Origin of the sequence: Paractinoplanes brasiliensis (genome assembly GCF_004362215.1) — a bacterium.
Taxonomy (GTDB): domain Bacteria; phylum Actinomycetota; class Actinomycetes; order Mycobacteriales; family Micromonosporaceae; genus Actinoplanes; species Actinoplanes brasiliensis.
Genome location: NZ_SNWR01000002.1, coordinates 1,425,470 through 1,540,812, shown reverse-complemented (window position 1 = coordinate 1,540,812; position 115,343 = coordinate 1,425,470). Strand labels below are relative to the sequence as shown.

100 protein-coding genes (2 of these 100 running past the window's edge) are annotated in these 115,343 nt (G+C 70.6%); 58 read left to right on the top strand and 42 right to left on the bottom strand.

Translation table 11 applies throughout. The annotated features are described in order from the left end of the window. The 7 genes in view from C8E87_RS39035 to araA are tightly spaced (at most 55 nt apart) and all read left to right on the top strand, a layout consistent with a single transcriptional unit that may run on beyond the window. Positions 1 to 900, top strand: the 3' portion of a protein-coding gene (locus C8E87_RS39035; protein ID WP_133878384.1) for an ABC transporter substrate-binding protein. It extends 90 nt beyond the left edge of the window; 900 of the gene's 990 nt are visible here — the last part of the coding sequence; the start codon falls outside the window, past its left edge; it ends in the stop codon at positions 898 to 900. 55 nt (positions 901 to 955) lie between these two features. Next, a complete protein-coding gene (locus C8E87_RS39030; protein WP_133878383.1) occupies positions 956 to 2,491 on the top strand; it encodes a sugar ABC transporter ATP-binding protein in 1,536 nt (511 codons plus the stop codon). Further along, positions 2,488 to 3,504 (top strand): ABC transporter permease, encoded by a 1,017-nt coding sequence (locus C8E87_RS39025; protein ID WP_133878382.1) that lies wholly within the window; start codon positions 2,488 to 2,490, stop codon positions 3,502 to 3,504. The genes C8E87_RS39030 and C8E87_RS39025 overlap by 4 nt, the downstream gene beginning before the upstream one ends. After that, on the top strand, positions 3,501 to 4,520 hold the full coding sequence (yjfF, locus tag C8E87_RS39020; RefSeq protein ID WP_133878381.1) for a galactofuranose ABC transporter, permease protein YjfF: 1,020 nt from the start codon (positions 3,501 to 3,503) through the stop codon (positions 4,518 to 4,520). The genes C8E87_RS39025 and yjfF overlap by 4 nt, the downstream gene beginning before the upstream one ends. Continuing rightward, positions 4,521 to 6,131 (top strand): ribulokinase, encoded by a 1,611-nt coding sequence (gene araB / locus C8E87_RS39015; RefSeq protein ID WP_133878380.1) that lies wholly within the window; start codon positions 4,521 to 4,523, stop codon positions 6,129 to 6,131. It abuts the gene before it with no gap. Next, positions 6,128 to 6,799: an L-ribulose-5-phosphate 4-epimerase gene (locus C8E87_RS39010; protein WP_133878379.1), complete on the top strand. Its 672-nt coding sequence runs from the start codon at positions 6,128 to 6,130 to the stop codon at positions 6,797 to 6,799. Before araB ends, C8E87_RS39010 begins: the two co-directional genes overlap by 4 nt. Further along, on the top strand, positions 6,796 to 8,271 hold the full coding sequence (gene araA / locus C8E87_RS39005; protein WP_133878378.1) for an L-arabinose isomerase: 1,476 nt from the start codon (positions 6,796 to 6,798) through the stop codon (positions 8,269 to 8,271). Before C8E87_RS39010 ends, araA begins: the two co-directional genes overlap by 4 nt. A gap of 7 nt (positions 8,272 to 8,278) precedes the next feature. On the opposite strand, the gene C8E87_RS39000 is transcribed toward araA, so the two are convergent. The 3 genes from C8E87_RS39000 to C8E87_RS38990 form a co-directional block, all read right to left on the bottom strand. Beyond that, positions 8,279 to 9,175, bottom strand: coding sequence for a hypothetical protein (locus C8E87_RS39000; protein WP_133878377.1), 897 nt, complete (start codon positions 9,173 to 9,175; stop codon positions 8,279 to 8,281). Positions 9,176 to 9,206: 31 nt separating this feature from the next. Then, entirely contained in the window at positions 9,207 to 10,079 is an 873-nt protein-coding gene (locus C8E87_RS38995; RefSeq protein WP_133878376.1) for a substrate-binding domain-containing protein, read from the bottom strand. Between the two features lie 155 nt (positions 10,080 to 10,234). Next, the gene (locus C8E87_RS38990; RefSeq protein ID WP_133878375.1) at positions 10,235 to 10,609 is read right to left on the bottom strand and encodes a DoxX family protein; all 375 of its coding nucleotides are present in this window, start codon (positions 10,607 to 10,609) and stop codon (positions 10,235 to 10,237) included. 96 nt (positions 10,610 to 10,705) lie between these two features. Between C8E87_RS38990 and C8E87_RS38985 the strand changes: the two genes are divergently transcribed. From C8E87_RS38985 to C8E87_RS38970, 4 genes are all read left to right on the top strand, one after another. Next, positions 10,706 to 11,185 (top strand): MarR family winged helix-turn-helix transcriptional regulator, encoded by a 480-nt coding sequence (locus C8E87_RS38985; RefSeq protein WP_239080070.1) that lies wholly within the window; start codon positions 10,706 to 10,708, stop codon positions 11,183 to 11,185. A 568-nt stretch (positions 11,186 to 11,753) separates the two neighbouring features. Then, on the top strand, positions 11,754 to 12,233 hold the full coding sequence (locus C8E87_RS38980; protein WP_133878373.1) for a DUF6082 family protein: 480 nt from the start codon (positions 11,754 to 11,756) through the stop codon (positions 12,231 to 12,233). Positions 12,234 to 12,294: 61 nt separating this feature from the next. After that, complete coding sequence (locus C8E87_RS38975; RefSeq protein ID WP_133878372.1) at positions 12,295 to 12,879, top strand: hypothetical protein; 585 nt, start codon at positions 12,295 to 12,297, stop codon at positions 12,877 to 12,879. 348 nt (positions 12,880 to 13,227) lie between these two features. After that, complete coding sequence (locus tag C8E87_RS38970; RefSeq protein ID WP_239080071.1) at positions 13,228 to 14,175, top strand: arabinan endo-1,5-alpha-L-arabinosidase; 948 nt, start codon at positions 13,228 to 13,230, stop codon at positions 14,173 to 14,175. A gap of 137 nt (positions 14,176 to 14,312) precedes the next feature. On the opposite strand, the gene C8E87_RS38965 is transcribed toward C8E87_RS38970, so the two are convergent. Continuing rightward, positions 14,313 to 15,410 (bottom strand): nitronate monooxygenase, encoded by a 1,098-nt coding sequence (locus C8E87_RS38965; RefSeq protein WP_133878370.1) that lies wholly within the window; start codon positions 15,408 to 15,410, stop codon positions 14,313 to 14,315. 169 nt (positions 15,411 to 15,579) lie between these two features. Here C8E87_RS38965 and C8E87_RS38960 point away from each other — a divergent pair, with 169 nt between their 5' ends. Further along, a complete protein-coding gene (locus C8E87_RS38960) occupies positions 15,580 to 16,950 on the top strand; it encodes a TrpB-like pyridoxal phosphate-dependent enzyme (protein WP_133878369.1) in 1,371 nt (456 codons plus the stop codon). Here C8E87_RS38960 and C8E87_RS38955 read toward each other — a convergent pair. Beyond that, positions 16,938 to 17,954 carry a LacI family DNA-binding transcriptional regulator gene (locus tag C8E87_RS38955; RefSeq protein ID WP_239080072.1) on the bottom strand — a complete coding sequence of 339 codons (1,017 nt, stop codon included), beginning with the start codon at positions 17,952 to 17,954 and terminating at the stop codon, positions 16,938 to 16,940. The two genes, C8E87_RS38960 and C8E87_RS38955, sit on opposite strands and share 13 nt — an antisense overlap. A 172-nt stretch (positions 17,955 to 18,126) precedes the next feature. Here C8E87_RS38955 and C8E87_RS38950 point away from each other — a divergent pair, with 172 nt between their 5' ends. The 6 genes from C8E87_RS38950 (at position 18,127) to C8E87_RS38925 (ending at position 25,990) form a co-directional block, all read left to right on the top strand. Further along, positions 18,127 to 20,079, top strand: coding sequence for a beta-galactosidase (locus tag C8E87_RS38950; RefSeq protein ID WP_239080073.1), 1,953 nt, complete (start codon positions 18,127 to 18,129; stop codon positions 20,077 to 20,079). Further along, positions 20,076 to 20,960 carry a carbohydrate ABC transporter permease gene (locus C8E87_RS38945; RefSeq protein ID WP_133878366.1) on the top strand — a complete coding sequence of 295 codons (885 nt, stop codon included), beginning with the start codon at positions 20,076 to 20,078 and terminating at the stop codon, positions 20,958 to 20,960. Before C8E87_RS38950 ends, C8E87_RS38945 begins: the two co-directional genes overlap by 4 nt. Then, a complete protein-coding gene (locus C8E87_RS38940) occupies positions 20,957 to 21,841 on the top strand; it encodes a carbohydrate ABC transporter permease (protein ID WP_307870642.1) in 885 nt (294 codons plus the stop codon). Before C8E87_RS38945 ends, C8E87_RS38940 begins: the two co-directional genes overlap by 4 nt. 26 nt (positions 21,842 to 21,867) lie before the next feature. After that, the gene (locus C8E87_RS38935; protein WP_133878365.1) at positions 21,868 to 23,196 is read left to right on the top strand and encodes an ABC transporter substrate-binding protein; all 1,329 of its coding nucleotides are present in this window, start codon (positions 21,868 to 21,870) and stop codon (positions 23,194 to 23,196) included. A 6-nt stretch (positions 23,197 to 23,202) separates the two neighbouring features. Next, positions 23,203 to 25,272: an alpha-galactosidase gene (locus tag C8E87_RS38930; protein WP_203720546.1), complete on the top strand. Its 2,070-nt coding sequence runs from the start codon at positions 23,203 to 23,205 to the stop codon at positions 25,270 to 25,272. Positions 25,273 to 25,492: 220 nt separating this feature from the next. Continuing rightward, positions 25,493 to 25,990 carry a GNAT family N-acetyltransferase gene (locus C8E87_RS38925; protein WP_133878364.1) on the top strand — a complete coding sequence of 166 codons (498 nt, stop codon included), beginning with the start codon at positions 25,493 to 25,495 and terminating at the stop codon, positions 25,988 to 25,990. 285 nt (positions 25,991 to 26,275) lie between these two features. On the opposite strand, the gene C8E87_RS38920 is transcribed toward C8E87_RS38925, so the two are convergent. The 10 genes from C8E87_RS38920 to C8E87_RS38875 all read right to left on the bottom strand — a co-directional run bounded on the left by C8E87_RS38920 (position 26,276) and on the right by C8E87_RS38875 (position 39,967). Further along, positions 26,276 to 29,041: an ABC transporter permease gene (locus C8E87_RS38920; protein ID WP_133878363.1), complete on the bottom strand. Its 2,766-nt coding sequence runs from the start codon at positions 29,039 to 29,041 to the stop codon at positions 26,276 to 26,278. Beyond that, complete coding sequence (locus C8E87_RS38915; RefSeq protein WP_133878362.1) at positions 29,038 to 32,163, bottom strand: FtsX-like permease family protein; 3,126 nt, start codon at positions 32,161 to 32,163, stop codon at positions 29,038 to 29,040. The genes C8E87_RS38920 and C8E87_RS38915 overlap by 4 nt, the downstream gene beginning before the upstream one ends. A 7-nt stretch (positions 32,164 to 32,170) precedes the next feature. After that, the gene (locus tag C8E87_RS38910) at positions 32,171 to 32,848 is read right to left on the bottom strand and encodes an ABC transporter ATP-binding protein (RefSeq protein WP_133878361.1); all 678 of its coding nucleotides are present in this window, start codon (positions 32,846 to 32,848) and stop codon (positions 32,171 to 32,173) included. Next, positions 32,845 to 33,732 carry an ABC transporter ATP-binding protein gene (locus C8E87_RS38905; RefSeq protein ID WP_133878360.1) on the bottom strand — a complete coding sequence of 296 codons (888 nt, stop codon included), beginning with the start codon at positions 33,730 to 33,732 and terminating at the stop codon, positions 32,845 to 32,847. Before C8E87_RS38905 ends, C8E87_RS38910 begins: the two co-directional genes overlap by 4 nt. Positions 33,733 to 33,794: 62 nt before the next feature. Then, a complete protein-coding gene (locus C8E87_RS38900) occupies positions 33,795 to 34,739 on the bottom strand; it encodes a class I mannose-6-phosphate isomerase (RefSeq protein WP_133878359.1) in 945 nt (314 codons plus the stop codon). Next, on the bottom strand, positions 34,736 to 35,935 hold the full coding sequence (locus tag C8E87_RS38895; protein ID WP_133878358.1) for an ADP-dependent glucokinase/phosphofructokinase: 1,200 nt from the start codon (positions 35,933 to 35,935) through the stop codon (positions 34,736 to 34,738). Before C8E87_RS38895 ends, C8E87_RS38900 begins: the two co-directional genes overlap by 4 nt. Position 35,936: 1 nt before the next feature. Next, positions 35,937 to 36,800, bottom strand: coding sequence for a ketose-bisphosphate aldolase (locus C8E87_RS38890; protein WP_133878357.1), 864 nt, complete (start codon positions 36,798 to 36,800; stop codon positions 35,937 to 35,939). A 38-nt stretch (positions 36,801 to 36,838) separates the two neighbouring features. Further along, the gene (locus tag C8E87_RS38885) at positions 36,839 to 37,687 is read right to left on the bottom strand and encodes a carbohydrate ABC transporter permease (RefSeq protein ID WP_133878356.1); all 849 of its coding nucleotides are present in this window, start codon (positions 37,685 to 37,687) and stop codon (positions 36,839 to 36,841) included. Further along, positions 37,687 to 38,622, bottom strand: coding sequence for a carbohydrate ABC transporter permease (locus tag C8E87_RS38880; RefSeq protein ID WP_133878355.1), 936 nt, complete (start codon positions 38,620 to 38,622; stop codon positions 37,687 to 37,689). Before C8E87_RS38880 ends, C8E87_RS38885 begins: the two co-directional genes overlap by 1 nt. 55 nt (positions 38,623 to 38,677) lie before the next feature. Beyond that, on the bottom strand, positions 38,678 to 39,967 hold the full coding sequence (locus tag C8E87_RS38875) for an ABC transporter substrate-binding protein (protein ID WP_133878354.1): 1,290 nt from the start codon (positions 39,965 to 39,967) through the stop codon (positions 38,678 to 38,680). A 288-nt stretch (positions 39,968 to 40,255) separates the two neighbouring features. On the opposite strand from C8E87_RS38875, the gene C8E87_RS38870 reads away from it, so the two are divergent. Continuing rightward, positions 40,256 to 41,068, top strand: a complete 813-nt coding sequence (locus tag C8E87_RS38870) for a DeoR/GlpR family DNA-binding transcription regulator (protein WP_239080074.1) — start codon at positions 40,256 to 40,258, stop codon at positions 41,066 to 41,068. Positions 41,069 to 41,143: 75 nt separating this feature from the next. Here C8E87_RS38870 and C8E87_RS38865 read toward each other — a convergent pair whose 3' ends face one another. Continuing rightward, positions 41,144 to 42,079, bottom strand: coding sequence for a cyclase family protein (locus C8E87_RS38865; protein WP_133878352.1), 936 nt, complete (start codon positions 42,077 to 42,079; stop codon positions 41,144 to 41,146). A 319-nt stretch (positions 42,080 to 42,398) separates the two neighbouring features. Here C8E87_RS38865 and C8E87_RS38860 point away from each other — a divergent pair, with 319 nt between their 5' ends. Both C8E87_RS38860 and fxsT read left to right on the top strand, forming a co-directional pair. Further along, positions 42,399 to 43,901 carry a VMAP-C domain-containing protein gene (locus C8E87_RS38860; protein ID WP_133878351.1) on the top strand — a complete coding sequence of 501 codons (1,503 nt, stop codon included), beginning with the start codon at positions 42,399 to 42,401 and terminating at the stop codon, positions 43,899 to 43,901. After that, positions 43,898 to 47,719 carry an FxSxx-COOH system tetratricopeptide repeat protein gene (gene fxsT, locus C8E87_RS38855; RefSeq protein ID WP_133878350.1) on the top strand — a complete coding sequence of 1,274 codons (3,822 nt, stop codon included), beginning with the start codon at positions 43,898 to 43,900 and terminating at the stop codon, positions 47,717 to 47,719. The genes C8E87_RS38860 and fxsT overlap by 4 nt, the downstream gene beginning before the upstream one ends. A gap of 3 nt (positions 47,720 to 47,722) precedes the next feature. On the opposite strand, the gene C8E87_RS38850 is transcribed toward fxsT, so the two are convergent. Continuing rightward, positions 47,723 to 49,540: an aKG-HExxH-type peptide beta-hydroxylase gene (locus C8E87_RS38850; RefSeq protein ID WP_133878349.1), complete on the bottom strand. Its 1,818-nt coding sequence runs from the start codon at positions 49,538 to 49,540 to the stop codon at positions 47,723 to 47,725. 23 nt (positions 49,541 to 49,563) lie between these two features. Further along, entirely contained in the window at positions 49,564 to 49,740 is a 177-nt protein-coding gene (locus C8E87_RS44050) for an FxSxx-COOH-like cyclophane-containing RiPP peptide (protein WP_166661423.1), read from the bottom strand. 133 nt (positions 49,741 to 49,873) lie between these two features. On the opposite strand from C8E87_RS44050, the gene C8E87_RS38845 reads away from it, so the two are divergent. From C8E87_RS38845 to C8E87_RS38790, 13 genes are all read left to right on the top strand, one after another. Next, on the top strand, positions 49,874 to 50,929 hold the full coding sequence (locus C8E87_RS38845; RefSeq protein WP_133878348.1) for an esterase/lipase family protein: 1,056 nt from the start codon (positions 49,874 to 49,876) through the stop codon (positions 50,927 to 50,929). Between the two features lie 99 nt (positions 50,930 to 51,028). Further along, on the top strand, positions 51,029 to 51,883 hold the full coding sequence (locus C8E87_RS38840) for an aldo/keto reductase (RefSeq protein ID WP_133878347.1): 855 nt from the start codon (positions 51,029 to 51,031) through the stop codon (positions 51,881 to 51,883). Positions 51,884 to 51,927: 44 nt separating this feature from the next. Further along, the gene (locus C8E87_RS38835) at positions 51,928 to 52,608 is read left to right on the top strand and encodes a TetR/AcrR family transcriptional regulator (RefSeq protein WP_133878346.1); all 681 of its coding nucleotides are present in this window, start codon (positions 51,928 to 51,930) and stop codon (positions 52,606 to 52,608) included. 447 nt (positions 52,609 to 53,055) lie between these two features. Beyond that, positions 53,056 to 54,174: an FAD-dependent oxidoreductase gene (locus C8E87_RS38830; RefSeq protein WP_133878345.1), complete on the top strand. Its 1,119-nt coding sequence runs from the start codon at positions 53,056 to 53,058 to the stop codon at positions 54,172 to 54,174. A gap of 206 nt (positions 54,175 to 54,380) precedes the next feature. Next, positions 54,381 to 55,358 (top strand): LacI family DNA-binding transcriptional regulator, encoded by a 978-nt coding sequence (locus C8E87_RS38825; RefSeq protein WP_133878344.1) that lies wholly within the window; start codon positions 54,381 to 54,383, stop codon positions 55,356 to 55,358. Between the two features lie 2 nt (positions 55,359 to 55,360). Then, positions 55,361 to 56,560, top strand: a complete 1,200-nt coding sequence (locus C8E87_RS38820) for an extracellular solute-binding protein (RefSeq protein WP_133878343.1) — start codon at positions 55,361 to 55,363, stop codon at positions 56,558 to 56,560. Continuing rightward, complete coding sequence (locus tag C8E87_RS38815) at positions 56,557 to 57,603, top strand: ABC transporter ATP-binding protein (RefSeq protein ID WP_133878342.1); 1,047 nt, start codon at positions 56,557 to 56,559, stop codon at positions 57,601 to 57,603. The genes C8E87_RS38820 and C8E87_RS38815 overlap by 4 nt, the downstream gene beginning before the upstream one ends. After that, positions 57,600 to 58,481: an ABC transporter permease gene (locus C8E87_RS38810; protein ID WP_133878341.1), complete on the top strand. Its 882-nt coding sequence runs from the start codon at positions 57,600 to 57,602 to the stop codon at positions 58,479 to 58,481. The genes C8E87_RS38815 and C8E87_RS38810 overlap by 4 nt, the downstream gene beginning before the upstream one ends. Beyond that, the gene (locus C8E87_RS38805) at positions 58,478 to 59,302 is read left to right on the top strand and encodes an ABC transporter permease (RefSeq protein WP_166661422.1); all 825 of its coding nucleotides are present in this window, start codon (positions 58,478 to 58,480) and stop codon (positions 59,300 to 59,302) included. Before C8E87_RS38810 ends, C8E87_RS38805 begins: the two co-directional genes overlap by 4 nt. 76 nt (positions 59,303 to 59,378) lie before the next feature. Further along, positions 59,379 to 60,767 carry an OFA family MFS transporter gene (locus tag C8E87_RS38800; RefSeq protein WP_133878340.1) on the top strand — a complete coding sequence of 463 codons (1,389 nt, stop codon included), beginning with the start codon at positions 59,379 to 59,381 and terminating at the stop codon, positions 60,765 to 60,767. Then, positions 60,764 to 60,862 (top strand): MFS transporter small subunit, encoded by a 99-nt coding sequence (locus C8E87_RS47040; RefSeq protein WP_438866415.1) that lies wholly within the window; start codon positions 60,764 to 60,766, stop codon positions 60,860 to 60,862. The genes C8E87_RS38800 and C8E87_RS47040 overlap by 4 nt, the downstream gene beginning before the upstream one ends. 321 nt (positions 60,863 to 61,183) lie before the next feature. After that, the gene (locus C8E87_RS38795; RefSeq protein ID WP_133878339.1) at positions 61,184 to 62,662 is read left to right on the top strand and encodes an NACHT domain-containing protein; all 1,479 of its coding nucleotides are present in this window, start codon (positions 61,184 to 61,186) and stop codon (positions 62,660 to 62,662) included. Further along, positions 62,635 to 63,234 (top strand): hypothetical protein, encoded by a 600-nt coding sequence (locus tag C8E87_RS38790; RefSeq protein ID WP_133878338.1) that lies wholly within the window; start codon positions 62,635 to 62,637, stop codon positions 63,232 to 63,234. Before C8E87_RS38795 ends, C8E87_RS38790 begins: the two co-directional genes overlap by 28 nt. A gap of 285 nt (positions 63,235 to 63,519) precedes the next feature. Here C8E87_RS38790 and C8E87_RS38785 read toward each other — a convergent pair whose 3' ends face one another. From C8E87_RS38785 to C8E87_RS38770, 4 genes are all read right to left on the bottom strand, one after another. After that, entirely contained in the window at positions 63,520 to 64,335 is an 816-nt protein-coding gene (locus C8E87_RS38785) for an SAM-dependent methyltransferase (RefSeq protein WP_133878337.1), read from the bottom strand. Positions 64,336 to 64,422: 87 nt separating this feature from the next. Continuing rightward, entirely contained in the window at positions 64,423 to 64,854 is a 432-nt protein-coding gene (locus C8E87_RS38780; protein WP_133878336.1) for a cytidine/deoxycytidylate deaminase family protein, read from the bottom strand. Between the two features lie 327 nt (positions 64,855 to 65,181). Then, positions 65,182 to 65,928 (bottom strand): sulfite exporter TauE/SafE family protein, encoded by a 747-nt coding sequence (locus tag C8E87_RS38775; protein ID WP_133878335.1) that lies wholly within the window; start codon positions 65,926 to 65,928, stop codon positions 65,182 to 65,184. 24 nt (positions 65,929 to 65,952) lie between these two features. Continuing rightward, on the bottom strand, positions 65,953 to 66,453 hold the full coding sequence (locus C8E87_RS38770) for an LURP-one-related/scramblase family protein (RefSeq protein ID WP_133878334.1): 501 nt from the start codon (positions 66,451 to 66,453) through the stop codon (positions 65,953 to 65,955). 129 nt (positions 66,454 to 66,582) lie between these two features. Here C8E87_RS38770 and C8E87_RS38765 point away from each other — a divergent pair, with 129 nt between their 5' ends. Then, complete coding sequence (locus C8E87_RS38765) at positions 66,583 to 68,538, top strand: LysM peptidoglycan-binding domain-containing protein (RefSeq protein WP_133878333.1); 1,956 nt, start codon at positions 66,583 to 66,585, stop codon at positions 68,536 to 68,538. Positions 68,539 to 68,979: 441 nt separating this feature from the next. Further along, positions 68,980 to 70,794 (top strand): tetratricopeptide repeat protein, encoded by a 1,815-nt coding sequence (locus tag C8E87_RS38760; RefSeq protein WP_133878332.1) that lies wholly within the window; start codon positions 68,980 to 68,982, stop codon positions 70,792 to 70,794. Here C8E87_RS38760 and C8E87_RS38755 read toward each other — a convergent pair. Further along, on the bottom strand, positions 70,791 to 71,660 hold the full coding sequence (locus C8E87_RS38755; RefSeq protein ID WP_133878331.1) for an alpha/beta fold hydrolase: 870 nt from the start codon (positions 71,658 to 71,660) through the stop codon (positions 70,791 to 70,793). The two genes, C8E87_RS38760 and C8E87_RS38755, sit on opposite strands and share 4 nt — an antisense overlap. Positions 71,661 to 71,791: 131 nt before the next feature. Between C8E87_RS38755 and C8E87_RS38750 the strand changes: the two genes are divergently transcribed. Together C8E87_RS38750 and C8E87_RS38745 are read left to right on the top strand one after the other, a co-directional pair. Then, complete coding sequence (locus tag C8E87_RS38750) at positions 71,792 to 72,145, top strand: ArsR/SmtB family transcription factor (protein WP_133878330.1); 354 nt, start codon at positions 71,792 to 71,794, stop codon at positions 72,143 to 72,145. Continuing rightward, positions 72,138 to 72,785 carry an SRPBCC family protein gene (locus C8E87_RS38745; RefSeq protein WP_133878329.1) on the top strand — a complete coding sequence of 216 codons (648 nt, stop codon included), beginning with the start codon at positions 72,138 to 72,140 and terminating at the stop codon, positions 72,783 to 72,785. Before C8E87_RS38750 ends, C8E87_RS38745 begins: the two co-directional genes overlap by 8 nt. Positions 72,786 to 72,800: 15 nt before the next feature. Here the strand turns inward: C8E87_RS38745 and C8E87_RS38740 are convergent, their stop codons facing one another. Continuing rightward, positions 72,801 to 74,681: an AfsR/SARP family transcriptional regulator gene (locus C8E87_RS38740; RefSeq protein WP_133878328.1), complete on the bottom strand. Its 1,881-nt coding sequence runs from the start codon at positions 74,679 to 74,681 to the stop codon at positions 72,801 to 72,803. A gap of 53 nt (positions 74,682 to 74,734) precedes the next feature. Here C8E87_RS38740 and C8E87_RS38735 point away from each other — a divergent pair, with 53 nt between their 5' ends. From C8E87_RS38735 to C8E87_RS38720, 4 genes are all read left to right on the top strand, one after another. Then, positions 74,735 to 75,583: an alpha/beta fold hydrolase gene (locus C8E87_RS38735; protein WP_133878327.1), complete on the top strand. Its 849-nt coding sequence runs from the start codon at positions 74,735 to 74,737 to the stop codon at positions 75,581 to 75,583. Positions 75,584 to 75,657: 74 nt separating this feature from the next. Next, a complete protein-coding gene (locus C8E87_RS38730; RefSeq protein WP_133878326.1) occupies positions 75,658 to 76,368 on the top strand; it encodes an RICIN domain-containing protein in 711 nt (236 codons plus the stop codon). Between the two features lie 98 nt (positions 76,369 to 76,466). Beyond that, the gene (locus tag C8E87_RS38725) at positions 76,467 to 77,729 is read left to right on the top strand and encodes a hypothetical protein (RefSeq protein ID WP_133878325.1); all 1,263 of its coding nucleotides are present in this window, start codon (positions 76,467 to 76,469) and stop codon (positions 77,727 to 77,729) included. Positions 77,730 to 77,736: 7 nt separating this feature from the next. Then, a complete protein-coding gene (locus C8E87_RS38720) occupies positions 77,737 to 78,717 on the top strand; it encodes a TIGR03617 family F420-dependent LLM class oxidoreductase (protein WP_133878324.1) in 981 nt (326 codons plus the stop codon). A gap of 7 nt (positions 78,718 to 78,724) precedes the next feature. Here the strand turns inward: C8E87_RS38720 and C8E87_RS38715 are convergent, their stop codons facing one another. Then, positions 78,725 to 79,102: a DUF427 domain-containing protein gene (locus C8E87_RS38715; RefSeq protein WP_133878323.1), complete on the bottom strand. Its 378-nt coding sequence runs from the start codon at positions 79,100 to 79,102 to the stop codon at positions 78,725 to 78,727. Positions 79,103 to 79,370: 268 nt separating this feature from the next. On the opposite strand from C8E87_RS38715, the gene C8E87_RS38710 reads away from it, so the two are divergent. From C8E87_RS38710 to C8E87_RS38700, 3 genes are read left to right on the top strand one after another with little or no spacing between them, the layout of a single operon-like run. Continuing rightward, entirely contained in the window at positions 79,371 to 79,709 is a 339-nt protein-coding gene (locus tag C8E87_RS38710; protein ID WP_133878322.1) for a hypothetical protein, read from the top strand. Between the two features lie 59 nt (positions 79,710 to 79,768). Continuing rightward, the gene (locus C8E87_RS38705; protein ID WP_133878321.1) at positions 79,769 to 80,233 is read left to right on the top strand and encodes an aminoacyl-tRNA deacylase; all 465 of its coding nucleotides are present in this window, start codon (positions 79,769 to 79,771) and stop codon (positions 80,231 to 80,233) included. A gap of 9 nt (positions 80,234 to 80,242) precedes the next feature. Continuing rightward, positions 80,243 to 80,590, top strand: a complete 348-nt coding sequence (locus tag C8E87_RS38700; protein ID WP_133878320.1) for a UBP-type zinc finger domain-containing protein — start codon at positions 80,243 to 80,245, stop codon at positions 80,588 to 80,590. A gap of 105 nt (positions 80,591 to 80,695) precedes the next feature. Here C8E87_RS38700 and C8E87_RS38695 read toward each other — a convergent pair whose 3' ends face one another. Further along, positions 80,696 to 81,445 (bottom strand): helix-turn-helix domain-containing protein, encoded by a 750-nt coding sequence (locus tag C8E87_RS38695; protein ID WP_133878319.1) that lies wholly within the window; start codon positions 81,443 to 81,445, stop codon positions 80,696 to 80,698. Positions 81,446 to 81,643: 198 nt separating this feature from the next. On the opposite strand from C8E87_RS38695, the gene C8E87_RS38690 reads away from it, so the two are divergent. Next, a complete protein-coding gene (locus tag C8E87_RS38690; RefSeq protein WP_133878318.1) occupies positions 81,644 to 82,441 on the top strand; it encodes an alpha/beta hydrolase in 798 nt (265 codons plus the stop codon). A 42-nt stretch (positions 82,442 to 82,483) separates the two neighbouring features. Here the strand turns inward: C8E87_RS38690 and C8E87_RS38685 are convergent, their stop codons facing one another. Further along, complete coding sequence (locus C8E87_RS38685) at positions 82,484 to 83,473, bottom strand: DMT family transporter (protein WP_133878317.1); 990 nt, start codon at positions 83,471 to 83,473, stop codon at positions 82,484 to 82,486. Between C8E87_RS38685 and C8E87_RS38680 the strand changes: the two genes are divergently transcribed. After that, complete coding sequence (locus C8E87_RS38680) at positions 83,472 to 84,899, top strand: aminotransferase-like domain-containing protein (protein ID WP_133878316.1); 1,428 nt, start codon at positions 83,472 to 83,474, stop codon at positions 84,897 to 84,899. The genes C8E87_RS38685 and C8E87_RS38680 overlap by 2 nt on opposite strands. Here the strand turns inward: C8E87_RS38680 and C8E87_RS38675 are convergent. The 3 genes from C8E87_RS38675 to C8E87_RS38665 form a co-directional block, all read right to left on the bottom strand. Beyond that, positions 84,856 to 85,335 (bottom strand): VOC family protein, encoded by a 480-nt coding sequence (locus C8E87_RS38675; RefSeq protein WP_133878315.1) that lies wholly within the window; start codon positions 85,333 to 85,335, stop codon positions 84,856 to 84,858. The genes C8E87_RS38680 and C8E87_RS38675 overlap by 44 nt on opposite strands. A 25-nt stretch (positions 85,336 to 85,360) precedes the next feature. Continuing rightward, positions 85,361 to 86,416, bottom strand: coding sequence for a glycosyltransferase (locus C8E87_RS38670; protein WP_166661421.1), 1,056 nt, complete (start codon positions 86,414 to 86,416; stop codon positions 85,361 to 85,363). A 68-nt stretch (positions 86,417 to 86,484) separates the two neighbouring features. Continuing rightward, on the bottom strand, positions 86,485 to 87,198 hold the full coding sequence (locus tag C8E87_RS38665; RefSeq protein ID WP_133878313.1) for a lysophospholipid acyltransferase family protein: 714 nt from the start codon (positions 87,196 to 87,198) through the stop codon (positions 86,485 to 86,487). 535 nt (positions 87,199 to 87,733) lie between these two features. Between C8E87_RS38665 and C8E87_RS38660 the strand changes: the two genes are divergently transcribed. Further along, on the top strand, positions 87,734 to 88,642 hold the full coding sequence (locus C8E87_RS38660; protein ID WP_166661420.1) for a phosphotransferase family protein: 909 nt from the start codon (positions 87,734 to 87,736) through the stop codon (positions 88,640 to 88,642). 227 nt (positions 88,643 to 88,869) lie between these two features. On the opposite strand, the gene C8E87_RS38655 is transcribed toward C8E87_RS38660, so the two are convergent. The 4 genes from C8E87_RS38655 to C8E87_RS38640 form a co-directional block, all read right to left on the bottom strand. Further along, positions 88,870 to 89,811, bottom strand: a complete 942-nt coding sequence (locus tag C8E87_RS38655; protein WP_133878311.1) for an acetyltransferase — start codon at positions 89,809 to 89,811, stop codon at positions 88,870 to 88,872. 199 nt (positions 89,812 to 90,010) lie between these two features. Next, positions 90,011 to 92,977: a fibronectin type III domain-containing protein gene (locus C8E87_RS38650; protein ID WP_133878310.1), complete on the bottom strand. Its 2,967-nt coding sequence runs from the start codon at positions 92,975 to 92,977 to the stop codon at positions 90,011 to 90,013. After that, positions 92,958 to 93,455, bottom strand: a complete 498-nt coding sequence (locus C8E87_RS38645; protein ID WP_133878309.1) for an NHL repeat-containing protein — start codon at positions 93,453 to 93,455, stop codon at positions 92,958 to 92,960. Before C8E87_RS38645 ends, C8E87_RS38650 begins: the two co-directional genes overlap by 20 nt. Before the next feature lie 342 nt (positions 93,456 to 93,797). Beyond that, positions 93,798 to 94,856: an aminotransferase-like domain-containing protein gene (locus C8E87_RS38640; RefSeq protein ID WP_133878308.1), complete on the bottom strand. Its 1,059-nt coding sequence runs from the start codon at positions 94,854 to 94,856 to the stop codon at positions 93,798 to 93,800. Between the two features lie 18 nt (positions 94,857 to 94,874). On the opposite strand from C8E87_RS38640, the gene C8E87_RS38635 reads away from it, so the two are divergent. Next, positions 94,875 to 95,816 (top strand): phosphoglycerate dehydrogenase, encoded by a 942-nt coding sequence (locus C8E87_RS38635; protein ID WP_133878307.1) that lies wholly within the window; start codon positions 94,875 to 94,877, stop codon positions 95,814 to 95,816. Between the two features lie 37 nt (positions 95,817 to 95,853). Next, complete coding sequence (locus C8E87_RS38630) at positions 95,854 to 96,468, top strand: MSMEG_1061 family FMN-dependent PPOX-type flavoprotein (protein WP_133878306.1); 615 nt, start codon at positions 95,854 to 95,856, stop codon at positions 96,466 to 96,468. A gap of 165 nt (positions 96,469 to 96,633) precedes the next feature. Here the strand turns inward: C8E87_RS38630 and C8E87_RS38625 are convergent, their stop codons facing one another. Then, entirely contained in the window at positions 96,634 to 100,020 is a 3,387-nt protein-coding gene (locus tag C8E87_RS38625) for a bifunctional proline dehydrogenase/L-glutamate gamma-semialdehyde dehydrogenase (protein WP_133878305.1), read from the bottom strand. Between the two features lie 92 nt (positions 100,021 to 100,112). Between C8E87_RS38625 and C8E87_RS38620 the strand changes: the two genes are divergently transcribed. The 3 genes from C8E87_RS38620 (at position 100,113) to C8E87_RS38610 (ending at position 103,498) form a co-directional block, all read left to right on the top strand. Continuing rightward, a complete protein-coding gene (locus C8E87_RS38620) occupies positions 100,113 to 101,021 on the top strand; it encodes a LysR family transcriptional regulator (RefSeq protein ID WP_133878304.1) in 909 nt (302 codons plus the stop codon). A gap of 59 nt (positions 101,022 to 101,080) precedes the next feature. Further along, positions 101,081 to 102,700, top strand: coding sequence for a methyl-accepting chemotaxis protein (locus C8E87_RS38615; protein WP_133878303.1), 1,620 nt, complete (start codon positions 101,081 to 101,083; stop codon positions 102,698 to 102,700). 69 nt (positions 102,701 to 102,769) lie between these two features. After that, positions 102,770 to 103,498 (top strand): TetR/AcrR family transcriptional regulator, encoded by a 729-nt coding sequence (locus C8E87_RS38610; RefSeq protein WP_133878302.1) that lies wholly within the window; start codon positions 102,770 to 102,772, stop codon positions 103,496 to 103,498. A gap of 32 nt (positions 103,499 to 103,530) precedes the next feature. Here the strand turns inward: C8E87_RS38610 and C8E87_RS38605 are convergent, their stop codons facing one another. The 3 genes from C8E87_RS38605 to C8E87_RS38595 all read right to left on the bottom strand — a co-directional run bounded on the left by C8E87_RS38605 (position 103,531) and on the right by C8E87_RS38595 (position 106,797). Beyond that, positions 103,531 to 104,754: a hypothetical protein gene (locus C8E87_RS38605; RefSeq protein ID WP_133878301.1), complete on the bottom strand. Its 1,224-nt coding sequence runs from the start codon at positions 104,752 to 104,754 to the stop codon at positions 103,531 to 103,533. Positions 104,755 to 104,844: 90 nt separating this feature from the next. After that, positions 104,845 to 105,162, bottom strand: a complete 318-nt coding sequence (locus C8E87_RS38600) for a hypothetical protein (protein ID WP_133878300.1) — start codon at positions 105,160 to 105,162, stop codon at positions 104,845 to 104,847. Positions 105,163 to 105,423: 261 nt separating this feature from the next. Further along, positions 105,424 to 106,797 carry an FAD-binding oxidoreductase gene (locus C8E87_RS38595; protein WP_203720556.1) on the bottom strand — a complete coding sequence of 458 codons (1,374 nt, stop codon included), beginning with the start codon at positions 106,795 to 106,797 and terminating at the stop codon, positions 105,424 to 105,426. Positions 106,798 to 106,946: 149 nt separating this feature from the next. Between C8E87_RS38595 and C8E87_RS38590 the strand changes: the two genes are divergently transcribed. The 3 genes from C8E87_RS38590 to C8E87_RS38580 all read left to right on the top strand — a co-directional run bounded on the left by C8E87_RS38590 (position 106,947) and on the right by C8E87_RS38580 (position 110,512). Next, positions 106,947 to 107,300, top strand: a complete 354-nt coding sequence (locus C8E87_RS38590) for a YciI family protein (protein ID WP_133878298.1) — start codon at positions 106,947 to 106,949, stop codon at positions 107,298 to 107,300. After that, entirely contained in the window at positions 107,297 to 108,466 is a 1,170-nt protein-coding gene (locus tag C8E87_RS38585; protein ID WP_133878297.1) for an RNA polymerase sigma factor, read from the top strand. Before C8E87_RS38590 ends, C8E87_RS38585 begins: the two co-directional genes overlap by 4 nt. A gap of 174 nt (positions 108,467 to 108,640) precedes the next feature. Continuing rightward, positions 108,641 to 110,512, top strand: a complete 1,872-nt coding sequence (locus C8E87_RS38580; RefSeq protein ID WP_133878296.1) for a pectate lyase-like domain-containing protein — start codon at positions 108,641 to 108,643, stop codon at positions 110,510 to 110,512. 162 nt (positions 110,513 to 110,674) lie between these two features. Here C8E87_RS38580 and C8E87_RS38575 read toward each other — a convergent pair whose 3' ends face one another. The 4 genes from C8E87_RS38575 to rho form a co-directional block, all read right to left on the bottom strand. Further along, positions 110,675 to 111,430 carry a serine hydrolase gene (locus C8E87_RS38575; RefSeq protein WP_133878295.1) on the bottom strand — a complete coding sequence of 252 codons (756 nt, stop codon included), beginning with the start codon at positions 111,428 to 111,430 and terminating at the stop codon, positions 110,675 to 110,677. After that, the gene (locus C8E87_RS38570) at positions 111,427 to 111,774 is read right to left on the bottom strand and encodes a hypothetical protein (protein ID WP_133878294.1); all 348 of its coding nucleotides are present in this window, start codon (positions 111,772 to 111,774) and stop codon (positions 111,427 to 111,429) included. Before C8E87_RS38570 ends, C8E87_RS38575 begins: the two co-directional genes overlap by 4 nt. A 9-nt stretch (positions 111,775 to 111,783) precedes the next feature. Beyond that, complete coding sequence (locus C8E87_RS38565; protein ID WP_133878293.1) at positions 111,784 to 112,152, bottom strand: TetR/AcrR family transcriptional regulator; 369 nt, start codon at positions 112,150 to 112,152, stop codon at positions 111,784 to 111,786. 83 nt (positions 112,153 to 112,235) lie between these two features. After that, positions 112,236 to 113,321: a transcription termination factor Rho gene (gene rho, locus C8E87_RS38560; RefSeq protein ID WP_133878292.1), complete on the bottom strand. Its 1,086-nt coding sequence runs from the start codon at positions 113,319 to 113,321 to the stop codon at positions 112,236 to 112,238. 315 nt (positions 113,322 to 113,636) lie between these two features. On the opposite strand from rho, the gene C8E87_RS38555 reads away from it, so the two are divergent. Next, positions 113,637 to 114,494 carry a hypothetical protein gene (locus C8E87_RS38555; protein ID WP_133878291.1) on the top strand — a complete coding sequence of 286 codons (858 nt, stop codon included), beginning with the start codon at positions 113,637 to 113,639 and terminating at the stop codon, positions 114,492 to 114,494. A gap of 200 nt (positions 114,495 to 114,694) precedes the next feature. Next, a protein-coding gene (locus C8E87_RS38550; protein ID WP_133878290.1) for a class I SAM-dependent methyltransferase crosses the window boundary here: on the top strand, positions 114,695 to 115,343 show its start. Its footprint extends 938 nt past the window's final position; 649 of the gene's 1,587 nt are visible here — the first part of the coding sequence; its start codon is at positions 114,695 to 114,697; its stop codon lies off the right edge, out of view.

The following is a 115,343-nucleotide window of genomic DNA, read 5'->3' as shown; positions in this document are numbered from 1 at the left end:
AACAGCGGCGGCGGCGGGGACGACAAGATCACCCTCGGGTTCTCACAGGTCGGCGCGGAGAGCGGCTGGCGTACGGCGAACACCAAGTCGATTCAGGAGTCGGCCGCGAGTGCGGGCATCGACCTGAAGTTCTCCGACGCCCAGGGTAAGCAGGAGAACCAGATCAAGGCGATCCGCAGCTTCATCACGCAGCGGGTCGACGTCATCGCGTTCTCTCCGGTGGTCGAGTCGGGCTGGAGCACCGTGCTCAAGGAGGCCAAGGACGCCGGCATCCCGGTGATCCTGACCGACCGCGCGATCGACGACCCGGACACCTCGCTCTACAAGTCCTTCATCGGCTCGGACTTCGTCGAGGAGGGCAAGAAGGCCGGCGAGTGGCTGGTCAAGGAGTACGAGGGCAAGAGCGAGCCGGTCAACATCGTCGAGCTGCAGGGCACGCCGGGCGCCGCGCCGGCCAACGACCGCAAGAGCGGCTTCGCCGACGTCATCAAGGCCGACACCAAGTTCAAGGTCGTGGCCTCGCAGACCGGCCAGTTCACCCGCACCGACGGCAAGGCCGTGATGGAGACGTTCCTCAAGTCGCAGCCGAAGATCGACGTGCTCTACGCGCACAACGACGACATGGGCCTGGGCGCGATCGAGGCGATCGAGGCGGCCGGCAAGAAGCCCGGGACCGACATCAAGATCATCACCGTGGACGCGGTCAAGGACGGCATGACCGCTCTGTCCGAGGGCAAGATCAACTTCATCGTCGAGTGCAGCCCGCTGCTCGGCCCACAGCTGATGGACCTGGTCAAGAAGGTCAACAACGGCGAGACCATCCCGCAGCGGGTGCTCACCGAGGAGACCACCTTCACCCCCGAGCAGGCCAAGGCGGCACTGCCCGACCGCAAGTACTGAGTCCCGCCCGGTGGGCCGTCGCTGAAGCGGCGGCCCACCATCGAACGGAGCGCACATGGTCCTGCAGATGACCGGCATCAGAAAGGTCTTCCCCGGCGTCGTCGCGTTGGACGGCGTCGACTTCCGGCTGTTACCGGGCGAGATCCACGCCCTCATGGGTGAGAACGGCGCCGGCAAGTCGACGCTGATCAAGGTGCTGACCGGCGTGTACGACATCGACGGCGGCGAGATCGAGCTGGCCGGCGAGCGGGTGCGGTTCACCGGCCCGCTCCAGGCTCAGCAGGCCGGCATCAGCACTGTTTATCAGGAGGTCAACCTCTGCCCGAACCTGTCGGTGGCGGAGAACATCTTCATCGGGCGCGAGCCCCGCAAGTTCGGGCGCATCCAGTGGTCGGAGATGCGCAAGCGCGCCTCGGCCCTGCTGGCCCGGCTCGACCTCGACCTCGACGTCTCCGCGCAGCTCGACAGCTACTCGCTGGCCATCCAGCAGATGGTGGCGATCGCGCGGGCCGTCGAGATCGAGTCGAAGATCCTGATCCTGGACGAGCCGACCTCCAGCCTGGACGCCGGCGAGGTCGAGCGGCTGTTCGCGATCATGCGCCGGCTCCGCGACCAGAACGTGGCGATCCTGTTCGTCAGCCACTTCCTCGACCAGGTCTACGAGATCGCCGACCGGATGACCGTGCTGCGCAACGGCGGCCTGATCGGCGAGTACCGCACCGCCGAGCTGCCGCAGATGCAACTGGTCAGCAAGATGATCGGCAAGGAGCTCGAAACTTTGGAGCAGATCGAGGAGCAGGCCAAGGAGGCGCCGGCCCAGGGCGCGCCCGTCATCGAGGCCAAGGGCCTGGGCCGTACGGGTTCCATCGCGCCCTTCGACCTGACGATCCACGCGGGGGAGGTCGTCGGTCTGGCCGGGCTGCTGGGCTCCGGGCGTACGGAGCTGGCGCGGCTGCTGTTCGGCGCCGACCGCCCCGACCACGGCGAGCTGGAGGTCGACGGCAAACCGGCCAAGTTCCACAGCCCGCGCGACGCCATGACCAAGGGTATCGCGTTCTCCAGCGAGAACCGGCGCACCGAGGGCATCATCGGCGAGCTGACCGTCCGCGAGAACATCATCCTCGCCCTGCAGGCCGCCCGCGGCTGGACCCGTCCGATCCCGCGGCGCCGCCAGGACGAGCTGGTCGACAAGTACATCAAGGCACTGCAGATCCGCCCGGCCGATCCCGAGCGTCTCGTCCGCAACCTCAGCGGCGGCAACCAGCAGAAGGTGCTGCTCGCCCGGTGGCTGATCACCGAACCACGGCTGCTGATCATTGACGAGCCGACCCGGGGCATCGACGTCGGCGCCAAGGCCGAGATCCAGCGGCTGGTGGCGCAGCTGGCCGACGGTGGCATGGCTGTGCTGTTCGTCAGCGCCGAGCTCGAGGAGGTCCTCCGGCTCAGCCACAAGATCGAGGTGCTGCGCGACCGGCGGCTCGTGGAGGAGCTGACCAACGGCGAGGACGTCGACGCCGACCGCATCATGCAGACGATCGCATCCGGCGCCGGCGGGGCGATCGCATCGGGAACCAGCGGAGCCACCTCATGACGACCCTGCTCAGACACCGGCTGTTCTGGCCCATCGCCGTCCTGGTGGTGCTGCTGGCCAGCAACCTGATCTTCTCGAACAACTTTTTCACGATCACGCTGCAGGACGGGCACCTCTACGGCTCGCTGATCGACATCTTGCGCCGCAGCGCTCCGCTCGTGCTGGTGGCGCTCGGCATGACGCTGGTCATCTCGACCGGCGGAATCGACCTGTCGGTGGGCTCGGTGATGGCGATCTCGGGCGCGCTGGCCTGCCTGCTGATCGGCGACCTGAGCAACCCCGACGCCGTCGGCCCGGTGCTGCTGGTGGTCGGCCTGGCGATCGCGCTCTGCCTGGTCTTCGGCCTGTGGAACGGGTTCCTGGTGGCAGTGCTGGGGATCCAGCCGATCATCGCGACGCTGATCCTCATGGTGGCCGGCCGCGGCGTGGCCCAGTTGATCACCGACGGGCAGATCCTCAACGTGCACTCGGCGCCCTACCGCGTGATCGGCGCCGGCTACTTCCTGTCGTTGCCGGTCAGTTTCCTGATCGCGGCGGCCGCGGTGGCGCTGACCGTGGCCCTGACCCGCCGTACGGCGTTGGGCCTGCTCCTGGAGTCGGTCGGTGGCAGCCCCACGGCGAGCCGCCTGGCCGGCATCCGGGCGCGGCGCATCACGATCATGGTGTACGTCTTCGCCGCCGCGTTCGCCGGTGTGGCCGGGCTGATCTACAGCTCCGACGTGTCCAGCGCGGACAGCAACGCGGCCGGCAACCTGATCGAGCTCAACGCGATCCTGGCCGTGGTGCTCGGCGGCACGGCGCTGACCGGTGGGCGGTTCTCGATCGCGGGCAGCGTGCTCGGCGCGGTCATCATCACCACGCTCGACATCACCGCGGTCAGCGTCGGCGTCCCGGTCGAGACGACGCTGCTGTTCAAGGCGGTCGTCGTGATCATCCTCTGCCTGGCCCAGTCGGCGACGTTCCGTGCCAAGGTGTTCGGTCGGTTCTCCGCGAAAAGGACGGTCCCGGCATGATCGACGTGACCACCCCGCCGGCGCCGCAGCGCAACCGGCCGATCTTCGGGACCCGGCGGACGTACCGGCCCAACGCCCGGCACATCCCGGTGCTGGCCACCCTGGCCCTGCTGGTCGTCATGTACTCGGTCGGCGTCTACAACTACGACGGCTTCAGCGACACCCAGGTGATCCTGAACGTCTTCGTCGACAACGCGTTCCTGCTGGTCGTCGCGGTCGGCATGACGTACGTGATCCTGACCGGCGGCATCGACCTGTCGGTGGGCGCCGTGATCGCCCTGACCACCACGGTCGCCGCCACGCTCCTCGAGGCCGGTTGGCCGGCGGGAGTCGTGCTGCCGCTGGCGCTGCTCATCGGCACGGTGATGGGCCTCGGCATGGGCTGCGTCATCCACTTCTTCAAGGTGGAGCCGTTCATCGCCACGCTGGCCGGGATGTTCCTGGCCCGCGGCCTGTCCCTGCTGATCAACCGTAACTCGATCCCGATCACGAACGAGTTCTGGACCCAGATGGCCCAGAAGCGCTTCCGGTTCGACGACGGCGTCTTCATCTCGCTCAACGTGGTGATCGCCGTGGTCGTCGTCGTGATCGCGGCGATCGTGCTGGCCTGGACCAGGTTCGGGCGCAACATCTACGCGGTGGGTGGCAACGCCGACTCCGCCCTGCTGATGGGGCTTCCCGTCGGCCGTACGCGGATCGCCGTCTACACCTTCAGCGGCTTCTGCGCCTCGCTCGGCGGCGTGCTCTACAGCTTCTACACGTCGTCCGGCTACAGCCTGCACGGGCAGGGACTCGAGCTCGACGCGATCGCCGCGGTGGTCATCGGCGGCGTGCTGCTGACCGGCGGCTCCGGATACGTGCTGGGCACGGTGCTCGGCGTGCTGGTGCTCGGCCTCATCCAGACGATCATCACGTTCCAGGGGGACCTGAACTCGTGGTGGACCCGGATCGTGGTCGGCATCCTGCTCTTCGCCTTCATCGTCCTGCAGCGCCTCGTCACGAGAAAGGCCAAATAGATGCCCCAGTACGCGATCGGGGTCGACTACGGCACCCTCTCCGGCCGCGCCGTGGTCGTCCGGGTCTCCGACGGCGCCGAGGTCGGCACAGCGGTGCACGAGTACCGGCACGGCGTCATCGAGCGCACGCTGCCGGCCACCGGGCAGCCGCTCAAACCCGACTGGGCGCTGCAGGACCCCGAGGACTACCTCGACGTGCTGCGTACGGCGGTGCCCGAGGCGGTCGCGGCGGCCGGCGTCGACCCGTCGGAGGTCATCGGCATCGCGACCGACTTCACGGCGTGCACCGTGCTGCCGGCCCTCACCGACGGCACCCCGCTGTGCCGGCTCGACGAGTTCAGCGGCCGTCCGCACGCGTACGTGAAGCTCTGGAAACACCATGCGGCGCAACCGCAGGCGGACCGGATCAACGAGCTGGCCCATCGCCGCGGCGAGCCGTGGATCGACCGGTACGGCGGCAAGATCTCCTCGGAGTGGCAGTTCGCCAAGGCGCTGCAGTTGCTCGAGGAGGACCCGGAGGTCTACGCGCGGACCGAGCGCTGGATCGAGGCCGCCGACTGGATCATCTGGCAGCTGTGCGGCCGCGAGACCCGCAACGCCTGCACGGCCGGGTACAAGGGCATCCACCAGGACGGGCAGTACCCGAGCAAGGACTACCTGGCCGAGCTCAACCCGGAGTTCGCCGACTTCGCCGACACCCGGCTGGCCCACCCGATCTCGGCGCTGGGCGAGCGGGCCGGCGGGCTGACCGCGCAGGCCGCCGCGTGGACCGGGCTGCCCGAGGGCATCGCGGTCGCGATCGGCAACGTGGACGCGCACGTGACCTCGCCGGCCGCGCGCGCCGTCGGGCCCGGCCAGATGCTGCTGGTGATGGGAACGTCCACCTGTCACGTGATGAACGCCGAGGAGCTGAAGGCCGTCCCCGGCATCTGCGGCGTCGTCGACGGCGGCATCCTGGCCGGGCTCTACGGCTACGAGGCCGGGCAGAGCGGGGTCGGCGACATCTTCGGGTGGTACGTCGACAGCCTCGGGCAGGGACACGACGAGCTGTCCCGGCAGGCCGCCGAGCAGCCGACCGGCGGGCACGGGCTGGTCGCTCTGGACTGGCAGAGCGGCAACCGGTCGGTGCTGGTCGACCATCACCTCTCCGGCGTGATCGCGGGACTGACCCTGGCCACCCGGCCGTTCGAGATCTACAAGGCCCTGATCGAGGCCACCGCGTACGGGACCCGGAAGATCGTCGAGACGTTCGAGGCGGCCGGTGTTCCGGTCACCGAACTCGTCGCGGCCGGTGGGCTCAAGCGCAACCCGCTGGTCATGCAGATCTACGCCGACGTGCTGCGCCGGCCGTTCAGCGTGGCCTCCTCGGAGCAGGCGCCGGCGTTGGGCTCGGCGATCCACGCGGCGGTGGCGGCCGGGGCGTACCCCGACGTGGCGGCCGCGGCCGAGGCGATGGGCAAGGTCGAACGCGACGTCTACCAGCCCCGCGCGGCCGACGCCGACGTCTACGACCAGCTCTACGCCGAGTACTCCGAACTGCACGACTACTTCGGCCGGGGCCCCAACGAGACCCTTCACCGCCTTCGCAAGATCCGGAACGAGGCACTATGACGATCGAGGACATCCGCGCCGAGGTGTGCGACCTGCACCGGCACCTGACCCGGTGGGGGCTGGTCACCTGGACGGCCGGGAACGTGTCGGCCCGCGTACCGGGAGAGGACCTTTTGGTCATCAAGCCGTCGGGGGTCGAGTACGACTCGCTGACGCCGAAGTCGATGGTGGTCTGCGACCTCGACGGCAACCTGGTCGAGGGCGAGCACAGCCCGTCCAGCGACACCGCTTCGCACGCGTACGTGTATCGGCACATGCCCGAGGTCAACGGGGTGGTGCACACCCACAGCCCGTACGCGACGGCGTGGGCTGCCCGGGGTGAGCCGATCCCGTGCTCGATCACCGCCATGGCCGACGAGTTCGGCGGTGACATCCCGGTCGGGCCGTTCGCGCTGATCGGCTCGGACGACATCGGCCGGGGCATCGTCGAGACGCTGCGCGGCTCCCGTTCGCCGGCTGTGCTGATGCGTCAGCACGGCCCCTTCACGATCGGCCCGACGGCGAAGGCCGCCGTGAAGGCCGCGGTCATGTGCGAGGACGTCGCGCGCACCCTGCACCTGGCCCGACAGCTCGGTCCCGTCGACCGGCTGCCCGCAACCGCCGTGGACCGGCTGTTCGACCGGTACCAGAACGTCTACGGCCAACCCCTGATGGAGGGACACCAATGAGCGAGCACGAGGTCTGGTTCCTGACCGGCAGTCAGGGGCTGTACGGACCCGAAACCCTTGATCAGGTCGCTTCACAGTCGCGCGACATCTCGGACAAGTTGCAGGCCGGTCTCGATGTCAAGGTCGTCTGGAAGCCGGTGCTCACGGACTCCTCGGCGATCCTCTCGCTGGTCAACGAGGCGAACTCCCGCGCCGACGTGATCGGCGTGATCGCGTGGATGCACACGTTCTCGCCGGCCAAGATGTGGATCAGCGGGCTCGACGCGCTGCGTACCCCGCTGCTGCACCTGCACACCCAGGCCAACGTCGACCTGCCCTGGGCGACGATCGACATGGACTTCATGAACCTGAACCAGGCCGCCCACGGCGACCGCGAGTTCGGCTACATCGAGGCCCGCCTCGGCGTGGCCCGCAAGACCGTGGCCGGGCACGTCTCCGACCCGCGGGTCGCCGCCCGGGTCAACACGTGGGTGCGGGCGGCCCGCGGGTACGCGGCGATGCGCTCGCTGCGGCTGGCCCGGTTCGGCGACAACATGCGGGACGTGGCCGTCACCGAGGGCGACAAGGTCGAGGCGCAGCTGCGTTTCGGGGTCTCCGTCAACACGTACGGGGTCAATGATCTTGTCGCCGTGGTCGACCAGGTGCTGGACGCCGAGATCGACAAGGTCATCGGCGAGTACGAGGACCAGTACGAGATCGACCCGGTGCTCAAGGGCGAACGCAACGAGTCGCTGCGCTACGCGGCCCGGATCGAGCTGGGCCTGCGTGGTTTCCTCGAGGCGGGCGGCTTCAAGGCGTTCACCACGAACTTCGAGGACCTCGGCGGGCTGCGGCAACTGCCCGGTCTCGCCGTGCAGCGCCTGATGGCCGACGGCTACGGCTTCGGCGGCGAGGGCGACTGGAAGACGTCGGTGCTGCTGCACACGCTCAAGTCGATGGCCCCGGGCGGCACGTCGTTCATGGAGGACTACACGTACGACCTCACCCCCGGCAACGAGCGCATCCTCGGCGCCCACATGCTCGAGGTGTGCCCGTCGATCGCGGCCGGCACGCCCCGCCTCGAGATCCACCCCCTCGGCATCGGCGGGCGGGAAGACCCCGTGCGCATGGTGTTCGACGCCGCCCCCGGCCCGGCGGTCGTCGTGGGCCTGACCGACATGGGCGAGCGGTTCCGCCTGGTCGCCAACGAGATCGAGGTCGTGCCGCCTTCGGAGCCGCTCCCGAAGCTGCCGGTCGCGCGCGCGGTCTGGAAGCCGGCCCCCGACTTCTCGACGTCGACCGAGGCGTGGCTGACCGCCGGCGGCCCCCACCACACGGTGCTCTCGTCGGCGGTCGGCTCGGAGGAACTGGCCGACCTCTCGGAAATGCTGTCGACGGAACTGCTCGTCATCGACAACAACACCCGGATCCGCGAGTTCGCCAAGGAGGTCCGCTGGAACCAGGCCTACTACCGCCTGGCCCGCGGCTTCTGAGCCTGTTTCACGACTGAGACGGGGCTTCGGCTTCGTCCCACCACTTCAGCACCGTCAGGGCCCGAGCAGTGTTCCACCGGCTCGGGCCCGGCGGCTCAATGGCAAAGAACTGCTTTCCCGCGTACGGGGAGTAGGTGGACCAACGGCCGTCGGGACGTCGCCGATTCCGGACTGTTCGTACGGCGTCCACGAGCCTGTCGTCTTTCACGCCGGCGGCCCGGAAGTATTCGAGCCCGCGCAGGACGTCGAAGTGCCATTCGGGGAACGCGGGAAACTTCGTGCTCGCCGGGATCGCGACCGCGCCGGTGCGATGCGACTGGTAGAGCCGGTGGTTGAGGAAGAAGTCACGTCCCCTGTGCGCGGCCGCGCTCATGTCGATCGGTCCACCCCTGGCCGCGTACGCGGAAAGGGCCTCGAGCGCCAGAATCGAGGTGTGGAACGAGCCGTGGACGTCGGTGCCGGTCTTGCTCCTGCAGTTCCACCCGCCGTCGTCCTGCTGCCGGTCGAGCAGATGCGCGACCATTTCGTCGAGCCGTCCGGCCGGATAACCGCTGTCACTGGTGACGCGAACGAGAATCGACACCACGCACGTCTCCGGAGCACGCCACCGGGACTGCCATTCCCAGAGCCGTTCGCACGCTTTCAGAGCCGCCGGATGGCCGGGCAGCAGACCCAGCCAGATCAACCGCAACAGCGTGTACGTGGTCGACGTCCATTTCGGCGAGTAATTACCCTCGCCCCACCCGCCGTTGTCGTGCTGCAGGGCGAGCAGACGCGCGCCCCACCCGTCGGTCGCGACCCGAGCGCGTTCCGCACGAACGACCTCGTCGGGCGCGCCGCTCAGATCCCGCAGCACCCGCCACCGGACCGCGGGATCTCCCTCGAGCAACCACTGCTCGACCATGCCCGCCACTCTAACGGCCGGCGGTGCTTTGTCACGCCGTACGGGAGGTCACCGTTCCGCGGGGCATGAGCACAGGGTCCAGGCGTACGGACTCGGCGGTGTGGCGGCCCGAGTCGAGCTGGGCGAGGAGCAGGCGCAAGGCCTCGCGGCCGACCTCGGCGAACTCCTGGCGGACGGTGGTGAGGCCGGGGTACGTGTAGCCGGCCTCGGGCACGTCGTCGAAGCCGACCACGCTCACGTCGTCGGGGATGCGGCGGCCGCGTTCGGTCATCGCCCGCATGACGCCGAGCGCGATGTCGTCGTTGGCGGCGAAGACGGCCGTGCACGCCGGGTTCTCGGCCAGCAGCTTGCCGCAGCGGTAGCCCGACGCGGCCGACCAGTCGGCGCGTACGGTCGGAGGAGCCTGCACCCCGGCCTCGTCCAGCGCGGCCCGCCAGCCGGCCTCACGGGCGCGGCTGCCGTGCCACTGCTCGGGGCCGGCCACGTGCCAGACCGTACGGTGGCCGTTGGCGAGCAGGTGACGCGTGGCCAGGACACCGCCGGCGTGCTGGTCGACCGAGACGTTGGGGGCCGGGCAGCCGGGTGGGCCGTCCACTGTCACCACCGGCAGGCCCGCGGGCACCGCCTCGAGCATCTCGGCGGCCGCGTCGACCGGGGCGATCACGATGAGGCCGGCGATGCCCTGACCGGTGAGACGGCGTACGAGGCGGCGGGACGCGGCCACCGTGTCGGCGCCGGAGACGTGGCCGATCGTGACCGGCAGGTCGGCGCCGAGGCTGGCGTCGCCGATCGCCTGCACCATGCTGGCGGGTCCGTACAGTGTGGTGTTCTGCGCGACCACGCCGATGACGGGGGCTTGGTGGTCGCGGCCGCGGGAACTGGGCGGCGCAGGACGTGTTCGCATGCTGTTCGTCCTTTGCGGAGAGGTCCCACGAGTCTTCGGTGAACGCAAACATGCTCGGTGTGGTCGCGCCCGGTCAAGCCTCCGTTACGTCCTTGTTACATCCATGTACGGAGATCGGTCCAGGCCGCAAATTTCGGCCTGGACCCTTGCAAATCTCAGAACGAGTAGGGCCCGAAACGGCCCCACGCGACGACGGCCGCGAGGATCAGCAGGACGACGTTCGCGATGATCATCTGGTTCTCCTTGCGGCGGCCGTGCACCACGATCGCGCCCGCCATGATGATCACCAGGCCGGTGGCGGCCAGCGGCACGAGGATCGGCGCGATGTCGAGCGCCGCCGGCAGGATCAGGCCGATCGCGGCGAGCACCTCGAGTGCGCCGATCAGCTTGACCGTGCCGTCGCCGAAGTCCTCGGCCCAGCCCAGCCCGGACGAGATCAGCTTGGTCCTGGGCTGCAGCAGCTTCATCAGGCCGGCGGCCAGGAAGGCCGCCGCGAGCAGGATTGCGATGATCCAGAGAACGACGTTCATATCGGTTCCTATCGAAGAGTTCGCTTAAATCGTTGAGTGACGGTAGCGCCGGGGCACTTAAGGATGCAAGTGATCAGGCTGGGTTACGCTGGGCGCGTGGACACCCCGCACGAACCGCGCTGGCTGGACGACGACGAGCAGAGGACGTGGCTGCGCACACTCGCGATGATCATGCGGCTGATGCCGGCGCTCGACGCCCAGCTGCAGCGCGACGCCGGGCTGAGCAACTTCGAATACCAGGTGCTGGCCGGGCTGAGCGAGTCGGAAGGCCGCACGATGCGGATCAGCCTGCTGGCCAAGATGGCCGAGGGCTCGCTGGCCCGGGTGTCCCAGGTGCTGAGCCGGCTCGAGAAGCGCGGGTGGATTCGTCGCATGCCCGATCCGGAGGACGGCCGCTACACGCTGGCGGTGCTCACCGACGACGGTTTCGAGGTGGTCCGGCGGGCGGCGCCCGGCCACGTGGAGACCGTACGGCGGTATGTCTTTGATCCTTTGACGCGGGCCCAGGTGAGGCAGCTGGCGGCGATCAGCGGCCGGGTGCTGACCGCGATCGACCCCGACGAGAACTGTTTCTGATCGCCTCTCGGTTTACGGACTGCTGTCGATGCTGTCCTCGATCGGACCGAGCGTGGTTCTCGATCACCACGGGAGACGCCGCACGGGGGTGGCCGCGAGCGGCCCTGCCTGCGGCGCGGGGGCTTGCGGGAGCCCGTACGGGACAGGGTCTCGGCCTGGCTCGGCGGCGACCACCATGCCCGCGCTATGTCCGGACTTGTGGGGAGTTAAGGGGTTCTTCGTGTTCGCCGTTATCGGCGGTCACGGCGACAGAAGGTACGTTCATCGCCGCGATGGGCAATCGTTTCCCCATGGACGAAGGGTTCTACGCACGGAGGCCTAAGCAGCGTGACCTGCGCATGCACATCACGGCGGCCCTGACAATACTCCGAGCGAGCGACAGCGCCAGGCCTCTGTCCGGTACGGAATACATCGCAACTGCTGACGTACTCCCGGTGGAAGACTGCGTTGTCGACGCATTCGTCCACGTGAGAGCTAACGGGAAACCACGCGCCCTGATCGTCAGCGCCCTCCTGCACGCGGCCCCCTGACCCAGGCCGGAGCGGCGCACAAGGAACAGAGAGTGATGATGACCGATCTACCAACAGTCGTGTCGATTGCCGCACTGCTCGCCGTCACGATCGCCATCGTGGTGCAGCAACAACAGGCACGCACAGCTCAGGCCGTCGATGTCCGGGAGCGCCACTTCGAGCTGATCAAGCTGATGCTCGACCATCCCGAGCTCGACTACAACGCCACCGAACGGCCCCCGTCCGACGAGCGCAAGACCGCCATCGGCATGAGCCTGTGGATGGCGCACTGGAACACGCTCTGGCACATCGGCCAGCTCGACGAGAAAGCCCTGCGGTTCAACCTCGAGGACCTGTTCGCCGGCGCCGAGGCCCGCTCGTGGTGGCGCCGCGTCGGGAGCGCCTGGTCGTCCAAGGGCACCCGCAAGGAGCGCCGCTTCCTCACGATCGTCGGCGAGGAATGCGAGAAGGCGGCCCGGGCCAAGCCCGCGGTGCAGCTGCGGGAGCCGGTCAAGAGCGGTTCAGGCGTACGCGACTAATCCTCAACCCGCCCCCCGGCGTGCCGAAGAGACAGGCTCCACCTACCTTCTGAGGTGCAGTGTGAGCCTGTCCCGATACGCGCTCCGGACAGCGGGCTTCGGCGCGCTCTACCTGCTGGCCACGTTCGCCGGCTCCGCGCTGTTCTGGCCGGCCGCCGTGGTCGGCGCGCTCTGGCTTGTCGCGCAGGGCCGGTACGGTCGTCGCAACCTCGACGTCATCGCGCTGTCGGTGATGGCGGTGCTCGCCCCCGGCCCCGGCGACGGTCTGCTGCACGCCTTCGTGCAGGCGGTGCCCCAGGTCGTCCCCGCGGTCGTGTTCGCGGTGCTGCTCGACCGGTGGCTGCCCGGATTCTGGCTCGGGCACGGCGACCGGTTCCGCCGTCGGGGCCCGGCGGTGGGCCGTCTCGCGGGAGTGGCCGGGCTGACCGGTCTGACCGGGGCGGTGCTGTACAAGGTCGTCGACACGTCGCTGGGGTTCGGGGACGTGGGGTACGCGCTGCTGCGGGATGCGGTGTGCGTGCTGCTGGCGGTGCTCGCGGTGCGGGCCGTGCGGCAGCTGCTGAGCCGTCGCGGTGGCGGGCCCGGGGGCGACGGGCCCCGAGGAGACGGTGGGCCTCGCCGGCCGCGGCTGACAGTGGTCAAGTAGCGCCGGGTTCAACGCGCCGGGCCGCTTCGCCTTCGAGGTCGCCGGGCGATGGGTGGCGCGCAAGACGATCCGCGAGTGAGAGGGTCGCCGGGATCCTCTGTGGTCGCCGGAGATCCGGAGTGAGAGGTCGCCCAGGAACTCCTGCGGTCGGCGTGATCCGGAGTGGGGGGCTGCCGTGGGCCGCCTCTAACGGGGGATCGAGGCGGCCCACGGGGTCAGGGGGAAGGTAGTTGCCGCACATCGTGAACCTCTTCGCTGGTTTTCGCCACCCCGTAGGACCGCCCGGCCGGGCAACCTTTGCCGACCCGTCGGCAACATATAGGTATGCGTAAATTTCTCCTGACGGGCGTGACTGTCTTGCTGGCCGCCACCGCCGCCGTTCGCGGGGTTTCCCCGGCGAACGCCGCCACCTACCCCAACCCGGGCACAGTCACCGGCTCGACCGGGGCCCACGACCCGACGATCGTGAAACGCCCCAGCGGCGGCTACCTGATGGCGACGACCGGCGCCGGGATCACGCTCAAGACGTCGAACGACCGTACGGCGTTCGCCGACGCCGGGCGTGCCTTCCCGAACGGCACACCGTGGGCCAACCCGTACACCAACGGCGACACCAACCTGTGGGCGCCGGACATCTCACACCGCAACGGCCGTTACGTCATGTACTACTCGGCCTCGTCGTTCGGCTCCAGCAGGTCGGCGATCTTCCTGGCCACCAGCACCACGGGCGCGGCGGGCTCGTGGACCAACCAGGGCCTGGTGATCGAGAGCACGACGTCGAGCAACTGGAACGCCATCGACCCCAACCTGACGGTCACCTCGTCGGGGGAGTGGTGGCTGAGTTTCGGGTCCTTCTGGAGCGGCATCAAGCTGATCAAACTGAACCCGGGCACCGGCAAGCGCGCCGACAACACGCTGATCAACCTGGCCGAGCGCGTCGTGAACGACAAGTCGGTCGAGGCGCCCTTCATCCACGCGCGCGGCGGTTACTATTACCTGTTCGTCTCGTTCGACTTCTGCTGCCGCGGCGCGACGAGCACATACCGGATCATGGTCGGCCGGTCCAGGAGCATCGCCGGCCCGTACGTCGATCAGGCGGGCGTGGCCATGACAGCCGGCGGCGGCACGGAGATCCTGGCCGGTCACGACAGCATCCACGGCCCCGGCCACCCGGCCGTTCTCAGCGACACCGACGCCGACGTGCTGGTCTACCACTACTACACGAGCTCCGGCGCCGCCTGCCTCGGCATCAACCTGCTCGGCTGGACGTCCTCGGCGTGGCCGTACGTGTACTGACCCGGCCGGCCCCACGTCGGTGGGCTCGACGACGCGGGCCCGCTACACCGAATGGCCGGGCCGGCCACGGCGGAGGGAGACCGGTGCGATCAGCCGTCGCGGACGGGGTCCGTGGGGGTCGTACGGGGGCGATCGGCTTATGGGTGGAGGCGGGCTATCAGGTCGGCGAGCGGTCCGGGGCGGGCCGAGCGGAAACCCGTGCCGGCCCACAGGTTCAGGCCGTCAGGGTCGGCGGCTCGGGCGGCGGCGGCCCGTAGCGGGGCGGTCAGGTGGTGCACCGCCGGGTAGCCGATGGGGGCGGCCTCGGTGTAGGTGTCGGTGAAGCGGTTGCGCAGGGCGCGGGCCGGCCGGCCGGTGAACGCTCTGGTCACGACCGTTCCGGTGGCGCGGGCGGAGAGCATGAAGTCGCGCTGGGCCGGGCGGGTGCCGGCCTCGTCGGCCAGGAGGAAGGCCGTGCCGCATTGGACTGCGGTGGCGCCCGCGGCCAGCAGCCGTTCGACGTCCGATCGGTCCGCGACGCCCCCGGCGGCGACTACGGCGACCGTGAGGGGTTGGGCTGCGGTGGTCGAGCCGGCGGTAAGGACATCGGCCGGGCCATCCGCGGCGGGGACACCGGCGGCCGGGGTGTTGGTCGGGGTGGTGGTGGAGAGAGGCTCGATCGCCTGCCTCACCGCGGTGAGGACCTCGACGGTGGAGACGTCACCGGAGTAGGAGGCCGGTGTCAGCGTGGCGGAGTGGCCACCCGCTGAGCCGCCCTGGACGATGAGCGCGTCGGGGGAGACGGCGAGGGCCGAGACGGCCTCGGACGGCGACGTGACGGTGATCAGGACCTGGGAGCCGGCAGACTGCAGGGCGGCCACCACCTCCCGCGGCGGCACCCCGAAAGTGAAGCTGACGAACGGAACCCCGTACGTGACGGCCAGTGAGACCTTGGCCGCGAAGTGGTCGTCGTCGGCGAGCCGGAGCGGGGGAAGTGAAACCCCGTAACGGTCGGCCTCGGCCTGCAGCAGCACGCGATAGTCGTGGACCGCCTCCACGGAGGGCGGCGGGGGGCCGGGCACGAAGATGTTCAGCCCGTACGAGCCGTGCACGGCCCGCAGCTCCTCCGAGACCTGCAGCGGCGTCTTGTAACCGGCGGCCAGGAAGCCGGTCGCCCCGGCAGCCGTCGCCGCGTTCACCAGGGCGGGTGTCGACGGGCCGCCGGCCATGGGTGCGACCACTATGGGGCGGAGCATGGGGTTGAGCCTAACCACCGGGAACGTCCCGATCGCGCGCTACGGCCGTGAGCGCCGACCGGGCCGCGGTCACCCCCCGGTTCTGTCCCGATGCGGTTGTGGTCACCTGACCAGCCTAATTGTCCGCGAAAGGTGGTGAACGGGGAAGCCTATGGCCGATGATCGGACCATGAGCGACGCCGCCACCAAGATCCTGTTGTCCGAAGAGGAGATGCCGCGCAGCTGGTACAACATCGTGCCGGACCTGCCCAGCCCGCCCCCGCCGGTGCTGCATCCGGGCACGCTGCAGCCGGTCGGGCCGGACGATCTCGCGCCGCTGTTCCCGATGGCGCTGATCGAGCAGGAGGTGACGACCGAGCGGTACGTGACCATCCCCGAGGAGGTGCTCGACGTCTACCGGCTGTGGCGCCCGTCGCCGCTGTTCCGCGCGCGCCGCCTGGAGAGGGCGCTCGGCACCCCGGCCAAGATCTATTACAAGTACGAGGGGGTGTCGCCGGCCGGGTCGCACAAGCCGAACACCGCGGTGCCGCAGGCGTACTACAACGCGTCGGCGGGCATCCGGCGGCTCACCACCGAGACCGGTGCGGGACAGTGGGGAACGGCCCTCGCCTTTGCCGCGGCGCAGTTCGGCATCGACTGCGAGATCTGGCAGGTGCGGGCGTCGTACGACCAGAAGCCGTACCGGAAAATGATGATCGAGACGTTCGGCGGCACGATCCATCCGTCGCCGAGCGACCTGACCGAGGCCGGACGCAAGGTGCTGGCCGACGATCCGGAGTCGCCCGGTTCGCTGGGCATCGCGATCAGCGAGGCCGTCGAGGTCGCCGCGCAGCACCCTGACACCAACTACGCGCTCGGCAGCGTGCTCAACCACGTGCTGCTGCACCAGACCGTGATCGGCGAGGAAGCGCTGCTGCAACTGGCCAAGGTGGGCGCGACGCCGGACGTCATCGTCGGGTGCACCGGCGGCGGCTCCAACTTCGCCGGGCTCGCCTTCCCGTTCCTGCGCGAGAAGCTGGCCGGGCGGATGTCGCCGGTGGTGCGCGCGGTCGAGCCCGCGTCCTGCCCGTCGCTGACCAAGGGCGTCTACGCGTACGACTTCGGCGACACGGCCGGGATGACGCCGCTGATGAAGATGCACACGCTGGGGCACGACTTCATCCCGGATCCCATTCACGCCGGGGGCCTGCGCTACCACGGCATGGCCCCGCTGATCTCGCACGTCTACGAGCTGGGGCTGATGGAGGCCGTCGCCAAGACGCAGCGCGAATGCTTCGAGGCGGGGGTGCTGTTCGCCCGTTCCGAGGGCATCATCCCGGCGCCCGAGCCGACTCACGCGCTGGCGGGCTGCATCGAGGAGGCGTTGTGGTGCAAGGAAACGGGCGAGTCCAAGGTGATTCTCACGGCTCTCTGCGGGCACGGGCATCTGGACCTGCCGGCGTACGGGAAATTCCTGTCGGGTGACATGGTCGACCACGAGCTGTCGTCGGAGGCGGTCGAGGCGGCGCTGACGAAGCTCCCCGCCGTTCAGGCCGACTGACGCCAGACCACGGGGGAGTCGAGCAGCAGGCTCGGCTCCACCGGGTCGCCGGCGATCTGGCGCAGCACCAGTTCGGCGGCGTGGCGCCCGATGTCGCGGGCCGGTTGGTGCACTGTGGACAGCGGCGGCTGGGTGCGCAGCGCCCACGAGCTGTCGTCGAACCCGACCAGCCCCACGTCCTCGGGAACGCGGCGGCCCGCCTCGCGCAGCGTCTCGAGCGCGCCGGCGGCCACCGCGTCGGAGGCGGCGAACACCCCGTCCAGCGCCGGTTCCCGGTCGAGCAGCGCCCGCATGCCCTTGACCCCGTACGCGTAGTCGTAGAGCGGGACGTCGGCCACCAGGGCAGGGTCGAACCTGTCGCCCAGCGCTTGCTTGAAGCCGGTGAGGCGGTCGGCGCCGGAGTCACGGTCGAGCGCGGCCGCGACCATGCCGATCCGTTCGCGGCCGGTGCCGATCAGCCGCTCGGTGATGGCGCGGGCCGAGCCGATGTTGTCTATCCCCACGAACGGGATGTCGCGGGCGAGGTCGGGCGGGTGGCCGACGAACGTCGCGGGCAGGCCGATCTCGGCGATGAGCCGGGTGATCGGGTCGTGCGAGCGGGCCGACACGATGATCGCGCCGTCGACGAAGCCGCCGCTGAGGTAGCGCCCGACCCGCTGCATGTCGCGGTCGGAGTCGATGACCAGGCTGACCATCTGGTGGTCGGCCAGCGACAGCACCGCGTTGGCGCCGAGCATGATGGCGCCGATGTTCGGGTCCTCCAGCAGCAACGAGTGCGGCTCGAGGGCGAGGAAGCCGACGGCCTGTGAGCGTTGCCGGGCGAGCTGGCTGGCCGCGCGGTTGGGCACGTAGCCGACCTCGGCGATGGCGGCCTCGATGGCGGCGCGGGCGTCGACCGAGACGTAGCCGCCGTTGAGCACCCGGTTGACCGTGCCCCGGGACACGCCGGCGGCCGCGGCCACGTCATGCACGGTGGCGCGGCGCGCTTTCCTGGTCCCGGTCACGGCCAACATCGTACGGCCCGGGCGCGGCGCCTTGATTCGACGTTCTCTCTTGACCCGTAGTCAGGGCCGTGCCTAGTGTGTGCCCGTTCACACATTCGTCATCGGCGGTTCTGCGCGGCGAAATGTGTGCACGTGCACACATGAGAGGAAGCCGATGTTGCCACCGTCTGCCGTGCCCCTTGCGGGTATCGGGCTGGGCTGCGACTACAACTACGAACAGTGGTCGCCGAGCGTCTGGCGCGAGGACATGGCGCTCATGCGCGAGGCCGGCATCGACCTCGTCGCGATCAACGTCTTCGGCTGGTCGGCCCTCGAGCCGCGGCCGCGGGAGTACGACTTCGCCGCGCTCGACCAGATCGTCGAGCTGCTGCACGCCAACGGCATCAAGCTCAACCTCGGCACCGGCACCGCGTCGCCGCCGCCGTGGCTGACCCGCCGGCACCCGCAGGTGCTGCCGGTCACCGCCGACGGCACCACCCGGTACCCGGGCGGCCGCCAGGCGTTCTGCCCCAGCTCGCCGATCTTTCGCGAGCACGCGTTGCGCCTGGCCGAGCAGGTCGCCACCCGGTACGGCAACCACCCCGCGCTCGCCCTCTGGCATGTCTCGAACGAGCTCGGCTGCCACAACGCGCTGTGTTACTGCGAGGCGAGCGCCGAGGCGTTCCGGGCCTGGCTGTCCGCCAAGCACGGCACGATCGAGGCCCTCAACAAGGCCTGGGGCACGGCGTTCTGGAGCCAGGGCTACAGCGACTTCGACGAGGTGCAACCCCCGCGCCTGGCCCTGTCGACGCGCAACCCGGCCCAGCTGCTCGACTTCCAGCGGTTCTCGTCGGACGCGCTGCTCGAACACCACCGTGCCGAGGCCGCGGTGCTGCGCCGCCACTCCGACCGGCCGGTCACCACGAACTTCATGGTCACCGCGCACATCCGCAACCAGGACTACTGGTCGTGGGCCGCCGACATGGACGTGATCGCCAACGACCACTACCTCGACCACCGCCTGAGCGACCCGGTGGCCGAGCTGTCGTTCGCCGCCGACCTGACCCGCGGGCTGGCCGGCGGGCGGCCGTGGATGCTGATGGAGTCGGCCACCGGCGCGGTCAACTGGCAGCCCTACAACCTGGCCAAGGAGCCCGGGCAGCTGCTGCGCAACTCGCTGACCCACGTGGCCCGCGGCGCCGACACGATCTGCTTCTTCCAGTGGCGGGCCTCGGAGCAGGGCGCCGAGAAGTTCCACTCGGCGATGCTGCCGCACGCGGGCACCTCGTCGGCGCTCTGGCGTGAGGTGCTGGACCTGTCGGCGGCGCTCGACTCGCTCGGCGAGGTGGCCGGCACCACCGTCGAGGCCGACACCGCGCTCGTCTTCAGCTGGGAATCGTGGTGGGCCACCGAGACCGAGGCGCGCCCCTCGCAGGACCTGCGCTATCTCGACCAGGTGCACGCCGCCTACCGGGCGCTGCGCGAGCTGGGCGTGACCGCCGACATCGTCGCCCCGGGCAGCGACCTGGGCCGGTACCGGGCGGTGATCGTGCCCTGCCTGCACATGGTCTCCGACGCCGAGGCGGCCGCGATCAGCGCGTACGTCGAGGGCGGCGGCCGGGCCGTGATCACGTTCTACAGCGGCATCGTCGACCGCGACGACCGCGTACGCCTCGGCGGCTACCCCGGCGCGTTCCGGGAGCTGCTCGGCGTGGTCAGCGAGGAGTTCGCCCCGCTGCTGCCCGGCCAGGAGGTCCCGCTCGCGGGCGGCGGCCGGGCCACGGTCTGGACCGAGCGGCTGCGCACCACGACGGCCGAGGTGGTCGAGGCGTACGCAGACGGCACGCCCGCCGTGACCCGCAACCAGTACGGATCCGGGCTGTCCTGGTACATCGCCACCGTGCTGGAGCCGGCCGGCCTGCGCGACGTGCTGCGGCAGGCGGTCGGCGACCGAACGGGCGGGAACAGCGACATCGAGATCGTCCGCCGCAGCGGCGACGGGCGCAGCTACGTCTTCGTCGTCAACCACGGCGGCAAGGACATCGAGCACCCGATCACCGGCGCCGAGCTGGTGACCGGCCAAGCCGTGACCGGGTCGGTGCTCGTGCCCGCGGGCGCGGTCCGAGTCGTCCGGGAGGAAGCATGACGTCGGCCCCAGCACGAGCGGCCCGCCACGGACGGGCTGTCCCGTTCTTCGTCGTCCCGTTCGGCGTGCTGTTCACCCTCTTCTATCTGCTGCCGATCGGGTACGCCATCGTGCAGTCGCTCTACAAGGTCGAGCGCACCGGCACGTTCGGCCCGGCGCGCGAGGTCTTCGGGGGGCTCGTCCAGTACGAGCGGGTGTTCGCCGACGGCGCCTTCTGGACGTCGATCGGGCGGGTGCTGGCCTTCGGCGTCGTGCAGGTCCCCGTCATGCTCGGCCTCGCGCTGCTGCTGGCCCTGCTGCTCGACTCCGGGCTGGTCAGGGGACGCCGCTTCTTCCGGCTGGCCTTCTTCGTCCCGTACGCGGTCCCGGGTGTCATCGCCGCGATCATGTGGGGCTTCCTCTACTCGCCCAACCTGTCGCCGCTCAAGCCGGTGACCAGCGCCATCGACTTCCTCTCGGCCGACCTCGTGCTCTGGGCCATCGCCAACGTGGTGACCTGGGTCTACGTCGGCTACAACATGCTGATCATCTATTCGGCGCTGCTGGCCATCCCGGCCGAGGTGTACGAGGCGGCGCGGCTCGACGGGGCCGGCCAGTGGCGGATCGCCTGGTCGATCAAGATCCCGCTGGTCATGCCCGCGATCGTGCTGACCACCGTGTTCTCGATCATCGGCACGTTGCAGCTGCTGGCCGAGCCGCAGGTGTTCCGCAGCTTCTCGTCGGCGGTGTCGAGCACGTACACACCGAACCTGACGGTCTATTCGACGTCGTCGATCCCGAACTTCAACCTGGCGGCGGCGTTCTCGGTGGTGCTCGCGCTGACGACGTTCGTCCTCTCCTTCGTCTTCCTGCGGTTCACCAATCGGAAGGGCGTCCAGTGAGCGTCACAACTTCCGCCCCGGCCGGCGGCGCCGCCGGCAAGATCCAGGAGAGCCTCTTCTCCCGTACGGGGGCCATGCTCGTCATGGCCGTCAGCACGCTCTACTTCCTGACGCCGATCTGGTGGCTGTTCGTCGGCGCCGGCAAGCGCTCCGACGAGTTCACCAGCACCAACCCGCTGTGGTTCGCCGATTTCGAGCTTTTCGCCAACATCGGCGACCTGCTCGAGTACCGGGACGGGGTCTTCCTCCGGTGGCTGCTCAACAGCATCCTCTACACCGGCGGCGCGGCCCTGATCGGCACCGTGCTCGCCGCGATGTGCGGGTACGCCCTGGCCAAGTACCGGTTCCGCGGCCGCGAGCTGCTGTTCAACGTGGTGCTCAGCGGTGTGCTGGTGCCGGCCACCGCGCTCGCCCTCCCGCTGTTCCTGCTGTTCAGCAAGGTCGACGCGACCAACACGTTCTGGGCTGTCTTCCTGCCCAGCCTGGTCAACCCGTTCGGCGTCTACCTGGCCCGGATCTACGCCACGGCCGGCGTGCCCGACGAACTGCTCGATGCGGCCCGCATCGACGGCTCGGGCGAGGTCCGCACGTTCTTCAAGGTGGCCACCCGGCTGATGTTCCCGGCCCTGGTCACGATCTTCCTGTTCCACTTCGTCGCGGTCTGGAACAACTTCCTGCTCCCGCTGATCATGCTCAGCGACGAGCGGCTGTTCCCGGTCACGCTCGGCCTCTACACCTGGAACACCCAGGTCAACCAGATCCCCGAACTGCGCGGACTGGTGATCGTCGGCGCCCTGCTCTCGATCACCCCTCTGGTGATCGCGTTTCTGGCGCTCCAGCGGTTCTGGCGGAACGGCCTCGGCGCCGGCGCCGTCAAGTGAAGTTTCCCCCCGATTAAGGACACAGCATGCGCAAATCCCTGCTCAGCGCGATAGTCATAGCGGCGCTGGCCCTGTCCGCCTGCGGCTCCGGCGGCGACGACGACGAAGCGGCCGGCGGCTCGTCCGCCGCGTCCTGCGCCCCCTCGTCCGGCCCGGTCAACCTGACCTACACGACCTGGATCCCCGGGATCGAGAACGTGGTGAAGGTCTGGAACGACAAGAACCCGAACATCCAGGTCAAGGTGCAGACCGGCCCGAACGGCAACGGCGGCACCTACCAGAACTTCTTCAACCAGCTCAAGGCCGGCAACACCCCCGACCTCGGGCACATCGAGTACGACGCGCTGCCCAGCTTCCGCGTGCAGGACGGCCTGTTCGACGCCGCGTCCTGCGACATCGTCGCGAAGGCCAAGGACCAGTTCATCCCGTGGACGTGGAACCAGGTCAGCCTCGGCGACGAGAAGTCGGCCTACGGCATCCCGCAGGACTCCGGCCCCATGGCGATGTTCTACCGGGCTGACCTGTTCGAGTCCAACGGCATCCCGGTCCCCAAGACCTGGGAGGAGTACGCGGCGGCGGCCGTGAAGGTGAAGGCGGCCGGCGGCTACATCACCAACTTCTCGCAGAGCGACATCAACCAGTTCGCGGGTTTCGCCTGGCAGGCCGGCGGCCGCTGGTTCGCCAACGACGGCCGGCAGTGGACGGTCAACCTGACCGACGACAAGACCAAGAAGGTCGCCGGCTACTGGCAGGACCTGATCGGCAAGAAGCTCGTCTCGACCGTCCCGCCGTGGACCACCGAGTGGGACAACGCCTACAACTCCAGCTCCGCCTGGACCTGGGTCTCCGCGGTGTGGGGCGCCAACTCGATCATGAGCGGCGCGCCGAAGACTGCGGGCAAGTGGCGGGTCGCGCCGATGCCGCAGTGGAACGCCGGCGAGAACGTCGCGGGCAACTGGGGCGGCTCGGCCACCGCGATCTTCAAGAACTCCAAGCACCCGTACGAGGCCGCGCAGTTCGCCCTGTGGCTCAACACCAGCGAGGAGGCGCTCGCGCTGCTCAACAAGGAGGCCCAGCTCTACCCGGCCACCACCGCCGGAACCAAGTATTCGTACCTGACCAACCCGGTCGAGTTCTATGGTGACCAGAAGATCTACGAGGTCTTCGCCGAGGCGTCCACCCAGGTGACGCCCGACTTCACCTGGGGGCCCACGATGACCTCGACGTACACCAGCGCCTCGGACGGCTTCAAGGCGGCGGTCTCCGGCAAGGGCACGCTGAGCGACGCCCTCACGGCGGCCCAGAAGTCGACCGTCGACACCCTCAAGTCGCAGGCCATCCCGGTCAAGGAGTAACACGCGTTGTTGATCCACCTGCAGGCCGCGGGCACCAGCTTCGTGCTGGACGCCCGCGGCCCGCGGCTTCCCGTCGTGCTGCACTGGGGAGCCGCGCTCGGCGATCTCGATCCCGACGACCTTTCCGCGTACGCCGCGTCGGCCGTACCCGCGAACCCGCCGAGCTCGCTCGACGAGCCGCCGTACCTGTCGCTCCTGCCGACCGTGGGCGACGGCTGGAGCGGCCGGCCCGGGTACTCCGGCGCCCCCGGCCGTCCGCGCTGGCAGCTGTCCGAGGTGTCGCAGCCGTCGCCGGGCTCGGTGCTGCTGGTGCTCACGGCCGGCGCGCTGACGGTCACGTCCGAGGTCGAGCTGAGCGCGCAGGGCGTGCTGCGGCTGCGGCACACCCTGGCCAACGGCGGGGACACGGACCTCGACCTGGGATCGCTGAACGTCGTGCTGCCGGTGCCCGCGCGGGCGACCGAGGCGCTCGACCTCGCGGGCCTCTGGGCGTACGAGCGCCAACCCCAGCGGACGGCGCTGCGGCACGGCGCCTGGGTTCGCGAGACCCGGCACGGCCGCCCCGGGCACGACGACCCGTACGTGATGATGCTCGGCGCCCCCGGTTTCACGTTCCGTACGGGCGAGGTGTGGGCGGTGCATCTGGCGTGGAGCGGCGACAAGCAGCTGTGGGCCGAACGGCAGACCCTCGGCGCGACAGTGCTGGGCGCGGGCGAGCTGCTGGCCCCCGGGGAGGTGCGGCTCACCCCTGGCGGCTCCTACACCACCCCGTGGACCGTCGCCGTGTGGTCGGACGGCGGCATCGACGGCCTGTCGAGCCGCCTGCACTCGTGGATCCGGTCACGCCGCGCCCCGGCCAAACCCCGCCCGGTCGTGCTCAACACCTGGGAGGCCGTCTACTTCGACCACTCGCTGCCCCGGCTCACCGCCCTGGCCGACGCCGCCGCTTCGGTGGGAGTGGAACGGTTCGTGCTCGACGACGGCTGGTTCCGCGGACGCACCGACGATCGCCGCGCCCTCGGCGACTGGACCGTCGACCCGCAGCGCTGGCCCGACGGGCTGGGCCCGCTGATCTCGGTCGTGCACGAACGTGGCATGGAGTTCGGGCTCTGGCTCGAACCGGAGATGGTCTCGCCCGACTCCGACCTGGCCCGCGAACACCCCGAGTGGATCCTCGGCGGCCCCGGCGCGGCCACCTGGCGGCATCAGCAGGTGCTCGATCTGGGGGCGCCCGGCGCGTACGAGCATCTGCTCTCCGCCTTGAGCGCGCTGCTCACCACGTACCCGATCGCCTTTGTGAAGTGGGACCACAACCGGGATCTGCTGCAGGAAGGCTCGGCCCACCGCCAGACCACGGCCCTGTACCGGTTGCTGGCCGAGCTGCGGCGACGCTTCCCGGCCGTCGAGATCGAGAGCTGCGCGTCCGGCGGGGCCCGCATCGACCTGGGCATCCTCGACCACGTCGACCGCTTCTGGACCTCCGACACCAACGACGCCCTGGAACGCCAGCAGATCCAGCGCTGGACCGGCGTGCTCATGCCGCCCGAGTTTCTGGGCTCGCACGTCGGCGCCCCGGCCGCGCACATCACCGGCCGTACGGGGTCTCTGGGGTTCCGCCTGGCCACGTCGCTGTTCGGGCACGCCGGCATCGAATGGGACCTGACCACGGCCACCCCTTCGGAGCGCGCCCTGATCGCCGCCTGGGTCACCGAGTACAAGCAGCGCCGCGCTCTGCTGCACGGCGGTGTCACCGTCCGCACCGACGGAACCTCACGCCTCGTGCACGGCATCGTCGCACCCGACCAGCGGACGGCCCTCTACGCCCTGGTGACGTTGAGCGCCCCCTCGTCGGCGATCCCTTCCCCCGTACGCTTCCCCGGCCTCGACCCCTCGCGGCGCTACACCGTACGGCCCCTGGAAGTGGGCGGCCCGCCGCACGTCGTGCAGGACGCCCCACCCCCGTGGCTGACCGCGGGATCGGTGACACTACCCGGCCGCCTGCTGACCGAGCTCGGCCTGCCCCCGGCCCTGCTGACCCCACAACAGGCGATGCTGTTCACGGTCGACGCGGCCTGACGGGAAGGTCTGGACACCTCGATCCTGCGCCGGAAGCAGGCGTTCCCACCACGTTGTCGCCGCGGGTGTTCTCGTCGGCCCGAAGGGCGCTCGCTCTTCCGTCGTCAGAGGACGTTCCGGCGCCTGTCGTACCGCTGTGCCTGCCCGGCAGGTCCGGCCCATCGGGCACGGCACGGTAAAGGTGAGGCGTTCGAGGAAGCCCGGTCGTAGGGTCTGCGGCGTGATCGAGATCGTGAAGCTGTCCGGTGAGGACTGGGGAATCTGGCGGGAACTGCGGCTGGCCGCGTTGGCGGAGGCGCCCTACGCGTTCGGGAGCAGGCTCAGCGACTGGCGGGGCGACGGGGACAAGGAGCTGCGGTGGCGTGACCGGTTGACGATTCCGGGGTCGCACAACGTGGTGGCGGTGCTCGACGGCGCTCCCGTGGGGATGGCCAGTGGGGTTCCGGCCGGGCGGGACGGCCAGGTGGAGCTGATCTCGATGTGGGTGGCTCCGGCGGCTCGCGGCCGGGGAGTGGGTGACCGGCTGATCGAGGCGATCGAGTCCTGGGCCGTCCTGGCGTGCGGAGCCGTGGAGCTGCGGCTGGCGGTCATGCCGGGGAACGAGAAGGCGATCGCGCTCTATCGGCGGGCCGGATTCGCCGAGACGGGGGAGCTCGGCGATCCGGCCCCGGACGGGCAGGGCCGGGAACTGGTGCTGGCCAAGGCGCTGCACGCATAAGCCGGCGTGGGGCCGGAGCCGGCCTGACGCCGAAGCCGGCCTGACGCCGACGCCGGAGCTGGTCCCACGCCGGAGCTAGCCCTACGCCGGAGCTAGCCCTACGCCGGAGCTAGCCCTACGCCGGAGCTGGCCCTTCGCCGGAGCTGGCCCCACGGCGGCGCCGGAGCAGACGCCGGCGGGGAAGCAACCGGCGGGGGAAGCAACCGGCGGGGCAGCAGCCGCCACGCCCGGTCAGGAGTTCGCCGACTCGGAGGGTTCGCTCAAGCGCCGTGTGGTCGCGCCCGGTCAGGAGTCGCCGACTCGGAGGGTCTCGCTCAGGCGCCGCCGGCGGCGGGTCACGACCTCGGCCGTGATGATGGCGATCAGGGTCAGCAGCAGCGCCGCGACGGTGGCGGCTGTCAGCTGCCACCACGGCGTCACCACTGCGGGGTCGGTGGCCTGGGCGGTGAGCAGCCGCAGCGCCAGCGGGCCGAGCGCCGACCATGCCAGCAAGGCGCCCAGCAGGGGGGCGCAGAGGGCGGCGACCACGGCAGGTGGGAGCAGCTCGCCGGCGGCCACGCGGTGGGTGTCGCGGGGGCGCAGGCCCAGCGTGCGCAGGCGGGCCAGGGTCTCCCAGCGTCCGGGGGCGCTCGCGGCGGCGGCCAGCGCGTAACCGAGCAGGCCCAGCACCAGCAGGATCGCCGCGGTCAGCAGGCTCAGGGCGGCCAGGCTGGAGGTCAGCGGGGCCGTGCGGCGCTCCTTGAGCAGGTCGGTGCGGGCGACGACCCGGCCTCCCGAGGCAGCGGCCTTGAGCGCGTTGGCGGCACCGGGGCCGGTGGCCCAGATGGTGTTGGGCTCAGCGGGCAGACCGGCGGCAGTGGCGGCCGAGGTGTCGACCACGACCACGTCGTCGCCGACGCCCAGAACGGGGGCGGTGCCGACCGCGGTCAGCTCGACCGCCTGGTTGGTGACGATCGGGAGCCGGAAGTCCACGCCGGGGGAGAGGCTGCCGTCGGCCGTACGGACCAGCGCGGGCACACGGCCGTCGCCGCCGGTCAGCGAGGTCGCGGGCAGCGGGGGAAGGGGGGTGTCGGCCAGCAACTGCCGGAAGGCCTGGGTGTCCACGACGATCAGGCGGGCCGGGACGGCGGTGTTGTCGGCGATGAAGCGGGCGCTCTCGCTGACCCGGGCCGCGACCGCGTGGCGTACGCCGGGGGCGGCCGCCGTCCGGGAGACCACGTCGGTGGCGTGGCTGGACGAGTCGGAGGTCAGGCTCAGCCGGGCGTCGGACCCGGTGGTCTGCCAGGCGCCTTCGGACAGGCCGCGGTCCGTGGTGGCGTACAGGGTGACAGCGAAGGCGCTCAGGGCCAGCGCGGTGGTCAGGGCCAGCGCGGGCAGGACACGGGCCGAGGTGGCGGCGGCGCGGGCGGCTCCGAACAGGGCGAGGGGGTGGCGGGAGCGCAGGGCCAGCCGCAGCACCAGGCCGGTGGCGAGGGGCAGCAGGCGCACGAGGAGCAGGGAGACGGCCAGGGCGCAGAGGGTGGGCGCGGCGGCGGGCAGGTCGACGGTGGAGCCGATGTCCCTCTGCCGAAGAGCGACGAGCGACGCGACGGCGAGGGCCACCACAGCGGCGTCCACGGCGAACCGCCGGATCAGCTGGGTGTTGCGGATCCAGCGGCGGGCGCTGCGGTTGGCGGGGGCGCGACGGTCCCGGGTGGCCCGCGCGGCGGTGAGCGTGCCGAAGGCCGGGCCGGCGGCGACCGCGATCACCACGAACGGGAGGACCCAGGTCAGGGAGGCGCCGCCGGCCAGGGCGAAGGACAGCGCCAGCCCGAGCAGGGCGGCGGGAACGGCCACGGCGGCCGATTCGACGACCAGCTCGGCGGCCAGGCCGGGCAGGGAGGCGCCGCGGCGGCGGGCCGTGGCCAGGGCGGTGGCACGGCGGCGGGTCAGCAGGTCGGCGGCCAGGGCGATCACCAGCAGGGCCCCCGCCAGCACGGCGATGAGCAGCACGGAGGCCTGGGCCGTGGCCGTGGCGACCTGGTCGCGCAGGTCGCTGAGCACGCTGTCGAGCTGGGTGGCCCACTTGAGCGACTGGTCGCGTTCGGCCGACACCGCCGAACTGCCTTTGAGCGTGCCGACCGAGGCGGCCAGGGCCTGGGCGGACTCCCACGTGAGCGTGTCCGGGTCGACGTCGAAGCGGACCACGCGACGCAGCTGGTCGGTGCGGAAGGCGAGCCGGAGGTCGGGCACCGACTCGGCCGTGAGCAGCGCGCCGATGCGGGTGGTGCCGAAGCCGTCGCGGTTCGCCGAGGGGTTGAGCACCCACGGCGCCGGACCCCAGGCGGGGTCGTTCGCGTCGACGGGGCGGAACACCCCGGACACCCGTACGTCGTACGGGTTGCGTCTTTCGTCCTGCACCGGGATGCGGTCGCCGGGCTTCACGCCGAGCGCCGCCGCGCCGGCCTCGGACAGGCCGACCTGCATCGGCCAGGGGCCGCCGTTGAGCGGGATCTCCACGAACTCGTCGGCGGCCGACGGGCCGGGTGCGCGGCCGGAGACCCAGGTGACGGCCGGCTCGCCGGTGGCGTTGGTCAGGTACTCCAGCTGCAGGCGGCGCTGGACACTGCCGTCGGTGATCATCAGCGAGATGCTGGAGACGGTGGTGACCGGCGGGCGCAGGGCCGAGCGCAGACCCGGGTCCAGCTGGAACTCGGCCCGGCCGGCGACGTCGGCGATGTCGGCAGCCAGCCCCGGGCTGCGCGCCCGGCCACCGTTCGGCCCGTAGTCGTCGGGCCACTCCGCCTCCACCCGTACGGCGGCGTCGTCGGCCGCGCGGCGGACCGCCTCGCGGGTGGCGTCGTCGGACGTCGAGCGGATCAGCGGCGGGGTGGCACCGGCCAGCAGCGCGACGGCCGCGACGACGGCCGCGACCAGCAACAGCGGGCCCGCGTCGGCGCGGGCCCGCCCTCGGATGCTGGGCCAGTGCAGCACCAGCCGCCGGCGCCCTCCAGGCTCCGGCCGTGAGGGCTGTTGCTGCTCAGCGTCGGTGTGCGGGCGTCGGCGGGTCATGACGCCACCCGCAGGTGCGCCGCGTCGGCCCGGCGGGCCTGGACGAAGACGACCGCGCTCACCGTCACCGCGCACGCGGCAACCAGTCCGGCCAGCAGCAGCCCCTCGGCCGCCCACGGCCAGGCGGCCGTGGCCGGCGGAACGGCCGCCGCCCCCGTCTCGGACCGGATCAGCAACGGCGCGACCAGGTAGGTCGCCAGCGCCCCGATCCCCGACCCGGCCACGAGCAGCGGCACCAAGATCGCCGCATGTTCACCGATCAACGCCGACCGGATGCCCCGCCGGGAGACGCCCAGGCCGCGCAGCCGGGCCACTTCCACCGCCCGGGCCTGCAGGTCGCACACGACGTGCAGCAGCACCCCACCCAGCAGCAGCACGACCGCGGCCGCGACCAGCACGCGCAGCATCGCCGGATAGGAGGACCGCAGCGGGCTTCCGGTCAGCCGCTCGGCCTCGCCGTCGCGGGTCGTGGCCGTGCCCAGCCGCAGCTCGCCCATCCGCGCGGCGGCGTCCGGGGCGGGGTCGCCGGCCCACCAGGCGGTCACCGGGGAGTTCACGTTTCCCCGCACGGCCAGGGTGCGGCTGAGCCAGTCCACATCGGCCAGCACCGCCGCCGATCCGGGCGCGGACGGCACCTGCGGCACGACGCTGCTGACCACGGCGTGCACGGCGGTCTGGTCGACGGCGAACGTGAGCTCCGACCCGGCGCTCGCGCCGATCGCCGAGGCCAGCTGTTCCGACACGACCACCGGCACCGGTCCCGGGTCGGGGAACGCCGTCGCGACAAGCACCCGGCTCGCGGCCGCGGCATCGGAGAAGCTCACCGCGGCGGTCAGCCGCAGCCGCCGCCCGTCGAAGCTGACCTTTTCGCCGCTGAGCTGCCGCGCCTCGGGGGAGGCCGAGCGTACTGTCCACGGCGGGCCGGCCGGGCCGCCGCCGGGCAGGGTCATGGTGACGTCGATGGCGCTGATGTGCTGCACCTCCGTCTCGCCGGTGATCGGCAGCGCGACACCGATCAGCCGCAGCCCGTCGACCGTGGCGCACCCGGTCACCGCGTGCCGGCGGCCGTCCAGCAGGATCGGGTCCGCGGCGCAGCCTGTCCGCAAGCCGCTGTCGTCCTGGAGCAGGAGCTGGGGAGTCACCAGCACGGGCTTGTCGCCGGTGGCGGTTCCGCTCACCGTCGGGGCCGCGTTGCGGGGCAGGGGAACACCGGCCACCGGCGCCGGGGGCTGCAGGGGTTTGGTCACCTCGTCCCAGTCCGGTCCCCGGCCGCGCAGCACAGCTCCGGCCGAGCGGGTGTCCAGGGCGACCAGTTGCGGCACCGAGCCGGGACCGCCGAGCCACTGGCCGACCACGATGTTCTGCCGGGCGACCGGGGTGACCGTGCCGCCGGCGGCGTCGCGTACCACGGCGCTCTGCCCGGTGGTGGGCACGGTGGACAGGGTCAGGGCCAGATCGGTGCCGACGGACAGGTCGGCCTGGTCGCGCTGGGAGGTGTGCCAGGTCGACCCGAACGCCGTGCCGAAGGTGGCGGCGGCACAACCCAGGCAGATGAGCAGGCCGGCGGCCATGGCCTGAGGGCGGCGGGCGGCTCCGGAGGCGGCCATCGACCAGGCGAACCCCCGAGCCCGTCCGGCCAGGCGTTCGGCGACGCGCAGCAGGGGCGGCAGCGCCCGCAGCGTTACCGCGGCGCCCGCCGCCAGGATCAGGGCGGGGGCGAGGACCCGTACGGCGTCGGCGCGATAGCCCTCCCCGGCGGGCTGGGACCGCAGCTGCCACCAGCCGACCGCCGCCAGGCCCAGCAGCAGCAGGTCGAGGCCGGAGCGGGCGAGCACTTCGCGGCGGTCGCGGGACACGGTGGCGGGCCGGGCCGCGGCCAGCAGGACGTGCAGCGCGGCCAGGGCCAGGGCCGCGCCGGCCACCACGAGCACCTGGGCGCCGGTCACGGTGACCGCGGCCGTCAACCCCGCCGCCGCCAGCGGAGGCAGGTGGGTCAGGGCGGAGAAGAGCAGTGCGGAGGCCGGCGCGGCGAGAGCCACCGCGATGACGGCTATGCCGCCGGCCTCGAGCGCGGCCACGGCGGTGAACTGCCGGCGACTGGCGCCCAGCGTGCCGAGCAGATCCGATTCCCCCGTACGGACCCCCGTCGTCAGGCGGCCGGCCAGGGCGAGCGCGATCGCCGTCAGCAGCAACCCGATCAGCGCCAGGGCGAGGACCGCACCCGAGGTGAGCTCCTGCTGCCGGCGCGCGTCGATCAGCAGCTGGGGCAGCGGGGACGCCACCCGTTCGACCTCGATGCGGTCGCCCAGGGTGCCGGCGAGCTTGCGGTCGGCCCGCAACAGCGAGGCGGTCAGCTCGTCGAGTCCGCGGCTGGTGGGCTCGGACAGGTCGGGCCGGGCGGCGACCTCGAGCCGACCCAGCGCGGACCCGCCGGCGAGCAGCTGATCGAGGTCGATGAGGAAGGGCCCGTACGCCCGTACGGGACGGGCCGACGTGTTCTCGGGCGGGTCGGGGTCGTAGCCCGCGCCGCCGAGGGGATCACGGTCCCAGCCCGCGTCCTGCCGGGGACGGACCACGGCGACCACCCGGACGTCGACGGCCGGTCGCGGTGAACGGCCCAGCTCCGCCCCGAGGCGTACGCGGTCACCGACTTCGACCCCGAGAAGCCGGGCTGTGCTCTGCAGGACGGCTGCCTCCATCGGCCCCCCGGCGCCCGAAGAGCGCGGCCAGCTCCCGGCGACCAGCACCGCCCGGTTCGGCAAGTCCTCGATGGCGGCCAGGTAACCCCCGCCCGCCTCGCCGCCCACCGGCAGCCTCCGCATGACCGACGACGCCCGGGTCACTGTCGTGGCGGTGAACGGCGCGACGGCCGAGGTCAGCACCGAGCGGGTGTCGGCGGCGACGGACCGTGCGTCGGCCGCGCCGATCCCGGCCACGTACGCGGTGACGGCGACGTCGTCCGGCTCGGCGCGGGAGGCGGTGACCTCGACCGAGCGTTCCGAGGTCCGGGTGATCAGAAGCGTGCTCGTGCCCAGCAACGTGGTGCCGATGACCAGGGTGGCCAGCAACGCTGTCAGCAGCGGCCACTGGGCGCGGGCCCGGCGGGCGACGAGACTCAGCACGGGCCGGTCACGGCGTCACGTGCCCGTCGGCGATCCGGATCACCCGGTCGGCCAGCGCCATCATCACCGGGTCGTGGGTGGCGACGACGGCCGTGACGCCCTCGGACTCGACCACTCCGCGCAGCAGCGCCATCACGGCCAGGCCGGTCTCGGCGTCGAGCTGGCCGGTCGGTTCGTCGGCGATCAGCAGGCGCGGCGACGCGGCCAGGGCGCGCGCGATCGCCACCCGCTGCTGCTGGCCGCCGGAGAGCTCGCCGGGCCGCTGCTCGGCGTGGCCGGCCAGCCCGACCAGGTCGAGCAGCAGGGCCACCCGCTTCTCGCGTTCGGCCGGCTCGGCCCGGGCCAGCCGCAGCGGCACGCCGACGTTCTCGGCCGCCGACAGCACCGGGATCAGGCCGAAGGTCTGGAAGATGTACGAGACCCGCTCGCGCCGCAGCTTCGACAGCCCGTCCTCGTCGAGGCCGCCGAGGTCGAGCCCGTCGACGACCACCGAGCCGGAGTCGGGCCGGTCGAGCCCGCCGACCACGTTGAGCAGCGTGGTCTTGCCCGAGCCGGACCGGCCGACCAGGGCCACCATCGTCCCCGGCTCGACGTCGAACGACACGTCGCGCAGGGCGTGCACGGCGGCCGGGCCCGTGCCGAACGTACGGTTGACGCCCTTGACCGAGAGCAGGGCGCCGCTCACGCGTCGGGCCTGATCGTGATGTGGTCGGGCTCGAGCGCCAGGCGGACCCGGCGGGTCAGCGCGAGCGCCTCGCGGTAGTCGCGGGGCACCTGGATGCGCCCGGCCCGGTCCATCACGGCGTACTCCTCGGCGATGACATGGGTGCCGCCGTCGTCGGCGGTGGTCGTGCGGCGCAGCACCTCGCTGCTGGTGCGGCCGTCGCGGATGGCCACCGTGCGCTCGACCTGCCCGCTGACCGCGGGGTCGTGGGTGACGACGACGACGGTGACGCCGAGGTCGCGGTTGACGTCGCGCAGCCCGCCGAACACCTCGGCCGAGGTGGCGGTGTCGAGCTCGCCGGTCGGCTCGTCGGCCAGCAGCACCTGTGGCCGGTTGGCCATGGCGACGGCGATGGCGACCCGCTGCTGCTGCCCACCGGAGAGCTGGCCGGGCCGGCGTTTGGCGCAGTCGCCGACCCCCAGCGCCTCGAGCAGTTCCCCGCTGCGCTCGCGGCGTTCACGGGCGGGGACGCCGGCCACCGCCATCGGCAGGTCGACCATCTGCTCGGCGCTCAGATAGGAGATCAGGTTGCTGGCCGTCTGCTGCCGGACGAAGCCGACGGTGTGCCGCCGGTAGCGCACCCGGTCGGCCCGCGACATCGCCAGCAGGTCCCAGCGGCCGACCCGGGCCCGGCCGGCGGTGGGGGCGTCGGTGCCGGCCAGGATCGACAGCAGGGTCGACTTGCCCGAGCCGGAAGCGCCGACGACGGCGACCATCTCGCCCCGCTCGACCACCAGGTCGAGGCCCTGCAGAGCCTGCACCTCGACCGGCCCGGTCTGATAGATGCGGACCAGGCTCTCGCACTCGATCAGCGCGCCGTCAGCCGCCTCCGGCGCACTCGGCATGTCCGTCCCCCGTCCGTGAAGATCCTTTTATACCGGAACACCACGGAACTTACGAGAGGGGGTCAAGCGGACAGGCGGATCACCTCGAGCTTGCCCTCCGGGTAGAGCGGACCCGCGGCGTACGGGACCAGCAGGGTGTCGCCACGGCGGGTGGGCACCGCGTCGTGCTCGCCCGAGATCATGCCCTCGCCCGAGATCGTGACCAGAATGCTGAAGCCGCGCGGCAGACGGTCGCCGCCGGTGTGCCGGGTGGCCGTGAAGAACTCGTCGGCCGCGGCGGGCAGCAACCGGTCGCCGCCGCCGCGCAGCCCCGCGAGACGGTCCGGCGACCAGGCGCTGCGGTCGACGCACTGCAGGGCCAGGTCGTAGCCGAGGCCGAGGTGCCCGTCGGCCAGGCCGAAACCCTCGTACTCCAGCAGCACCGAGAAGTCGGTCGGCTCCTGCACCTCGACCAGCAGGATCCCGTCGCCGATCGCGTGCGGCAGCCCGGCCGGGCACAGGAGGGCGTCACCGGCGGCGACCGGCACGCGGTTGGTCGCGGCGAGCATGTCACCGGCCCTCTGACCGGCCACCCACGCGGCCAGCTCGCCCGCCTCGACGTCACGGGCGAACCCGAGGTGCACGTACGCGTCCGGGCGAGCCTCCACGATCACCCACGCCTCCGTTTTCCCGTACGGGGAACTCAGGTGCTGATGGGCGTATCGGCGATCCGGGTGCACATGCAGCGGCAGGCGCTGACCGGCGTCGAGCAGCTTGACCAGCACACCGGTGTCGGCGCGGCCGGGACCCAGCCAGAACCGCGGGTCGGCGGCGATCGCCTCGGCCAGCAGCCCGCCGTCGGGCAGGCTCGACTGGCCCGACGGGGCGAGGCCGAACCGGTCGGTGGTCGAACCCACCCAGTCCTCGGGGCGGTCGGCGATCGCCGGCACGTTGCGGAACGCGGCGATCCGCCCGGCGCCGCGGTAGAACGTCTCGGGCTGGTTCGCGGGCAGGGCGATGACAGTCAACGGTGGGCCTTTCCAGCGATGGCGGAGAGGAAGCCGCCGACGAAAGTGTCCCCGAGACCGACCGTGGTCGGGGTGGCGACGTCGAGAACGAACCCGGGAATCACCCGTGCCGGGCCGTCCATCAGCTGTTCCAGCTCCGCGGCGAAGCTCGCCGGCCGCCGGGGACGCCGCCGGATGTGCTCGACGTCCTCGCCGGTGAAGCTGTCGCCGTGCACGTAACGCGTCGCTGCCATCACGATGCCGGCGTCGACCGCTCCGGCGTAGTCGTGGGCGCGCGGGCCGAACACGCCGGCCCAGTACTTGGTGTGCAGCACGAGGGCCGGAGCCGGGATCAACGCGCGCACCTCGGCGACGGCCGCGGCCACGTCCGCCGGGGAGAGCAGATCGACCGTACGCCCGAGGTAGGACTGCAGCTCGTCCTCGTTCAGCCCGTACACGTCGATCCGGTCGAGCAGCGCGTCACGGACCCGGGCGCTGAACGCGGGCTCATGGTACGCCGCGTCCTCGAAGTAGGTGATCGCCGACGGCGGCAACCGGGTCATGTGCGTACGGAGGTCCCGAAGGCGCTCGTCGAGCAGCACGGCGTCGCGCATCGCGTTGAACCCGGAGATCAGGAAGACCTCGGCCCGGGACAGCCGCTCGCCCAGGTCGCCGGTGAGCAGCATGGTGTCGTTGGGCGGGTCGTTGACGTAGATCAGCCGGTTCGGGAACGGGGCGGTGACGGCGATGTCGCCCGCCTCGACGTGCAGCCCCTGGTCGAACTGGACGATCAGGTGCGGATAGAAGGTGTCCTCCGCGCCCGACGAGAACCATTCGGTGCCGGTGGGCAGCAACCGGCGGAAGTCGTCGTTGACGGTCACCAGGTGCAGCGTGGACGGGATGCCGAGCCGGTGCAGCAGCAACCCGGCGCGCACCGAGGTGCCGCCGAGGGTCGTACGGTGGGGAAAACGCGCGGCGAAGGCGGCCAGGGCCGGGGCCGAGGCGACGAAGTGCTCGCCGCCCCCGCCCCGGGCCACGTAGCCCAGGATCGACACGACCAGGTCCCGTTCGCCGCGCACGACGGCGGGCGGCGACGTGAGTTCGGCGGCACGGACGCCGTACGAGGTGATCAGCTCCTCGAGGACGACGGCGGTGAGCTTGAGCTCGAAGTCCACACAGCCGCCGAGGCCCAGGAGCACACGGGACGCATCGCTCATGTCAGTACAGCGAGGCCTTGCCGGCGGCGCCGAACAGCTCGATCTTCTGCGCGGCGACCTCGTTCATGGCCGCGATGCAGGCGGGCTGGATGGCGTTGGGCTCGCGGGTCTTGGGGTCGTTGCCAAGCACCTCGCGCATCTTGTTGTGGTAGGCGACCTTGATGTCGGTCGAGATGTTGATCTTGTTGATGCCGGTGCGCGCGGCCTCGCGGATCTCGTCGTCTGGGTTGCCGGAGCCGCCGTGCAGCACCAGCGGGATGCCGACCCGGCCCTTGATCTCCTTGAGCAGGTCGAGCTTGAGCTCCGGCTTCATGTTCGCCGGGTACATGCCGTGGAAGGTGCCGATCGCGATGGCCAGGCTGTCGACGCCGGTCTGCTCGACGTAGGTGACCGCGTCGTCGGGGTCGGTGTAGATGATGGTGTCCGAGCCGCCCTCGGCGTACGTGTCGTTGCCGCCGATCGTGCCGAGCTCGCCCTCGACCGAGACGCCCAGGATGTGCGCGGACTCGGTGACCTTGCGGGTGATCGCCAGGTTCTCGTCGAACGGCTTCATCGACGCGTCGATCATCACCGAGGTGAAGCCGTACTGGATCGCCTGCAGGGCCTGCTGATAGGTGGCGCCGTGGTCCCAGTGGATCGCGATCGGCACGCTGGAACGGTGCGCGCGCTCGATGATGCCGGCCACCATCTCGCGGCCGATGTGGGCCACCTCGTCGGGGTGGATGGCCACGATGAGCGGGGCGTTCGTCTCCTCACTGATCTCCACGATGCCCTTGAACATCGCCCAGTCGCTGATGTTGAAGGCGGGCACGGCGAAGTTGTGCTCGTTAGCGACGTCGAGAATCGCCTTGCCGGTCGTCAGCATGTCCGTGTTTCTCCTTTGGTGCGTTGCTGGGGGGTGTGTCAGGCCTTGACGGCGCCGGAGGTGAGTCCCCCGATGAACCGCCGCTGGAAAATGAGGAAGAGGACGAGGACCGGGATGGACCCGAGGATGCTCATGGCCATCATCTGGTTCCACTCGTACGAGTGCTGACCCATCAGCAGCTGGATGCCGATCGGGACGGTGCGCATGTCGTCGGTGCGGGTGAGCGCGAGCGCGAACAGATACTCGTTCCACGAGATCATGAAGGTGTAGACGCCGACCGCGATCAGGCCCGGCACCGAGATCGGCACGAGGATCCGCCAGAGCGCTGTCCAGCTGTTGCCGCCGTCGACCTTGACCGACTCGTCGAGCTCCTTGGGGAGCGTGTTGAAGTAGGCGGTCATCATGATGATCGCGTACGGCAGCGTGAACACCATGTGGGTGAGGATCAGCCCCGGGTACGTGTTGTAGAGCCCGAGCGCGACGACGAGCCCGAAGTACGGAATGACCAGCGTGATCGGCGGCACGGCCTGGACGCTGACGATCACCGCGTTGATCGTCTTGGCGAACGGGAACGTGAACCGGCTGAACGCGTACGAGGCCAGGACCGCGACGAGCAGGGTCAGCAGGGTCACCGCGATCGCCACGATGTAGCTGTTGAGGAAGAACCGCAGCTGGGCGCCGTTGCCCAGGATCTCGGTGTACGCGTCGAACGAGAAGTTCTCGGTGGTCAGCCTGGGCGGGTTCTGGAAGACCTCGCCGTTGGCCTTGAACGAGGTGGAGAGCATCCACAACACCGGCAGGCCGGCGAACAGGCCGCCGAGCGTCAGCCCGATGATCAGGCCGGTCTTGGCCAGGGTGCGGCGGCCCTTGGCACTGGTGGCTGTCATCACCGCTCCCTTTGCTGACGGACGTAGAAGAAGGCGAGGATCATCGTCAGCAGCAGGACGATCACGGCGCTGGCCGAGGCGGTCGCGAACTCGTACTCGCTGAAGGCCAGCTTGTAGGTGAAGGTGCTGAGCATCTCGGTCGAGTTCAGGGGCCCCCCGCCGGTCATCATCCAGATCAGCGCGAACTGCTGGGACGTCCAGATCAGGTCGAGCACGGCCATGCTGATGATCACCGGGCGCAGCTGCGGGATCGTCACGTTCCAGAACTTCTGCCACGGGTTCGCCCCGTCGACCGACGCCGCCTCGTACAGCTCGCCGGGGATGCCCTGCAGGCCGGCCAGCAGGCTGATCATGAAGAACGGGTAGCCGGACCAGATGTTCACGAACGTCACGACCCACAGCGCCGAACCCGGGTCGCCGAGCCAGTTCACCCCGTCCTGCACGATGCCCAGGGTCTGCAGCACGTAGTTGACGACGCCGGCGGGATCGAGCAGCAGCCGCCAGATGACGGCGATGACCGCGATCGTGAACAGCCAGGGCAGCACGTAGACGACCCGGAAGATCGCCTTGGTGACGCCGCTCAGCAGGCCCGAGTTGAGCATCATCGCGAACGCCAGGCCTAGCAGCAGGTGGGCCACCATGCTGACGGTGATGAAGATGAACGTGTTCTTCAGCGCCGCCGTGAAGTCCGGGTCGGTCAGCACCTCGGTGTAGTTGGCGAACCCGGCGAACACCGAGTTCTCCTGGACGATCACGTTGTCGCGGAACGAGTAGCTGATCACCATGATGATGGGGACCACCATCAGGACCACGATCAGCACCACGGTCGGGGACAGGTAACCGAACGGGACGAGCCGCCGAGCCAGGTTCTTCGTGGTGCGCGTGGGCGCCTCGGGCTCGGCCGGCGGCGGCTTTTCCACGGTCAGGGAAGTCATTGCTGTCTCCTTGGTGCGGGCGCCGCGCCCGGGCGGGGCGCGGCGCCCGAGCCGGCTATTCGATCACCGAGGACCAGGCGTCCTGGGACTTGGCGAGGGCGTCGTCGACGCTGCTCTTGCCGGTCAGCACCAGCTGGAGCTGCTCGTCGAAGCTGCGCATCAGATCCTCGGACTTGGGCAGGCCGACGAACTCGTTGGCCGGGAAGCCCTCCTGGTAGATCTTGAATGCTTCCTCGAACAGCGGGTCGCTCTTGCTGAAATCGGGCTTGGCCGTCTTGTTGCCGGGGAAGCCGTTCGCCAGCGTGGCCAGCTCGGCGTTGGCCTTGGCGTCCATCAGGAACTGCACGAGCTTGAACGCCTCGGCCTTGTGCTTCGAGGAGTCCGCGACCCCGATGCCCCAGGACGCGTACGGGATGCCGCGCTTGCCGGTGAAGCCGTCCTCGGCCGGAACCGGCGCGATGGCGAACTTCAGGTTCGGCGCGTTCTCCTTGACCAGGTTGATGTGCGCGAGCGAGTCGATCATCATGCCGACCTGGCCGGTGGTGAACTTCTCGACCTTGTCCTGCTCCTTCATGGTCAGCGAGCCCTCGGCGATCACGCCGGCGTCGTTGAGGCTCTTGACGTACTCGACCACGCTCTTGACCTGCGGCGTGGTCAGCGCGGGCTTGCCGTCGGCCAGCATGCTGCCGCCGGAGGCCCACAGCCACGACATCACGTCGTTCTGGATGCCGTTGGGGACGGCGGTGTCCAGCGGGAGCGCCCACCCTTTCACGTTCCCGCCGGTCGCCGTGATCTTCTTGGCCGCGTCGGCGAACTCGGTGCGCGTGCTGGGCACCTTGTCGACGCCGGCCTTGGTGAGCAGGTCCTGGTTGACGAAGAGCGGGTAGACGAAGTTGACCACCGGGATCATGTACGTCTTGCCCTCGAGCTGGATCTGGCTGGCCAGCTGGCTCGAGTCGTAACCGGCCTCGTCCATCAGCTTGGTCAGGTCGGCGATCGCGCCCTGCTTGGCGAAGTCGTTGACCCAGGCGCCGTCCAGACCGACCACATCGGGCAGCGTCTTGGACGCCGCGCCGGTGACCAGCTGCTGCTTGGTCGACGCGTACGGGCCGCTGAGCAGCTTGACCTTGATGTTCGGGTTCGCGGTCTGGAACTCGTTGATGATCTTGTCGAACGACCCGTCGGGGAGTTCCGGCGCCCACCACTGGGCGAATTCGAGGGTCACAGTCCCGTCCGACGCGACGTCGTCCGAGTCACCACCACCGCAGGCACCCAGCGCGAGCGCGACTGTGGCGGCCGTGAGGGCCCCTATCAGCCGCGTCCGAGACGCCTTCCGAATGGCCATGTCGAGCTCCTTCTATAGAGAGTTCCTTCTGTTCTCTGCGAGGTGAGCGTCACGTTAGCAACGTGTTACGGGAGTTAACAAGGGCAAGAACAGCAGAATCTTGCGTAGTCCTGCAGGATGCGGCAAGGTTGCCTCCGGGTCCGATCGGGCGATTGCCGGGTGAAGGCCTGCTGGTGCAGGATGTGCAGCCTGATTGCGCGACTCTGCGGCTCTGCGCTGCTTCTCGCGGCGGTGCGGATCGGGAACGTCGGGTTGTGGCATACTGCCGCACAAAACCGAGGGGGAGCGGTGAGCGTCGATAAGGATGAGCGGCAACGCCATCTGCCGGCCGGGCGCAAGGCGCAGCTGGCGGCGTACGTGGCGGAGGCCGGGCAGGTCACGGTCAGCGCGCTGGCCGAGCGGTTCGGCGTCTCGATCGACACCGTGCGGCGCGACCTCGACCAGCTCAGCGCCGACGGCGTTCTCGTGCGCACGTACGGGGGAGCGGTCAGCCGGTCCACCCTGCAGCGCACCGACCGCGCGGTCGACCAGCGGCTGAGCATTCAGGAGCAGGAGAAGGACCAGATCGCGCAGCTGGCCGCGGCCCTGGTCGAGGACGGCTCGACCATCATGATCAACGGCGGCACGACCACGCTCGCGCTGGCCCGCAACCTCGGCCGGCATCGCGAGCTCACCGTGGCCACCAACAACCTGCTGGTGCCGGCCGCGCTGCCGTCGAGCGCGATCCGCGACATCTACGTCTTCGGCGGCGCCGTCCGCGCGCTCACCCTGGCGACCATCGGGCCGGTCAGTTTCCGCGCCAACGGCGGGGCCGACCTCGACATCAGCTGCGACCTGGCGCTGATCGGCGTGGGCGCGATCTCGGGCGACGCCGGCTTCACCACCAGCAACCTGGCCGAGGCGGCCATGATGCAAGAGATGATCTCCCGCGCCGAGCGGGTGGCGATCCTGGCCGACTCCTCCAAGTTCGGCCGCCGGCTGTTCGCCCAGGTCTCCGAACTGGCGGCGGCCGACTACCTGGTGACCGACACGATGCCCCCGCCCGACCTCCAGGAGGCCCTCGAGGCCGCCCAGGTCGAGGTGATCACCCCCGGGCGGTGACCGGGTCAGCGCGCCCGGTCGTAGACCAGAGACAGTTCGCCGTGCTCATCCGGGGATCGCTCGGCTTGGCGTAGCTCAGAACGTGGCGATCGGGTTGACCGGGCTGCCCGACGTGCCGGCCAGGCGGACGGGGGCGACCGCGAGCTGGAAGTCCCACTGGTTCAGCTCGATCGCCGTCGCCGCGCACGCCTCCAGGTCGCAGTTGTCGACCAGCCACAGGCCCATCGCGACCAGTCCCACGGCGTGCACCGGCATCAGCACGCCTTCGTAGCCGGACGGCTGCACCTCCTGCGGGGTGTCGGCCCCGATCAGCGCGACCCCGCGGTCCCGCAGCCACGGCAGGCAGGACGCGTGCCAACCGGCCTGCGTGATGCCGCCCGCGTCACCGGCCTCGTGCCGGCGGCGCCCGTAGCCGGTGCGCAGCAGCACCGCGTCGCCGGAGCGCACCCGTACGCCCTGCCGCCGCTCGGCTGCCTCGAGGTCGCCGGGGAAGACGCCCTGCCCTGGTTCCAGCCACGGCACCTCACGGACAGCGGCCACGTCGAGCAGGACCCCGCGCGTGACGATGCCGTCCGCCGCCGCCGTGACCGCCGCCCACGCCGAGCCCGTCGTCGCGCCGACCAGCTCGTGCGGCCGTCCGTTGTACATCCGGCCGTCCCAGAACAGGTGGCACGGCGAGTCCAGATGGGTGATGGTGTTGCCGTGGAACATCAGGCCGACCCGCTCGTTCGAGAACCCCCAGCGCCGGTCGGCCTGAAACGCGGGCGGCATGTGCTCGGCGCCCGGCATGTCCACCGCGTACGGGCACGAGGTTGTCGCCCGCTCCATCTCGGACAGTTCCCACGCGCAGGACACGCTGCGGCCGTGCCGTACAGCGCGCGCCGCCGCCAGCCGTACGTCGTCGGTGATGAGGTTGAGGGTGCCGCGCTGGTCGTCGTCACCCCACCGCCCCCAGTTCGACAACGTCTCGAAATACCCGAGCACGTCCTCCCGCGTCGGCGCCGCCGTCATCCTGTTCCCCTCCGTCCGGGTGTCGACCCGCCGGACATTACCGCGAACCGGACAGGTGATCGCCGCGTTACGAGGCGCGGAGCACGGGCGTGCCGCAGGGTTTCTCCCCGTGAACGTTGCGCGGGGTGCGTCTTTTTTTGACAGGATGGTTCACGCCATGGAGGCGTGCCAGGACGCGGTCTTCGCGCGTGCCGACACGTTTCGGATCTAAGGTTCGCCAGCTGCCGGTCCGGGACGGGCAGAGGGTAGCCTGATGCGACCGGAGACCCCGGTATCCGTCCGCCATACACCGATCCGCCATACACCGACCTGTGAGTAGATGAAGACTGAGCAGACCAGCGGTGACCAGGCCCGGCACCGGATCCGACCGGTGCTCGTCGGGGTGCTCGAACGCACCCGCCTCGTACGGACGCAGTCCAGCCGGCAACTCCTCATCGAGCAGCTCCAGGACCGTCTGGGTCAATTCTCCTTGCGTGAGCACTCCGAGATCCGGCTGCAGACGGCCGAGTTGGTCCGTGCCTGCAGCCGGCTCACCGATGGAGTGCAGGTCCTGGTCGAGACCGTCGAGTACCTGGAGCCGGACACCGACGAGATCAACCAGCTGCGGCGCCTGCGTGACGAGTGGGAGGCAGCCGACGTCCTGAGCGAGGACGACTGGACGACGCTGCGGCCCTTTCTGGAAAATCTGACGCCGACCAACCTCACGGTCCTCTATCAACGCGCTACTGAGCATCGGTCGCCGGGGCCGCCTTCGTGGTGCGCCGACGCCTGGCAGGCGTTCGTCCATCTCGCCGGGCAGAACGCCGGACCGGACGGCCTCCAGCCGAGCACGAACTTCCTGGTGCTGCTGGAGGATCAGGTGGATCCGAAGGCGGCACGGTGGATCCGGCTGCGCAACAGCCGGCTCGCCGGCGGGCAGGGCCTGACCCGGCAACTGGAGGAACGGCGGGCCTATCTCGCTCGCGGCGGAGAACAACCGTCAGCGTCGGCTGCCTACCTGGTCGTGCTGGTCGAGCCGCACCTGGATCCGGTCGGTGACGAGGAGAAGTACTCCCTGTCGCACTTCCGTCAGTGGTACGGCGCCGATTCCTGGTATTCACGACGAGGGGAGACGATTCTGGTTCACCTCCGCGACCTGGAGCGTGAGGTGGAGCAGCTGATCGAGCAGATGGAGATCGACTGGTCGGACCGGACGGGCACGGTTTTCGTCGAGTTCGTGCTGCCTTGGGAACTGCTCAACATCGGAGTGGACCGCTGGCGCAAGGAGTCCGATTCCGCACGGCCGATCGCGCTGTCGATGGATTATCCGGTGGTGGTCCGCAGTCTGGAACGGCTTCGCACTCAGCGCTGGCATCGAGCCTGGCACCAGCGTTGGCGGCAACTGCTGAAGGCGCCCGCGCACAGCAAGGTCTACTGGAGCCATCCCGGCGGGAGCGATTACTTCACGCGGCTCGAGTCCGAACTGAAGGCCGACGATCGTATCGTCTCGCTCGTGTTGAGCGAGCCACCGGCCCAACGGGGCGAAACCGGCCAGCAGGAGATCGAGGCAGCCCTCCGTGCGGGGCTGCCGGTGATCATCTGGCATCGGAACGACTGCACCGGCGCGGAGTTCCGGGAAGCCGTCACCAGCATGGTGACCGATGGTGGCGTCGGCCGGTTGCCGCTTCGGGCGAAAGAGTTGCGGCACGAGGCGTTACGACTGGAGCCCGACCAGAGGGACGGCCACATCGGTCACCATCTGACGATTCTGTGGGACGACCCCGAGCGCAGGCCCGACGCGCTGGGCACTCCCGCTGACCGAGGGATCGGGGAAAGCTGGTGACCCGGGGCGATGCCGAGGACACCTGGGGAGCCATCTCACAGGCGCTTCGCCCGCTGTCCGAGTCGTCCCCCGGCGGAGCAAGCCGGTGGGAAGTGACGGTGCTGCTCGACGCCGCGCCCTCCATGGCGGTCTGGAGCGACATCGTCGACGGTGTGGTCGAGGTCCTGCGTGGCCACGCTGATTTCGGCGATGTCACCGTGCTGCCGTTGGACGCCTCCACGATGGACGACACCGGTCCTGACCGATCGATCGTCGGTCCCGGCCGGATAGTCCTGATCCTCACCGACGGCACGGGCCCCGCCTGGCATGCCGGTACGATGCTGCCGTTGCTGAGCGCCTGGGGCCGCCGGTCACCGATCGCCATTCTTGACCTCCTTCCCCAACTTCAGTGGTATCGGACGGGGATCCGCCCACGACGACTGCGGATGTGGCTGCCCACCCCCGCGCCGGCGTCCGCCAACGCCGACTTCGCGTGGGAGATGCTCAGCCCGGTGCCCGAGGTGTTCGACGAACCCGTGGGCGACGACCCGGTGCCGGTTCCGGTTCTCGAGCTCGATTCCCGGTGGCTGGCGGCCTGGGCCACTCTGCTCACCGGTGGCGGGTCCCGGCTGCCCGCCCTGCTGGCGAACGACTCCGTGCCGCAGGACGTGACCGTGCCGGCGACGGCGCAGGACGTCAGTGCCCGGACGCGGGTCCGCGAGTTCACCGCGTGGGCAACGCCGACAGCCGTCACTCTGGCCACGCAGCTCGCGGCGGCACCGCTCAACCTGGCGTTGATGCGATCGGTTCAGCGCGCCCTGATTCCGGAGGCGCAGACCTCGCATCTGTCCGAGATCCTCAACAGCGAGCTGCTCTATCCGGTGTCGGCCGCCGGCGCGGTCCCCGAGGGCGCCGGGATCGCCTATGAGTTCCACCGGGGAGTCCGGGAGGAACTGCTTGCGGCCGGCCGCCGGGCGGACGCTGCGCGGGTGCTGCGGGTCGTCGACGAGCAGTTGGGACCGAACGTTCCGGCGGTACGAGGGCTGAGCCGCATGCTCGACGATCCCGACGCGTCTCCGATGTCGCCGGTGACCCCGGAAACCGCGCCGTTCATCCGGGTCGAACGGGCTGTGCTTCGCGCTCTTTCCGGGCGTTACCTCGCCCGGGCCCGCCATTTGCACGAAGCGTTGGGCGTAGAACCGGAACTGTCGTCGGTGAGCGCAACGACGGGCACGTCCTTTGCCACAATGGAATCGGCAGCACCGGGCACCACCGATCGCAGATCCGAAGGAGCAGGCGTGTCGTCGAGCAGGGTGGCGGACGTGACCACGTCACCGAGGACACCGGCCAAAGCGCCGGCCATCTGGGGAAACGTCCCGCCCCGCAATCCCAACTTCACCGGCCGGGAGGCTCTGCTGGCGAACCTGCACGAGCAGATGCGGGTCGGTACGACCGCGGTGCTGCCGCACGCGCTGCAAGGCATGGGTGGCGTGGGCAAGTCGCAGCTCGCGGTGGAATATGTGTACCGCCACCAGCACGAGTACGACGTCGTCTGGTGGATCCCGTCCGAGCGGCCGGCTCAGATCGGCAATGCCCTGGCCGAACTGGCCCAGCGACTGCAGCTGCCGGTGGGCCCGGAGGCCAATGCCGCGGTGCCGGCCGTGCGCGAGGCCCTGCGACTGGGGCAGCCGTACGCCAATTGGCTTCTGATCTTTGACAACGCGGAAAGCCCGGAGGCGGTGCAGCGGTACTTTCCCAACGGCGGGCCCGGGCACATCATGGTCACTTCTCGTAATCCGCAGTGGTCGAGCATCGCTCAGCAACTGGAGGTGGACGTCTTCGCGCGTCGCGAGAGCGTCGATCTGCTCCGGCGGCGCGGCCCGGAGCTCAACGACGATGACGCGATCCGGCTGGCCGAGGCGCTCGGCGACCTCCCGCTGGCGTTGGACCAGGCCGCTGCGTGGCGCGCCGAGACCGGAATGCCCGCCGACGAGTACCTGCGCCTTTTCGAGCAGAAGAGGACCGAGCTTCTCGAGGTATCGGTGCCGTTGGACTACCAGCTTCCGGTTGCGGCTGCCTGGAACGTCTCGCTGGACCGCTTGGCCGATTCGAGCCCGGGCGCGCTCCGGTTGCTGCAGGTCTGCTCCTTCTTCGCGCCGGAGCCCATTCCCCGGACCCTGTTCAGCCGCGGCCGGGCCAGCGACGTGAACCCCGAGCTGGACGAGGTGCGGCGTGATCCGATGCGGCTCAACCGGGCCATTCGTGAGATCAACCGTTACGCCCTGGCAAAGATCGACTATCGGACCAACTCGATCCAGATGCACCGCCTTGTTCAGGCCGTGCTGATGGACCGGCTCGACGACGCCGAACAAGGGTCCATGCGCCGAAGCGCGCACCTCCTGCTGGCCGACGGCGACCCCAACGATCCGAACTCGCCGGACAGCTGGCGTGCCTACGCCGATCTCTACCCGCACGCCATGACGGCTCAGGCGTTCCGGTCCACCGAGCCGTGGGTGCAGCAGCTCGTCGACAACCTGTCCCGGTATCTCTACTGGTGGGGCGATCACCACGCCGCGTTCGAGCTCGCCACGCGGGCGTACGAGGCTCGCCGGGAGCAGTTGGGGGCCACTCATCAGTCGACCTTGCGGATGGGTCACTGGGTGGGGTGGCTGTTGTTCGTTCTCGGCCGGTTCGACGATGCGGCCCGGCTCAACCAGACGGTGCTGAACGCCTACCGCGAGACCGTCGAAGAGGACAATGAGGATCTGCTGCGTGCGCTGGGCGCCGTCGCTGCCGACCGCCGGGTGGCCGGCGACTTCAAGGGAGCGCTGGAACTGGCCGAGGAGGTCTATCAACGGCACGTGCGGGCACTCGGCCCGGACGACGTCGAGACCATCACCGCGGCCCACAACCTCGCGGTGAGCCTGCGGCTGACCGGCGAGCTGCTGAGGGCGTCCGAGATCGACGAGGAGAACCAGCGGCTGCGAATTCAGCTGTACGGCACCGAGCATCCGATCACGCTGGAGAGCACGCGCAACCTGATCACCGACCGGTGTGAGCTCGGCGATTACGTCAGTGCTCGATCCGAGGCGCAGGCAGTGGCCGATCAATTGAGTCATCAGCTGACCCCGGGTCACCCGCAGACCCTGCGAGCGATGCGGACCCTGGCTGTGGCCCTCCGGAAGGCCGGCGACCATCGAGCCGCCCGCCGGATCTCCGAGGAGGTCCAGGAGGGCTTCCTCACCCGGTACGGCGAGGACCACCCGGACACCATCGCGGCCTCCCTCAACCTCTCGAGCGACCTGCGGGAGACCGGGGACCTCGACAGCGCAGCCGAGCTGGGCGAGCGGGTCTACGAACGTTACCGGCGGCTGCTCGGCAGCGACAGGCACCCGCACGTCATCGCCGCCAAGCTCAACTGGGCGGTCACCCAGCGGCTGCGGGGCAGAGTGGACGAGGCCCGGCAGATGGACGAGGAGGGTTTCGCCGAGCTGCGTGAGCAACTGGGCGATGACCATCCGCTCACGCTGTCGGCGGCGCTCAATCTGGCGAGCGACCTCTATGCCCAAGGGGAGTACGCCCTGGCTGTCGAGCGGGACACCGACGCGATCGAGCGTCTGGCGCGCGTCCTGGGGCCGAACCACCCGACCACCCTTGCCGGTCAGGGAAACCGGGCGATGGACCTGCTCAAGCTGGGGCGACTGGAGGAATCCGCCGAGGTGCACTCGAGCGCGGTGGAGAACTTCCGGCGGCTTCTCGGCGACGACCATCCGGCCACGGCCGTGGCGGTGGATCTCACCCTGCGGGCCAACTGCGACATGGATCCGCTGCCGCTGTGAGCGTCATCCCGGCCCTATCCAGCCGGCGAGCTTCACCGGGTCGCTGATCTCACCGGTCGAGCTGCGGACGGCCTGATGCACAGCCCGGACCAGTTCGGGCCGGCGCATCAGCGCGTCCGCGGCCCGGCCCGGCCCGGCCGCGGACAGGACAAGTCCGAGCCCGGCCCAGGCGCTCGGGCTGTCCGGGTCCACGGACAGTGCGGCGAGATACCCGTCGCGGGCGTGGTCCAGTTCACCCGCCACGTAGGCGAGATCGCTGGGGCCCGCGCCGGTGACGTGGGCGCCGATCGTCGACGGGTCGCGCCGGAGCTGGTCGAAGCCGGCAGGATCGGTCAGGCGCCAGAGCATCAGAACGGCCCTGGCGTCGAGCCCGCGGGCGCCGGGATCGGCCGCGACTACTGGCGCCGGCCCGGCCTGCTCGGGGCGGTCGACGCCGGCCGTCCAGGATGCCGCGAGCGCGTCCACGACCTCCGCCGACGGCCGCAGATGGTGAAGCCGCCACCGGGCCCGGTGATCGCTGACGGCGGCGTCGGCGGCCACCCGCACTCGCGCCGGCACGTCGTCACTCCGCCAGCCGTCCGCCGTGGCCATGAGGCCGTGCACGAGATTCTTGCCCACCTCGGTGAGCTGCGGCAGCTCGGCCAGCATCGCCAGGGTGGCGTGGACCTGCCGGCGCCAGCGGGCGAACTCGAAGTGGGCCAGCGCAGCGGTGCTGCCCGAGGACCGCTCGCGGAGGGCTCGCCAGAACTCGGTGATTCCGGCGAACGCGTAAACGCCCTGCAGCAGCCCACCCAGCGGCCTGGGATCGTCACGCCACGGCGCGTACAGCCTCTGCACCGGCTCGCCGGTGTGCAGAGGCGCCAGGTGCAGCAGGGCACCCAGCTTGATGTGCTGGAACTCGTGGACCATCGTGACCGCGAGCTCGACCGCGTCCCGCGGCTCGGACATGATCATGCTGCCGAAGGCGTCCCCCGCGGAGGCGCTCATAGTCCGGAAGCGCTCCGCCGGCGGCTGGGGCACCACGGAGAAGAGTCCCTGTGCCATCGGCGCGGCGAGCGGAGGGCTCGTCTCGACCAGCAGGCGCCATGCCTGGGTCAGCAGCTCGCGCCAGTGACGCAGCTCCGGTTCGCTCAGCAGGTGGGGCGGTGTCGGCGCCCGGAGATTGCGGTACGGGTCCAGGCAGTCCAGCCGGACCGCGAGGGTCTGCCCGGCCGCTTCGACGCGAACGCCCGGCATCGCATTCCACCTGCTTCCGCCGACCACCACCGCGCCGTCCGGTGTCTCGACCACACCGGATCCGCCGGCGCCGTGCACGTCGGTGCGGTCCCACTGCCGAGTGCCCGGCACGTGCGCGGCGCCGAGGGTCGGCAGCACTGTGAAACCGTCCCGCACCGGCACGGTGATCCGGAAGTCGGCGCCGGTGCTCAGCGCTGCCGCGGCGGCGAGGGTGTGCAGATAGCCGAGGTCCACCCAGAGCGGCGCCGGGGAGTCGGCTGTTCCACGCAGGCGTCGCAGAACATACCCCGCCCAGATGCCCACCTGCGGATGCAGCAAGAGGCCGGCGACCTTCGGCGGATCGCGTCGCTCTGCCTCGACGAGCAGTGCCCATGCGGTCCCGACGGAGGCAAGTGGACCGACGTCGTGTTCGGGCCGGACGAGGTCGAGCAGGGCACGCAGTTGGAGCATCCGCCAGCTGCGCTCGACGGTCAGAAGCTGGGTGACGGAATCGGCGTCCCCGCCGCCGGAGAAGAGTGCTGTCACATGCTGCTTGTCCAGCCGATGGTGGCGGGGCGGCCCGTCCGAGGCGCCGTCATTGCCCATGCAGGAACTCCGACCCAATCATGTTAATCAATGCGTTGAGGATTGTAGCCGCTGGTGATGCTCTCGGGATCGTCGATGCGCCGCAGCAGCCGATGTATGGTCGGGGCCAGGATCTGCTCGTCGTAAGTGGGCAGATCGGCGAGGGTCACCTCCGTAAGGTCTGCCACGTCTGACTCGATGTCGTCGATCGATCGGATCACTGAGGCCGTCTCCTCACGTCGCTGCGGTTCCGTCGCTCATCATGTCGCACGCGGTAACGATCCTGGAAGCGGTAAGTGAGGGGTGGCCACTTCGGAGCGGATGGCGTTGGACCGCCTACGGTAGGTTGACGTCATGAGCGGGGACCTGGGAGTCGTCTTCATCCACGGGATCCTGTCGTCGGCCGACACCTGGTCACCGTTCCTGAGCCTGATCGAGCGGGACGCCGATCTGAGCTTCGTGGCGCCCTCCACGTTCTCCTACCCGAGCCCCCCGCTGTCGCTGAGTCCGCTGCGGCGGATACCCGACATCAATGACATCGCCGACAGCTTACGTACCTACTTGACCCATGAGCGCGCCGATGACACCGGGCTCGTGCTGGTCGCGCACAGCCAAGGCGGTCTGGTGGTGCAGCGGATGCTCGCACGCACGCTCGCCGACGGTCGCGGTCCCGAACTGGCCCGGATCCGCCGCATCGTGCTGTTCGCCTGCCCCAACTCCGGCTCCGAGCTGCTTCTGCTGCTGCGCCGCGGTCTGCTGCGGTGGCATCCTCAGGAGCGTGACCTGAGACCGCTCAACCGGGACATCACCGAGGCGCACCGGATCGTGCTCAACCAGGTCATCCACGCCACCACAGTGTCGGAGTCCACTTGTCCGATCAGGATCACCGCGTACGCGGGGGACAGCGACGGTGTCGTCACTCCCGTCTCGGCGAAGAGTGTCTTTCCCGAAGTGGGAGTGTTGCCCGGCGACCACTTCACGATCATCAAACCGGACTCGACCGGCCACCGTTCCTACGCGGCACTGAAACGGCACCTGAGGGAGGCGCGGTTGACCGACGTACCCGAGCCCGCACCGAACGCGTCCACACCGGCCGGGTCATCGGCGCCACGGCCGCCCGCCGATCTGTACCGTGTGCTGGTGGACAGATTGCTCACTGTCCCGAGAATGAGCGAGCCGGCGTTCCGCGAACAGATCTACGACCTGCTGCCGCCGGTGATCATCCACCAGATGCGCCGCGACAACGCCGCCCGGGTCGAGCTTTTCTCCCTGCTGCGCAGCTTTGAGCACTACCGTCACCTCGCGCCGTGGGATTCGCTTGCCGTGGCGCTGGAAACCCTGGTTCCGGAGCATCCGGCGGTCACCGGTGTGCTGGACGATCTGGCGAGCGCGGGACTGAGGACGGCGTAACGGCGTGGCCCGCAAGGGGAAGTTGTGTGACATGCACACCTTCGCCGGGGTGCCGATCGGCGTAGCGTCGCTCAGGAGACGTTCGTCGGAGGGAGTTCAGTGGTGAGCACACCGGACGCGAGCAAGGCGGGAACCATCGACGTCGGCGGCGACCTCACGGTCAATCGCCTCGGGTACGGCGCCATGCGGATCACCGGGGACGGCATCTGGGGCGACCCGAAGAGCCGGGACGAGGCCAAGGCGGTGCTTCGCCGGGCGGTCGAGCTGGGTGTCAACTTCATCGACACGGCCGACTCGTACGGGCCCGACGTGAGCGAGACGCTGATCGCCGAGGCGCTCCACCCGTACGCCGAGGATCTGGTCGTCGCGACCAAGGGCGGGCTGACCCGTCCGGGGCCGGGGCACTGGGTGCCGAACGGCCGGCCCGAGCATCTGCGGTCGGCGCTGGAGGGCAGCCTGCGGCGGCTCCGCCTCGAGCAGATCCCGCTGTACCAGTTCCACCGGATCGACCCCGAGGTCCCGCTCGAGGATTCGATCGGCGCGATCGTCGAGTTGAAGAACGAGGGCAAGATCCGGCACATCGGGGTGTCGAACTTCGACGAGTCGCAGCTGCGGGCGGCCCAGCGGCTCACGCCGATCGTGTCGATCCAGAACCGCTACAACGTTGACGACCGCAAGTCGGAGTCGCTGGTCGACCTGTGCGAGCAGGAGCAGATGGTGTTCCTGCCGTGGGCGCCGATCCAGAACCTCGACGGCAACGCGGCCGTGCAGGAAGCGGCCACGAAGTACGGCGTGACCCCCCACCAGGTGGTGCTGGCGTGGTTGCTGGCCCGGTCGCCGCAGATCCTGCCCATTCCCGGTACGGGTTCGGCCGGTCACCTGGAGGAGAACATCGCGGCCGCCGGGCTGAAGCTGACCCCGGCCGAGGTGGCGGCCATCAGCGGCTGGAGCTGATCGCCGGGCTTGCCGATGACGAACGTGTTCGTTACGATCGCGTTATGAGTCCTCGTCGTGTTCCCGTGAGCCGCCGCGACCGGCCCGCCAAACCCCCGCTGAGCCGGGAGGGCGCTGTCGCGGTGGCCATGCGGATCATGAGGGAGGAGGGGCTGGCACGCGTCACGATGCGGCGGCTGGCGGCCGAGCTCGACACCGGCCCGGCCTCGCTGTACGTCTACGTGGCCAACATGGCCGAGCTGCACGGCGCCATCCTCGACGAGTTGCTGGCCGGCCTCGACCTGCCGTCCGGTGGCGGCGCGCGGTGGCAGGAGGAGCTGCGCCAGATCCTGTGCACCTACACCGAACTGCTGATCGGCCAGCCGAGCCTGGCGCGGTCGGTGCTGACGCTGCGGCCGTCCGGGCCCCACTACGTACGGTTGGTCGACACGCTGCTGGGGTTGCTGCGGGCGGGCGGCGCCTCGGTCGAGCAGGCCGCCTGGGGCGTCGACCTGCTGCTGCAACACGTCACCGCGACCGCCGCCGAACAGGGCGCCCGCGACGAGCAGGTCACGGCCGAGTCCGAGCAGTACGCCCTGGTCACCGCCCTGAGAGAGGCCACAGCGGCAGACCATCCCCACGTGGCCGAGGCCGGCGCGGCGCTCTTCTCCGGCACCGGCCCGCAACGCCTGTCCTGGATGATCGACGTGCTGGTCGCCGGCATCCGTACCGTACCGACCCCCTGACCGCGCCGCCGCCCGCCACGTAGTCACCGTCGCCGCCGTCACGTCACTGCCACCTGCACGCCGTCACCGCCACGCCGCCGTCACTGTTTCACGCCGCCGTCACTGTCACGCCGCCGTCACTGTCACGCCGCCGTCACTGTCACGCCGCCGTCACTGTCACGCCGTCATCACTGCCACGCCGTCATCACTGCCACGCCGCCGTCACTGGTCGCCACACGGTGTCGCACCCGACTACCCGCCCGCCGGCAGGGCAGCCGTCGCCAAATCGACTACCCGCCCGCCGGCAGGGCAGCCGTCGCCAAATCGACTATCCGCCCGACGGCAGGGCGGCCGTCGCTGCTGCGTCTGCCGTCTCGGACCACTCCCGCCGGCCCAGCCCCAGAGTCAACGCTCGTTGTCGCTCGCCCTTGCCGAACACGTTCGTCACGAACACAATTGGAGGAAATCATGACCACTCCCGTCACGATCGTCGGCGCCGGACTCGGAGGGCTCACCCTCGCTAGGGTCCTGCACCTGCACGGCATCCCGGCCACCGTCTACGAGGCGGACGCCTCACCCGACGCCCGTACGCAGGGCGGCATGCTCGACATCCACGACTACAACGGTCAGGTGGCGATCCGTTCGGCCGGGCTGACCGAGGAGTTCCGGCGCATCATCCACCCCGGCGGCGAGGCGATGCGCATCCTCGACCGGACCGGCACGGTGCACACCGACGAGGCCGACGACGGGCAGGGCGGCCGCCCCGAGGTGGACCGCGGCGACCTGCGGCGGATGCTGCTCGACTCGCTTCCTGAGGGCGTCGTGCGGTGGGGGAGCAGGGTCACCGGCGTACGGGAAGATCTTGATCTGGTGCTGGCCGACGGATCGACCGTTTCTCCCGGCCTGCTGGTCGGGGCCGACGGGGCCTGGTCGCGGATCCGGCCCTTGCTGTCGGACGCCCGGCCCGCCTATGCCGGGATGTCGTTCGTCGAGCTCGACCTGCGTGACGCCGACGTACGCCACCCCGGACCGGCCCGTACGGTGGGAGCGGGCATGCTGTTCGCGCTCGGACCCGGCCGCGGCTTCCTGGCTCACCGCGAGACCGACAACAGCCTGCACGTCTACGCGGCTCTGACCAAACCGTCCGATTGGATCGCCGGCGTCGACTTCACCGACACCGCCGGGGCCAAGGCTGTGCTGGCCGACGAGTTCCGCGACTGGGCGCCCGAGTTCCGGGCCCTGATCACCGAGGCGGACGGCCCGCTCATCCCGCGCGCCATCCATGTCCTGCCGATCGAGCATCGCTGGCCCCGGCGTCCCGGTGTGACCCTGCTGGGCGACGCGGCCCATCTCATGTCCCCGTTCGCAGGGGAGGGTGCCAACCTCGCCATGCTCGACGGCGCGCGCCTGGGTGAGGCCATCGCCGCCCACCCGGGTGATGCCGGGGCGGCGCTTTCCGCGTACGAGGACGAGCTCTTCCCGCGCAGCGCCGAGGCGGCCCGGGACGCGGCGAACAACCTGGCGCTCTGCTTCGCCGACGACGCGCCGCACGGCTTGCTGGCCCGGTTCGCCGCCTACGCCCGCTGACGGGCCGGGCTGTTCTCGCGCGGTGGAACGCGAGGGCAGCCCCGGCCCAGGACCGGTTACCAGTAGGTGCCGTCGGGGCCGGAGCCGGTCCCGTTGTTGCCGTTCGGCGTCGTCGATGAGCACAGATGTAAACGTTTTCAGCATCATACGCAACGATCGTGCTCGATGTCTTGACCGCCAAAACGGGCCGCGCCAAGACTGGCCGCGTGGCAGCGACCATCAAAGATGTTGCGCGAGCGGCCGGTGTCTCGGTCGCCACCGTGACCCGGGCGCTGTCCACCCCCGAGCTGGTCCGGCTCGACACCCGTGAGCGGGTGCGGGCAACGGCGGCCGCGCTCGGCTACCACCCCAACCGGGCCGCCCGCGGCTTGATCACCGGGCGTACGGGCAATCTCGGCCTGCTCGTCCCCGATCTGTCCAATCCGTTCTTCCCCGGCATCGTCAAGGGCGTGCAGGGACGCGCTCACGAGGCCGACCACGCCGTGTTCCTGGCCGACACCGACGAGGACCCGGCGGCCGAGGCCGGTCTCGTGCGCAAGCTGGCCAAACAGGTCGACGGCGTGGTGCTCTGCTCGCCCCGGATGCCCGAGGCCGAGTTGCGCGCGCTGGCCGGCGAGATCCCGATCGCACTCGTCTACCGCCGTGTCCCCGGCACCCCGTCGGTCACGGCGGCGTTCCTCGACGGCATGCGCCAGGCCGTCAGCCACCTGGTCGCGCTGGGGCACCGGCGGATCGCGTACGTGGGCGGGCCGCGCACCTCGTGGGCCAATCGCGAACGGGTGCGCTCGCTGCGCGCGGTCAGCAAGACCTCCGGTGTCGAACTGGTCGAGATGGGCAGCGTCATTCCCCAGTTCGAGGGCGGGGTGGCGGCTGCCGACCAGGTCATCGTGGCCGGCGTGACCGCGGTGATCGCCTACAACGACCTGGTCGCGCTGGGTCTGCTGCACCGCTGCGCGGCCCGGGGCGTACGGGTGCCGGCCGACCTCAGCGTGCTCGGCTTCGACGACATCCCGCTCGGCGCCATGGTGCACCCCGCCCTGACCACCGTCGCGCTGCCCCAGGGCGCGGCCGGGCGAGCTGCGGTCGATCTGCTGCTGAACGAGAGGCAGGACCGCAAGGAAAGGCTCGAACTTCCCACCCAACTGATCGTCCGGGGCTCCACCGGCCCCGCAGAAGGGTCATGACCATGCCAAGAATCCGAATCGCCCTCGCCGCGGCCGTCCTCCTGCTCGGGGCGTGCGGCGCTCCCGACGCCCCGAACAGCGGCGGCGCCACCGACGGACCCGTTCCCGACAAGCCCGGCGAGGCCGTCACCCTCAACATCCTCGACGTGGCCGGGAACCTCCAGCTCACCCAGGGCATGATCGACGACTTCGTGTCCCGCGCCGGCGACCAGATCGACAAGGTCACCTACTCCAAGGCAACCGCGCCCGAACTGGTCGGCAAGGTCAAGGCCCAGCAGAACGCGGGCCGGGTCGACATCGACCTCGTGCTCACCGGCGTCGACGGGCTGGCCGCGGGCATCGACCAGGACCTGTGGACGCCGCTGCTGCCGGCGTCCTCGTCACGCCTGCCGGGCATGAGCACGTACCTGCCGGGCGCCGAGGCCATGCAGAAGCTCGCCGGCGACTTCGGTGTCACGGTCACCTATTACCCGTCCGGGCCGCTGCTGGAATACCTGCCCGCCAACGTGCCGAGCCCGCCCAAGTCGGCGGAGGAGCTCCTCGCGTACGCGAAAGCCAACCCGGGCGCCGTGCAGTATGCCCGCCCGTCCAACTCCGGCCCCGGCCGTACGTTCCTGATGGGTCTGCCCTATCTGCTCGGCGACTCCGACCCCAAGGACCCGGTGAACGGCTGGTCGAAGACGTGGGCCTACCTGGCCGAGCTCAACAAGTACGTCACGCTCTACCCGTCGAGCACGTCGGAGACCATGAAGAACCTGGCCAACGGCTCGGCGAAGATCATCGCCAGCACCACCGGCTGGGACATCAACCCGCGCGTGCTGGGGACGGTGCCCAAGGAGGCCAAGGTGCAGACCCTCGAGGGCTTCCACTGGGTGACCGACGCGCACTACGCCGTGATCCCGCGCGGGGTGCCCACGAACAAGCAGGCTGCGATCCTCAACCTGCTGCAGGACATGCTCACGCCGCAGCAGCAGGCCAAGGCGTACGACCAGGGCTACTTCTATCCCGGGCCCGCGGTCAAGGACGTCACCCTGAGCATGGCGCCCGAGGAGAGTCAGAAGGCGCTCGCCGAGTTCGGGCGGCCCGAGTACGACCAGCTGATCGCCGGCAACCCGATCGAGGTGCCGCTGGACGCGAAGGCGCTGGTGGCCGCGTTCGACCGGTGGGACCGCGAGATCGGCGGCGCGAAGGTGAAGAAGTGACCGGGTTCTCCGAGCTGCGCCTGGACGGGGTGCGCCGGCGCTTCGGCGACCGGGACGCGTTGACCGGGCTGAACCTGACGATCCGGCGGGGCGAGTTCATCGCCCTGCTGGGGCCGTCCGGCTGCGGCAAGTCGACCGCCCTGAACTGCCTCGCCGGGCTGCTGCCGCTGTCCGAGGGCAGCATCTGGCAGGACAGGACCCGCCTCGACACTGTGCCACCCGAGCGCCGCGGTTTCGGCATGGTCTTCCAGAATTACGCGTTGTTCCCCCATCTTTCCGTACGCCGGAACGTCTCGTTCGGCCTGCAGATGCGCCGCCTGCCCCGCGACGAGGTCCGTCGCCGCACCGACGAGGCGATCAAGCTCGTACGCCTCGAGGAGCACGCCGCCAAGCTGCCCGGTCAGCTCTCCGGCGGGCAGCAGCAGCGGGTCGCCATCGCCCGCGCGATCGTGCTCGAACCGTCGCTGGTGCTGATGGACGAGCCGTTGTCGAACCTGGACGCCAAGCTGCGCCTGGAGATGCGTACGGAGATCCGGAGGTTGCATCAGTCACTCGGCCTGACCACCGTCTATGTGACGCACGACCAGGAGGAGGCGCTGTCGCTGGCCGACCGTCTGGTGGTGCTGCGCGACGGCCGGGTCGAGCAGATCGGCACCCCGCAGGAACTGCACAACCGGCCCGCCAACCGGCACGTCGCCGACTTCATGGGCTACCGCAACCTGCTTCCGATGAAGGTGAAAGCGGCGCACGGTTCGACGGTCACCCTGGAGGGCGGGGGCCTGACGCTCGACGGCACCGCGGCGGACGCTGTCGCACCCGGGGACGACGTGGTGGCGGCCGTCCGGCCCGAGGACCTGCGCGCCGCCGCACACGGGGTGCCGGTGACGGTCGAGGTCGTCGAGTACCAGGGGCGGGAGTTCGCGGTGGAGGCCCGTACGACCGAAGGGGTTGCCCTGCACTTGAGATCCCTCGAACGCCCGGCGCCGGGGGAGCGGATCACGGTCACCGCCGCTCCGTCGCGAGTGCTGGTGTTCGCGTCATGAGCGGCGGCACGGCCCTGCGGCACCGGCTGGCCGAGCGTGGCCTCGATCGGCAACTGCTGCTGCTCGTACCCGGTCTGGCCTGTGTCCTCGCGTTGTTCATCTACCCCTTCGCGTACGGGATCGGCCTGTCCTTCCAACCGGCGAGCGGGGGAGTGCTGGGGGCGTACCGGGCGTTCTTCACCGACGCCTACCAGCGCGACACCATCGCCACCACGCTCGGGCTGTCGCTGCCGGCGGCGATCCTCAACGTGGCGGCGTCGGTGCCGATCGCGTACCGGATGCGCGGCCGGTTCCGGGGCAAGCGGCTGCTCACCACGATCCTCGTCGTGCCGATCACGCTCGGGACCGTGCTGACCGCCGAGGGGCTGCTCAACTACCTCGGGCCGACCGGCTGGTTCAACCGCGCGCTGCTCGGCCTCGGGGTGATCGACGAGCCCGTACGCCTGACCAACAACTACTGGGGCGTGTTCTTCTCGCTGGTCATCACCGGGTTCCCGTTCGCGTTCCTGCTGATCCTGTCGTACCTGTCCGGCATCGACCCGACCCTGGAACGCGCGGCGGCCACCCTGGGCGCGGGCCGGTGGCAGCGGTTCAGCCGGATCACGCTGCCGCTGCTCGCACCCGGACTGGCCACGACGTTCTGCCTGACCTTCGTGCTGGCGTTCAGCGTGTTCCCGTCCGCGGTGCTGGTCGGCGACCCGGCCGGCTCGACCCGCGTGGTGTCGATCGCCGCCTACCACGCCGCGTACGAGGCCTACGACTATCCGCTGGGCAGCGCCATCGCCGTGATCATGGGCGTGGTCGAGCTCATCGTGGTGGCGGTCGTGCTGGGCCTGCGATCGCTGTTCTACACCGGCTCGACGGGAGGCAAGGGGTGAAGCGCCTGACAGTGGGGGCCTGGCTCGTCTGGGGCGCGGTCGCCTTCTTCCTGATCAACCTGGCCGGCCTGATCGGCGCCGTGGTCGTGAACTCGGTCGGGCAACGCTGGTTCGACACGTGGCTGCCGCAGGGGTGGACGACCCACTGGTACGCCGGCGCGTGGGAAGAGTTCGGCCTGTTCCAGGTGCTGGTGGTGACGCTCGAGGTGGCGCTGCTGGTGGTGGCGATCTCGGTGCTGGTCGGGGTGCCCGCCTCGTACGTGCTGGCCCGCCGCTCGTTCCCCGGCCGCCGCGTGGTCTATCTGCTGTTCCTGCTCCCGATCCTGATGCCGCCCATCACGTACGGGATTCCGCTGGCAACCGTGCTCTACAAGTACGGCTTCGCCGGGCACCTGGCCGGGGTGGTGCTCGCCAACCTGGTGCCGTCGATCCCGTTCGTCATCCTCACCATGACGCCGTTCATCGAGCAGATCGACCAGTCCGTGGAACGGGCCGCCCGCATGTGCGGCGCTCGCACCTGGCAGATCTTCACCCGCATCCTGGCGCCGTTGCTGGTGCCGGGGATTCTGGCCGCTTCGATCCTGGTGCTGGTGCGGACCGTGGGGATGTTCGAGCTGACGTTCCTGACCGCGGGGCCGGACTCCCAGACGCTGGTGGTGGCCCTTTACTACTCGATGTCGGCGGCGGGGATCCGGGCGCAGCAGTCGGTGGACGCGATGGCTGTGCTCTACACGTCCTCGATGCTCGTGCTGCTCGTCATCGCGCTGCGCTTCGTGAACCCGACGCAGCTGGTGGCCCGGGTCAAGGACGACCCGGACTGACTCTCCAAGTTGCCGGGTCTCCCGGCCGGGGTGACGATGAGATCCGATCTTTCCCGATGGGCAGGAGGCGCCTGCTTTGTCTCTACTGACCAGGCTCGACCGCGAACGTTCCGTGGCGCCGCCCGGCTTCAGCCGCTGGCTGATCCCGCCGGCCGCCCTGTCGGTGCACCTCTGCATCGGCCAGGTCTACGCGACCAGCGTGTACAAGAACTCCTTCGTCTCCCACTTTGAAACGTCCCAAACGGCGATCGGCATCATCTTCAGCATCGCGATCGTGATGCTCGGCCTGTCCGCGGCCGTCGGCGGCACCTGGGTCGAGAAGAACGGCCCCCGCAAGGCCATGTTCGTGTCGGCGTCGTTCTGGGCCGCGGGTTTCCTGGTCGGCGCGCTCGGCATCGCCACCAAGCAACTGTGGCTGGTGTACCTGGGTTACGGCGTGATCGGCGGCATCGGTCTCGGCATCGGCTACATCTCCCCGGTGTCCACGCTGATCAAGTGGTTCCCGGACCGCCCCGGCCTGGCGACCGGCCTCGCCATCATGGGCTTCGGCGGCGGTGCGCTGGTCGCCAGTCCCGCCTCACGCCAGTTGCTCTCGTTCTACGACGAGGGCTACGACCCCAACGTCGCCACCTCGGTCGCCTCCGGCGGAGCCCTGGTCGCGTTGTTCCTGACACTGGGCATCGCCTACTTCGTCATCATGATGTTCGGCGTCGCCAACATCCGGGTGCCCGCCGAAGGCTGGCGGCCCGACGGCTGGGACCCGGCCACCGTCAAGGAGAAGCCGCTGGTCACCACGGCCAGCGTGTCCGCCGCCAACGCGATCAAGACCCGTGCGTTCTGGCTGCTCTGGATCGTGCTGTTCTGCAACGTCACCGCCGGCATCGGCATCCTCGAGCAGGCCAGCCCGATGATCCAGGACTTCTTCCGCTCCAACGGCGTCTCCAGCGTCAGCGTCGCCGCCGCGGGCGGTTTCGTCGGCGTGCTGTCGCTGTTCAACATGGCCGGCCGGTTCGCCTGGTCGTCCACCTCCGACGTGATCGGCCGCAAACCCATCTACATGGTCTACCTGGGCGTAGGCATGGTCCTCTACCTGCTGCTCGCAACCGTCGGCGACGCCGCCACGGCCCTGTTCGTCATCCTGGCCGGCATCATCCTGTCCTTCTACGGCGGCGGGTTCGCCACAGTCCCGGCCTACCTGCGCGACCTCTTCGGCACCTACCAGGTAGGCGCCATCCACGGCCGCCTCCTCACCGCCTGGTCCGCCGCCGGCGTCGCAGGCCCCCTGATCATCAACGGTTTCCTCGACGCCCAGGGCAAACCCGGCACGCTGACCTCGTCGGCCTACCAGCCCGCCCTGTTCACGATGGTCGGCGTGCTGGCCGTCGGCTTCATCGCCAACCTCGTGATCCGCCCGGTGCCGTCGCGTTACCACGAGCCGGCCCTTGAGAAGGAGGTCGCAGCATGAGCGCCCGCCTTGTTGTGTCCTGGCTGCTGGTGGCCGTGCTACTCGGCTACGGCATCATCCAGACCGTCATCACGGCAGCCAAACTCTTCGAATAGCAGCCGTGGCCGGGGTCCATCGGGCCCCGGCCACAATGCATGCCGGACGGCCGGGGCAGTGCCAAGCATCCTCACGCAGATCAAGCGTGACGACCACCCCGCGCGTCGCTGCGGCACACCCACTCACGCCAGGTCGCGCCACCACGACTGACGCAATACGCATCTCCGGCTGAATTGTGCAGCCGGTGGAGGGAACACCGAGCGTGGCGACTTGCCGCCACCAGATCCGCGTGATGCAAAGTCCTGGTGAGCGCGCGAAACGGACGGACTCTGGCATACTCTGCGGCAGGTCTCGCCGCCCTCAGCGGAGCAGTTTGGCTGTTGCAGCGGCTTCCGTTCGGCGATGTCGACCCGCTCAGCGCGGCGATCGGATTCATGTCCCTCCTGACCGGCATCGTCGCCTTGTTGCCCGCCCTCCGGCCCAGGATCGACGCCGCTCAGCTGGCCGAACGCCTGGCCACAGCTGTTCATCAGGAGGAGCAGCTGGCGCTTCGGCAACTGTGTGGGGCAGGTGAACGGGACACCTCCATCGACGTACAGTTCAATCACCGGCCCGCACCCGCCCGGGACACTCAAGGCGCCCGCCGCCACGGTCAACTACGCGACGTAGCGGACTACTACCAGAGACTGAGGCCACGCCGGATGGCAATCACCGGCGCGCCCGGCGCGGGCAAGACCGTACTGGCACTTGAGCTGATGATGGCGGTGCTGGCCACCCGCTCTGCCGACGACCCCGTGCCTGTGCGCCTGTCCGCCTCAACGTGGACGGCAGGCGGTGCCCCTCTGCTCGAACCGGGCACCGGTGCGCGGCTGATGCGACATTGGCTCACCACCCATCTGGTGGAGGTTTACAAGCTGTCCCGACGGTCGGCACGGGCGCTCGTGGCGGCGGGCAGGGTCCTGCCGGTTGTGGACGGTCTGGATGAGCTTGATGCCACCGCTCAGCCGGGCTACACATCGCGGGCGGGCCAGGCACTGCGGGTGTTCAACGACTACAAAGCGCCGATGATCGTCACCTGCCGCAGCGAACACTACGACGCCCTGAGCGCGGACCACACCTGGCTCCACGCTTCCGCCCGGGTGGAGATTCGCCCGGTCGAACCGGCGAAGGCTCGTGAATTCATCGTTTCCCGGACCGTTCACGTCGACCGGTGGCACACGGTGCTGGACCGTCTCGTCAACGACCCGCACGGCCCACTCGCCGCCGCGCTGGCCACCCCCTGGCGGCTCACGTTGGCAATGGCAGTCTACGAGCGACGTCCGCACGGGACGTTCACGAGGGACCCGCAGGAACTGGTGGCGCCCAGCCTCGGCACCGTGGACGCAGTCCGCGACCACCTTCTCGGGCTGTTCATCCCCACAGTCGTGAACGGCAACCCGGACTGGCCGCACGACCCGGCACGGGTACACCGCTGGCTGGCCGTCCTCGCCGGCTTCCTGCACCATAATGCGACCACCGAACGCACCGTCGGCGGTCGGCGGTTGTCGAGCACGGACATCGTCCCGCACGAACTCTGGCCGCTGGCCGGGTTCCGTCGCCCTCGCCTGATCGCCCTCGGGTGCCTCGTCCCGCTCTGGTTGATCGTGGCCTGGTCCACGCGGTATGCCGACGAGGGAATCACACCCAGCTGGCTGGCTCTGGCAGCCAGTCTCGTCACACTCGTCCACATCGGACTGGTCAGGACTTGGACGACACCCTGGCCGAGACCTCGTCAGCTGAACCTGAGCCGGCTCGGTTCCTCGCGCGCCGCCGTCGATTCCTGTCCGGATGCGTGGCGGGTTTCCCGCTCGGCATCGTGACGGGGGCTGCGGCCGGGCCTCTCGCGGGACCCGCCGACGTGCTTGGGTACGGACTCGTTTTCGGCCTCTTCCTGGGGCTTGTGGCCGGCCTCATTGACAAGGCGGGTGTCACGACACCGAACCCGCGATCCGCCGTCGGCCGTGATTTCGCGACGGCTCTCGCGGCTGGCTCAGCCACCACGCTCGCGTTCGGGTTGCCGGGCCTCGCAGTCGAGTTCCGTACGGTACCCGGTGTCGGCCTTGCGGACGGGCTCTTGTTCGGGTTCTTGTTCATGCTCTGGTACGCGATTCCGACCGGCTTCCCGCTGGGCCTCGGCGTCGGGCTCGCTTTCGGGTTCGGACTCACGGGGCCGCGCTATCTCGCGTTGCTCCTCTGCACCCGCAGATGGAGCGGGAAGTGGCTGCCCTGGAGGCTGTGCAGGTTCCTGGATCTGTGCCACCGGGCAGGACTCGTGCGCATCGCCGGTAACGGTTACCAGTTCCGGCACGGAGAGCTGCAGGACTATCTCGCCCGGCAGCCGCAACCGACAGTCCACGAGATTTCGGTCCACGCAGTCGACCCACGCCGATAGGTCTGCTGCCCTCGCAAATCGGCTGGGTCAGGACCGCGCCCGGCTCCATCGTCCGGTTTCGGCCGGGCGAGGAAGACCTCCGACGGGTAGCGCCGCCTGACCGAGCCTTACCAGCGAGCCGAGATCATCAAGGCGCTCGCAGTTTTCGCCCGAGCCGTACTCGTTCGCAGGCCGGGCTGGCCGCCCGGCCCGACACGGCAACTGTCGATCCGGCGGTCGCCGGGGCCGTCTCGAACCAGGGCTGCAGGGGAGCCGGACGACGGGTGATCGCAGAGGGGCTGCGGTCTAGGGTTTGCGGGCAACCGCCCCGTAGACCGAGACCTGCCCGTCCGACGGCGGCGGCTGTTCGGTGGGCTCACCGAGCTCCGGGTGCCATGCGGGCAGGATCTGCAGCCCCGGGTCCACCATTTCCAGGCCGGTGAAGAACTGTTCGATCTGCGCCTTGGGACGGACCCTCATGGTGACACCCTGCCGGCGGTAAACCTCCGTCACGTGTTCCCAAGCCTCCGGCCGGAAGTCGCCGGTCAAATGCGACAACGCCAGGTAACTGCCCGCCGGCAACACCGCCAGGAGACGGTCGACAATGTCCCACGGCTCGTGCTCGTCGCCGATGAAATGCAGGATGGCGATGAGGAGCAGGCCGACCGGGCGGTCCAGGTCGAGAGTTTCGCGCAGGGTCTTCGAGCCGAGGATCGAGTCGACGTCCCGCAGGTCCGCGTCGATGTAGTCGGTCTTGCCGTCGGGGTGGCTGGTCAGCAGCGCACGGGCGTGGGCGAGGACGATCGGGTCGTTGTCCACGTAGACGATCCGTGAGCGGGGATTGATGGCCTGGGCGACGTGGTGGACGTTCGGCGCGCTCGGGATACCCGTACCGATGTCGAGGAACTGGTCGATGCCCTGCTCGGCCAGGAACCGCACCGCCCGGCGCAGGAAAAGCCTGTTCTCGCGTGGAGGGATCCGGCTGTCCGGGTTGGCCTGCAAGCCTTTGTGGGCCGCTTCGCGGTCGGCCGCGAAGTTGTCCTTGCCGCCGAGCAGGTAGTCGTACACCCGGGCCGGGTGCGGGCGATCGGTGCGCAGGCCCAGCCGGTCTTGTTCGGACATCCGTGCCCTCTCCTTCGCCGGCCTTCCGTGGCCGAGTCGGCTACCGCAGGATCCTAGAGATCAGCTGCCGTCCGGTCGAGGGCGGCTTCAGAGCAGGTGGGTGTTGGCCGCCCGCGCCCGCCCCGCGAACTCCGGCATCGCCACGACCTCCACGCCCGCGGCCGTCAGCAACGCCACGCCCTCGCAGGTCACGAACACGTCCGGCTCGCGCCACGCGATCGCCACCCGCCGGATGCCGGCCGCGATGATCAGGCTCGTGCACGTGGCTTCCGGGCGGCTCGCCCGCTTCGAGCACGGCTCCAGGCTGCTGTAGAGCGTCGCCCCGGTCAGGTCTCCACCGGCCCGTAGCAGGGCAGACTCCTCGGCGTGGACCAGCGGATCCACGTCCCGTGACCACCCGCGGGCGATCTGCGAGCCGTCCGCCCCCACGATCACGGCCCCCACCGCGAACGCCGTCGACGATCGCGGCGACCGCCCGGCCAGATCCACCGCGCGGCTCATCCACCGGGCGTCGTCCATGCTTCTCCACTCGCTTCGCGCAGCAAAACCCTAAACCCCCAACACCCCGTACGGGGGGAGCCTCTCCGCACCCAGCGCTGGGACGCCGCTGCATCACCGAGCGCCGTTGCCCCGCCGCGCCGGTCCCCATCAGGGTGGACTACCCAGCGTGTTGTCCACAGACGCTCGGGTTTCCACAGCTCGCCCCCTGCGGCGTGACCCGGATCCGCCCGGCCCGATAAACTGGCGGCGGGGAGGCCCCCTGGGAGGGTGGGACTCGCACGCGCAGTCGGGTCACGGCAGCGCGAACTCCGGGACGACGCCGCCCGGAGGGGTCGGTTCCGCGGGTCATGTGGCGAACAGGATCACGGCCACGGCGACGGCGAACACCACGATCGTCCACCGCAGCGCCTCCGACGGCAGGCGCAGGGCGATGCGCGCCCCGATCACGCCGCCGACGATGGTGGCGGGTGCCAGGACGGCGACGACCGCCCAGTTGACCGGCCCGAAGAGGCTGTACGTGAGCACGGTGGTCACGCCCACCACGGCCGAGAAGACATTCTTGAGCGCCCCGATCCGCCGCAGCGGCTCCTCCAGCACCAGCGCCAGCGCGGCGATCAGCAGCAGCCCCATGGCCGCGTTGAAGTAGCCGCCGTACAGGCCGCACAGGAAAACCGCGATTTGCACGTACGCCGTGCTGCCGCCCGACGAGCGACTCCCGGCCAGCGCTTTGAGCCTGTATTGGAAGGCCATCATCGCGGCCGCGAGCAGCAACAGGAACGGGACCACGACGTCGAACACCGACCGCGGGGTGAACAGGAGCAGAGAGCTGCCGCACAGTGTGCCTGCCACGATGGTGGGCACGACCGACCAGATGCGCCGGCCCTGCCCTCCCAGCTCGGGGCGGCTGGCCACGGCGCCGGCCGCGTAACCGGGCGCCACCGACAGCGCGTTGCTCACGTTGGCCGCGACACCGGGCAGCCCCAGCCCCACCAGCAGCGGGAACGTGATCAGCGACCCGCCGCCGGCGACGGCGTTCACCGTGCCCGCCGCCAGGCCGCCACCGAGCAGGGCGAAGACTTCCCAGAGCCGCATACGTCGATCATGCTCGGCGGGGGATCAGTCGTCGTCCTTGCCCTTGTCCTTCTCGCGTTCCAGCGCCAGGTCCAGGGCCAGCACGGCGCCGATGATCAGCAGGGGCTCGACACCGCCGGTGATGCGGACCGCGTACGTGTCACGGATGGTCAGCCAGCGCTTGGAGACCGCGGCCACCTGTTCGCCGCCGCGCTCGATGACGTACTCGTGGTCGAGCAGGTCCCCCTTCATCTCCAGGTCGTCGGGGCCGGGCACGTCGATGGTGAACTTCTCGCGGAACGGCGTGAACAGCTTCTTACGGACCTCGGCCGCCTTCTCGCCGCCGATCCGGATCTCGTACGTGGGCCGCAGCGACACCAGATGACGGTGCAGCGTCGCCACTTCCTGGCCGGACGGGTCCTCGATGACGACCTTGTCGCGGACGCTCAGCACCTTCCCGTCGACGTGGAAGACCTTGTTGCCGTGCTCGTCGAGCACGTCGAAGTCGTCGCCGACGGAGAAGAACCGTTCCCTGATCACAAACATCCCCCCATCCAACCGCAGCCCGTCGTGGTGGCGCATCCCGGACCGAAGGGTTGTCGGGTACCTGCCTGTCACGGCGTCGCGGGTTACCTACTGTCACCTGAACTGTCGTTAAGTCACGGGGGAGTGACCATGCCACGACTGGGACACGGACGTTCCATCACCGAGAAGACCATCGACGTCGCCGAGGCCGGGCTGGCCGACGCCGTCACCCGCGATCCGGCCGCGTTCGCGCTCGTACGACGGGTGGACGGCCAGGGCTTCGACTTCCTGTTCCCGGAGCTGCAGGAGGACGCCGCCAACCTGCTGCCGCAGACCGCGGCCATGCCCGAGCTGCTCAAACGGCTGGGCAACGCCATGGTCGACACCGACACTGCGGGCGAGGACAGCCCGATCCCGGCGGCGTACACGTACTTCGGCCAGTTCGTCGACCACGACATCACCCTGGAGATCCAGCAGGGCTTCGGTTCGGCGACCATGGAGCAGCTGCTCGACCCCGCGATGACGCCGCTCGCGCTCGCGGCGATCCGCAACGCGCTGCTCAACCAGCGCACGCCCGCGCTCGACCTGGACAGCGTGTACGGGCTGCCCGCCCCGCACGACCCGGCCGACGGCAACAAGATGCTGCTGGGCAAGGTGACGTTGCTCCCGGACCCGGAACCGCCGGCGGCGCGACCGGAGGGCACGGAGGGCGACGACTTCCACGACCTGCCCCGCGAGCCGGCCAGCCCCGGCAACATCGAGCACGACCGGGCGGCCGTGATCGGCGATCCGCGCAACGACGAGAACCTGATCGTCGCGCAGCTGCACGTCGCCTTCCTGCGGGCGCACAACGCGCTGGTCGAGCAGGGGCTGTCGTTCTCCGGGGCGCGCCGGGTGCTGCGGCAGCACTACCAGCACGTGGTGGTGCACGACTTCCTCAGGCGCCTGGCCGAGCCCGCGATCGTCGACGACATCGTGGCCAACGGCAACCGCTGGTTCGACCCGCTGAGCGAGCCGTCGTTCATGCCGCTGGAGTTCTCGGTGGCCGGCTACCGGTTCGGGCACTCGATGGTGCGCGCCGAGTACGACTTCAACTCCAACTTCAACACCGTCGGCGGCATCCCCGCAACGCTCGAGCTGCTGTTCACCTTCACCGCGCTCAGCGGCCAGGTCGGCGGCACCCCGACGCTGCCCGAGAACTGGATCATCCAGTGGCACAACATCATCGGCGACGACCCCACAGTGATGAAGGCCCGCCGCCTCGACCCCAGCCTGGCCGCGTTCAAGCAGAACGAGTTCCGGGCGCTGTTCGCCCTCAAGAATCTGCAGGGCGAGACCGAGACCCCGGATCTGGCCGCACGATTGGCCGTACGGAATCTGTTGCGGGGTTATCGGCTGAGGTTGCCCACCGGTCAGGCCCTCGCCCAGCACCTCGGTCTCCCGGCGCTGACCGGGCCGCAGATCCTGGCCGCCGCGGGCAGCGACGCCCAGCGTACGGCGCTGAAGGCCGGTGGGTTCGACACCCGTACGCCGCTCTGGTACTACGTGCTGGCCGAGGCTCGGCACGTGCACAACGGCGAACGGCTGGGCCCGGTCGGCAGCACCCTGGTCGCCGAGGTGCTGCTGGGCCTCGTACGCCGGAGCCCTGACTCGATCCTGGCCCAGCCCGGCTGGAGCCCCTCACTGCCGTCGGCGCAGACCGGGAAGTTCGAGCTGGCCGACCTGCTGCGCCTGGCCGGGGTGCTGCCCGGCACGTCGAAGCCCCAGACCCACACGGTGCAGCCCGGCGACACCCTGAGCGGAATCGCCGCCGCGAAGCTCGGTGACGCCGAGCGCTGGCCGCAGATCTACGCGCTCAACCAGGCCCTGATCCGCGACCCCGATCGCATCACCGTCGGCCAGGTTCTGCTGCTACCCCCGAAGCAGCCGGTCGGCGACATCCCCCGCCTGCACACCGTCAAGCGCGGCGACACCCTGACCGCCATCGCGGCGGCCAAGCTGGGCAACGGCAACCGCTGGCCCGAGATCTTCGCCCTGAACAGCGCCATCCTGACCAATCCCGGCCGAATAATCCCCGGCCAGGTCCTGATCCTGCCCAAGAGCTGACAGCTTCCCGCGGCCGGGCGCCTAACGCGGGACCTGAGCGGCACATTCGTGCCGGCTGCCTGCCCGCGTCGTGGGTGCCCGACCGTGCAGCGGGAGCCCGGCCGTCGGCAGTGACCGGCGGCCGGGCTGCGCGGTCCTTGTTCGTGATCAGCGGTGGGCGGTCGATGCTCGACGAGCGCATCGAGGGATCTCCGAGCTCGGCGCGCGCCGGGAGACCTGGCCCGTCCATGCCTGGCGGTTGTCGCCTTGGCCGACGCCGGCAACCCCATGGCGTAGTTGCGAGCCGGTCCCGTGGCGGTCGCCTCGGCGACACACCCGGTGGGGGAATCGCTCTATGGTGGCTGTGCCGCGGCAAGGGACGGAGGCATGCGCCGACGACATGCGACCCGAATCACCCCAGGAGCCGCCGCGGGCCGGCACTGGGCCAGGCTTTCGTCGATCGTGAGCGTGATCGGGCTGGCGGCAGCCGCATTGCTGGCCGCCGTCGCGGTGTGGATGAAGCTGTACGACAGGGGCGACGAGCGCCTGAAAGACCTGATTGTCTGGTCGATCGCCCTGACCGGAGCCGGTCTCGCCGCGGGGGTGGTAGGCAAAGTCGCGGACCTTCGCGCGGACCGCGCCCGTCACGACGTGCAATGGCGAGCATCGGTGCGCAGTCTGTTGCGCGAATGTCCCGGGGGATCGTTGCCCAGGTTGTCGCAGTTGACGGACGCGGCGCTCGGGGTCACCCCGACTCGTTACAGTGCCGGCGACGCGCCCTACGTGGCGCGGCCCGCGGCGGATCAGGCGTTGGCGGGCCTGCTCAAACCAGAGGGGCCGCCGTTCGCTTTCGTTCTGGTGGTCGGCCGAGAGAAGTCGGGAAAGTCTCGTACGGCTGCGCAGGCGGCTCGGGTCGCATGGGCGAAGACCGACCCGCCGATTCTGCTGCCACTTGACGGCAAGGCACTGGCCGATCTGGTGGCACTGGATCCGCCGTTGCGCCTGACCGGGCCGACGCCGGTGTGGATGGACGCCGCGGCCGTGCCGGATCTCAACGCGCTGAGTGGTCCTGTCCTGGAAGCGGTGGCGGGTTACGGCCCGCTGGTGGTGACGATGACCGCTGCCACCTGGAATGAGATCGAGAACGGTGGGCCGATCGCGATCGGGGCGCGGCAGGCGCTGGAGCGAGCCGCGTCGCCGGTGTTCCTGGAATTCGAGATGACGGAGGCCGAGAAAGCCGACGCGCGGCGGCTCTATCCCTCCGAAGAGATCACCGCCAGTATTGCCGAGACCCTGGTGGGCGGGTCCACACTGCTGAAGAAATACTGGGCTGGTCCCGACGAGCAGCCGGTGGGCTGTGCCATTGTCAGGGCGGCTGTGGATATGCGCCGGGCCGGCCTCACCCGGCCGGTCACACGCGCGGAACTGCAGGCGTTGATTTCGCTCTACTGGAGCGGAGCGCAAGGATCAGCGCGACCCGTCGATGACGTGTTCGACGCCGGGCTGGAGTGGGCGGCGAAGCCGGTCGCCTCGGAGGTCGCGCTCATCACCGGCGTGTCCGGTGGCTGGCAGGTTCTGGGTTACGTCGCCGCGGCTGACGACGGGGAGAATCTGATTCCGCCGCGCCGCATACCATCACAACTTTGGACCGAGATCCTCACGCGCGCGACTCCCGAAGACGCTGCGGCGATCGGCGTTAATGCATACCTCCGTGGCGAAGCGGAGGTTGCGGTGCAGGCTCTTCGGAAGGCCGCCCTGTCCGGCCATCCGGACGCGCCGTTTGCGGCGGTGGCTCTGGGAATCGTCTTGTCGGAGCAGGGTGACCGTCAGGGGGCCAAGGAGGCTTACCAGATGGCGCAAGCGAACGGGGTTGTCCCGGGTTACCAGCTTGATCTTGGGGTGACGGTGAGGACCGAGTCCCTCGAGGAAGGGCAGATTGCCTTGTTTCTGCAGCCCGGTGAGCCGATTGAAATTACCGCCTCGTGGAGCTTCTCCGGTCGGGTGGTGCCGATATTTTTGGCGGCGCTGTCGGCTGCGGAGAAACATTGGACCGTCAAAGCCTTCGTCAACCGGTACGACGGAGGCGAGTCGCTGCCGATGGGAACGGTTGAGGTTCCGGTTCGCGGACCGTTCTTTTCCGAGAACGAAGTCTATTCGGCCACTATTGGGACCAGAGCGCCGAGAGAACCCGGGGTGTACCAGTTCACGGTGGTCGAGTTTCTGGGAGGTGCGGCCATGTTCCAGGAGACCCCCCTGCACGAAGTGGTTGAGTTCTAGCTGCGTGCCGTGTTGGCGGTCATGGCGTCGATGATCTGGGGCCACAGAGGCTGTGGCAGGTCGTGGCCCATGCCCGGGAGGACGAGCAGTTCGGCGCCCGGGATGGCTGCTGCGGTGGCTCGGCCTCCGCTCACGTTGATCAGGGGGTCGGCCTCGCCGTGGATGATCAAGGTGGGGGTGGTTACGGTGGCCAGCGCCGTGGTGCGGTCGGGGGAGGCGAGGATCGCGGCGTACTGGCGTTGTGTGCCCTGCGGGCGGTAGCTGCGCTCGTAACTGGCGACCGCCTGCTGGTGCAGCCGCTCGTCGGGGGCCGGGTAGGCGGGGGAGCCGATCGCGCGGCTCGTCGCCACCGAGCCGGCCAGGATTTCGTCGCGGGTGGTGCCGGGTGGGCGCATGAGCACCGCCATGGCTTCCGGGGTCGGGCGTCCCACCGTACGGTCGCCGGTTGTTGACATGATCGAGCAGAGGGACGCCACCAGGTCGGGGTGGTCGATGGTCAGCTGCTGGGCGATCATGCCGCCCATCGACACGCCGGCCACGTGTGCCCGGGGGAGGTCCAGGGCCTTGAGCAGGCCTGCGGCGTCGGCGGCCATGTCGCTGATCAGGTAGGGGGCCGTGGACGGGTCGCCGCCCATGATCGCGGCGACGTCGGGCGGGCCCAGCTCGTCGAAGGCTGTGGACAGGCCGACGTCGCGGTTGTCCAGGAGCACCACGTGGAAGCCGCGGGCGGCCAGCTCGGCGCAGAAGTCGGCGGGCCATGCGATGAGCTGCGCGCCCAGGCCCATGATCAGCAGGAAGGCCGGGTCGTCCGGGTTCCCCACTGTCTCGTAGTGCACGTCGATCCCGTTGGCCCGCACAACCGGCACGCTGTTTCCCCCTCGAAGAGCTGCGAAGCGGCAGTCCCGAACAGCATGCCGCAGGAAGGCAAGAGCCGCATCGGCGGAACCACCGGTATCAGATCTAGCTTATATAAGCCGAACCTGATAGCGTTTCGGCCGTGCACGCGTTCGATGTGCTCGGGGATCCCGTACGGCGCCGGATTCTGGAGCTGCTCGCCGAGGGGGAGCGGACTTCGGGGGCCGTCACCGAGGTGATCCGCGCCGAGTTCGGGATCTCGCAGCCGGCCGTGTCGCAGCATCTGAAGGTGTTGCGGGACAACGGCTTCGCGACCGTACGGCCGCAGGGGGCTCGCCGCCTCTACGCGGTCGATGACACCGCGCTACGCGAGGCCGACGCCTGGCTCGCGCGGTTTCGGCGCTTCTGGGCGCCCCACCTGGCTGCCATGGCCACCGAGGTGGCGAGGGGTAAAAGGCAGCGACGACTCACAGACGAGGGAAGAACCGATGATTGACGTCGACACGCAGATCAGCCAGGTGCGCCGCCGGCTGGGCAGCCGCACGCTCGAGGCCGGGGAGGCCCGGGTCTCCACGATCAGCCAGATCTATCCGACCGGCATCGACGACCTGTGGGACGTGGTGACCAACCCCGAGCGCATCGCCCGCTGGTTCCTGCCGATCGAGGGCGAGCTCAAGGAGGGCGGGCACTACCAGATCACCGGCAACGCCGGCGGCACGATCACCCGGTGCGACAAGCCCCGGTCGTACGCGGCCACGTGGGAGTACGCCGACCAGGTGAGCTGGATCGAGGTGCGCCTGACCCCCGAGGGCGACGGCACCCGGTTTGAACTGGAGCACGTGGCGCATGTGGCCGACGAGTGGTGGGACCAGTTCGGCCCCGGCGCGACCGGCGTGGGCTGGGACATGGGGCTGCTCGGGCTGGCCGACCACCTGGCCGACCCGTCGCACGTGGTCGACCACGCCGCGATGGCGACCTGGCACGAGACGCCCGAGGGCCGCTCCTTCCTGCGCCAGGCCAGCGACAAGTGGGTGGAGGCGTCGATCGCCGCCGGCACCGACCCGGCCGCCGCGCGTGAGGCCGGCGAGCGGACGTTCGCCTTCTACACCGGCGCGGCCCCCGGCGCCGAGAGCTGAGACCCGGCCGGGCGCCTACAGGTAGTCGTCGACGGGGCCGGCGGTGAGCACGCCACTGCCGGCGCCCGCGATCTGGCCGGAAGCGGGCCGCAGCGCCCGGCGTGCCCGCTGCAGCGCCGGCCGGTCGTCCAGCGCGACCGCGGCGCGCGCGACGAGCGCCCACAAGGCCTCGGACAGCAGATCGGCCGGCGGCTCGGGAACAGCGTGCAAAGCCTCCCGGGCGGCGGCACGGTCTCCGGACGCCAGCAGCAGATGCGGGCGCGCCCACGGCTCGTACGGGCCGAAGTCCGAGCCGACCGGCTGCCCCAGGCACAGCAGGGCAAGCGGGAGCAGCCCGCTCTCCAGGCCTGGCATCCCGGCCCCGGCAAGCAGGTTCGCGGCGCTGCGGTAGGCGGCCTCCGACGGGTCGCGCATCGCCCGGTACCAGCCGGTGAACACGGCGACCAGCGGGATCTCGTGCCGCTCGGCGAGACGATCGGCGGCGCGCGCGTGTGCGTCGGCGCCCGCGACATCGGCCAGTGCCGAGCGCGCCTGCATCCGGATCAGATGCCCGAGGACCTCGTACGTGGTGAGGCCGTGCCGCCGCGCGAGCGTGACCAGCTCCTCGCCGATCACATCGCGCGCCGGGGCGAGCCCGCAACGGTGGCAGCTCTGCATGAACTGTCCGTTGAGGGCGAAGGCGAGCAGCTCCGGATCGTCCAGCGTGCGCGCGATGCCGACCGCTTCGTCAGCACATTCCCGCCCGTACGCCGTTCCACCGCCCCGCGACTCCAGCGCGATCGTGGCCAGCAGCCGTGCGCGGGCCGCCCCCTCCTGCCCCGGAAGTGCCCGTTGCGCCGCCGCCACGACGAGCGCGGCCTGCTCGGGATCGTCGGACCGGGTCCAGATGGCCGGCACGTCGTACGCCCCGATCACGCGGGCGGTCAGCGCCGGGTCGCCCAGTTCCTCGGCGGCGGCGATGGCGGCCGTCCGGTGGCGCCGGGCCGCCTCGAGCCCGCCGCCGCCGGTGACGGCAAGTGTTCGCAGCAGGCCGACGGTGGAGTCCAGCCGCGCCCCGGCCGTCACCATGCGGTCGTAGTCCGCCGCCGCCGAGGCCCAGACGCTGCCGGCGGCCGGCCCGAGCGGCGTGTCGACCCCCGGTTCCGCGCGCTCGACGCCGCCGGGACGGGACGGGAAGGCCGGCCACGGGACTGTCCGGCGCAGGATGTCGGTCTCGAGCCGGGACAGGGCCGGCCCGGGGTCCAGGCCGAGCTGCGTGGTCAGCTTGTCGCGGGCGCCGCGCAGCACCGCGAGGGCGTCGCCCTGCCGGTCGTCGAGATAAAGGGCCAGGGCCAGCAGCCGCCAGGCGTCCTCGCGCCACGGATGCTCGATCACGTGGGCGTCCAGGTCGGCGATCGCCTCGGCGTAGCGCCCCCGAGCCAGGCGCTCCTCGGCGAGCAGTTCCACCGTACGCAGGCGCAGCTCGGTCAGCCGGGAACGTTCGGCGTGCGCCCACGGCTCGGTTGCGAGGTCCGCGTACGCCGGTCCGCGCCACAACGTGAGCGCCTCGCGCGGGTTGTCGTGCATCAGGCGCTCGAACCGCCAGGAGTCGACGTCGGTGGCGCGCAACGCGTAGCCGGGACCCTCGGTGACCAGCAGGGCCGGGGGAGTGCGCGGCGGACGGCCGGGCTCGAGCGCCCGGCGCAGGGCGGCGACAAACGTCCGTACGGCGGAAACGGCCCCCTCGGGCGGCGCCGTCCAGAGGTCGTCGACCAGATGCCCCACCGGGACGACCCGCCCTCTCGCGACGATCAGCCGGGCCAGCACGGCGCGGTGACGTGGCCCCTTGAGCGCGATCGGCTGCCCCTGCGCGTCCCGGGCCACGATCGGCCCCAGCACCCCGAAACCGACCGTCACCGGGCCACCGTAGCGCTCATCGGATGCTCATCCGCGCGCCGCATGCTCGGGGCATGGTTCAAGAGCTCAAAGTACGCGTGGACGACGACGTCGAACTGTTCGTGAGCGTCAGCGGCTCCGGCAGGCCGATCGTCCTGCTGCACGGTTTCCCGCAGACGCACCTGATGTGGCGGCACGTCGCCGCCGACCTGTCCGCCGACCACACCGTCATCTGCCCGGACCTGCGCGGGTACGGCGCCAGCGACAAGCCGGCCGGGGACTACTCGAAGCGCACGATGGCGCGGGACATCGTCCGGCTCGCGCGGGAGCTGGGGCACGACCGGTTCGCGCTGGCCGGGCACGACCGGGGCGCGCTCGTCGCCGTCCGGGCCGGGCTCGACCACCCCGGCCACGTCACCCACCTGGCCTCGCTCGACGTGCTGCCGACCCTGGACATGTGGGACGTGATGCACGGCGAGTCCGCGGCCGTCGGTTTTCACCTGTACCTCATGGCCCAGCCGCCGGGCCTGCCCGAGCGCATGATCGCAGCCTCGGCCGACGACTTCTTCGGCTACTTCCTCGACCTGTGGACCCGCGACCCGCAGGCGATCCCGGCCGACGTCCGTGCGCACTACCTGCGGGCCAGCCGCGCCGCCGTCCCGTCGATCGTCGCCGACTACCGGGCCTCGGCCGGGATCGACCTGCAGCACGACCGCGAGGACCGGGCCGCCGGCCGCACCCTCACGATGCCGACCACCGTTCTCCAGCAGGACTGGGGCTCACTGCTGGGCTTCGACGCCGCCGCGCTGTGGCGGGCGTGGGCCCCCGACCTGCGCCACGTGCCCGTGACCTGCGGCCACTTCATGGCGGAGGAGGACCCGGGCCTGGTGGCGAAGGAGCTGAGGGCGCTGCTCGACCGCTGACCAGCCGCAGCCCACGGCACTCCGATGCCGCGTGATGTAATGATAAATACGACAAATCGGATAGGGTGGCGGGCATGCGCCGCAGTCCCGCCTTCCTCACGGCTCTGATCACCGCCACCCTCCCGACTCTGCTCACGACGCTGACGCCCGCGCAGGCCTCGCCGCCGTTACAGGAAAGGGCGAACCCGCAATCGAGCAGCGCGACGGAAAACGCGCCCGGCGGTGCCCTCGTACGGGAACAGCCTGGTGGCGGAGCCGCGCGAGATGTGCCCGGCGGTGGACTCGTGCGGGAAGAGCCGGGTCGTGACGGCGTACGGGACAAGCCTGGTAACGCCGTCAGCGGGCGGGCCGGCAACCCCATCGACCTGATCGGGCTCGACTTCCAGCTGATCAACGCGGCCAGCCGCTGGTGCCTGACGTCGGGGCTGACCGAGCTGCCCTGCGCGACCACCGACCCGTACCGCTGGCGGTTCCGCCCCGTCAACGTCGTCGGCGGCTTCGAGATCCTCAACGTGCGCACCAGCACCTGTCTGAGCATGCCCGGCGGCGTCACCACCGACGGCGCGCGAGCCGGTCTGGCCCCCTGCGCCGCGGTGCCGTCCCGCCGGTGGGAGCTGCGGGACTCGCTCGGGGACACCGCCAAGGTGGTCAACACCCGTACGGGGAAATGTCTGCAGATCGAGGGTGGCGTGGCGGTGCAGGGCTCGTGCGCGGGAACGCACGGCATCCGCCGATGGACCGTCCGTGTCGTGGGGCTGCCGTTCTTCTCGGCCGGCAAGCGGTGATCAAGTTACGCCCGTGAGCGATTCTCGTCACGGGGCTGGATTTCACCGCGGTCGATTTGGTGGGATGCCTTCTCAGCCCCTGACGAGACGGGACGCCGATGCGCCGCGCTTTCACCGCCACCCTCGTGGTGGGCGTCCTGCTGCTCGCGACCGGGCTGGTGATCTCACGTCCCGAGCGGCCCCGCGTCGCCATCGCCGCCGGCCCGGCCCCCGCCGCCAAGACCCCGCAAACCCCTTTCGAGTACGCCGTTGAGGCGCTCGACCGGCACGCCGCGGCGCTGATCAGCGGAGACGAGGCGGGCTGGCTGGCCGCGGTGGACACCCCGCTCAAGGCCCGCTACCGCAACATGTTCCGCTCTTTGCGCGCTCTCGACGTGACCCGGTTCGGCTACGAGACCGGGGTGGGACAGCCGGTCAAGGGCGACCCGGCCGCTGTCACGTTCCGCGCCGAGGTCAAGTACTGCCTCGGCCCCGACATGTGCCCGGCCCAGCCCGGCAGCGACTGGCAGGGCCCGGCGCACATCGAGCAGCGCCTCACCATGCGCCGGGCCGCCGGCCGTTACGTGATCAGCGTGGCCGCCCCCGGCCCGAGCGACGACCCGCGCCGCCCCGCACCGTGGGAGAACGGTGAGCTCGTCGCGCTGCGCGGCACCCGGGTCACGCTGTTCGCCGCCCCCTCCCAGCGCCGGTATCTCACCCGGGTCCTGCCGATCGCCGAGGCCGCCGCCAAGGCCGACGACCGGTTCGCCGCTCTGATCGGCACGCAGCAGTCCCGTTACCGGATCTATCTGGCCGGCGAGGCGCAGTGGCGTTCCTGGTACGGCGGCGAGGAGGACGACTGGGCGATCGGCTTGGCCATCCCGCTCAACATGCACGGCATCGACGTCATGCTGCGGATGAAGGAACTCGAGGACAACCCGGTCATGCTCCGGGTCGCCCTGCAGCACGAGCTCGGCCACGTCGTGACGCTGACCGGCGCCTACCGGGCCGACGCGGCCGAGGACACCTGGCTGAGCGAGGGCATCGCCGAGTACATCGGCTGGTCACCGATCAGCGCCGGCAAGACCCTGCGCCGCTTCAGCGTCCGGTGGGCCCTGAACCGCAGAGCGGCGACGTCGATGATCCCGGCCCAGCCCGGCCCGGATGCCGGCTCGCGGGCGGGCGACGCCTTCTACGGGCTCAGCCACCTCGCCGTCGCCTGCATGGCCCGCAAGTACGGCGAGCGGAAGCTGTTCGCGTTCGTGCGCCTGGTGCTGGCCCAGGACAACGAGCTCGACCAGGCGGCCCGCGACGCGTACGGGGTCCCGTTCGCCACGGTCGACCGGGCGTGCGTGCCGTGGGTGCGGCAGCAGGTGCTATAGCTGTCACATGCTGGTTGACTTCGCCGCCGATGTCGCGGCCACGCCCATCCAGGTCGAGTCGGCCGCGGTCGCCGCCGAGAAGGACGGGTACGACGGGTTCTGCGCGGCCGAGACCAAGCACGACGTGTTCACCGCGCTCACCCTGGCTGCCCGGGCGACCGAGCGGGTCACCCTGCAGTCGGCCATCGCTGTCGCCTTCGCGCGCAACCCCATGTCGGTGGCCGTGCTCGCCAACGACCTGCAGCTGATCAGCGGGGGCCGGTTCCAGCTCGGCCTGGGCTCGCAGGTGCAGGCGCACATCGAGCGCCGCTTCGCCATGCCGTGGGGCCGGCCCGCCGCGCGGATGGAGGAGTTCGTGCGGGCCGTACGGGCTGTCTGGGCGGCGTGGGGCGGGGAGCGGCTGGCGTTCCGGGGCGAGTTCTACCGGCACACGCTGATGACCGACTTCTTCAACCCCGGCCCCAACCCGTACGGGAATCCGCCGGTCCTGCTCGCAGCGGTGGGTGAACGCATGACCCAGGTGGCCGGGCGGGTGGCCGACGGCCTGCTCGTGCACCCGCTGACCAGCGTGGACTACCTGCGGGAACGCACCCTGCCGGCGCTGCGCGAGGCCCGCGGCGGCGAGCTCGGCGACTTCGCGGTCTGCCTGTCCGCCATGGTCGTGCTGGGCGAGACGGAGGCCGACCGGTCCCGGGCCGAGCAGGCGGTCAAGGGCCAGATCGCGTTCTACGCCTCCACGCCCGCCTATCGCGCGGTGCTCGACATGCACGGCTGGGGTGAGCTGGCCGACCAGCTCAACGCGCTGTCGCGCCGCCAGGCCTGGGCCGGGATGACGGCGCTGATCAGCGACGAGGTGCTCGGCACGTTCGCCGTCTCCGGCGGGGCGGAGCTGCGGGAACGGTTCGGCGCTCTGGTGGACCGGGTCTCGCTCTACACCCCGTACGAGGTCGACCCGGCCCTCAAAGCGCAAGCCCTGGCCCGCGGCTGAGCGTCGATCAGGCGGTGACCTCGATCGAGTCGACCCGATCCGGGTAGAACGCGACGTGGCCCTTGATCTCGGCGACGGCCTCACGCGGGTTCTCGTAGACCCAGATGGCGTCCACCGACTTGTCGCCGCCGGCCGTGATCGAGTAATAGCTGGCGTCGCCCTTGTACGGGCAGTAGGTCGTCGTCTCGGTGCGCTCGAGCAGCGACTGGTCGACGTCGCCGATCGGGATGTACGGCACGGGCGGGTACGTCGACTCCTGCAACGTCAGCGCGCTGTGGGTGTCGGCGACCACCTTGCCGCCCACCTTCACCACGATGTGCGCGGTGCTCGGCGTGATGGTGATGGGGTGGTCGGGGCCGGGCACGAGTTCGGGCCGCTGGGACATGACAACTCCTCCGATGACTGCGGTCTGCTCTCGGATCAATCCGCTCTCGCACACCACCATTCCCGCTGTGCGTGGCGCATACCGCGAGCATGTCGTCGTCATTGCCACGGTTTTCGGGACGGATATCCATCCCTACCTCAACCGAACGGTCCAAAGGCCGCTGTTACCGCATACCGGTCGAAGCGGCGTGATGGTCTGAGGGCGCACAAATCGGCTCGAGGAAGGGTGAACCATGAAAGCGGCAACGCGGATTCTGACACTCGCCGGAGTGAGCCTGCTGACGGGCGCGACGCTCGGGGCCGCACCGGCCATGGCGTCGACATCCGCACCAGACCCGGCAGCCCGGACGGCGGCGACGACGGTTGACCAGCCGCGTCGCGACCGTGAGTGGACCGTCGGGTACTTCGACACGCGGCGCGAATGCGAGCGGGTCGGCCGGTTCGGCGAACGCCGTGACCAGTGGGACGACTACGAGTGCGACTTCGTCCGCTGGGGTCGTCACCGCGGCGACTGGAAGCTGACCGCCGAGAAGGACTGGGACTGGGACTGGCGTGACCGCGATCGTGACCGCGACCGCGACGACCGGGACCACGGCGACGACGACTGAGCACCACCAAGGCCAGGCCACACCCCGTACGGGTGTGGCCTGGCGCTATTTTTGATCACATGACGAATCCCGCCGAGGCCGCCGCCCTCTCGCTCGGTCTGCGCCCCACGATGCTGACGCACCGGCCGGCCGGCAGCGTCGCCGAGGCCGCCGAGGCGCAGGGCGTCGAGATCCGCGACCTGGTCAAGACCCTGGTCGTGCGGCGCGCCGACGACGACTACGTGTTCGTGCTGGTGCCCGGCGACCGCTCGATCTCATGGCCCAAGCTGCGGGCGCTGCTCGGCGTCAACCGGCTCTCCATGCCCGACGCGGCCACGGCCAAGGCCGCCACCGGCTACGAACGCGGCACCATCACCCCGTTCGGCTCGGCCCGCCCCTGGCCCGTCATCGCCGATTCCCGTACGCGGGGGCGCACGATCAACCTGGGCGCGGGTGTTCGCGGCGTGGGGCTGCAACTGCCCGCCGACGAGGCCGTCACCGCGCTCGGCGGAACGTTCGCGGACGTCACCGACGAGGTGGGGTAGGTTCCTGGCGTGACGAGCGAAGCGATCCAGCCCGACGTACCCCCCTCCGGCACCGGCTGCGTCGAGTGCCTCGACAACGGCGGTTGGTGGTTCCACCTGCGACGGTGCGCCCAGTGCGGGCACATCGGCTGTTGCGACACCTCGCCGGCGCAGCACGCCACCGCCCACTGGCGCGAGACCGGCCACCCGGTCATCCAGTCGTTCGAGCCCGGCGAGGACTGGTATTGGAACTTCTCGACCGAGGAAGCGGGCAGCGGACCCCAGCTCGCCCCGGCCACGAGCCGCCCCGACGACCAGCCTGTGCCCGGCCCGGCCGGCGCGGTCCCGTCCGACTGGCGCTCGAAGCTCAACCGCTGACCGTTCCACCGGCCGTCCGGCGGCCCGTCCGCCGCCCGGGGATCCTCGACAGCTCACAGCGGCCCAGCCTGAACCCTGCGGCCGGGCGTCCGCACGTTGGTGCCCTCATCGCGGAAGCCGGTCTGACGCCTGCGTGTGCAGGACGGACCGGCCCTGCTCGGCGGCGCGCACGATGTTCTTGCTGACGAAATCCAGGAACCGGGCGATTCGCTCGAGCCGCTCGGCCGCCGGGGTGCCGGGGCCGAGCACGGCGACGCCCTCACGTGCGGTGGCGATGAGCTGGTCGTTGGCGCGAGCGCTGGCGATCGCGGCCTGATAGAACAGCTCGTCGTCGACGACGTACCGATCGCGCCGGCGCTCGGTGCGTTCGCGCCGCACGAGGCTCTGGCCCTCGAGGAACGCGATCGCCTTGGAGATCGAGGCCGGGCTGACCCGCAGCCGCCGGGCCAGGTCGGCCGCGCCGAGGCTGCCCTCGTCGGTGGTGAACAGGCAGGCCAGCACGCCGGCGGTCATCCGGGACAGCCCCGAGAGCATCAGCACGCCGGTCAGCGTCTCTTCGTAGCCGGCCAGCGCTTCGGCCGGGCGCGCGTCCTGGGTCCCGGGGGCGTCTTGCGCTCGGCTGCCGGACCGGCGTGGCTCGGGGCCTGCCGGGCGATGGCGGCGGGCGCGGCGTTCGGTCGCGTGGTGGGCGAGCTCGGCGCGATAGCCGTTGGGCCCGCCGTTGCGCATCACCTCGCGCGTGACCGTCGACGTCGGACGGCCGAGACGCCGGGCGATCTCCGCGTACGGCAGGTCGCCGGCCAGTCCGCGCGCGATCTGGTGGCGGTCCTGCTGGGTAAGCCTGCCTCCCGGCACCGGGTGGCCTCCTCTCTCGTGGCGGCCCTCACGCTAGCGTTCACAGTCGGCCATTGCAACGGACCGTTGCGTTGACCTTCAGCGCGCTTGCAACGATTTACCGCCTACGAGATGCGATAACGTTGGATCTTTGCTTTTCGCTAGCAGGAAAGCAACGTAGCCTTTCCATCAACAGAAACATTCTGGGGAGGCACTGACATGACCGTCAACGCTTGGACCGGCATGGTGCCGGTGGACGACACGGCCCTCGCGGTCAGCGACACCGGTGGCGACGGGCTCCCGGTGCTCTATCTCAACGGGCAGTTCGCGACCCAGGGTTACTGGCGGCGCGTCATCGGCGATCTCGGCCCGTCGTGGCGGCACATCACCTACGACGAGCGGGCCCGCGGCCGCAAATCCCACCGCTCGGCGGACTACTCGTTCGAGGCGGCCGTACGCGATGTGGACGCGGTGCGGGCGGCACGGGGCGTCGAGCGGGCGCTGCTGGTCGGCTGGTCCTACGGCGCCGTCATCGCGGCCCACTGGGCGGCGCGCAACCCCGGCCGTACGGTGGGGGCGGTCCTGGTCGACGGCGCTTTCCCGTACGACTGGCTGGACACGGCCGTGGAACTTCGAATCCGTAAGCTGTTCCGCCGGCTGCGGGTGGTGGCGCCGGTGCTGCGTCCGGCGGGTCTGATGCCCAGGATGACCGCCGAGCAGCAGGCCGAGAGCAACATCGAGCTCGGCCGGCTGTCCCGCTCGGCCTCGCTGGGCCCGGTGCTGCGGTCGCTGACGGTTCCGGTCCGGTACGTGGTGGCGTCGGGGGCGTCGTTCGGCAGCAAGGGCGGCGAGCAGGAGCGGATCCGGGAGGGCCTGGAGTCGGTGCTGACCGACCACGTCCGGATCAGCGCGAAGGTGCCCAGCAACCACGGCGCGATCCTGCGCAAGGATCACCGGGCCGTGGCCGACGCCGTACGGGAGGTGGCCGCGCTCGACGCCGAGCGGGCACAGGCCTGACGCGGGCGGGGCGCTTGCACGAACGGGCTTGCTCGACGCAGATCAGGGGCGGGCTTGCCGGTGAGGGACGGTTCGGCGGCTTGAGTCCGGTTGCCGGGAGGCGGTCCGCCGGGTCGATGCGGGCGGCCCGGAGCCGGTTCGCTGGGTCAGGACCACGCCGGCGAGCACAACCGCGGCGGCCGCCAGGGTGGCCCGGGTGACGGTCTCGCCCAGCAGCAGGGCCGACCAGAGCAGGGTGAGCACGGGCTGGGCCAGCTGGATCTGGCCCACCCGGGCGATCCCGCCCCGGGCCAGGCCCGCGTACCAGGCGAAGAAGCCGAGGAACATCGAGACCACGGTGAGGTAGGCGAACGCCGACCAGGCGGAGGCTGTGCCGCGCGGGGGTCCGGCGGCCGCCGAGAGCAGCGTGATCGGCGCCGTCACGGGCAGGCTCAGCAGCAGCGCCCAGCAGATCGTGCGGGCGCCGCCGAGCTCGCGGGCCAGGGCGCCGCCCTCGGCGTACCCGAGGCCGCACAGCACCACGGCGGCCAGCAGGAACAGGTCGGACGGGGCGAGGGACCCGCCGGCCGCGCCCGTGGTGATCAGGAACGTCAGCACCGCGGACAGGCCCGCGAGAGCCGCCGGCCAGAACAGTGGGCGCGGGCGTTCCCCGGCCCGCAGCACGGCGAACACGGCGGTGACCGCGGGCAGCACGGTGACGACAACCGCGCCGTGGGCCGAGGTCTGTGTGGTCAGCGCCAGCGAGGTGAACAGCGGGAACCCGGCGACCACGCCGAGGGCGACGACCGAGAGCCGGCGCCACTGGACGGCGGTCGGCCGGGGTGCCCGGGTGAGCCTCAGGTAGGCCGCGGCAAGCAGGGCGGCGCCGACGGCGCGGCCGAACGCCACGAACCAGGGGTCGAGGTCGTGGACCGCCACGCGGGTGGCCGGCAGGGACAGGCTGAACGCCAGCACTCCGAGCGTTCCCAACGACAACCCGGCCGCCCTCGCCGTTATCGTCCGGTCGGCGATAGCGCTACTCTTGCTTCTCATGAATGACGGTAACGCAGCCGGACGCGTTATCCAAGATCTCCGCGACCGGGCCTCCTCCGCGTCGCCGGGCACCCGGCTGCCCTCGGTGCGGGAGCTGACGGCACGGCACCAGGCGTCGCCGGTGACGGTGGCCACGGCAATCCGGGCGCTGGTCCGCGAGGGCCTGGTGGAAGCCCGGCCGGGCCAAGGGACGTACGTGGCCCGGCGTGACCGCATCGAGCCCCGGCCGGACCTTTCCTGGCAGACCGTGGCCCTCGGCGCGCGGCGGCCGGGCGAGGCGGAACTTCAGGCGTTGCTGGCGACCCCGCCCGCGGGGGCCATCCCGTTGTCCGGCGGCTACCTCGACCCCGACCTGCAGCCGGCGGCCGCGCTGGGCGCCGCGCTGGCCCGGGCCGCCCGCCAACCCGCCGCCTGGCAGCGTGGGCCGGCCGAGGGACGTGCCGACCTGCGCGCGTGGTTCGCCCGCGGCGCCGGATTGCGCGCCGACGACATGGTGATCAGCCCCGGCGGTCAGGCGGCGATCTCGTCGACGCTGCGGGCGCTCGCCGGCCCGGGTGACACGCTGCTGGTGGAGTCGCCGACCTACCTCGGAGCGCTGGCGGCGGCACGGGCGGCGGGGCTCACGGTGATCCCGGTGCCGGCCGACGCCGACGGCGTGCTCCCCGGCCAGTTGCGGAGGGCGTACGCGCGTACGGGCGCCCGGCTCTTCTACTGCCAGCCCCTGTACGCCAATCCGAGCGGCGCGACGCTCAGCGCATCCCGCCGGGCCGAGGTGTTCGACGCCGTACGGGAAGCAGGGTCTTTTCTGATCGAGGACGACTATGCCCGCGATCTGACCGTGGAGGGCTCGGCGCCGCCACCGCTCGCGGCCGACGACGCCGACGGCCACGTGATCTATCTGCGGTCGCTGACCAAGTCGGCCGCGCCGGGGCTGCGCATCGCGGCGATCGGCGCTCGGGGGCAGGCCGGCGCCCGGCTGCGCGCGGCCCGGCTGCTCGACGACCTGTTCGTCGCCGGTCCGCTGCAGCAGGCCGCGCTCGACGTTGTGACTTCGCCGGCCTGGGACCGTCATCGTCGCGCGCTCGGCAAGGAGCTGCGCGCCCGGCGTGACGCTCTCCTGACCGCGTTGCGGCGGCACTTCCCGCTGCACGTGCCCGAGGCTGTCCCGTACGGGGGACTGCACCTGTGGATGCGGCTCGCCCCAGGAATCGACGACGTGGCCCTGGCCGCCGAGGCAGCAGCCGAGGGCGTGGTCGTGTTTCCCGGGCGTCCGTGGTTCGCGGCCGAGGCCCCGGCGCCGTTCCTGCGCCTCACCTACGCGGCGGCCCCGCCCGAACTGATGGACGAGGCCGTCACCCGGCTGAAACGCGCGGCCGACCGGCTCAGATCCCGCCCAACCTCCGCAGGGCCAGGTCCAGCGTCGTGAAGATCGTGTCCCCGTTCTCCCAGTCCGGCACCGGGTCCGGTTGGCCGGGCGCCGGCGCGTAGAGCCACCACAGGTTCTGCCAGGGGTCGAGAACGCGGCCGAGCGTGGTCTCGCCGTAGAACGCGGTCGGCTCGGTGACTGTCGTCGCGCCGCGCTCAGCTGCGCGTTTCTGCACGATCGCGACGTCCTCGACCCACACCTGCAGGAAACCGGGGCGCATCGGCCAGCCGTCCATCCGGTCGGCAATCATCAGGTCCACAGTGCCGAGGCGGACCTCGGAGTGGATCAGTTTGCCGTCGGGCATCTCGGTGTGCGCCTCCGGCTTCTCCTGGACGCCGAAAACCTCGGACACGAACGTGATCAGACCGGCCGCGTCCTCGACCATCACGAACGGATTCAGGACGGCGCCCTGCGGGGGCGTGTGCAGCATGCTCATGAGCCGAGCCAACCAGCCACTCAGGTCACTTCCCGACCGCTTCATACAACTTCAGCAGACGGCCGAGGTAGAGCGCGGGCGTGTAGGCCTCGGTGGCGGTCAGGCCGTCGACGGCAACCTGTGTGCGCAGGGCGTCGTCGTCGAGCATGCGGCACAGGGCGGCGGCGAACGCTTCCGGGGTCGGCTCGCAGGTGAACCGCGGGGGGCCGCCACCCGGCCGGGACGCCAGGGCGGGGTCCGCCACCACGGCGGGAAGGCCGGCCGCCTCCGCCTCCGCCAGCACCAGGCTCTGGGTGTCGGTTGTCGACGCGAAAGCGAGCACGGTCGCGCGGTCGTAGTGGCCGGTGACCTGCTCGGGCGGGACGGGCGGCAACACCCGCACGTGAGCCGGCAAACCCAGCGAGTTGATCCGGCGGGTCAGTTTCGCGCGGCCCAGGCGCACTCCGAGAAGGACCAGACGGGCGTACGGTCTGTCCCGCACCACCAAGGCGAACGCGCGCAGCAGCAGTTCCGGGTTCTTCTCGGCGGTCGCGCGCCCCACCGACAGGACAACACCACCATTGCGTACGGGATTGCCTCGAGGGTTTCGCACGACGGGGGTCGGCAGCACAGCGACGTGAGGAAGGCGCCCGTTCGAGGTGAACTCGTGAAAGGCCGCCGCCGTCTTCTCCGAAGGCGCGATCACCGCCGACATGTGAGCGAACATGCCCTGTCCCAGATTGATCAGCCGTTTGCGGCGTACGGGTCCCGGCCGGGCCAATTGCAGGAAGTCGCGCGGCGACCAGCCCAGCCGCAGACGCAGCGCGCACCACGCGGCGCCGATCGGAATCTCCGGGTAGATGTCCGCGTACGCCACCAAGTCGGTGTGCCAGGTGACGACCAGGGGCGCCCGCCATGTCGCCGCCATCCGGAAACCGGCCATGCCGATCGGGCCGGTCGTGTGCGCGTGGACCACGTCGGCCGGGCGGCACCGGAACCACGGCGAACCCACACGCCACTGCCGGCCGGGAACCGGAAGCGACGCAACAGTGGACGGATCGTGGAAATCGACCTCACAACCGGCCTCCCGCAACAGTTCCACGGTGCGGGCCGCCGATCGTGACACCCCGTCCGGGCGGCCGGAATGACTGTCGCAGAAATGGGCGACCCTCACGGGGCTGCGAGCGCGCCCGCGATCGAGGTGCGGGCCAGCTCCTTCACCGTCGCCGCGTCGTCGTGCGGCTCGATCGGCGGAAGCACCTCCACGTGCACGTCGACGCGGTCACGCAGGACCAGGCCGTGGCGGGGGAGGGCGCGCCGGGTGCCGTGAACCGCGATCGGAATGACCGGCACCTGGTGGCGTACGGCAAGCTCGAAAGCGCCGTCCTTGAAGGGCTGAAGCTCACCGTCGGAGGTGCGCCGGCCCTCCGGGAACAGCATGACGGGCGAACCGGCTTCGAGGAGCCGATCGCAATGCGCCATCATGCGGCGCACCGACTCGGCGCGGCCACGCACCAGCGGCACATAGTCGTTGAGCCGCATGTTCCACCCGATCAGCGGGACGCGGAAGATCTCCTGCTTGGACACCCATTTGAACGGCCGGAAAAGCGCGAACAACACCAGGATGTCGATGAGCGAGGCGTGATTGGCGACCAGAACGGCGGGGCCGCGCCAGGGAATGCGGTTCCGGCCGGTGACTTCGAGACGCCAGAGCGGGTTCACGTAGACGTAGAAGGAAGCCCAGGCCGACGAATACAGATGCAGGACCGTGCGCCGCCGGTCGAACGGCAACGTCACGAGCCAGACAACAACCGCGCCGGCGAAGAAGACGACGCAGGTGATGCCGATGAACGCCCAGTACGCCACCGAAAACACCCTGAGCATGGCCGCCATCGTAGACGGCGGTGCTGGGGGCTTCCACGTGGGGAGTTCTTCACTTGACTGAACGGCGGCTGATCGTCGCCGCGGCTGTGGCGGCACGTTGGCGGTGGGTTCGGCGGGTGTGGCGGCACGTTGGCGGTGGGTTCGGCGGGTGTGGCGGGCACGTTGGCGGTGGGTTCCGCCGCGGTGGGGGCACGTCGGCGGGAGGCTTGGCGGCCGTAGCGCACACGCCGGCAGCGGTCAAGGGGCGGGTGGCCGCTGTGGACAACTTCGACGGGCGGCGCGCGGTCGAGGGGTGGGCTGTGGACAACGGCCCGATCTTGTCGGTGCCGGCGCGTAGGGTCGGGCACACCCCCAGGGCGGGGGGTGGGGGCGGAGGTGGGTCAACAGTGGTAGGGGCGCCTCGGGATCCGGGGGTTGAGCCGTTGCCCGATCGGGGGGACTGGGTGGGCCGCGACGAAGCGCGACGACTGCTGGGGCAACGCCAATGGTGGCTGGTCGCGTGCGCGGCGCCGGCCAGGATTGAGGGGGTGTGACAGTGGAGCGATCGATCGCGGAGTGGGTCGAGCAGGTTGCGTTGCCGGGGCGCAGGATCGTCGGCGCGCGGACGCTGACCGGTGGCTACAGCAACGAGAACACGGCGCTCACCACCGATGACGGCGGGCGGTACGTGCTCCGGCGCTATCTGCGCCACAACAGGTGCGCGCTCGAGGCCGCCCTGGCCGGACGGCTCGACGGCATCGTGCCGGCGCCGGGCGTGGTGGCTTCCGACCCCACGGGCGAACGGGCGGGGGAACCGGTCCTGCTGTCGGTGTTCGTCGAGGGGCGGCCGGTCAACGAGATCCTTGCCGACGGTGACGACGCCGGGCTCGGACACGACGTCGGAGCGACCCTGGCCCGCATCGGAACGGTCGAGTTCGCGGCGCCGGGCTTCCTCGACGATCGCCTCGAACCCGACGGCGCCGAACCGACCGCTGGGCTCGACGAGTTCGTCGACCGGTGTCTGCGCGAGGGCAATGCCGCCGGGCACCTCACCGGCGACGAGCAGCGGGCCCTTCGCCGTCATGCCGCGGCGGCCGCCACCGAGCTCGACACGGTCAAGGGCTCCCGGCAGCTGGTCCACTCGGACTTCAACCCCAAGAACCTGCTCGCGGCCAGGTCCGGGGACGGGCGGTGGCGGGTCACGGCGGTGCTCGATTGGGAGTACGCGTTGGCGAGCACGCCCCTGATCGACATCGGCAACATGACGCGCGACCCGCGGCCACCGAAGTTCCTCGACGGGTTCCTGAGCGGGTTCCGTGAGGCGGGCGGCCACCTTCCGGCCAACTGGCGCGCGGTCAGCCGGGCCGCCGACCTGTTCGCGCTCGCCGATTTCCTGACGCGGCCGGTCGAGCACCGGTATTTCCGCCGCTCGATCGACCGCATCAGAGACCTGCTCAACGCCTGACACTGCCGGGTCAGACTGGCGAAAGCTTGCCGTGCGGCTTGGGGTGTGGCCGGGTGCGGAGGCTTGCCGTGCGGGGTGGGGTGTGGCCGGGTGCGGAGGCTTGCCGTGCGGGGTGGGGTGTGGCCGGGTGCGGAGGCTTGCCGTACGGGGTGGAGTAGACCGGGCGGGAAACCTGCCGTACGAGGTGGGGTCAGCTCGGCTTGAAGGCGTGCCGTGCGCGGATGGGGTCAGGTCGGCTCGAAGGCCTGCCGTACGCGGATCTGGTGGAACCCGGCCCGCTTCAGGTCGGCGACCGTGTCGGTGAGCGTCGCCTCCACGTCGGCGATCACCTCCTCGGCGCCGCCGGTCGTCAGGGCGTGGAGGGCGGCCGCCAGCAGGGACGAGCGCGCGCCGGGGGAGGCGTCGGGCAGCCGGCCCAGATAGACCAGCATGGGCCAGCACGCGTCACCGGCGGTTCCGGCCAGTCCCGTGCCGCCATCGAGCACGTGCCAGGCCGCGGCGGGGCCGGTCAGCCACGGGAGGGGGTCGCGGGCCAGGTCGAGTCCGGCCACTGCCAGCGCCGCCTCGGAACCGGTCAACACGTCTGGCCGGTCAATCAGCGCCACGAGAGCCCGGACCTCGTCGGGTCCCTTCGCCGCGCGGACAGCGGGGACGCGAGCTGCGTGGACAGTCGGGTCGGGAGCTGCGTGGACAAGTGGGGTGGGGTCCGCGTGGGCGGCGGGGGTGGAAGCTGCGTGGACAGTGGGGTCGGGAGCTGCGTGGGCGGCGGGGACGGAAGGGACCGTGTTCCCGGTGGGGGTCCACCGGAAGCGCAGGCGTTTGACGGTGGGTTCGAGGCCGGCCAAGCGCGCGGCGGCCGGCACACGCGGGTCGGCAGGGAGCGTGGCGTAGAAAGGCCGCGGACCACCCAGATCAGCGTGAGCCGCGTTCAGCAGGGCGGCGCCGACGGCAGGGGTGTCGTCGAGGTCGAAAAGTTCCAGCCACGGGCCGCCGACCGCACCGGGTGGCAGCACCCAGGCGGCGCGGGCGACGACCTCACCGTCGCGCAGGGTGATCCACGTACGGGAAAGGTCGTAGCCCCCGCCGGCGAGGCCTTCGGCGAAGGCGGGCAGGGAAGCGAACAGGGCTTCCTCGCCGGGGAGCAGGTGGCGGTGGATGACGGTGCTCATGGGCGGACCTCCGAGGCGATGACGCCCCGGGTCAGAGCCGCGGAGACGCCGGGCCGCGGAAGGGGCGCGATTCGTGGGACACGGTGCGACCTCCTTCCGGGCTCAGACGGCGTACGGGTATGAATCTATCAGCCGCCGCGCCACCGTCAGGCTGCGCCCGGTGCTCACCGTCATCCGAGGGCGCTTCAGCGCGTACGTGTCAGGCCGGCGGCCTGGCCAGCCTCCGCGTCACCACGCCTGCCCCCACGGTTACGAAGCCGGCGACGGCCAGCCAGAGCACCGCCGCCCCGGTCACCGGCAGGGTGGCGCCGGTGTCAGCCGCCTCGGCCACAGTGAGGTCGAGGCGCAAGGCCCGGAACTTGCCGTTCTTGTCGACGCCGGCGGCGACGAACGAGTGGGTGCCGAGGCTGAGACCTTCGGGCACGTCGATCTCGGTCTCGAAAGCCCCGTCGGCGTCGGCCGTGACCGTGCCGAGGATGGTGGGCTCCGAGTACACCGCCAACGTGATCACCGAGAACGGCGCGTACCCGTTGCCGGCCATCTTCAGCCGTCCGCCCCGCGCCGCCGAGGTGACCGGGCCGTCGGGCGTTTCGAGCGGCAGGTCGGTGACGGGGGCCGCGGCCGGCACGGTCAGCTCGTTCGGGGTCACGGGATTCGAGGACATCGAGTTCCGGGACTCGCCGGCAGCCGAGAGGGCCACCACCCGGAACGTGTACGCGTTGCGCGTGTCCCCGCCGACCACACAGCTCGTGCCCGTGCTCGTGCAGCTGGCACCGCCAGGCGTAGCCGTCGCACGATAGCCGGTGATCACGGCGCCGTTGTCCGCGGGCGGGTTCCACGACACGGTGATCGAGTTCAGGCCGGCGGTGGCTGTGACACCGGTCGGCGCGTCCGGAACCACCGGGGCGGCGCTGGACGGGGCGGGTGTGGGCGGTTCCGAGGTGGGCGCGGTGGTCGGCGCCGGTGTGGTCGGCTCGGTCGTGGGTGGCGTGGTGGTGGGTGGCGTGGTGGTGGTGGTGGGTGGCGGGGTCGTGGGTGGTGTTGTCGTCGGCGCCGGTGTGGTCGGGGACGTCGTGGTCGGGGACGTCATGGTCGGGGCCGTCGAGGGTGACGTTGTGGTCGGCGACGTCGGTGTCTCGCTGGGCGGGTTGGTCGGTGCCGAGGTCGCCGGCGAGGTCGTCGGCGCGGTCGCGGGCGTGACGGTGACAGTGAGGTGTTCGCTCGCGCCGCCGCCGTTGCGGGCCCGCAGCAGGATCTCGAAGCTGTCCTCGACCGTCAGGTCGGGAATCGTCGCGACCAGCGTGCCGTCGTCCCCCGGCTCGGTGGTCAGCGTCGTCCAGTCCTCGCCGGCGTCGAAGCTGATCTCGTATGCCAGATGGTCCGGGTCGTCGCCGTCGTCGGCCGACGGCAGGAAGGTCAGTACGGCTGAGGTGGCATCGGCCGTGGCCGTCACCTGGCTCGGCGCGGACGGCGGCCGCGCGGGGATGCCGGTCACCGGTACGGACCCCTCGCCGGGTCCGATGGTGTTTACGCCGCGAACCCGGACCTGATAGGCCGTGCCGTTGACCAGGTCGGTGACCGTTCCGCCCAGCCGCCCGCCGCGCTCGGCGTCGTCGAGGGGCAGCTGTTTCCAGTCGCCCCCTTCCGCCAGCTGCACCTCGTAGCCGTCAGCCGGGTTCATGCTCGGCATGAAGGTGACCGTGAGTTGCTTGTCGGCCGACTCGGTCTGCACGTCCATGGGAACGCTGGGCGCGACGACCTGGCCCGGATAGACCCTGGCGGTGGTGGCCACACCGGGTCCCTGCTGATTGCGCGCCCGCAGGCGGACGTGGTGGAACGGCAGCGTCAGGTCGTTGATCACCACGCTCTGCATTCCGTCCAGCTCGTCCTGGTCGCTCATGACCTGGGCGGGCTCACCCACGGCATCAGCCGACGCACTGGGCTCTCCCGTGGGTTCGGGGGTTGGGGTTGGGCTGGGTTCGTCGGTGGGTTCGGGGGTTGGGGTGGGGCTCGGTTCGTCGGCGGGGTCGTCGGAGGGAGGTGTGCTGGGCTCTTCGGCGGGCGGACCCTCACTGCCGTATGCCGGAACCCACAGCAAACCGTCGACGCTCGCCTCGTACCCTGTGATCTCGCTGGCCCCTTGATCCACCGGCCAGAAGTACAGGGTCGCCGACTTGTCTCCCGGCTGGATCCGTTCGATCCTCGGGGTTCCCGGCAGCGAGTCGTCCGGCGTGACCGTGGCCGTCGCCACCTTGCCCGTGGTCTCCGTGACGGGGTCGTAGGCACGGACGTACAGGTTGTTGGCCTGGCCGTTCTCCAGCCCGCGGAAGACCGCTTCGAACTCGTTCTCGCCCGTCGCGTAGACCTCGGCGCCGCTCCATATGAGACGGTCGGACGAGACCTGCCACGCGGTGGCGTTCACCCCGTTGTCGTCGCCGGGCGTGAACGCCACCGAGGCGGTCCGGTTGCCCGGCGTCGGGGTGCCGAGCGTCGGCGCCTCGGGGCCGACACGCGGGCGGATGCCGTTGGACTGGAACGGGTTGGACCGGCCGGTGTTGTCACCGTCCGGGGTGTTGAAGGCGGTGATGTGGAAGGTGTAGTACTCGCCGTTCGTCAGGTTCGTGATCGTGCACGTGGTCAGCCGGGTGGCACAGATCGGTACGTCGGTGGGTACGGGCTCACCGATCTCGTCGCCCACGAAGGTCTCGACCTCGTACCGGATGTCGGAGGGGCCGCCGTTCGTCTCGGAGGTAGCCCAGAACACCTGGGCCTGCCGATCCCCGCCCTCTGCCGACGCCCCGCCGGGCATGCGGGGCAGTGTCCGCACGGCGATCGCGGTCAGGCCCTCGATGCCGGTCGCCACCGTGGTCGGCTCCCAGTCCAAGGTGCCCTTGCGCCGGATCGTGCCGTCGGCCGTGGCGTAGAACAGCTCGCCGGATTCGCTGACCGCCACGTCGACCGGTGCGCTGCCCAGGCCGGTGACGAGTTCGGTCTCCGTTTCCTCCTCCGGGTCGTACTTGACGATCGACGTGGCCCGGCCCAGGTACAGGTTTCCGTCCGCGTCGGCGGCGAGACTGACGGTGGGCGTCTCCGTCAGCACGGGCTGCACACCGTCGCCGGCGGTGTAGCGGTACAGGCCCCCGTCGTCACCGTCGACGAAGTACACCCCGGGCAGCCGTGTCGACCACCTTGACGGGGTGGACGCCCGGCGCCAGGGTCGACGCGGGTTCGTCGCCCGGGCCCCTGGCGGTCAGCGCGGTGGTGTCGGCCACGACGACCCGGCCGTCCCGCACCGCGACGTCGGCGGCATCCGTCAGATGGGGGAACAGCGACGTGCCCCACGACCCGCTGGGCTCCAGTTCCCGGACGAGCGGACCGGCCTCGGGCCGGCCGGCGACGTAGACGCTGCCGTCGTTGTCGAGGGCCACGCTCGTCGCGCCGGTCACCGGGAAGGTGTCCTGCGGGTAGCCGTACGAGCCGACCCGGGTCAGGCCGCCCGGTGCGGTGAAGTACAGCATCGTCTCGCCGGGGTTGTCGATGTGCGGCTCGGCGCCGGCCGGCCGGGCGCCGACCAGGCCGCCCAGGGCGATCACGAGCGTCGCCAGCAGAACGGCACAGGCGCGCCGCGGAATTGATCCGACCATTTCGTCTTCCCGTTCTGAGTTCGTCCGCACGCACGACAAACCGAAGGAATGCCGAGGCATCCTCACGTTATGGCGGTGTTCGGGCTTCCGCCCGCGATTCGCCGGATGTCCTCAGGGAGGAATTCGGGGGCCCGGCGCACTTCATCAGACGGTGACGGGCGGTCGCCGTGTCAACCGGTCGTCGCCGGCTCGTGGGCCGGCCGGGCGCGGATCCGGTGGAAGCCGGCCCGGTGCAGGTCGGCCACCGTGTCCGGGAGCATCGACTCGACGTCGGCGATCACCTCTTCGGCGCCACCGACGGGTGCGAAATCATTCCGGGCTCAGACGGCGTACGGGGGATATCTAGCAGACGGACCGAATGGCGACGGTCAGGCGGCCGGCCGCCTCGGTCAGGTCGGCCGGGGGCAGATGCGAGAAGCTGAGCCGCACGTGGCCGGAGCCGTCCCGACGGTCCACATGGAACGCCGGCCCCGGCACGAACGAGGTTCCGTGCCGCTCGGCGACGGCTAGCAGCGCTTCGGCGTCCACCCCGGCGGGCAGCCGGAGCCACAGGAACCAGCCGCCGTCCGGTGCGTCCGTGCCGAGTGCGCCGGCCAGGGCGTCGCGGTGTGCCCGATAGCGGTCCCGCAGCAGAGCGACATGCTCGTGGTACGCCCCTGAGGCGCAGAACTCCGCCATGGTCAGCGCCGTCGTGTGGTTGACCCCGCCGCCGCTGTGCACGTATCCGAGCCGGGCCAGCCGGGTGATCAGTTCCGGCGCCGCGGTGATCCAGCCGAGCCGCAGGCCGGGCGCCACGGTCTTCGCGAAGGACCCCAGGCTGATCACGTTCGCGGCCGAGAACGACGGCGGGGGACTGGTGTAGTACAGCTCCCGGTAGGGGTCGTCCTCGACGATCGGCAGACCCAGCCCGGCCAGCGCGTGCCGTTGCGGCAACGTCAGGCTCCGCCCGGTCGGGTTGCCGAACGTGGGCACGACGTACAGGAAGGCTGCCCTGTGCTCCCGGGCGCGCCGGCCCACCTCGTCCGCGTCCTCGGCCCGTACCGGGAGAAGCCGCACGCCGAGATCGGTCAGGATCCGGAACGCGTAGTGGTAGGTGGGCGAATCCACCAGGACGGTGTCGCCCGGCCGGGTCAGCACCTGCGTGAGCAGCGCGAGCCCGTGCGAGGCGCCCGCTGTCACGAACGTCTGCTCCGCGCCCCCGCCGCCCAGGTGGAAGGCGATCCATTCACGCAGCGGGGCGGGGCCCGGCTCATGACCGTACGTGAGTGCCTTCCACCCGTACGTCCGAAGGGAGGTCTCTGACGCCACCGCCCACGCGCCCGTAGGGAGCAGCGCGGGCAGCGGATGCCCCCAGCCGAGGTCGAGGATTCCGTCGCGGTGCTCGAACTGAACGATCGTCACTGAACCAGAATGGGGGACATGAAGCTTCTGCTGCCCGACAGCATCGACCTGAACCTGGATCTGCCCGCGGGCGTGACCGCCGTACGCTACGCCGTCAACCGGCCCGTCCCCGACGAGCACACCGACGCCGACGTTCTGGTCGTCTGGAACAACCCGGGTGATCAGCTGCGCGACGCGGCGCAGCGGCTCAAGCGGCTGCGCTGGGTGCAGACCCTGGCCGCGGGGCCCGACGCCGTGGTGGCGGCCGGGTTCGCGCCCGAGGTCGTCATCACCTCGGGGCGTGGCCTGCATGATCGGACGGTCGCCGAGCACACCCTGGCCCTGACCCTTTCCGCCGTACGCCACCTGCACGTGCTCCGGCGGGCCCAGGCCGCCCGGCACTGGGCCGACGAGATGCGCGAGCTGCAGGCCAAGCCGGACACCGCGCGGTTCTACACGCTGCGGGACGCGCACGTCGTGATCTGGGGGTTCGGGGGCATCGCGAAGGCGCTCGCCCCGCACCTCGAGGCGCTCGGCGCGCGCGTGACCGGGGTGGCCCGCAGCGCCGGCACGCGCGACGGCGTCGACGTGGTGACCGAGGACGCCCTCGACGAGCTGCTGCCGGCCACCGACGTGCTGATCGGCATCCTGCCCGCCACGCCCGAAACGCAGCACGCGATCGGCGCGGACGTGTTCGACCGGCTGCCCGAGCACGCCTGGGTCATCAACGTGGGCCGGGGCGCCACCCTGGACGAGGAGGCGCTGCTCGACGCGCTGCGTGAGGGCGGCATCGGCGGGGCGGCGCTCGACGTGTTCGAGACCGAGCCACTGCCCGAGGACTCCGGCCTGTGGAACGAGCCGAACGTGATCGTCACGCCGCACGTGGCCGGTGGACGTCCGCTCGGCGCGCCGGAGCTGATCAGCGAGAACTTGGTCGCATTCCGGGAGGGCCGTTCCCTGCGCAACGTCGTCGAAGGTTAGCGTGGCCTAACTGTTCGGCGAGGGTGTTGGGGCGCGCATGACGAGGGTGATCGGCACTGAGGCGGAACTGCGGGAGTTCGTGGCTCCGCCGCCGCAGTTCATCGCCGAGAAGGGCGTCGACCGCATCGACCCGCAGTCCCGCCGGTTCATCGAGCTGAGCCCGTTCTTCCTGCTCGCGACGTCGGCCGAGGACGGCACCTGCGACGTCTCCCCGCGCGGCGACCCGGCGGGCAGCGTGCTCGTGCTCGACGACCGTACGCTGGCGTTCGCCGATCGCAAGGGCAACGGGCGGCTCGACAGCCTGCGCAACATCCTGCAGCGGCCCCGCGTCGGCATGGTCTTCATGGTGCCGGGTTCGGGCGACACCGTACGGGTCAACGGGCTCGCCCGGATCGTGACGGGCGCGCCCTATCTGGACAGAATGGCTCTGAAGGGCGTGACGCCGCAGCTGGCGATCGAAGTCGTGGTCGAGGAGCTGTTTCTGCACTGTGCGCGGGCTTTCACACGTTCGCGCCTGTGGGACACCTCGACCTGGCCGGCGAAAGCCGAGGTGCCGAGCGCGGGCACGATCGCCAAAAGCATCTCGGGCGCCGACATCGAGGCCCAGGCCATCGACGACGCCCTCGCCGTAGCCGCCCAAGACGCCTACTAGGCCCACCCCGCCGCACCCAGGGGGCTGGCCTAAAAATACGCGCCGCAAAACGGGCAATCCGAGTTGTCCACAGGCCAGAAGCCGTGATTTGCCGGACAGTGAATCGTGAACAGCGAACGGCCGCGCGGTCGAGAACCACGCGGCCGTTCAGGAAGGAAGCGGAACCTACAGGGCTGACTCGGCCAGCTTGTCCGGGTTGCCGAAGCGGTGGGCGGTGATGCTGACGGCCTGTTCGTGCAGGAACGGCAGCAGCTCGATCCGCCCCGCCTCGGTTACCGGGCCGGACCACACGGCCAGGTCCGGGCGGCCCTCGGTGGCGCGCGCCAGGGCCTCGAACGAGCCGCCGATCAGCCGTACGCGGTTGACCGAGCGCAGCCCGGCCGCGAACGTGTCGTCGTCCTCCACCCGCACGTCGTACGGGATGGCCGCGGTCACCGATGACGGCAGGGGATCGGCCACCGAGACGGAAACCGGTGCGCCGGCCCGCACCCCGGCGGCCACGACGCGCAGCAGCTCGTCAACGGAGGCACCCGCAGACAGGCGGACGGTGACGGGAACGGGCAGGTAGCGCAGCACGTTGCGCTCGACCCCCAGCCCCGAGACGTCAGCCTGCCGGAAATGTCCAGACCATGCCCGGGCGTCGCTGGCGACGGCGCGAGCGACCATGTCGGATGACGCCAGAACGCGTACGTCGCCGGGCACGTCGCCCGTGGCGGCGGGGGCGGAACGCCACCCCGTCAACCCGGCCAGGTAGTTGGGACCGCCGGCCTTGGTGCCTGGTCCGACGGCCGAGCGCTTCCAGCCGCCGAACGGCTGCCGCCGCACGATCGCGCCGGTGATGCCCCGGTTGACGTACAGGTTGCCGGCCTGCACCCTGTCCAGCCACGTGCTCAGCTCGGCCGGGTCGAGCGAGTGCAGGCCCGAGGTCAGCCCGAAGTCGACGTCGTTGACCAGGTCGATCGCCTCGTCGAGGGTTTCCGCGGTCATGATGCCGAGCACCGGTCCGAAGTACTCGGTGCGGTGGAACGCGGACCCGCGGGCCACGCCGTCACGGATGCCGGGGCTCCACAGACGGTTGCTCTCGTCCAACGACGCTGGCTTGAGCAGCCACTGCTGGCCCGGTTCGAGCTTGGTCAGGCCGTCCAGCAACTTCCCGGCGGCGGGTTCGATCACCGGGCCGACCTGGCTGCGCGCGTCTGCCGGCCAGCCGACGGTGAGCGAGGCCGCCGCGTCCAGCAGCTGGTGGCGGAAGCGCTCGGAGCGGGCGACCGACCCGACCAGGATCACCAGCGAGGCGGCCGAGCACTTCTGGCCGGCGTGCCCGAACGCGGAGTGCACCACGTCCTTGACGGCCAGGTCCAGGTCGGCGCTGGGGGTCACGATGATCGCGTTCTTGCCGCTGGTCTCGGCCAGCAGCGGCAGGTCGGCGCGGAACGACCGGAACAACTGCGCGGTCTCGTACGCCCCGGTCAGGATCACCCGGTCGACCAGCGCGTGGGCGATCAGCTTGCGGCCCAGCGTGTTTTCTTCCACCTGTACGAGGGTGAGCAGGTCGGCGTCCGGCAGAACGGGCTTGATGATCTCAGCCAGCAAAGCGCCGCACCGTTCGGCCGGTCCGGCCGGCTTGAGGGCGACGGCCGAACCGGCGGCCAGGGCGGACAGCACCGAGCCGGCCGGAATGGCGACGGGGAAGTTCCACGGCGGCGTGACCAGGGTCAGCTTCTCGGGTACGGCCACCGCGCCGTCGACGTCGTCCAGTTGCGCGGCCAGTTCCGCGTAGTAGTGCGCGAAGTCGATCGCCTCGCTCACCTCGGGGTCTGCCTGGTCGGCGGTCTTGCCCGTCTCGGCCGCCATGACCTCGATCAGGTCGGTGCGCCGGGCCTCCAGGGCCTCGCCGACCCGGTGCAGCACCTCACCGCGCTGAGCGCCGGTCATCGCGCCCCACGCGGCGGCGGCCGCGACCGCCGAGCCCAGCCGGTCGTCGAGGCGCCGCTCGTCCGCCACCCGCGCGGCCTCGATGGTGGCCACGCCGAGCTGAGACGACGGCACCCGGGCGAGCACTTCGCGCATCATCGAACGGTTCGACGCGACGGACGGGTCGGTGTCCGGCACGTTCTCGAAGTGCCCGGCCCGTGACGGGGCAACGGCGGCGTGGCGGTCGGCGACCCGATGAGGCGGCGGGACGGAGGAATCCAGTGCGGCCAGCGACGCCAGGAACCGGTCACGCTCACGCGCGAACAAGGCGCTGTTGCTGTCCAGCTCGAACACCGCGGACATGAAGTTGTCGCTCGACGCGCCCTCTTCGAGCCGGCGGATCAGGTACGCGATGGCCACGTCGAACTGCTCCGGGCGTACGACGGGGGTGTAGAGCAACAACCCGCCCACCTCGCGCCGGACCACCTCGGCCTGGCCCTCGGCCATGCCGAGCAGCATCTCGAACTCGACGCCCTCGCGCACCCCGCGACGACCGGCCAGCAGCCACGCGTACGCGACGTCGAACAGGTTGTGCCCGGCCACGCCGAGGCGCACGTTGCCGATTCGCTCCGGGTCGAGCGCGTAGTCGAGGACCCGCTTGTAGTTGGTGTCCGTCTCCTGTTTCGAGCCCCACGTCGCCAGGGGCCAGCCGTGCACAGCCGCCTCGACCTGCTCCATCGGCAGGTTCGCGCCCTTGACGAGGCGCACCTTGATGCCCGCGCCCCCTGTCCGGCGGCGCACCGTGGCCCACTCCTGCAGGCGGATCATCGCGGCGAGCGCGTCCGGCAGGTACGCCTGCAGCACGATGCCGGCTTCGAGGTCGTGCAGCTCGGGCTTGTCGAGCAGGCGGGTGAAGACCGCGATAGTGAGGTCGAGGTCCTTGTACTCCTCCATGTCGAGGTTCACGAACTTGCGGGTACGGGCGGTCGCGGCCAGCGTGAACAGCGGGGTCAGCTGCTCCACGATCTCGGTCACGGCCTCGTCGAAGGCCCACGGGTTGTGCGGCGCGACGGTCGAGGACACCTTGATCGACACGTAGTCGACGTCTCCGCGGGCGAGCAGGCGCTCGGTCTCGCGCAGCCGGCGGGTCGCCTCGCCCCGGCCCAGCACGGCCTCGCCGAGCAGGTTCACGTTCAGGCGTACGTCCCGGCGTTTGATCTTCGCGATGGCGCGGCCCAGCTTGGCGTCGGTGGCGTCGACGATCAGGTGGCCGACCATGCGGCGCAGGACCCGGCGGGCGATCGGCACGACCACCCCCGGCATGATCGGCGCGAGCACACCACCGGCGCGGACGGCTGCCCGCAGGGGAGCGGGCAGGAACCGCGGCACGTCCGGCGCGAGGGCGGCGAGGGCGCGGGCGCTGACCCGTACGTCTTCGGGCCGCACCACGCCGTCGACGAAGCCGACCGCGAAGGCCAGCCCCTTCGGATCGCGCAGCACGCCGGCCAGTTGCGCGGCCGAACCGGTGGTCTTGATCGCCGAGGCCTCGTGGAGCCAGCGGCGCACCAGGGAGATCGCCTCGTGAGCGAGCTCGTCCCGCTCTGCCTCTGCGGGCCGGGACTGGACGACGTCAGACATGCCGAAAGTGTCCTTCCGCTGTCCGTTCAGGAAAAGCGACGGTTTCCGACGAGTACTCTTCAGTTCTTCTTAACGTTCGGGAGGTCCCCGCCATGCTGGAGATCAGGCGTCTTGTGCTGCTGCGCGAGCTGGCCATCCGGGGCACCATCGCGGCCGTGGCCGACGCGCTCAACTTCTCCCCGTCGGCGGTGTCGCAGCAGCTCAGCCTGCTCGAAAAGGAGGCCGGCCGCCCGCTGCTGCGCAAGTCGGGCCGCGGCGTGCAGCTCACCCCCGAGGCCGAGGTGCTGGTCGAGTCGGTCGGCGAGATCCTCGACAGCCTCGAACGGGCCGAGGCCGGGCTGCGGGCGGCAGGCACCCGGGTCGGCGGCCGCGTCCGGGTGGCTGTCTTCCAGTCGGCCGCGCTGGCCCTGATGCCGGCGACTCTGCTGGCCATGGCGTCCCGCTTTCCCGACGTACGGGTCGAAATGGTGCAGCGCGAGCCCGAGGAGGCGCTGCGTGAAACCTGGGCCCGCGACTTCGACATGGTGATCGCTGAGCAGTACCCGGCTCACGCCGCCCCACACCACCCCGGCCTCGACCGGCACCCGCTCACCACCGACGCCATCCGCCTGGCCCTGCCCTCAGCCGACGCCGCCCTGCATCCGGTGGCCTCCCTCGACGAGGCCCGCCACATGCCGTGGGTGATGGAGCCGCGGGGGACGGCGTCGCGCCATTTCGCCGAACAGCTCTGCCGTTCCACCGGTTTCGAGCCCGACGTACGGTATGAGACCGCCGACCTGCAGGCCCACATCCGCCTCGTCGAGTCGGGCAACGCGGTCGCCCTGATCCCCGATCTGCTCTGGCTGGGCCGCTCCACCTCATGCCGCCTGCTCGACCTGCCGAACCGCCCCCGCCGCACCATCTTCACGGCTCAGCGAGTGGCCGGCGCCGCCTCCCCGGCATCCCAGGCCCTGCGCAGGACCCTCGAGCAGGTTGCCGGCGGTCTCACGGCCGGCGGCTAAACAAGACTGAGCAGCTGCCGATGGAGCGTCTGCCCGGTAGAAACCACGAGGGGACGGCAATGCTGACGGCGCTGCGCAGGATCAAGATCGGTGTACGGCTGGTGCTCAGCATGTCGTTGCTGCTCACGCTGATCGTCAGCATGATCGCCGTTGGATTGTCGGCGATGGCGGGTCAGCGGCGGGCCACGGCGGCGGTGCAGGAGTATCGCGAGGCCACGCGCCTCGCGATGCAGGTCAAGTTCCGCTCGGCAGACTTCAACGGCTGGCAGACCGCGTACGCCTTCGACGTCGCTCGCGGTGTGCCCGGCGCGACGGCCGACACCGCCGGAAGCCGGGCCGCGTTCCTGGCCTCGGCCGACGCGTTCCGCCGCGAGCTGGCCGCCCTGCGCGGGGCCCGGCTGACCGACGCCGAACGCACCGCCGCCGGCCGGGCCGCGGAGTTGTTCGAGGAGTTCATGAGCCTCGACAAGACGATCATCGCTGACTACCGCAACGGCCGTCCGGCCGCGCTGGCCCGCGGTCACGAGCTGGTTGCCGTCGACGAGATCAAGCTCTTCAACGAGGCCGCGGCCGCTGTCGACCAGCTCGTGGACTCCGTCGACCGCAACTCGCTGCTCGCCGTGAAGGCTGCCGAGGAGGCGTCCCGGCGTTCGTCCGCGGTGATGATCGCCGCCGGCATCGTGGTCGTCCTGCTCGGCGCGATCCTCGCCGCCCTCCTGGTCAGCTCGATCACCCGGCCGCTGCGCGACCTCAACCTTCGGCTCGCCGAGATCGCCGACGGGGACGGCGACCTGACCCAGCGCGTGCACGACGACGGCCGCGACGAGGTCGGCCGGGCGGCCCGCAGCTTCAACCGCTTCGCCGAGCGCATGCAGCGGCCTGTGGCCAAGGTCGCCGACGAGGCGGGCCGGGTCGCTCGCGCCGCCGACGAACTCGGCACGGTCAGTGCCCAACTGGCGGGCGGCGCGGCGCAGACCAGCAGTCAGGCCGGCGTGGTCAGCACGGGCGCGGAGGAGGTTTCGGCGATCGTGTCCACGATGGCGGCGTCGGCCGAGGAGATGACAGCGTCGATTGCCGAGATCTCCCGAAGTGCGGCCCTGGCCACCGAGATTGCCGAGGGCGGCGTGCGTGCCGCTGCCGAGGCCAACGAGACGATCATCCGGCTCGGCGAGTCGTCCGCTGAGATCCACGAGGTGGTCAACCTGATCACGTCAATCGCGCAGCAGACCAACCTGCTCGCGCTCAACGCGACCATCGAGGCCGCTCGGGCGGGCGAGAGCGGCAAGGGCTTCGCCGTCGTCGCGGGTGAGGTGAAGGCACTCGCCGAGCAGACAGCGACCGCCACCGAGCGGATCGCCCAGCGGGTCACCGCGATTCAGCAGGGCAGCGCGGCCGCGACGCAGGCGATCGGCCAGATCGGGACGGTGGTGGCGGACATCAACGCCACCCAGCTGACGATCGCCTCGGCGATCGAGGAGCAGTCGGCCACCACGGCCGAAATGAGCCGCAACGTGGGCGAGACCGCCACCGGCGCCGGTGACATCGCCGCCAGCATCCAGGGTGTCGCGCAGAACGCTCAGGGGACCACCGAGAACGCGGGCCGCACGAGGCGGACCGCTGAGGATCTGGGCCGCGCCTCGGACGACCTCCAGGCCTTGGTCGCGTCGTTCCGGTACTGAACGCGATTCTCCATATCACCGATGTGACGGGCTGTAGCGCTGATAGGTCGTTGGCGTACCATTGATTACATGACGACCCTCACGCCCGACGTGCGAGCCGCGATGATTGCCGCCGCCGAGCAGCAACTGGTGGCCTCGCCGGACGGCGACATCGCCACCCGGGCCGTCTGCGAGGCGGTCGGCGTGACCCAGCCGGTGCTCTATCGGCTCTTCGGCGACAAGAACGGGCTGCTCGACGCGCTGGCCGACGACGGACTGCGGCGCTACGCCGAACACAAGGCGGCACAGCCCACCACCGACGACCCGGTGGCCGACCTGGTCGCCGGCTGGGACGACCACATCGACTTCGGCCGTCGCAACCCGGCGCTCTACCAGCTGATGTTCGCCCCGCGGCCCCGCTCGCACGCCCAGGCCCGCCGCAAGATCATGGACCTGCTGGAAGCGGCCCTCCTGCGTTGCGCCGCCGTCGGAGCGCTGCGCGTCACCCCCAACGCGGCCGCCCAGCTGATCCTGCCGGCCAACGTCGGGCTGGTGCTGAGCTGTATCGCCCAGCCGGAGCTTTTCGACGACCCCAACCTTTCCTCCCGTACGCGGGACGCCATCTTCGCCGCCGTGCTGACCTCGCCCGCCGAGCTCGCCGCCGAAGATCCCGTGGCCGCGGCCGCGCTTCGGCTCCGCTCCCAGCTGGCCGTCACCGGCGCCGACGCCCTCGAGCCGGCCGAGCTCGCCCTGCTCGACCGCTGGTTGGAACGCCTCTCCTGGCCGGGCAGCCCGGCAACGCCCGGAAGCGTCGCCTGACCGGGTGGCGCCACAACGGCACAACCCGCCTGCTAGCCGGGCGGCGCGACCTCGGGCAGCGACCACTGCCTGCGGAACGAGTTGACTGTCAGCCAGGCCAGCCGCGCGTTGACGGCGAACAATTGCCGCGCCGAGGCCAGCGTGTCGAAAGACCCGCGACGGTCGGTGTAGTCGTTCTTCCGTACGCCGGTGAACGCCTCCAGCACCGTGGCGCAGAAGTACAGGTAGCCCAGCGTCTCCATCTGCAGGTGCAGCGCGTCGGCCAGGTCGTCCGCCTGCTCGGCGGGCAGGGGCGGGGCCGCCACCGCCTTCAGCAGCACGACCGGGTCCGGTTCGGTGTTGTCGTTGACGAACTTCATCAGGTCGCTCGCGTACGGCTCGGCCAGCCCGCGCCGGGCGATGACGGCCCCCAGCCCGCGTGCCTTCATGCGCAGGTCCTCGCCCACGAGCGACCGGGCGATGGCCCCGAGGTGCTTCTCGTCGCGGTGCCGCACGAGCGAACGGGTGTACCGCAGCAACTCCCGGGGCAGCCCGCCGCCGAGCGAGTGCAGCAGGGCGATGAACGGGTCGGGCAGCCCGGCAACCCGGTCCGATATGAGCGCGGTCGCGTCGTCGAGGTTGAGGTATTCGACCGGCACGACCGCGTCGAACGTGCTGTCCATGGCGTCCCGGATGGGCAGGCCCCGGCGCTCGAACCGGGCGAGCGCGTCCTCGGACACCGACACCAGGAACAGGCAGCCCGCGATCTCCAGGCTGAACAGCGACTTCACCGTGTTGAGGAAGTCCTGCACCCGCTCCGGGTCGCTCATCTTGTCCAGTTCGTCGAACACGATCACCACGGGGATGCGGCTGATCGAGCCGGGCAGCTTGGCGGCGCCGAGCAGCACCACGGCCAGCCACGCGGCCCCGGCCGTGATCGCCACGGTGGCGCTGACGCCGAACCGGGTCCGGTGACTGCGGCCGCGTGACAGCGACGGAGGCGGGATGAACGCGACGACCTCCTGGCACAGGCGGCCGTAGAGGTAGAGCACGTATTCGCGCGGCTCGTACCTCACCGGCACGCTCTCGGTGACGACGAGCTGCCGCCCGGCGGTGCCGGCTTCCGCGATGCGGCCCGCCCGGTACTGGTCAAGCAACGAGGACTTCCCCGCGCCGCGTGGGCCCGCCAGTCCTACGGCGCCACCACTGAGCCTGGCGATCTCGGCGCTGAGCCGGCCGAAGGAGCGGGTCCGCACGATGTAGTCGGCGCCGCGCATCTGCTGCAGGCCGTGCGGACTGATCTGGCCCAGGGTCGTGGCGAAACCGGGGGTTGACCCGGTTGGCGACCTCGGCCTGCAAACGCTGGATCAGCAGCGCCGTCGCCGCCTCCTGCCGGCCTGGCCGGCGATCGAGGGCGGCGGATCGGTGGTGTGGGCGTCGAGTGCTCGCCGTTTCGCGACGACGTCGTCGATCTCGCGGTTCGTGCGGGCCAGGAGCGTGTCGGCCTGCTCGGCGATCGAGTCGAGCAGGGCCGATTGCAGCAGCTCGTCCTTCCACCGCGACAGCGCGGACTGCAGGCCGGGATCATCGCGCAGCGCGCGCCCGGCGAGATCGATCAGCCGTCCGCGGAACTCGTCGGGCGCTGTCCACAATGAGCCGCCGAGGGCCGGCCCAGGGTCGGTCATGCGCGCCCACCGTGAGTCACAGCCCGATCACCAGATCGCATGACGCCGATGGTAGGGACAGTTGATCGCGGAAGGTGAGGACGCAAGGTCCGGTCCGGACGGTCCGAACGGGGGAGTCCGGCCGGCTGCCCCCTCGCTGCCGGCCGGACCCTGCGCCGGGCGTGGCTCCCTCGCCCGGCGCCCCGATCAGCGCCGCGGCTCCACCAAGCCGTCGGCGCGCTGGGGATGGGCCGCGATCCCGCCAGATCGCGGCCCACCACCTCAGGACTGGCGGACAGGCACCTGTCCCACCCGCAGGACGTTCGCCGGGTCGTACCGCTCGGCCAGAGCCATCAGCCGCTCCAGCGTGGCCGGGTCGTACGAGCGGGCGATCCGGTCCGCCCCCGTCCCGGCGGCCATGTTGGGCAGCGCCCCGCCGGTCGACCACGGCGACAGCGCCGCACGGATCGCCGCCGCGTGCGGTGTGATCAGGGCGGCCACCGGCGGCACGGGCACGCCGATGATGTTCAGGCTGAACGCGGCGTCGCGGTGGCACAGGGCGCTCGGGTGTTCCGGCGGCGCGGCCAGGGCGCCGCCCAGCTGGCGCAGCTCGACGATCACCTGAGGCGAACGGGCAGCCGGCCCCGCGACCGCCAGCAGCGCGTCCGCGGCCGGAGCCGGGAACGAGGTGAGCAGGTCCGTCTCCTCGATCACCGGCATCGGGTCGGTGGGATCGGCGTGGATCATGCCGATGGCCGCGTACGGAATGGTCTGCACCGCGTCGATGATCGGGTCGGCCGCCGCCCGGATGGGGGCCAGCACCGACGAACCCGCCTCCGGGGACTCGGTCCAGGCGAACCGCACGGCCACCGTGAACCGGCCCGCGAGCGGTTCGGGCACACCCGGCATCGGGGGCAGCTGCAGGAAGGCCAGCGACGTGGTGGCGGCCGGCGGCAGCGTGGACGACCATTCCCGCCAGCGGTGCAGCACCGTCGCGCTGTCGGCGCCGGCGAAGTACAGGGCGCCGGCGTACAGGGAAGGCTGTTGGATCAGGTCGAACTCGAGGGCCGTGACGATGCCGAGCGCGCCCTTGCCGCCGCGGACACCCCAGAACAGGTCGGGCTCGTCGGTCGCGGTGACCCGGCGCGGCACGCCGTCGCCGGTGACGATCTCGACGGCCCGTACGCGGTCCGACGCCCACCCGAACGTGCGCGCGACCGGGCCGAGCCCTCCGCCGGTGGTGTAGCCGACGACACCCACGCCCGGCGCCGCCCCGCACAGCGGGGCGAGCCCGTGCTCCGCCGCCGCGTCGATCACCTGCTGCCAGCGCACCCCGGCGCCGACCCGGGCCCAGCCGTCCGGGTGCACAACACACTCGTCCAGCTTGCCGGTGTGCACGAGGATCGCCTCGTCGAACGTGCCGGCCAGGCCGTGACCGGTCGCCTGCACGCCGGCCGCGCGTCCGGTGGCGGCGGCGAACCGTACGGCCTCGGCCACGTCCTGCGCGTCGCGTGCCTCGACAACGGCGGCCGGCTTGGCCGTGATCGCGACGTTGAACCCGGCCGTCAGCTCGGTGTACCGCGGATCGCCGGGCAGCGCCAGGGCGCCGGTGAGCCTGCGACGCAGGGTGTCGAAGGACTCGACAGCGGTGGTCATGGTGTTCCCTTCGGTCATCCGTTTCTCAACACCGACGACTCTGCCGCACCCCACTTGTGATCGGCTTAAGAACGACTGCGCGGTGGTGTCGATTTCGCCGGACGGCGCGCGACGACCCGGCGACAGTCGTCCACGAGAGGATGAGAGCCATGAAGTACGCACTGCTCATGTACAGCGTCGAGAAGAGCTGGGCCGAGGCCGACGAGGCCACCCGGGAGAAGGTGTACGCGGCGCACGGGCGCTTCTCGGAGCTGCTGCGCGAGCGCGACGCCGAGCGTGGCGGAGAGGAACTGGCCCTGTCGAACACCGCCACGACCGTACGGGTCCGCGACGGCGAGGCGTTGCTGACCGACGGCCCGTACGCCGAGACCGCCGAGCAACTGGGCGGCTTCTACCTGGTCGAGGCCCGCGACCTGGACGAGGCGCTCGAGTTCGCCCGGCAGCTGGCCACCGTGGAGGACATCATCGAGGTCCGCCCGGTCGTGGAGCACCCGGCCGGATGACCGTCGTCGAGGCCGCCTTCCGGGAGCACCGCGGGCCGCTGCTCGCCACGCTCGTCGCGGAGTTGCGCAGCTTCGACCTGGCCGAGGAGGCGCTGCAGGACGCCTTCGCCGCCGCCACCGCCCAGTGGCCCGGCGAGGGCGTCCCGCGGCGCCCGGCCGCCTGGCTGCTCGCGGTGGCCCGTCGCCGGGCGGTCGACCGGCGTCGCCGTGAGGAAACCCTGACCCGCTACCTGCCCCTGCTGATCACCGAGGAGCCGCGCACCCCGAGCGCGGCGGACGACTCGCTGGGCCTGCTGTTCGCCTGCTGTCACCCCGCGCTGGGCCGGGAATCACGGGTCGCGCTCACTCTGCGGTTCGTCGCCGGCCTGACCGTGCCCGAGATCGCCCGGTTGTTCCTGGTGTCCGAGAGCACCATGGCCGCCCGGATCACGCGGGCCAAGCAGAAGATCCGGACGGCCGGGATCCCGCTGCGGCTGCCCACCCCGGCCGACCTGCCCGAACGGGTACCCGGCGTGCACGCCGTGCTCTATCTGCTGTTCACCGAGGGCTACCGGTCCTACCGTGACGAGGTCGCCGCGGAGGCGGTCCGGCTGACCCGGCTGCTGCACGATCTGCTCCCGTCCGACGCCGAGACGGCCGCACTGCTCGCGCTCATGCTGTTGCAGCACTCCCGGCGGCGCGCGCGACGACGGGACGGTCGTCTTGTGCTGCTGGCCGACCAGGACCGTACGCGGTGGAACGCCTCGGAGATCGCCGAAGCGCTCACGCTGCTCGCGGCGGACGCCCCGGACAGCCCGTACGGGCTCCAAGCGCTGATCGCCGCCCGGCATGCCACCGCCGAACGGGCCGAGGACACCGACTGGCCCGCCATCGCTTTGCTCTACGCGCGTCTCGAGGCGGTGACCGGCTCGCCCGTCGTCCGGCTCAACCGCGCGGTCGCCGTGCTCGAGTCGGAGGGGCCGGCCGCCGCTCTGAGGTTGCTCGACGGGCTGGAGGAGCAACTCCCGCGAAACCACCACGTTCCGGCCGCCCGCGCCGAGTGCCTTCTGCGCCTCGGTGACCGGGCAGCCGCCGCGGAGCACTTCGAGCGCGCCGCCGTCCTGGCGCCGACCGCTACCGAACGTGACTTCCTGCGAGGGCGGGCCGGTACCGGTTCCGGGGGCTGAAGAACCCCTCGGACAGTCTGTTCGGGCAAGGTCGGTTCCGGAACCGCGGCGCTATGTCCGAAGCCTGTGCGAATGCCGCACCGGGCCGGCGAACGGACCCTTGACATGCCGAACGGTCTATTGCTTCCTGTGATCCAGTTTGTTGCACCCCCATTACGGAAAGGACCTTTCCGCATGACGAAAACTGCCGGTCGCCGGCACCTGCGACGGATTCTCGCCGTCGGGCTCACCGCGGTCACCGTCGGTGCGCTCACCGGCGCGCCCGCCGCCGCAGCCCCCGCCGCGGCCGCCGCAGCCGCACCGAATTTCGGCACCAACGTCACCATCTTCGACCCGAGCATGCCCGTCGCCGAGATTCAGGCGAAGCTCGACGCGGCGCACGCGCAGCAGGTCAACGCGGAGATGGGCACCAACCGCTACGCCTTCTTGTTCAAGCCGGGCACCTATGGCACCGACGCCCAGCCGCTGCAGATCAAGGTGGGCTACTACACCGAGGTCTCCGGCCTCGGCGCGTCACCGAACGACGTCGTGATCAACGGCAAGGTGGAGGTCTACAACCGCTGCCTCACCGAGAACGGCACGGCGAACTGCCTCGCGCTGGTCAACTTCTGGCGCACGCTGTCGAACCTGTCCATCAAGGTCAACGGAGCGGGTCAGGACGGGTGCCGCGCCGGCGCCAACTTCTGGGCCGTCTCGCAGGCCGTGTCGCTGCGCCGGCTCAACGTCGACGGCAACTTCACGCTGATGGACTACTGCACCGCCGGCCCGCAGTACGCCAGCGGTGGCTTCATCGCCGACTCGCAGTTCGGCAACGTCACCAACGGTTCGCAGCAGCAGTGGCTGACCCGCAACAGCAAGGTCGGCGCCTGGTCGAACGCGGTGTGGAACCAGGTCTTCGCCGGTGTCGAGGGCGCGCCGGACGACTCGGCGTTCCCGAACCCGCCGTACACGACCCTGGCCACGACCCCGCTCAGCCGGGAGAAGCCGTTCCTGTTCGTCGACGCCAAGGGCAAGTACGCCGTACGGGTTCCCAGCGCGCACCGCGACACCAGCGGCGTGAGCTGGGACGAGGACCTGACCAAGGGCCGGACGATCCCGCTGAGCGACTTCTTCGTCGCGAAGCCGTCCGACCCGGAGTGGCTGATCAACGCGCAGCTGCTGCTCGGCAAGAACCTGCTGTTCACGCCGGGTGTCTACAACGTCGACCAGACGATCCACGTGCTGCGCCCCAACCAGGTCGTGCTCGGCATCGGCCACGCCACGCTGACCGCGGTCAACGGGGTCACGCCGATCAAGGTCGCCGACGTCCCCGGTGTGATCATCGCGGGTGTCACGATCGACGCCGGCGCCAAGGAGTCGAAGAACCTGCTGCAGGTCGGGAACAAGAACGGGCTGAAGATCAGCTCGCCGTCGAACCCGACCACGCTGTCGGACGTCTACTTCCGGGTGGGCGGCCCGCACATCGGCAAGGTCGACACCGCTCTGGAGATCAACAGCGACAACGTGCTGATCGACCACACCTGGGTGTGGCGCGGTGACCACGGTGTCGAGGGCTTCACCGAGGGCGTGAACGGTGACACCCAGCGGTGGCGCACCAACACCGGTCGCTACGGCGCCGTGATCAACGGCGACAACGTGACCGCGACGGGCCTGTTCGTCGAGCACTTCCAGAAGTACAACACCGTCTGGAACGGCGAGAAGGGCACGACGGTGCTCTACCAGAACGAACTGCCGTACGACCCGCCGACCCAGGCGGACTGGATGAACGGCAAGACCAAGGGTTACGCGGGTTACAAGGTCGGAGACAAGGTCAAGAACCATTCCCTGTACGGGGCGGGTGTCTACGTCTTCAACCAGAACAACCCGTCGATCGTGACCGAGAACGGTTTCGAGGTGCCTCAGCGCCCCGGCGTGAAACTGCACCACATCATGACCGTCAACCTCAGCGCCGGCGTGATCAACCACGTCGTCAACGGGGTGGGTGAGGCCGCCGACATGACGAAGGTGGGGGCCCCGGTCTTCATCACCGACTACCCCGCGTCCTAGGGCCGGTCGGAGCAACGGGCCGGGGTCGCGACGACCCCGGCCCGTTCGCTTGTTGCCTAGGGGAAGGATGCCTCCTGGCGGGGATAGGCACCCGTCCCGTCCGCCATTCTGCTCCTTCGCAGGCCACGCGCCATTGTCCGAACAGCCACCGCTCGGACAGCTTTACGACAGGGCAGCGACCGCTTCGCCGATCCGGCGCATCCCGGCCATGACCAGCGCGCTCTGCTCCTCGGGGAACTCCGCGAGCACCGCGTACGGCTGGTGTCCGATATAGCCCACGTCGGCGCGGATGCCGTCGTCGGTGCCGGTCTTGTTGCGCACCGACCGGGTGTGCGTGAGCGGGTCGGCGCCGAACGCGGACGCCACCATCGACAGGTCGGCGCTGGTCGCCATCCACGCGTCCATCCGGGCCGAGACGGCGGGCGACACCAGTTCCCCCCGCGCGATCGTCCGCATCATGCCGGCCAGCTCTCCCGCCGACCCGGTCGAGAGCGTCGGCGGATCATGAGGACCCCGATCCCGTCGTACGCGGTCAAGCAGTCTTGTCTCGTGCAAGCCGAGCTTGCCGGTCAGCGCGGCCACCGCCGCCAACCCGACGCGCCCGAGCAGCACATTGGTGGCGTAGTTGTCGCTCACCGCCGCGATCAGCAGCGCGACATCGGCAACCGGCAGCGCGTCCACGCTCAGGTGCTGCCACAACCCCGAGTCGGCGACCGCCACCGCCGGGTCCTTGACCAGCATCTCGCCGGCGTCGAGCGTGCCGTCCTCGAGGCGCCGCGCGGTCTCGATCAGCAGGAGCAGCTTGCCGACGCTGGCCGTCCGGAGCCTTCGCCCGGGCTCGTGCTCGCCGAGACCCGGCACCGCGATCGACCACCGGACGTCCGGGGTGGCGGCCACGACCTCGTCGATGACGGTCACAGGGACTTCTCGATCAGGCCGATCGTGGCGCGTGGGTCGTCGACCTCGACGATCAGGCGCGCGTAGTGCTCGTCGCGCAACTCGATCACGATCGCCTTCATCGGGTCGCGGACGTCCCAGAAGACGCGCTCGCCGTCGACCCGGAACGAACCCGCCGTGATCACGCCTGGCCAGTGGGTGCCGGCCGTCCGGATGCCCTTGCTCTCGCGGGTGATGCCGGGGTCGAGGGTGGCGCCGCGGACGTTGGCCAGCGGGATGGTCAAGCTGCTCTTGAGCGCCCAGAGCTTGTCGAACCCGTTCATCTCGACAACCAGGTCGGCGCCGGAAATGCGTACGTCTGCCATGAGAACTCCTCAGGATGCGGCGCGGGCCCGCAGGCGGTCGCCGAGCAGGGTGGCGGTGGCCCCGGCGCTGCCGAGGGCCTGGTCGAGGTCGTGCAGGACGGCCTGGACGAGCGCGGCGACCTCGGCGTCGACCGGCGCGCGTTCGGCCATGGCGAGCAGCAGCAGATCGAGGCCGGGCCCCTCGCCGGCCAGCCCGTGCCGCAGGGCGGCCAGATAGAGCCCGCGCTTGCTGCCGAACACCTTGTAGAGGCTGTTGCGGTGCACCCCCAGGTGGTTGACGAGGTCGTCGACCGACACGCTGTCGTACGCCCGTCCGGCGAACAGCGCCGCCGCGTCTCGCACAACCTCGTCCTCGTCAAAAGCCCTCGGCCGTCCCATGGCGATCACGGTAGCCAATAAAGGAACGATCAGTCAAGAACGAGTGTTCCTGAACTCGTCCGCTTGTCGATCCGGGCACCGGGCTAGGCGGCGAGGGAGTGGGCCACGCGGCGCAGGAACTCGCGGTTGGAGGAGGTGCCGCGGAGCTGGTCGAGCAGCTGGCGCATCGCGTCGGGGGTGCCCAGCACGCGCCGCACCTGGGTGACTATCGCCAGTTCGGCGGGGGAGAGCAGGGTCTCGTCGTGGCGGGTGCCGGTGGACGACAGGTCGATGGCCGGGAAGATGCGGGCCTCGGCGAGCCCGCGGTCCAGCTTGAGCTCGGCGTTGCCGGTGCTCTTGAACTCCTCGAAGATCAAGTTGTCCATGGCGGAGCCGTTCTCGACGAGCGCGGTGGCGATGATGGTGAGCGAGCCGCCGCCGTCGATGTTGCGGGCCGCCCCCAGGAAACGCTTCGGCGGGTGCAGCGCCGTCGCGTCGAGGCCGCCCGAGAGCGTACGGCCGCGGCCCGGCGCCATCAGGTTGTAGGCGCGCCCGAGACGGGTGATGGAGTCGAGCAGCACGACCACGTCCCGTCCCTGCTCGACCAGGCGTTTGGCCCGCTCGATGGCCAGCTCGGCCAGGGCGGCGTGCTCGTGCGGCGGGCGGTCGAACGTGGCCGCGACGACCTCGCCGTTGACCGTACGGGTGAAGTCGGTGACCTCCTCGGGCCGCTCGTCGACGAGCAGGACCATGAGGTGCGCCTCGGGGTTGTTGGTGGCGACGGCGTTGGCGATCTGCTTGAGGATCGTGGTCTTGCCGGCCTTCGGCGGGGCCACGATCAGCGCCCGCTGTCCCTTGCCGATCGGCATGGCCAGGTCGATGACGCGGGTGGTGAGCAGCCGCGGTTCGGTCTCGAGGCGCAGGCGCTCCTGGGGGTGGAGGGCGGTGAGATCGTAGAAGGCCGGGCGGCGGGCGATCGGCTGGTCGAGCCGGAGGGTGGCCGGCTTGCGGCCGTTGACCTCGGCCAGGCCGGTGACCCGGTCGCCGCGGCGCAGGCCCAGCCGGCGGACCTCGTGCATGTTGACGGGGATGTCCTTGGGGCCGGGCAGGTAGCCGTCGAGGCGCAGCCAGGCGCGGTCATCGACGATGTCCAGCAGGGCATCGACTGAGATTTCCGAAACTTCGGTCATTGTGGTTCTCCAGTGGGAGTGAAACGCCACGGTGGGTTGTGGCAGGACGGCGCCGCACGAGGGCGTGGCGCCGGGTGAGCTGCGAGACTCCGCGCGGTGAGCGGGCCGCCGGATCAGCCGGGCGGCGGAATGTCGCGGTGGTGGAGGTCGGAAGGATTCACGACCTGGATCAGCGTTCCGGGGCCGAGCCGTCCGGAAAGCGCTGCGGTCAAGGTAGCACTCCCCGGGCGAAGATCACAGCACGGCACGCCGACATGACACCTGCCGGTCACCGTGGGTTGGCCGTACGGACGTCTGCCCGGGGTGGAATGCGGCGTGCACCACGCCAACCACTACTACGGCCATTCCCACGTCCTGGCGCGTTACTGCGGCCTCGACGACGCCGACCCGCCGCGCATCCACGGCTACCTGCAGCACGGCTGGAACATCGGCGACGGCATGGCCCCCGACCACGAGTACGTCCCGGGTGTCGCGAAGTTCGTCTGGTCGGAGCGGGTGCGCCGCCGGGCCTGGTCGCTGGGCCGGCGCGAGGTCTACGTGACCGGGGCCCCGTGGGCGTACCTGCTGGCGATGGAACCGCCGGCCGGCGAGCCGCGCGAGGGCACGATCTGGTACCCGTTCCACGGCTGGGAGGGCCAGCACATCGTGGGCGACCACGACGGCCTGATCGGCGAGATCCGCGACACCGAGACGGGCCCGGTCACGGTCTGTTTGTACTGGCAGGAGTTCCGCGACAAGCGGGTGCGGGCACTTTACGAACGGGCCGGCTTCCGGGTGATCTGTCACGGCTACCGGGGTGGCTGGTGGAAGGACCTGGACCCCGGTTTCCTCCTCCGTCAACTGACTGAGCAGCGCAGACATTCCCGGGTGGCATCGAACCGGCTGTGCAGCGCTGTCCTGTACGGCACACTCGCCGGCTGCGAGCCGGCCGTCTACGGCGACCCGATGCGGCTGGAGGGCGAGCAGTCCGCGTTCGGCGGCCAGGCCCGGATCGCCCGCGAGTGGGGCCGGATGCACGGCCCTTCGATCGACGCGGCGTACGCGCGCGAGCTGGCCGTCGCCGAGCTGGGCGCCGACCGCCTGCTGCCCCCACCCGAGCTGCGCCGCCTGTTCCGGTGGCCGTCCCCACAGCAAGATCCCGCACTCGAAGCGACCGGAGCGTCCCCCCGATGACAGGCCCCCGACCGATCCCGGCAACAAACCCCACACCGGCTCCTGCGGCGAGCCCTGCGGCGTCTCCCGGCGCGGGCCCGGCCACGACTTCCGCGGCGGGTTCGGCCACGACCCCCGCGGCGGGTTCGGCCACGACCCCCGCGGCGGATCCGGCTTCGACCCCTACGGCGAGCTCGACGACGACCCTGATCGGCGGTGAGATGCTTGCCTGGTCCGATCTCGACGGCAGCCACGGCCCTGCCCCCGCCGACGGTGACGCTCTGCGGCTGCTCCTCTCCACCGCTTTCGGCCGTACGCTCGTAGCCGGCCCCCACGCCCCGCAGCTGCTCGCCGCGCTGTCGACCCCCGACGTGACGGTCCTGGTCCGCGGCGACGCCGACGCGACCGCCTACCCCGGCGTGAAAGTGCTGTGCGGAAGCCTCGAGAAACTGGCAACCCCTTCCCGGTACGACACCGTGATCGCCCTCGACGGTCCGACCCGTTTGCATTCCGCCGAGTCACCCCCGTTCACCTGGGCCGAAACACTGGCGCAGCTCCTGGCCCTCCTGAAACCCGACGGCCGCCTGCTGTTGGTCCACGAGAACCTGCTCGGCGTGCACCGCCTGACCGCCCTGCCGCCCACTCCCACCGACGCCGACTGGGTCGTGCCGGACGACCACGACCCCGCCCGGCCCGCCGGCCACGCGCAGTTGCTGTCCCACCTCACCGCGGCCGGTCTGCGGATCACCCGCGACTACTCGGTGTTCCCGCGCCCGTCCTCACCGTCGGTCCTGCTGAGCGGGGAGGTGCTGGCTGTGCCCGAGGTGGCCGGCGCTCTCGAAGCCGCCGTGACAACGGCATTCCGAACCA

Bases quoted from the DNA above. Each gene is read 5' to 3' on its own strand.
- C8E87_RS39030 (WP_133878383.1), top strand. From the start codon at position 956: ATGGTCCTGCAGATGACCGGCATCAGAAAGGTCTTCCCCGGCGTCGTC.
- C8E87_RS39025 (WP_133878382.1), top strand. From the start codon at position 2,488: ATGACGACCCTGCTCAGACACCGGCTGTTCTGGCCCATCGCCGTCCTG.
- yjfF (WP_133878381.1), top strand. From the start codon at position 3,501: ATGATCGACGTGACCACCCCGCCGGCGCCGCAGCGCAACCGGCCGATC.
- araB (WP_133878380.1), top strand. From the start codon at position 4,521: ATGCCCCAGTACGCGATCGGGGTCGACTACGGCACCCTCTCCGGCCGC.
- C8E87_RS39010 (WP_133878379.1), top strand. From the start codon at position 6,128: ATGACGATCGAGGACATCCGCGCCGAGGTGTGCGACCTGCACCGGCAC.
- araA (WP_133878378.1), top strand. From the start codon at position 6,796: ATGAGCGAGCACGAGGTCTGGTTCCTGACCGGCAGTCAGGGGCTGTAC.
- C8E87_RS39000 (WP_133878377.1), bottom strand. From the start codon at position 9,175: ATGGTCGAGCAGTGGTTGCTCGAGGGAGATCCCGCGGTCCGGTGGCGG.
- C8E87_RS38995 (WP_133878376.1), bottom strand. From the start codon at position 10,079: ATGCGAACACGTCCTGCGCCGCCCAGTTCCCGCGGCCGCGACCACCAA.
- C8E87_RS38990 (WP_133878375.1), bottom strand. From the start codon at position 10,609: ATGAACGTCGTTCTCTGGATCATCGCAATCCTGCTCGCGGCGGCCTTC.
- C8E87_RS38980 (WP_133878373.1), top strand. From the start codon at position 11,754: ATGACCGATCTACCAACAGTCGTGTCGATTGCCGCACTGCTCGCCGTC.
- C8E87_RS38965 (WP_133878370.1), bottom strand. From the start codon at position 15,410: ATGCTCCGCCCCATAGTGGTCGCACCCATGGCCGGCGGCCCGTCGACA.
- C8E87_RS38960 (WP_133878369.1), top strand. From the start codon at position 15,580: ATGAGCGACGCCGCCACCAAGATCCTGTTGTCCGAAGAGGAGATGCCG.
- C8E87_RS38945 (WP_133878366.1), top strand. From the start codon at position 20,076: ATGACGTCGGCCCCAGCACGAGCGGCCCGCCACGGACGGGCTGTCCCG.
- C8E87_RS38935 (WP_133878365.1), top strand. From the start codon at position 21,868: ATGCGCAAATCCCTGCTCAGCGCGATAGTCATAGCGGCGCTGGCCCTG.
- C8E87_RS38920 (WP_133878363.1), bottom strand. From the start codon at position 29,041: ATGACCCGCCGACGCCCGCACACCGACGCTGAGCAGCAACAGCCCTCA.
- C8E87_RS38905 (WP_133878360.1), bottom strand. From the start codon at position 33,732: ATGCCGAGTGCGCCGGAGGCGGCTGACGGCGCGCTGATCGAGTGCGAG.
- C8E87_RS38895 (WP_133878358.1), bottom strand. From the start codon at position 35,935: ATGAGCGATGCGTCCCGTGTGCTCCTGGGCCTCGGCGGCTGTGTGGAC.
- C8E87_RS38890 (WP_133878357.1), bottom strand. From the start codon at position 36,800: ATGCTGACGACCGGCAAGGCGATTCTCGACGTCGCTAACGAGCACAAC.
- C8E87_RS38885 (WP_133878356.1), bottom strand. From the start codon at position 37,687: ATGACAGCCACCAGTGCCAAGGGCCGCCGCACCCTGGCCAAGACCGGC.
- C8E87_RS38880 (WP_133878355.1), bottom strand. From the start codon at position 38,622: ATGACTTCCCTGACCGTGGAAAAGCCGCCGCCGGCCGAGCCCGAGGCG.
- C8E87_RS38875 (WP_133878354.1), bottom strand. From the start codon at position 39,967: ATGGCCATTCGGAAGGCGTCTCGGACGCGGCTGATAGGGGCCCTCACG.
- C8E87_RS38865 (WP_133878352.1), bottom strand. From the start codon at position 42,079: ATGACGGCGGCGCCGACGCGGGAGGACGTGCTCGGGTATTTCGAGACG.
- C8E87_RS38860 (WP_133878351.1), top strand. From the start codon at position 42,399: ATGAAGACTGAGCAGACCAGCGGTGACCAGGCCCGGCACCGGATCCGA.
- C8E87_RS38850 (WP_133878349.1), bottom strand. From the start codon at position 49,540: ATGGGCAATGACGGCGCCTCGGACGGGCCGCCCCGCCACCATCGGCTG.
- C8E87_RS38845 (WP_133878348.1), top strand. From the start codon at position 49,874: ATGAGCGGGGACCTGGGAGTCGTCTTCATCCACGGGATCCTGTCGTCG.
- C8E87_RS38835 (WP_133878346.1), top strand. From the start codon at position 51,928: ATGAGTCCTCGTCGTGTTCCCGTGAGCCGCCGCGACCGGCCCGCCAAA.
- C8E87_RS38830 (WP_133878345.1), top strand. From the start codon at position 53,056: ATGACCACTCCCGTCACGATCGTCGGCGCCGGACTCGGAGGGCTCACC.
- C8E87_RS38820 (WP_133878343.1), top strand. From the start codon at position 55,361: ATGCCAAGAATCCGAATCGCCCTCGCCGCGGCCGTCCTCCTGCTCGGG.
- C8E87_RS38810 (WP_133878341.1), top strand. From the start codon at position 57,600: ATGAGCGGCGGCACGGCCCTGCGGCACCGGCTGGCCGAGCGTGGCCTC.
- C8E87_RS47040 (WP_438866415.1), top strand. From the start codon at position 60,764: ATGAGCGCCCGCCTTGTTGTGTCCTGGCTGCTGGTGGCCGTGCTACTC.
- C8E87_RS38785 (WP_133878337.1), bottom strand. From the start codon at position 64,335: ATGTCCGAACAAGACCGGCTGGGCCTGCGCACCGATCGCCCGCACCCG.
- C8E87_RS38780 (WP_133878336.1), bottom strand. From the start codon at position 64,854: ATGGACGACGCCCGGTGGATGAGCCGCGCGGTGGATCTGGCCGGGCGG.
- C8E87_RS38775 (WP_133878335.1), bottom strand. From the start codon at position 65,928: ATGCGGCTCTGGGAAGTCTTCGCCCTGCTCGGTGGCGGCCTGGCGGCG.
- C8E87_RS38770 (WP_133878334.1), bottom strand. From the start codon at position 66,453: ATGTTTGTGATCAGGGAACGGTTCTTCTCCGTCGGCGACGACTTCGAC.
- C8E87_RS38765 (WP_133878333.1), top strand. From the start codon at position 66,583: ATGCCACGACTGGGACACGGACGTTCCATCACCGAGAAGACCATCGAC.
- C8E87_RS38745 (WP_133878329.1), top strand. From the start codon at position 72,138: ATGATTGACGTCGACACGCAGATCAGCCAGGTGCGCCGCCGGCTGGGC.
- C8E87_RS38735 (WP_133878327.1), top strand. From the start codon at position 74,735: ATGGTTCAAGAGCTCAAAGTACGCGTGGACGACGACGTCGAACTGTTC.
- C8E87_RS38730 (WP_133878326.1), top strand. From the start codon at position 75,658: ATGCGCCGCAGTCCCGCCTTCCTCACGGCTCTGATCACCGCCACCCTC.
- C8E87_RS38725 (WP_133878325.1), top strand. From the start codon at position 76,467: ATGCGCCGCGCTTTCACCGCCACCCTCGTGGTGGGCGTCCTGCTGCTC.
- C8E87_RS38720 (WP_133878324.1), top strand. From the start codon at position 77,737: ATGCTGGTTGACTTCGCCGCCGATGTCGCGGCCACGCCCATCCAGGTC.
- C8E87_RS38715 (WP_133878323.1), bottom strand. From the start codon at position 79,102: ATGTCCCAGCGGCCCGAACTCGTGCCCGGCCCCGACCACCCCATCACC.
- C8E87_RS38705 (WP_133878321.1), top strand. From the start codon at position 79,769: ATGACGAATCCCGCCGAGGCCGCCGCCCTCTCGCTCGGTCTGCGCCCC.
- C8E87_RS38690 (WP_133878318.1), top strand. From the start codon at position 81,644: ATGACCGTCAACGCTTGGACCGGCATGGTGCCGGTGGACGACACGGCC.
- C8E87_RS38680 (WP_133878316.1), top strand. From the start codon at position 83,472: ATGAATGACGGTAACGCAGCCGGACGCGTTATCCAAGATCTCCGCGAC.
- C8E87_RS38685 (WP_133878317.1), bottom strand. From the start codon at position 83,473: ATGAGAAGCAAGAGTAGCGCTATCGCCGACCGGACGATAACGGCGAGG.
- C8E87_RS38675 (WP_133878315.1), bottom strand. From the start codon at position 85,335: ATGAGCATGCTGCACACGCCCCCGCAGGGCGCCGTCCTGAATCCGTTC.
- C8E87_RS38665 (WP_133878313.1), bottom strand. From the start codon at position 87,198: ATGCTCAGGGTGTTTTCGGTGGCGTACTGGGCGTTCATCGGCATCACC.
- C8E87_RS38655 (WP_133878311.1), bottom strand. From the start codon at position 89,811: ATGAGCACCGTCATCCACCGCCACCTGCTCCCCGGCGAGGAAGCCCTG.
- C8E87_RS38645 (WP_133878309.1), bottom strand. From the start codon at position 93,455: ATGGTCGGATCAATTCCGCGGCGCGCCTGTGCCGTTCTGCTGGCGACG.
- C8E87_RS38635 (WP_133878307.1), top strand. From the start codon at position 94,875: ATGAAGCTTCTGCTGCCCGACAGCATCGACCTGAACCTGGATCTGCCC.
- C8E87_RS38630 (WP_133878306.1), top strand. From the start codon at position 95,854: ATGACGAGGGTGATCGGCACTGAGGCGGAACTGCGGGAGTTCGTGGCT.
- C8E87_RS38625 (WP_133878305.1), bottom strand. From the start codon at position 100,020: ATGTCTGACGTCGTCCAGTCCCGGCCCGCAGAGGCAGAGCGGGACGAG.
- C8E87_RS38620 (WP_133878304.1), top strand. From the start codon at position 100,113: ATGCTGGAGATCAGGCGTCTTGTGCTGCTGCGCGAGCTGGCCATCCGG.
- C8E87_RS38615 (WP_133878303.1), top strand. From the start codon at position 101,081: ATGCTGACGGCGCTGCGCAGGATCAAGATCGGTGTACGGCTGGTGCTC.
- C8E87_RS38610 (WP_133878302.1), top strand. From the start codon at position 102,770: ATGACGACCCTCACGCCCGACGTGCGAGCCGCGATGATTGCCGCCGCC.
- C8E87_RS38605 (WP_133878301.1), bottom strand. From the start codon at position 104,754: ATGCGCGGCGCCGACTACATCGTGCGGACCCGCTCCTTCGGCCGGCTC.
- C8E87_RS38600 (WP_133878300.1), bottom strand. From the start codon at position 105,162: ATGACCGACCCTGGGCCGGCCCTCGGCGGCTCATTGTGGACAGCGCCC.
- C8E87_RS38595 (WP_203720556.1), bottom strand. From the start codon at position 106,797: ATGACCACCGCTGTCGAGTCCTTCGACACCCTGCGTCGCAGGCTCACC.
- C8E87_RS38590 (WP_133878298.1), top strand. From the start codon at position 106,947: ATGAAGTACGCACTGCTCATGTACAGCGTCGAGAAGAGCTGGGCCGAG.
- C8E87_RS38585 (WP_133878297.1), top strand. From the start codon at position 107,297: ATGACCGTCGTCGAGGCCGCCTTCCGGGAGCACCGCGGGCCGCTGCTC.
- C8E87_RS38580 (WP_133878296.1), top strand. From the start codon at position 108,641: ATGACGAAAACTGCCGGTCGCCGGCACCTGCGACGGATTCTCGCCGTC.
- C8E87_RS38570 (WP_133878294.1), bottom strand. From the start codon at position 111,774: ATGGCAGACGTACGCATTTCCGGCGCCGACCTGGTTGTCGAGATGAAC.
- C8E87_RS38565 (WP_133878293.1), bottom strand. From the start codon at position 112,152: ATGGGACGGCCGAGGGCTTTTGACGAGGACGAGGTTGTGCGAGACGCG.
- rho (WP_133878292.1), bottom strand. From the start codon at position 113,321: ATGACCGAAGTTTCGGAAATCTCAGTCGATGCCCTGCTGGACATCGTC.